This window comes from Marivivens aquimaris (assembly GCF_015220045.1).
GTDB lineage: Bacteria > Pseudomonadota > Alphaproteobacteria > Rhodobacterales > Rhodobacteraceae > Marivivens > Marivivens aquimaris.
Genome location: NZ_JADBGB010000001.1, coordinates 1 through 113,949 on the forward strand (window position 1 = coordinate 1; position 113,949 = coordinate 113,949).

Sequence of the window (113,949 nt, forward strand, 5' to 3'; positions counted from 1 at the left end):
TCGCCGCCGTCTACATCTGGGGCATGGCAGGCTAATCATTGCCGGCGGGTCTTGACCCTCCGCTCTGAAAGGACAATGAACCGCGCGGAGCCAACTCCGCGCGGTTTTGCATGAGGAGACCGGATATGAGCCGTCGTTTACTGTTTCTGCTGACCCTTGGGATCGGCGGTGTGGTGATCCTGATTTCGCTCGGCATGTGGCAGATGCAACGGCTCGAATGGAAGCTCGGCATCATCGAAGAGATGGAATCGCGTCTGGTCGCCGATCCTGTAGTTCTGCCAGAAAACCCCGATCCGGTGACCGACGACTACAAACCGGTAGAGCTGACCGGCACACCGACGGGGCAGGAACTGCACGTCCTATCGTCCGGCACGATGGCGGGCACCGGCTACCGCGTCATCTCGCTCTGGGATGTGGACGGACGGAGCATCATGGTGGACGAGGGCATCCTGCCGCTCGAAGCCAAGGAGACCGCGCCTGCGACGAGCGAGCAGCGGATCATCGGTAACCTGATCTGGCCTGACGATGCGGCGGACAGCTCGCCCGCGCCCGATCTGGAAAAGAACATCTGGTTCGCCCGCGATGTGGCCCGCATGAGCGACACGCTGGACGCCGAACCGTTCATGGTTGCCCTTCGCGCATCGAGTGCGCCGGACCCTCGTGTCATCCCCGTGCCGGTCGATACGGTGAATATCCGCAACAACCATCTCGAATATGTCATCACATGGTTCAGTCTGGCCTTGGTCTGGGCGGTCATGTCCGTTTATTTCTTCATTCGCTCCGGCAAAGAATCCAAGAAGGTTTAACCAATGCGCTATATCTCGACCCGTGGACAGGCCCCCTCGCTGAGCTTCGAAGAAGCCATGATGACCGGCCTTGCCCGTGACGGCGGCCTCTATGTGCCTGAAACCGTCCCGACCATGACGGCGGACGAGATCGCGGCGCTGGCTGGCAAATCCTACGAAGAGATCGCGTTTGCGGTGATGAAGCCGTTCATTGCGGACACCTTCACCGACGAAGAATTTCGCGAACTGATCGCCAAGGCTTACGGCAGCTTCGGTCACATCGCCCGCGCGCCGCTGGTGCAGCTCGCTCCGAACCATTTCCTGCTGGAGCTGTTCCACGGCCCGACGCTGGCGTTCAAAGACTTCGCCATGCAGATCATCGGCCAGATGATGCAAGCCGCCCTCGCACGTTCGGGCAAGCGCATCACCATCGTCGGTGCGACTTCGGGCGACACGGGTTCGGCCGCGATCGAAGCGTTCCGCGGCCTCGATAACGTCGACGTCTTCATCATGTACCCGCACGGCCGCGTGTCGGAAGTGCAGCGCCGCCAGATGACTACTTCGGTCGAGGACAACGTCCACGCGCTCGCCGTCGAAGGCGACTTCGATGACTGCCAGAGCAAGCTTAAGGACATGTTTAACGACTTCGATTTCCGTGACGAGGTTCACCTTGCGGGCGTCAACTCGATCAACTGGGGTCGCGTGCTGGCGCAGGTCGTGTACTACTTCTCGTCGGCTGTCAGCGTCGGCGCGCCGCACCGCAAGGTGTCCTTCACCGTGCCGACCGGCAATTTCGGTGACATTTTCGCGGGCTTCATCGCAAAGCAGATGGGCCTACCGATCGACCGCCTCGTGATCGCGACCAACCAGAACGACATCCTGCATCGTTGCATGGAATCGAACGATTACGCCAAGAAAGGCGTGAAGCCGTCGATCTCTCCCTCGATGGATATCGAAGTGTCGTCGAACTTCGAACGTGCCCTGTTCTGGGCGCACGACAAGGATGGCGCGGCGGTTTCGTCGCTGATGGATGAACTGAAAACCTCGGGTTCGTTCCGCATCTCGGACAACGCGATGGCTGCGCTCCGCGAGAACTACGACAGCGGTAAGGCTGACGAGGAAACCACCTCGATCACCATCGCGTCGACCCTGACCGAGTCGGGCGAACTGCTCTGCCCGCACTCCGCCGTTGGCGTCCACGTGGGCTATGCGCACCAGCGTCATAACCCCGAAGTGCCGATGATCACCCTCGCCACCGCGCATCCGGCCAAGTTCCCCGATGCCGTTGAAAATGCGTCGGGTATTCGTCCGCCTCTTCCCCCGCGCATGGCCGACCTGTATGAACGTTCGGAACGGGTAACGCAGGTGCCGAACGACCTTGCGGCCCTACAGGCAATCATCCGGGAGCGTCGCGCGCGTTGACTATCCGCACCCACACCCTGAAGAACGGGTTCCGTATCGCAACTGAAACCATGCCGGGGCTGAAGTCGGCCTCGATCGGCGTATGGGTCATGGCGGGCGCTCGCAACGAGCGGATCGAACAGAACGGTATTGCGCACTTCCTCGAACACATGGCGTTCAAGGGCACCAAGAAGCGCACTGCCCTGCAAATCGCCGAAGCGATCGAGGACGTAGGCGGTTATATCAACGCCTACACCAGCCGCGAGATGACGGCCTATTACGCCCGCGTGCTCGAAGAGGACGTGCGGCTGGGGCTGGATATCATCGGCGATATCCTCATCAATCCGGTGTTCAACCCGCATGACGTCGACGTCGAGCGGTCGGTGATCCTTCAGGAAATCGGTCTGTCATACGACACGCCCGACGACATCGTGTTCGATTGGCTGCAAGAGGCTGCCTATCCCGATCAGCCGCTGGGCCGCACGATCCTCGGCCCGTCCGAGCGTGTGTCGGCGTTCCAGTCGGTCGATCTGTCGGGCTTCATGTCCGAGCAGTATCTGCCAGAGAACATGATCCTCGCCGCCGCCGGTGCGGTCGATCACGACGAGATTGTCGCGCAGGCCGAAGAGATCTTCGGCGATCTGAAGCCTAAAGGCTCGCGTCTGGCCTACACGCCCGCTGCATTCAGCGGCGGTGAGCGCCGCGAGTTGAAAGCTCTGGAGCAGGTCCACTTCACGCTGGGCTTCGAAGCGCCGAACTACCTTGATGACGAGATCTACACCGCGCAGATCTATTCGTCGGCGATGGGCGGGGGCATTTCCAGCCGCCTGTTTCAAGAAATCCGCGAAAACCGTGGCCTGTGCTATTCGATCTTCGCGCAGATGGGAGCCTATGCCGACACCGGCATGATGACGCTCTATGCGGGGACCTCGGGGGATCAGATCGGCAACCTTGCCGAACTGACCATCGACGAGATGAAGCGCGCCGTCGGCTCGTTGACCGAGACCGAGGTTGCGCGTGCGCGTGCGCAGATGAAGGCGAGCCTGTTGATGGGGCTGGAAAGCCCGTCGAGCCGTGCCGAACGTCTGGCTCACATGCTGCATTCCAAGAACCGCATTATTGGGCTCGATGAAGTTGTCGAGCATGTCGACAACGTCACGGTCGAAAAGGTCAACGCCTTCGCAGAGCAGATGGCGAGCGAGGCTGCGACCGCGATGGCGATCTACGGTCCGGGCCAGAAGGCTCCGACGCTCGAAGAATTACGCGCGAGGCTGGCTGCCTGATGCTCGCACGCAAGCGGAAAGTCCGGCTCGAGACAGAGCGCCTGACACTCCGCCCGCCGGAGCATGGCGATTGGCGTGCGTGGTCGGAATTGCGTCACCAGAGCCGCGCGTTTCTGACCCCGTGGGAGCCGACTTGGGCTGACGATCACCTGTCGCGCAAGGCGTTCACCAACCGTGTATACTGGTCCCAGCGGTCCATCGCCAACCAGACGGCGATGCCGCTGTTTCTGATCCGCCGTGAAGACCAACAGCTTGTAGGCGCGATCACGCTCGACAATATTCGCCGTGGACCTGCGCAATCGGGCACGACCGGCTATTGGACCGGCGAGAAGTTTGCGCGGATGGGCTATATGCGCGAGGCGATCCTCGCTGTCGTGCACTACGCCTTTGTCGATCTGGACCTGAGCCGGATCGAGGCAGGATGTCTGCCCGAAAACGCGCCGTCGCGCCGTCTGCTGGAAAGCTGCGGGTACAAGTACGAAGGCGTGGCCCAGAGTTATTTGCAGATCAACGGGCGTTGGCGAAACCACGTGCTCTACGCCAATTTGCGTGCCGACCGTCGGGGACGCACCGACGTCGGTTAAGGGGGGCGCTGCCCCCTCGGCCTTGCGGCCTCACCCCCGGGATATTTGGAGCACAAAGGCAGGAGGCCCCGATGCTGAACGATGCGACCCCTGAATTCATTGCAGGACTGGTGGAGGCGCTTGGGCAGGACCTCGTGATTGCCGATAGCGAGAAGTACCTGAAAGAGCCGCGCGGTCGGTGGACGGGTCGCGGAACCGTGCTGGCGCCGCGAAACACCGAGGCCGTTGCTGCTATCGTGAAGGCGTGTTCCGAGGCAGGCGTGGGGATTGTGCCCTACGGCGGCGGCACGGGCGTTGTTGGTGGTCAGGTGTCTGGCGAGGGCGCGGTGCCTGTGGTGCTGAGCCTTGAGCGGATGAACTCCATCCGCGAGGTTTTCCCGACCGAGAACGTGCTGGTCTGTGACGCGGGTTGTATTCTCGCGGACGTGCAGGCGGCTGCGGCGGATGTCGGGCGTCTTTTTCCGCTGTCGCTCGCGTCGGAAGGCACCGCGCGGATTGGCGGGCTGCTTGGCACCAATGCGGGCGGGTTGAACGTGCTGCGCTACGGCAATGCGCGGGCGCAGGTTCTGGGGCTTGAGGTCGTGACGGCTGCAGGTGAGGTCTGGAACGGTCTGACGCGGCTGCGCAAGGACAACACCGGTTATGATCTGCGCGATTTGTTGATCGGGGCGGAAGGGACGCTCGGGGTTATCACGGCGGCTGCGTTGAAGCTGGTGCCGCAACCTGTTTCGAACGGGACGGCGGTGATGGTCGTGCCTTCGCCGAAGGCAGCGCTGGATTTGCTGGCGCTGGCGCAGGCGCGGATTGGTGAGGGGATTTCGGGGTTTGAATTGATGAACCGTCAGGGTTTGCGGTTCATGGACGAGACCGGTGTCGACTTCGCGAAACCGTTCGAGGAACTGCCCGAGTGGTCGGTGCTGATCGACCTTGGGCTGGCCGAAGGGCAGTCTCCGCAGGATGCACTCGAAGGGCTGTTTGTGGCTGCGATGGAGCAGGGGCTGGTGTCCGATGGTGCGGTGGCCCAGAGCGAGGCGCAGCGCGCGGCCTTCTGGAGCATTCGCGAGAACATTCCCGAGGGCAATCGCCGCATCGGGTCGATTTCGTCGCATGATATCTCTATCCCGTTGTCGCTGATCCCTGACTATATCGCCGAAGCACCGGGCGTTCTGGCCAAGGTCGGTGATTTCCGCATCAACTGTTTCGGCCACTTGGGCGACGGCAATCTGCATTACAACGTCTTCCCTGCCGAGGGGCGAACGCGCGACGAATACGATCATCTGAAGACCGCCGTGAAAGACACGATCCACGATCTGGTCGCGAAATACGAGGGGTCGTTCAGCGCAGAGCATGGAGTGGGGCGCTTCAAGGTCGCGGACCTTGAGAAATATGCGGACCCGCAAAAGCTGGCGATGATGAAGGCGATCAAGCACGCGCTTGACCCGAAGGGCATCATGAACCCTGGCGCGGTGTTGCGGCCGCTTTAATCGGCAAAACCGGAGGCGGCGAGTTCGCTTTCGATGAGCGCGAGGACTTCGCGCGGGGTTCTGACCTCGTGGTCGGCTTTGTCCATCGGGTCCTGCGATGTGCGGTCGTAGCGGTCGTTCCAGTTCAGCCAGACCGTGCCGATGCCGAGCCGTCGCGCGCCGCGAATGTCGCGGTGGAGGTTGTTGCCGACCATCAGGATGCCGCTCGCGTCCTCGCGGCGGAGGCCAAGCTTACGCATGGCATCAATGAACATGAGCGGGTGGGGCTTGGTAACTCCGACCGTTTCGGAGATCGCGCGAGCGTCGAAATAATCGTAAAAACCGAGCGCGCCGTGGACATTCCGGAAGCTCTCCACCCGACCATCGGCAACGAGCGCCGTTGGAACGCGGCCCCGAAGAGCTTCCATGAGGTCGAGTGCGCCGTCGATCGGCTCGGCGCTGAGAACGAGGCCGTCGTGGTGAGGGTCGAACACTTCTGTCATCTCGTTGATGAGGGTGTCGCCACTGTCGAGGAAGACGGCTTTGAGACCTCGCCTGCGACTGCGGAGGTCTTCGCACTGGTCGCGGATGATGCGTGGGATTTCCAGCGCGAGTTCGTCCCAGCTCACAAAGCGGGCCTCATTGAGGGGAGCGACGCGGGTGAATTCGAACGTTGGCGTAGGGCGGAGCGAGCGAAGGTCTTCGCGAACGAGGAATTGATCATACGGCGTCACGAAGCTGAGCTGCGCGGCGAACATGCCGTTCATCAAGATGCCAGTAGCGTCTTCTTCCGAAGCGCTGGTACACCTAAGGGCCTTGATGGCGTCAGGCGTTGAGGCAAACATGCGCTTGCCCGGTACGCCGTAGATCACTGGCCGACCGTCGGTCCATTCGGCATCAGGAAGGTCGATCACCCCGCCGTGGGCGCTTGCCGAAACGGAAAGGCCATTGCCGTCCGCATCGACTGCGATCCAGATGTGTTCAAGATCGTAGTTGTGTGGGGTGTCCCCCGCCCACCAGATCGCGAACTCCAGCACGCAGCTTGTGCCGTTCGGCCCAGTGGGAATGTGGGGGCAACTGGGCGACGGCTCCCCGACCGAGAGCCGTGTCACGCCAACGGTATCGGGGGCAAACGGCTCGCCACTGTCCAACATCAGAACAGGCGCCAGCTTGCGGGCGAGGTGAGCCGTTGCGGTGTCCAGTTCTTCGGGACGGTGCAGGGTGGTCATCAAGTCTCCTCAAGATTTGGCAGCCACTCTGTGGTTCGGATCAGGCGCCTTCGAATTCGCAGATCGTATGGACGTCGATATTCATGCTAGCCAGCGCCTTGCGCCCGCCAAGCTCTGGCAGGTCCACGACGAATGCGCAGGCGACGACTTCCGCGCCGAGACGTTCGACCAGCTTGATCCCCGCCGCAGCGGTGCCGCCCGTGGCCAGAAGGTCGTCTACGATCAGAACGCGCTCACCGGCTTTGAGGGCGTCGTCGTGCATCTCGACCGTCGCTTCGCCGTATTCCAGCGTGTAGTCTTGCGAGATCACTTTGCCTGGGAGTTTGCCCTTTTTGCGCACGGGCACGAAGCCCACGGCTAGTTGGTGCGCCACCGCGCCGCCGAGGATGAAGCCACGCGCCTCAAGGCCGATCACCTTGTCGATCTGCACGTCCATATAGGGATAGACGAGTTGGTCCACGGCCATGCGAAACCCGCGCGGATCGCTGAACAGCGTGGTCACGTCGCGGAACATGATGCCTTCGTGGGGGAAGTCGGGAATGGTGCGGATGTAATCTTTGACGTTTTTCATGGCCAGATCCTTTGGTCCTTACAGAGGCGAGGTATCAGCCCAGAACCCGCCCCGCAATCATTCCAGCAGGTCAGCTAACTTCACACCGAGAACTTCAGCAATCTTTGCCGCCGTATCTAGGCGCGGAGAATTCGACCGGCCGTTGATAATATCGTAGATGGCGGTTCGGCTCAGCCCACAAGACGCGGCAAGAGTGCCTGCATTGTGTGTCGGGTGGTCCTTCAGGATTGCTTGGATGTTAGCAACGAAAACACTGTTCACGCCTTTCTCCCCAAGCACCCGCCCCGCAATCACCCGCAGTTTCTCGATCATCTCTGGGTCGCGCTTATCGGGCGCAGTCATGATCGCGTATTCGAGCGCGGTGTCGCAGCCGCAGGGGCAGGGCGTGCGGTCGGCGGGGAGCTGCGCGGGGAAGGCGGCGACGGTGTCGACGGCCTTGGTCGAGTTGCCCTTGAGCGTGGCGATAACGTCGGACACATCGACCGCGCCGTGGTCGGGGTGCCAGCTGTCGTAGTCGGTGACCATGGCAATGGAGGCGTAGCAGAGCTCTGCCTCGCGGGCGAGCTTCGCCTCGGGCATATTGGTCATGCCGATCACGTCGCAGCCCCATGCGCGGTACATGTGGCTTTCGGCGGCAGAGCTGAACTGCGGCCCTTCCATCGCGAGGTAGGTGCCGCCCTTGTGGACGGTCACGCCCGCGCTGTCGGCAGCGGCAACGGCAGCGTCCATCAGGCGCGCGCAGGTCGGATGGGCGACCGAAACGTGGGCGACAAGGCCGGGGCCGAAAAAGGTTTTCTCGCGCGCGAAGGTGCGGTCGATGAACTGGTCGACGATCACGAAATCACCGGGGGCCATTTCTTCGCGGAACGATCCGCAGGCGGAGACGCTGAACACATCCGTCACGCCCATCATTTTGAGCGCGGCGATGTTGGCACGGTAGTTCACCGTGCTCGGCGTCTGGACGTGACCGCGCCCGTGGCGGGGCAGGAACACCATCGGGGTGCCGTTGTAGGTGCCGGTCAGCAGATCGTCGGAGGGCATTCCCCACGGCGTTTCGACCGTGACCCAATCGCGATCCTCAAGGCCCGCGATGTCATAAACGCCCGATCCACCGATGATCCCGATCTTTGTCTGCATGATGCACCCTATGGTTGTGTCCTGCGCCCACGTTGCCCAAGGCGTGGATACGGCGCAAGGCAAAGATTACTTTTTGTCGTCGGGGCGGGTCAGCGAGAAGACCTCTTTGACCACGGCGTAATCACGGTAGCCCAGACGGGACAGCGGCTGGAAGCTGGTCACGTCGAAAACGCCGTCGATGACGCAGTCGTCGCGCATGTGGATGCCGATGACCTCGCCAAAGACCGCGTGGCTGCTTTTACCTTCAAGCTGCACGATCTGCGTCATGCGGCATTCAAGCGAGGCTGGGGCTTTGGCGACGCGGCCGCAGGGGATGGTTTCGCACTCCATATGATCGATGCCTGCCGCTTCGAATTCGTTGATGTGAGCGGGGTGGCTGGCAGAGGTCGCGTTCATCAGATCGCGCGAGGCAAAGTCCACGATATTGACGCAGAACACGCCGGTTTCGCGGATGTTGGACAGGGTGTCCTTTCCGAAATCGCGGTCGGCCTTGGAGCCGTTGGCGGCAAACATCACCTGCGGCGGCTCGTAAGCAACGGCATTGAAGAACGAATACGGCGCGAGGTTATCGAGCCCGTTATTCCCGCGGGTCGAAATCCATCCGATCGGACGCGGGGATACAATTGCGCTGAACGGATTGTGCGGCAGGCCGTGGCCCTCGGTCGGTTTATAGAACATCGGTCGCCCTCTTGTCGTTTGCGGCAGAGGTAGCGTCATGTTACGGCGCAATCCAGAGAGAAGGGGAGAATCCTGTCCTAATGATCGAATTGGCAGAGGAAACGGCTCACGATTGGTGGGAAGTCGAGGCACTTTACGACCTCTGTTTTGCTCCCGGCCGGACGGCGCTGTCGTCCTACCGTCTCCGTGACGGCGTCGATCCCGTGGCCAAGCTCTGCTTCACGGCGCGTGACAATGACGGCACTCTGGCAGGCGTGATCCGCAACTGGCCTGTGCATGTCGGCGACCGTCTGGCGATCCTCCTCGGCCCTATTGCCGTCCACCCGACCCGTCAGGGTGAAGGCGTCGGCGGTATTCTGATGCGCAAGGTTCTGAACCGCGCTCATGATCTGGGCTGGAGCCGCGTGATGCTCGTCGGCGATTATCCCTACTACAAGCGGTTCGGTTTTTTTCCGCTAAAAGGCGTGCTGATGCCGCCCCCGACCAACCCCGACCGCGTGCTGGGCTACGACCTCGCGCCTGGTGCGTGGGTGGGTGTTCATGGCGATGTGACGCAAGCGCCGGATTGCAATCCGGGCGGGCGGCCCCATCTTATCGATCATGGACCAGAACACGCCGACGCTGAAAGTCGTCAACCCTGACCAACCGCTGACCGATCAGGCCCGCGCAGAGATCGCGGCCCTCGCCGTGCGTCAACGCAAGGCGGGCGGAGTGCTGATGAAAGCCATCAACTTCGTCGGCAATCAGGTCGAGGACGGTATGAAGCTGCTCCCCGAAGGTTTTCGCAAGCAGGTTGATAATATCGCCAAGGCCGCGCTGGAGCAGAGCTTCAACGTTGCCAAGGCGTCGCGTGGTGGGCCGCTGGGCAAAGTCTCCTCCAGCCGCAGTCACAAGCTGGCCGCTGCCGTTTCCGGCGCTGTCGGCGGATTTGGCGGATTGCCCACCGCGCTGGCCGAGATCCCCGTGACAACCACGGTCATCTTCCGCTCTGTCCTGTCTATCGCCGCTGAATACGGTGAAGATCCTGAAAGCGAAGTCACCCGTATGGAGTGCCTGCGTGTGTTCGGTGCGGGCAACGTCGGAGCGGACGACAACGGATTGGACACCGCGTTCTTCGGTGCGCGTCTCAGCATCTCCGGCCCTGCGGTGCACGGCCTGATCAACAAGGTCGCGCCGAAGTTCGGTGCGGTCATCACGCAGAAGCTCGCCTCGCAAGCTGTGCCCGTGATCGGTGCCGCAGCAGGTGCGGGCACCAACCTCGCGTTCGTCAGCTATTACACCGAACTCGCGCATGTGCACTTTGCCCTGCGCCAGCTTGCGCGGCTTTATGACGACCAGCAGGTGATCGAGGAGTTCCACAAGCACCTCGGGCGCAAGGTGCCGACAGCCTAACGCTTGTGATTGGCGATGATGTGGGCCGCCTCCACGCGGTTGCGGACACCCAGTTTGCGATAGGCACTTTTGAGGTACTCGGCGACCGTGTAGTGGGAAATTCCGCAGATGCGCGCGCATTCCTTCTGGGTCACGCCGCTTGTGACGATCGACAGCACCTCAGCCTCGCGAGGAGAGAGGGACGCGAATTTCTTTTCATTCAAATCGAATGCAATTTTAACGGGACCGCCGCCGGACAGTTCCTCGAACCTTCGGTGCACCAGCATGAGGAAGAACCGCAGTTCTTCTGATCTGTGATGGAAGCGCGTGGCGAACTCTGCGCGGGGCAGATCGGCACCGATATTGAACCCACCGAAACGGCCCGCCCCGAAGAGCCGCATGGGAATGCCAAGGCCCGACCGAAAGCCGAGCTTGCCCGCTTTCACGATGAACATACGGTCATCGAGGCTCAGGTGAGGGTAGTCGTCCACATGGTCAGAGCCGGTCGGTGTGGCCGCGTAAGTATTACAACAGTAAAGCAAAAACGGATCGCAATCTGCGGCGCGGCTTTCATAAAGCGCGGGGCAGGTCGTGCGGAGTTCTACGTCTTTCCGGTCCGGGTCCGAAGTTATGTAATTAACGAACGTGAGCCCTTCGGTGGCTAACGTCTGAACAAGCGCCGACCAAATTTCCGAACTATCGGACATCTGCTCGATTTCGACGGCGCGTCTTAAAACCTGCAACTAAATTTTCCCCCTCCTCTCAGGGGATATCAATGACGATACCCCTACACTACACTTTAAGGTGTAAAGGAGTGGTCTTTTTTTATATCACGATCTTCTTTTGTCGAGCGAGCGAGGCGTATTTGCCGAGGGGTAGTGAGTGGCCCTAGCTTGACCACTCCTTTACGCATTGGTCAACCGCCGTAAGCCAACCAGTTCGTGATCGACTCGCGGACCGACTGGTCTCCGCGCTCGCGCGATTCATAAATCACGTCTTTTGCGTCATTGAGGTTCACGCGGCGGAGCAAGTGCTTCACCGGACCGATGGACGCGGGGCGCATCGACAGGCTGCGCAGACCGATGGCGGCAAGGCAGATCGCCTCGATCGGGCGGCCGGCATCCTCACCACAGAACGACACGGGCTTTCCGGCCTTTTCACAGCGCTGCACGATCATTTCGATCAGCGACAGGAAGCTGCAATTGAGCGTGTCATAGCGGCGTCGCACACGTTCGTTTTCGCGGTCGGCAGCGAAGAAGAACTGCTTGAGGTCGTTGCCACCGATGGACAGGAAATCCACCTGTTCAAAGAACGCATCGGGTGCGAAGGCGAGGCTGGGTGTTTCCAGCATCGCGCCGACTTCGATCTTTTCCGGCACGGGATGGCCGAGGATAATTTCGCGTTCGACCATTTTGTCCAGTTCGGCGCGGGCTTCCTGGAATTCGGTCATCTGGGCGACGAAGGGGAACATCACAGACAGCGGACGCCCGTTGGATGCACGCAAGAGCGCCTGAAGCTGCATCTGGAGAACACCAGGCTTATCGAGGCCCACGCGGATCGCGCGCCAACCCATCGCGGGGTTCGGCTCGTCGTTCGGCTTCATGTAGGGCAGCACCTTGTCCGAACCGATGTCGAGCGTGCGGAACACCACGCGCTTACCTTGGGCCGCATCCATGACGCGGGCGTAGAGCGCGGAAAGCTCGGCGCGTTTGGGCATCTGGTTGCGGATCAGGAACTGAAGCTCGGTGCGGAAGAGGCCAACGCCCTCGGCACCCGAACTGGGCAATGACGGCAAGTCGGCCATCAGACCCGCGTTCATGCTCAGATTGATTGTATTGCCACACAGCGCCGTGGCAGGCAGGTCGCGGATCGACGCGTAACGCTCCTGCGCGCGGGCCTGCATCGCAATCTTGTCTTGGAACGCCTTCTGGACGTTCTCATCGGGGCGAAGGTGGACGACACCCTGATCCCCATCGACAAGGATCACGTCGCCGTTCAGCGCTTCGGTCGTGATGTTGCGAGCATTGATGACTAGCGGGATCGCCCAAGCGCGGGCCACTACAGCAGCGTGCGAACCGACGCTGCCTTCTTCGAGGACAATGCCCTTCAGCGATTTACCGTATTCCAGCAACTCGCCCGGACCGATATTGCGGGCAATGAGAACGGGGTTCTCGGGCATCTCTGCGCCGGTTTCCTTGCCCTGACCGGTAAGGATGCGCAGCAGGCGGTTCGACAGGTCGTCGAGGTCGTGCAGACGTTCACGCAGATAGGCATCGCCCGACTGGTTCAGACGGGAGCGGGCCAGCGACTGTTCTTTCTCAACCGCAGCTTCGGCGGAGAGGCCGCTTTTGACGTCCTCTTCCATCCGGCGACGCCAGCTCTTGGAGTTGGCGAACATGCGGTAGGCTTCGAGCACCTGCACCTGTTCGGCGTTCACGGTGGTCGTGGTGTTGAGCATTTCGTCGACCGAAATGCGTAGCTGATCGACACCAGCCTGAAGGCGCTCAAGTTCGCGGTCGATGTCTTCGGCAATCGGGTTGGTGACGACGACGCGCGGCTCGTGAAGGTAGACGTTGCCTTCGACCGCGCCTTCCTGACCCAGAACGCCGCGGAACATGATCGGCTGCTGATGGCGGGCGGAAAGAGCGTCGCTATCACCGATAAACGCGCCAAGCTCTGTCATCTCGGCCAGAACCATCGCGACGACTTCGAGCGCGTAGACTTCATCGGACGAAAACTGGCGGGCATCTTTCGACTGCACGACCAGAACGCCGAGCACCGAACCAAGACGCTGGATCGGCACACCGCAGAACGACGAATAGCGTTCTTCGCCCGTTTCCGGCATGTAGCGGAAACCCTTCTCGGCAGGGGCGTCGGCTGTATTGATGACTTGGCGGGAGCGCGCAACGCGGCCGACGAGACCCTCGCCGAGGCGCAGGCGGGTATTGTGCACGGCTTCTTCTTGCAGACCTTCGGTCGCGCAAAGCTCAAGCGTGTCTGAATCGCGGAAAAGGTAGATGGAGCACACTTCGGTCTGCATCGAGGTCGCGATGAGGTGCACGATCTTGTCGAGCCGTGTCTGGCCCGCGCTATCCTCTGCCATAGTATCGCGTAGACGAACCAGCATTTTGCGGCTGTCAGTCTCGAACCGTTCGGCCATTTTCATTCCCGCTCCCTCGTTAGGGTCTGTATAGGCGAACGGCGGCGGTTTTGGGAGTGTTCATTCAAAAATAACTGCCGTGCAACTGATCGTATTTATTCTGCGATGCAGAAAATTGTTTCAATATTTCAATGCTTAATACGATCTAGTCACGGAAACTCGACTTACAAGTGTGCGGAGCGCGAGCAGATTTGCACAATAAAAAGGCCGCCCGAAAAGGCGGCCTCTGAAAGTCTTGGTTTTTTGCCAGATCAGGCTTTGTCGAGCTCGAACGCGTCGTGCAGCGCTTGAACAGCCAGTTCCATGTATTTGCGGTCGATCAGAACCGAGATTTTGATCTCCGAAGTTGCGATGACCTTGATGTTGATGCCTTCCTTGGACAGCACGTCGAACATCTTGGCAGCAACACCTGCGTGGCTGCGCATGCCGATGCCAACGACCGAAACCTTGGCGACTTCGGTATCTGCTTCGAGGCGATCGAACTCGATCAGGCCCTTTTCCTTGGCGTCGTTCAGAGCCTTTTCGGCGCGGGCGCGCTGCTCGATCGGGCAGGAGAAGGTCATATCGGTCACGCCGCCGGCGTGGCCCTGATAATTCTGCTCCGAGATGTTCTGGACGATCATGTCCACGTTCACACCTGCGTCCGCCAGCGGACCGAAGATCGACGCAGCGATGCCCGGCTTGTCCTGAATGGTGACGAGGGTCATTTTCGCTTCTTCGCGGGAATAGGCGACACCGGAAACGACGTTGGATTCCATGATTTGCTCCTCTGCGCAGACCAGCGTGCCTGCATCATCTGACGGTTCTTCGAACGAGCTCAGCACGCGCAGCTTAACGTTATAGCGCATGGCCAGTTCGACCGAACGGGTTTGCAGAACCTTCGCACCGAGCGAGGCCAGTTCCAGCATTTCTTCGAAAGCGATCTTGTCGAGCTTGCGGGCCTTCGACGTGATGCGCGGGTCGGTCGTGTAAACGCCGTCCACATCGGTGTAGATGTCGCAACGCTCTGCGCCGAAGGCAGCAGCGAATGCAACGGCGGTGGTGTCCGAGCCGCCGCGACCCAGCGTGGTGATGCGGCCTTCGGGCGACAGGCCCTGGAAACCGGCAACCACGGCGACACGCATACCTTCGCCGAATTTCTTGTTGATGTTGTCGGTCGGGATATCTTCGATCCGCGCCGAACCGTGCGCGCCGTTGGTCAGCAGCGGAACCTGCCAACCCTGCCAGCTACGCGCGGGGATGTCCATTTCCTGAAGACGGAGCGCCATCAGACCGGCGGTCACGTTTTCGCCCGACGAGACGACAGCGTCGTATTCGCGAGCGTCGTACAGCGGCGAGGTCTCATTTACCCAGCCGACGAGTTCGTTTGTTTTGCCCGACATGGCCGAGACGATGACGATGACGTCATAGCCTTTGGCGACCTCGAGCGAGACACGTTTTGCAGCGCGGGCAATGCGGTCGAGATTGGCGACCGAAGTCCCGCCGAATTTCATGACAAGCGTCGGCATGGCTGTCCCTTCAAAAGATCGCGGCCCGAATAAAGGCAATTGGCGCGAAGGGCAATTGGCCAAAGCAGTGCTGTAACAGTTTTACAGCATATATTGTGGCTAGTTTGTCTGTTTTCGGGGTGCGAATGGCAGCGGCATGACCGGAACGCCGTCTTCGATCAGTTTGATCGCGTCCTGCGGCTTTGCCTCGCCGTAGATCGGACGCTCGGGCGTGTCGCCGTCGTGCATCTTGCGGGCCTCGTCGGCGAACTTCATTCCAACGTATTCCGAATTGGCCTCGACATGCTTGCGCAGCTTGGTCAGCGCCTCTTCCTGCGGGGTGGCAGGTGCGGTGAGCGTAGGCTTTTCCTTGGCGGTTTCGGTGCGCACGGAGGGGGCCATCAGTGATTTGGAGACCTTGGTCGACCCGCAAGCGGTGCAGGCCACCATGCCGGCCGACTGGAGTTTGTCGAACGCATCGGCGGACTGGAACCAGCTTTCAAAGCTGTGGTCGTGGTCACATTTGAGCGTGTAGCGGATCATCTGGCGGGTTTCACCTTTTCGGCCAAGTGCCTTAGATTACTCTATCTATGTGCGGCGTCAAAGGGCGCAATCCAAGAGGCTATGCGCAATGACTTTGCCGTTCCCGCAGATGCTGGGATCAGAGATTTACCGTGGCTCGTCCTATGGTGCGTGGCACCCGTTGCGGGTGCCGCGCGTGTCGACCGTGATGGACCTGACGCGCGCGATGGGCTGGCTGCCGCGCGAGCGTTTTATCACCAGCCCCCGCGCCAAACCCGCCGCGCTGACCGTATTCCACACGCCCGACTATATTGCTGCCCTGCAAGCGGCAGAGGCCGCGCAGGAGGTGTCGGGCGAAGTGCGCGAGACCTACAACATCGGTACGCCGTCGAACCCCGTTTTCACCGAAATGTACCGCAGACCCGCAACGGGGGCAGGGGCGTCGCTGCTCGCGGGGGAGCTTTTGCGGAATGGCGGCGTGCTGCATTCACCTGGCGGCGGGACGCACCATGCCTTCGCCGATCGCGCCAACGGGTTCTGTTTTCTGAACGATCCGGTGCTGGCGATCATGTCGCTGCGCAGAAACGGCGCGACCCGAGTGGCGTATGTGGACATCGACGCGCACCATTGCGACGGGGTGGAGGCCGCGTTCCGCAACGAGCCGGACGTGCTGCTGATCTCCACCCACGAAGAAAACCGCTGGCCGCGCACGGGTGCGCTGGATGATGTCGGGGTGGGGCAGGTGTTCAATCTACCGCTGCCGCGCGGCGCGCATGACGACGACATGGCCTTTGCGCTGAACGAGATGATCCTGCCGGTCGTACAGGCGTTCAAGCCGGACGCGATTGTGGTGCAATGCGGATCTGATGCGATCACCGAAGACCCGCAATCACGGCTGGCGATGTCGAATAATGCACATATCAGCGTGGTCGATGCCCTACGCCACCTCACGCCGCGTTACCTCGTGCTTGGCGGTGGCGGCTATAATCCGTGGTCGGTGGGCCGATGTTGGAGCGCGGTCTGGGCGACGCTGAACGGCTTTGAAATCCCCGATGTGTTGCCAGATGAGGCGCAGGAGGTTCTGCGAGGCCTCGTGTGGCATGGCCTTCATCGGATCAAGCAGCCCGAACCACAGTGGATCACGACCATGCGCGATAGCTGGCGGGGCGGAGAAATCAGTGACGAAACGAGAACCCGCGCCGCCGTTCTGGCAGGGCGCGGGATCTAATTAGAACGTGCCGTAGCCGCGCGAATCCGAGTCCGGATCGTGGCCCGAGGGGTGCTCCTGATCGGGCGCGACATCTTCGGGAACGGTATTGGCGGGCGCGGGCAGGGCAGGCGCATCGAAGCTGTCGAAGTCCGAATCCTCGACATAGGGTTCGTCGACAACGACCGGTTTGGCGGGAATTTCCTCGAAGTCGCCGACGATGGTGACGGCGGCAGCAACGGGCTCGGCGGAGACGCGGAACTTCGCGATTTCCTGACGGAGCAGTTCGTTCGTGCTCCTGAGCTGGCTCGCTGTGGTCGCGAAAGTGTCGGCCTGCTGGCTCGACAGGCGCGCGGTGCGGCTGATGTCGAGGATCGCCTCGTTGACCTGATCGACGCCGCGGGCCTGCTCTGCGCTGGCTTTGCTGATGTCTTTGATCAGGCCGCCGACCTTCGTGATGTTCTGGCTGATGACCTCGAACGACTCGCTGGTGTCGGCAGAGATTTCGACGCCATTGCGCACGTGCTGACGGCTCTTCTCGATCAGTTCGCCTGTTTCGCGGGCGGCTTTGGCCGAACGTCCGGCGAGGTTGCGGACCTCTTGGGCGACCACGGCAAAGCCGCGACCGTGCTGGCCTGCGCGGGCGGCTTCGACTGCGGCGTTGAGCGCCAGAAGGTTGGTCTGGAACGCGATTTCGTCGATGACCTTGATGATTTTCTCGATGTCGAGCGAGGAGGCGTTGATCGCGTCCATTGCGTCGACCATCGTCGACACCTTGCGCTTGCCGTCGTCGACGACCTTGGCCGCGCCCATCATCAATTCGTTCGCGGTCTTGGCCGAGTCGGCGTTGACCGACACCTGCGAGGCGGTCTGGTTGACCGAGCTGGACAGTTCTTCAACGGCGGATGACTGCACTTCGGAGTTCGAGGCCAGCGCCTGCGCAGCTTCGAGCATGGTGCCCGACGCGGAGCTAAGTTCTTCGGTGCTGCCGCGGACGGCGGTCAGCGTCTCATCGAAGAAACCGAGCAAACGGTCGACGGCGCCAGCGCTGCGTCCGATCTCGTCATCGGTGTTGATGGTCGTGCGGCGGGTGAGGTCGCGGGTGTTCGAGATCTCGTCCAGATCATGCGAGATCGTCTGGAGCGGCCTCACGATGGACCGCGCGATCAGCCAGCCGACAACGCCAGTGGCGGCAGCGATAATCAGGGTCGTCGCAAGAATGATCCAGCCGAGTGTCTGCGCGCCGGCCATGACTTCGGAATATTCGTTACTCACAGCAAGGCCATAAGCGATGCCGCCGATTTCGACAGGCGTCCAGGCGGACAGCAGCTTTACGCCCTGACGGTTGGTGAAGAGCGCCGTGCCCGTATCTCCTGCTGCTGCGCCGAGGACATGTTCGTCCTGCGGGTGCATCCGGACCGTCGCGCCTTCATCGGTGATGATGTCACCCGACAGGAACACGGTGCGGCCTTCGTCGTTCACTAGCAGGGTCTGGCTGTCCACCTCAAGTCCGGTTGCGCCGTCCATGATGGTTTGCAGATAGTTGTCGCCAACCGCAATGACGACGGCGCCCATCAGCCGGTCGTTCCGGTCATAAAGCGGGGAGGCCGCGAAGGCCTGAAGGACAGACATGGCTTTGGGGTAGGGCTCGAATTCGCTGAAATACATCGGGACGGTTTTCGGACCGCCGTCGTACTCCGGCTGGGGCGCGGTGAGCGCTTTGCGGACCGCTTGTGCGAGGCCGGTGTTCGTCAGATCGTCGTCGTTGATGTTGCCGCCGAAGTCGTCGCGCTTTGCGTATGAATAGGCGACGTTACCCATGGCATCGACCAGCAGGATATCGGCGAGGTCCATGGTTTGCGCGATGGTCGAAATCCACGGATGCCATTGGCCGTGGGTGCGTCCGTACATATCCGTTTCGGCGTGAAGCATCAGCTTATGACGCTCCAATTCGGGGAAGGGGTTATTCGTGATATAGGCTTCGCGCATGTCCTGACGGACGAGACCAAGCAGGCCCTCGGGGTCATCTGTGCTGTTGAGCGAGAACGTAAAGGTCCCCACGGCAGACTGGAGGCTGGAATCGGTCGCCAGAATCGTCAACGCGGAGAAATAGGATTTCATCTCTCGGCTGATCGTTTCGCTCATCATCTCGACCGTGCCAGCGAGGCGGTCCTGCGCGTCGCGGGCCATCTGCGCCTGCATGCGCGAAAAGGACAGGCCGCCGACCAGCAATGCGGATGCAAAGGTCAGGGCAATGATGAGCAATGGGAGCTTACGCGCGAGCGGTAATTTCATAGAACCTGACCGTGTGCCGAAGTTGATCTGCCAATGGGCGAGCTAACGTCGTACGGGCGCGTTCTTTTAGGAAGAATCGCGGTTTCTGACCGCAATGTCCCCGCGAAATCGCTGATAGGGTAGGAAACTATACGCCTTAACCTGCGTCGCGAATGCGAGAAAACGCAGTGGTGGCGCGCTGGGCGTATGTCATTGATTTAGGGGAGGAATGGTGCTGCTGGACAGGATTGAACTGTCGACCTCTCCCTTACCAAGGGAGTGCTCTACCACTGAGCTACAGCAGCGCCGTTTTCCGCGTCCGACAGTGTGTCGTCGGCGTGTGGCGGGGAATTAGCCTCAAAAGATTCCATGCGCAACCCCCATCTGGACGGTTTTTTGATCTCGGGATAACTCTTTTGCCATGACGGTGAAAAATACTAAGTCGGGCAAAGGCCCCGAGACACTCACAAGAGAAGAGCGGCTCAAGGCTGCGCTGAAGTCGAACATGGCGAAGCGCAAGGCGCAGGCACGTGCACGCGCCGCTCATGAAGAAGAATCGAAAGAGGACGAATAGGGCACAATGGATTCCATTTTGGTAAAGGGCGGTAAGCCGCTAAGCGGACAAATCGCTATCGCGGGGGCCAAGAATGCCGCGCTCGCTCTGATGCCGGCCACTCTGCTGAGTGAAGAGCCGCTGACGCTGACGAACACGCCGCGTTTGTCCGACATCAAGACAATGACCCAGCTTCTTCAATCGCTTGGCGCTGAAGTGTCGTCGCTGCAGGACGGCAAGGTTGTTGCCATGTCCTCGCACGATCTTACGTCGACCCGCGCGGAATATGACATTGTTCGCAAGATGCGCGCCTCAAATCTCGTGCTTGGTCCGCTGCTGGCGCGTTACGGACACGCCACGGTTTCGCTGCCGGGCGGCTGTGCAATCGGTGCGCGTCCGATGGACATCCACATCTCGGCTCTCGAAGCGCTGGGCGCAGAGATCGAACTGAAAGAAGGCTACCTCCACGCCAAAACCAACGGCGGTCTGAAGGGCGGTATCGTGAAGCTGCGATTCGCTTCTGTCGGCGCGACCGAGAACGTTCTGATGGCTGCAACGCTCGCCAAGGGCACCACGGTCATCGAAAACGCGGCCCGCGAGCCCGAAATCGTCGACCTTGCCCGCTGTCTGAAAAAAATGGGCGCCCAGATCGAAGGCGAGGGCACCAGCCGCATCGAAATTCAGGGCGTCGACCGTCTGGGCGGCGCGACCCATCCCGTTGTCACCGACCGTATTGAGCTCGGCACCTATATGCTGGCCCCCGTCATCGCGGGCGGCGAGGTCGAATGCCTTGGCGGTAAACTGGAGCTGGTGGAATCCTTCGTTGAGAAACTGGAAGAAGCTGGAATCACCGTCGAAGAAACCGAAGCGGGCCTCAAGGTGCGCTGCGAAGCGGGCCGTGCGAAGGCCGTCAACGTGACGACCGAGCCGTTCCCCGGTTTCCCGACCGACCTTCAGGCGCAGATGATGGCGATGCTCTGCTTGGCTGACGGTACTTCGGTGCTGGAAGAAAAGATCTTTGAAAACCGCTTCATGCACGCGCCGGAACTGGGCCGCATGGGGGCGAACATCGAAGTCCACGGCGGCACCGCGACCGTTCACGGCGTCGAAAAAATGAAGGGCGCTCAGGTCATGGCGACCGACCTGCGTGCGTCTGTTTCGCTGATCCTCGCCGGTCTGGCTGCCGAAGGTGAAACCCAAGTGAATCGCGTCTACCACCTCGACCGTGGTTACGAGAACGTCGAAGAAAAGCTCGGCGGGGTTGGCGCACAGATCGAACGGATCAAGGAACAATGACCGAAGACGCCCGTTTCGAAGACGGCGGCGAGGCTCCTCTCCGCCTGATGGCAGTCGATGCCGAAGACCTTCAGGTCGTATCGGCGCTGACGCAGGACGCGGTTTTCCCCGCTAATGAAATCGGTTGGTATCCAGCGGAGCGGCGCTTTGCCATTCTGATCAACCGTTTCCGCTGGGAAGACCTCGATGCCGCGCAGAAACGCGGGCGTCAGGTCGAGCGGGTGCAGTCGGTCCTCATGTTCCAGTGCGTGATGAACGTGCAAAGTCAGGACGTCCCGCAACGTGATGCGGACACGGTTCTGTCGATCCTATCGATCGACTGGAAAGCGGGCGAGGACGGCGCAGGATCGATTCTGCTGAACCTCGCTGGCGACGGTGTCATCAAGCTCGATGTTGAAGCGATCGAGATCATGCTCAAGGACGTCACGCGCCCCTATATCGCGCCGTCCCATCAGGCACCGAGCCATCCCGAATAACGCGGCGCTACGTTTTGTAGCGCCTTGACGCCTCCCTTCACATTGAAGGGGGGCGTTTGCGCATGTATCACCTGCGGCGAAGGAGACAGCCGATGCCCCAATTTCTCGATACGACTGATGCAGGTTTCGAAGACGCCTTTGTGGCGCTGTTGGGAATGAAGCGTGAGGACAGCCCCGATGTGGACGCTGTCGTTGCCGACATCATTGCGGACGTGCGCAAGCGCGGCGATGCGGCGGTGCTGGAGCTGACCGCGAAGTTCGATCGCATGGAGCTGACCGCAGACAAGCTGCGGTTCTCCGAAGCCGAGATCGAAGAGATCATCCAGCAGGTATCGGACGAAGAACGCGCCGCGCTTGAACTCGCCGCCGAACGCATCCGCGCCTACCACGAACGCCAGATGCCCGAAGATGCACGCTGGGAAGATGCCGCAGGTGCCTCGCTCGGGTGGCGCTGGTCGGCTGTGTCTGCTGCGGGTCTTTATGTGCCCGGTGGCCTCGCGTCCTATCCGTCGTCGGTTCTGATGAACGCCATTCCTGCCAAGGTTGCGGGCGTCGAGCGTCTGGCCATCGTCGTGCCGACCCCCGACGGCGTGGCGAACCCGCTGGTTCTGCTGGCTGCGAAGATCGCTGGCGTTGACGAAGTGTACCGCATTGGCGGTGCGCAGGCCGTTGCTGCACTGGCCTATGGCACCGAAACCATCGCGCCTGTCGATAAGATCACCGGTCCGGGCAACGCATTCGTGGCTGCCGCCAAGCGCCGCGTGTTTGGCAAGGTCGGCATCGACATGATCGCAGGCCCGTCGGAAATCCTCGTGATCGCCGACAAACACAACAACCCCGACTGGATTGCGCTCGATTTGATGTCGCAGGCCGAACACGACGAATCCGCGCAGTCGATCCTGATCACCGATGACGCCGACTTTGGCCGCGCTGTTGCCGATGCCGTGGACAAACGCCTTGAAACGCTGGAGCGCCGCGCGATTGCGGGCGCGAGCTGGCGCGATTTCGGGGCGGTGATCACTGTCAAAGACATGGATGAGGCCGCTGCGCTGTCCGACCGCATCGCGCCCGAGCACCTCGAGCTTTGTGTCGAGGATGCCGACGCGCTATCCGAAAAAGTCACCCACGCCGGTGCGATCTTCATCGGCGGTTGGACGCCCGAGGCTATCGGCGACTACGTTGGCGGCCCGAACCACGTTCTGCCGACCGCCCGCTCGGCGCGTTTCTCGTCTGGTCTGTCCGTTATGGACTTCCTCAAGCGCACGACGCTGGCCCGCATGACCCCCGACGCCCTTCGCGCGATCGGTCCGGCGGCGGAGCGTCTGGCGAAGTCCGAGAGCCTCGAAGCTCACGGATTGAGCGTTCGCGCCCGCCTCGACAAACTGAACGGCTAACTACAGCTCGCGGGACAGGATATGTCCCGCGATGCCCGTTGCCGCATTGCATGAACGCATGTGGGCCGCTACCAATTGGTCGACCAAACGGAAGACCCGCCCATGAGCCGTATCAGCCACATCGAACTCGACGATTCGAACCTGCCGCCTCCCACTCCCGAAGTGGAGCAGGAACGGAAGGTTGCGATGTTCGACCTTCTGGAAGACAACAGCTTTGATCTGCCTGCCAAGGACGGCAAGGTGGATGGGCCGTACAAGCTCGCGCTGTCGATCCGCGAACGCCGCCTTGTGTTCGATATCCGTAACGAGGCAGGCGATCCGGCGTCGGAAATCCACCTCGCGCTAGGGCCGTTCCGTCAGGTCGTCAAAGACTATTTCCAGATTTGCGCCAGCTACTTCGATGCTGTGAAGACCGCATCCCCGAGCCAGATCGAAACCATCGACATGGCCCGCCGCGGTATCCACAACGAGGGCGCCAACATCCTGCAAGAGCGGCTGGATGGTAAATGTGAGGTCGACCACGACACCGCCCGCCGCCTGTTTACCCTGATCTGCGTTCTGCACTTCGGGGGCTGACCTTGTCGGAGAGCGAGAAGGAATACGACCCGCTACCGCAGTCCATCCTCTTCTGCTGTGACCATAACGCTGTGCGTTCACCGATGGCAGAAGGGTTGATGAAAAAGTACTACGGGACAGGCTGTTACGTGCAGTCAGTGGGCGTCAAAAACGATCTGGAGATCGACGGCTTCGCGATTTGCGTCTGTCAGGAAAAGGACGTGGAGCTTTCGCGTCACCGCTCCCGTTCGTTCGACGAACTCAAGGAGTGGGGGGATGATCTGTCGTCTTTCGATCTGATCGTTGCGCTTTCTCCGGCGAGTCAGCGTCAGGCGCTCGAACTCACCCGATTTTATCACCTCGAGGTCGAATATTGGCCGATTTTGGACCCAACAGGTCTCGGAGAGACACGTGAGGCCAAACTCGACAGTTATAGACAGACACGAGACCAGATTATTTCACGCCTCCACGCGCGTTGGGGGCCGCCAAAGGAGTAAGCCGCAATGGCCGCGACCGAAGTTCTTCAACGCTATTTCGATGCCTTCAATGCAGGTGACAAAGCAGGGATGCTGGCCGAACTGGCCGACGACGTGGAGCATCACGTCAACGAAGGGAACGTCCGCAAGGGCAAGGAGCTTTTCTCCGACTTCTGCGACCACATGGACCGCTGCTACCGCGAGTGCCTGACCGACATGGTGTTCATGGTGAACGAGGACGGTACACGTGCCTCCGCTGAGTTCATCGTGAACGGCGAATACCTCACCACTGACGAGGGCCTGCCCGAAGCGAAAGGCCAGACCTACAAGCTGCCCGCTGGTTCGTTCATGACGCTCAAGGGCGACAAGATCACCCGCGTGACCACCTACTACAACCTGTCGGATTGGATCCGTCAGGTCTCCGCATGAGTCTGACGTTCGAAGTTCTGAGCGGCGACGCGATCACGGACGCGCTGGATGATCTAGCACGTCTGCGTATCGCGGTCTTTGCGGAGTGGCCGTACCTCTATGACGGCGACATGGACTACGAACGCAAATACGTGGCGACCTACCGCGATGCGGAGGAGGCGATTCTCGTTGCCGCCAAGGACGGTGACAGGATCGTCGGTGTCGCCACCGGCACCCCGATGGAGGATCACGCGGATGACTTCGCCGCACCTTTTGCCGTAACGGGCATTCCGCTGGCCGAGATCTTCTACTGCGCCGAATCCGTTCTGCTGCCCGAATATCGCGGGCAGGGGGCGGGACACGCGTTTTTCGATGCGCGAGAGGCGAAGGCCCGTGCGCTGGGCCGCAAATACGCGGCTTTCTGCGGTGTGATGCGTCCCGCCGATCATCCCGACCGCCCCAAAGGCTACCGCCCGCTCGATGCGTTCTGGACGAAACGGGGGTACAAGAAACTCGACGGTGTCGTGGCGCGTTTCCGTTGGAAGGATCACCGCGACACCGAGCAGACCGAAAAGCCGCTCCAGTTCTGGATGAGAGAATTATGAAAATTGCCGCCGCCGCCTACCGCCCCGAATGGCACCCCACCAAACGGGATTTGAACGCCAAGCTGGACAAATGGGTGTCCGAGGCTGCGGGCAATGGCGCGCAGCTTCTGATTTTTCCCGAATACGGCGGCTGCGAAGCGGCTCTGGTCGGCACGCCCGCCGATGTGTCCCCTGCTGAATGGGCAAAAAAGATGTGTGATGCGGCCCAGAACTGGCTCGATCTGCATATCGCTCTGGCCAAGAAATACAGCGTCCATATCCTCGCCGGATCGCTCTGCGTCCATGTCGGCACGCGGATTGTGAACCGCGCTTATATGGTGTCCCCAACTGGCCATGTGGCCTGGCAGGACAAGCTGATCCTGACGCCATATGAGCGCAACGAGATGGGCATCAATCCGGGGGCGGAGGTCAAACTGCTCGACACTGCGCTGGGCCGGATCGGTGTTCTGATCTGCTACGACAGTGAATTCCCGCTGCAAGCCCGCGCGATGTGCGAAGGCGGCGCGGATATGATCCTCGTGCCATCCGCCACCGATCTGCCTGCTGGTCAGACCCGCGTGCGCCAGTCGTGCCGTGCCCGCGCCATTGAAAATCAGTGCCTGATCGTGCAGGCGCCTGTCCTTGGCCCTGTGCGTGACTGCGATGTGCTGGACACCGGAACGGGCCGCGTCGGGTTCTTCTGCCCTCCTGATCACGGGCTTCCCGAAGACGGGATTGTGGCCGAAGGCAAGACCGACTCTGCCGCGTGGGTCTATGCCGAGGTTGACCCTCGAGCCATCGCCGCACCCCGCGAAACAGGGCAGGTTGGCAACTTCAGCCACTGGAAAGAGCAGGATTCCCGACTACATAAGGTGCAAACGCATCAGTTGGCGTGAAATACCCTTGAAAATTCACTTTTTCGGGCGCATTTAGACGCCGCCTGCCACATGGGTAGGGACATTACTTTTGGAGAACACATGGCCAAGGAAGAACTGCTCGAATTCCCCGGTGTCGTGAAGGAACTCCTGCCGAACGCGACATTCCTGGTCGAGCTTGAAAACGGCCATACGATCATCGCGCACACCGCAGGTAAACTTCGCAAGAACCGCATCCGCGTCCTCGCGGGCGACAAGGTTCAGGTCGAAATGACCCCGTACGACCTTACCAAGGGTCGCATCAACTATCGTTTTCGGTGAGCACTCTTTCACCGACATCCGGTCTGAAGCTGATCTTGGGCTCTGGTTCGCCGCGGCGACTGGAGCTTTTGGCGCAGATCGGTGTTGCCCCTTCGGATGTTCGTCCGCCTGACGTGGACGAAGACCCCCGCAAGGGCGAACTTCCCCGCGAATACGTGAACCGCATCGCTTCGGACAAGGCAGCCGCGATTGCCTGTGCCGAAGACGAGGTGGTTCTGTGTGCCGATACGACCGTAGCGATGGGCCGCCGCATCATGGGCAAACCCGCGAACGAGGCCGAAGCGGCCGAGTTCCTCTATGCGCTATCGGGGCGTCGTCACCGCGTGATCACCGCTGTTGCGGTCAAGCGCGGGACGCAGGTCTGGCAGAAGGACGTCGTCACCACCGTGTCGATGAAGCGTCTGTCGAACCCCGAAGTGAACAGCTATCTCGCATCCGGTGATTGGAAGGGCAAAGCTGGCGGTTACGCCATCCAAGGCCCTGCCGGTGCATTCATCCCGTGGATCAACGGGTCATTTACCGGCGTTGTTGGCCTGCCTCTTGCAGAGACCGCAGGACTGCTGACCGCCGCCGGATATCCCCTTTACGGAGCGTGAGCCATGAAAGGCCGTACGATTCTGCTCGACCACATCAATGGTCGTGAAGCCGCTGCCCTTATGGTCGATGGCAAACTCGACGATCTGCTGATCGACGACGAGGACCAGCCGCGCGTTGGCGCGATCTTCCGTGCGATCTGCGACCGTCCGCTCAAGGGGCAGGGCGGTATGATGCTGCGTCTCCCCGAAGGCGAGACCGCGTTCCTGCGTCAGACCAAGGGCCTGCGCCCCGGTCAGGCGATGCTGGTGCAGGTCACGGGCTACGCTGAAGGCACCAAGGCCGTTCCGGTCACGGACCGCGTTCTGTTTAAGAGCCGCTATGCCATCGTGACCCCCGGCGCGCCGGGCATCAACGTGAGCCGCGCCATTCAGGACGAAGAAGAGCGTGCACGCATTTCGGCCATCGGCCATGCGGAGATGGAGGACGACTTCGGTCTGATCCTGCGTTCTTGCTGTGAGGGTGCGTCGGACGACGACATTGCCGAAGACATTCAGGCCATGGCCGATCTGGCCCGCGCCGTTCTGGGCGACGCCGAAGGCACCGAGCCCGAAGCGCTGACCGAAGGCGACGGCCCGCACACGATTGCGTGGCGCGAGTGGACCATCCCTGCCGAGGTCGTCACCGACGAAAACTGCTTCGAACATCAGGGCGTGCTCGACCAGATCGAAGAGCTGAAGAGCCCGCTGGTCCAGCTGGGCGACGGTTACACCATGTATGTGGAGTCCACCCGAGCGCTGGTGGCTGTCGATGTAAACACTGGCGGCGACACCTCCCCCGCAGCTGCGCTCAAGGCGAACCTTGCTGCGTCGCGTCTGTTGCCGCGCGCGCTACAACTGCGCGGCTTTGGTGGTCAGGTCGTCGTGGACTTCGCGCCGATGTCCAAAGCCAACCGCCGACAGCTTGAACAATCGCTCCGCGCCTCGTTCAAGAACGCAGGGATCGAAACCAGCCTTGTCGGTTGGTCGACCATGGGCCTGTTCGAGATGCAGCGGAAGCGTGAGCGTCTGCCCACTCTGCCCCTGATCGGAGATATCTGATGGCTTGCCCGATTTGCCAAAAGGAAACGGATCCCAAGTATCGCCCCTTCTGTTCGAAGCGGTGCGCTGACGTGGATCTGTCCCGCTGGTTGTCGGGCAGCTACGTCATTCCGGCCCCGCTGGTCCCCGAAGACGAGGACGAGCGACCGGATGACAGCACGTTCAACCGGCCAAACTGACGATACGAATCGGTATTTGCCAGCGTCGAGCGGGTGGAAGGCGATTCTGTAGGATTGACCCGTTTGGGACAGCGCTTTTGCGGCGTTTCGCCTGTCTTCCAACTGGCTGAAGATATAGAGACGGCACGGCGTCAGAAAATGTTAGGGCAATTATCCCTTAGTTTTCCGTCCCATATGCGCCCGCCCATTTCGTATGCACCTCGCAGCCGGCGAATATTGTGGCGAAATTTGGGCAGCGCCTCTTAGCTATCCGCAATTTCCCATAAAACACCCCTCCAGAAATACACCTTAGGGTAGTCAACTATGCGTAAGGATGTATCGATATAGTCGAACATTTGTTCAACTATTACCCTGTTGGCTAAATGAGTGGATACTGCAGGCTATAGCCTTCATCCGCTGGGGTTGCGGATTAGTCCTCTGCGATAATGCGCAGATTTCCGAATAGATCAGACTGGTTCCTGTAGTATCCGGCGTTCTGCGTCAAGCGGGTTTCGACCCTGGCCAGAGCGCCCTTTTACAGGGTGGCCTTAATGTCTGCGCAACGTCTTGTCTTGAATGGCGGTGAGTATGCCTCGGGAAATATCTCGTCGGACATGTTCGGCTACAACGCGCTTTTCACCAAAGACGATGTGATCGAAGGCGGCTCTTACGACACTTTCCTCGATCAGATGGACGCAGGCTCGCTTCGTTTTCCGGGCGGAACTGTTACCGAAGAGCTCTTCGCACCAGGCAACCCGATCTCGGACCGTTTCTGGGACGTCAACGCGTCGGCCACAGCTGATGCGGACGAGTTCGTCACGGCCAAAGAATTCGTCGCCTACGCCACTGCGCGCGGCGCTGCGGTCGACTGGGTTCTGCCGACCAACAACTTCTACTCCGACCGCGTCGATGCCGATGGTAACCGCATCCCGTCGGAAGAGGCCGTTCAGGATCTGCTTGACAAGGTCGAAGCGCTGGTGCGCGGTGACTACGGCGATATCGACCTCGACACCGTCACCATCGGCAACGAATTCTGGTACAAAGGCGAGCGCGAGACCCCCGTGGAGTATGGCCAGATGGCCAACGTCATGGCCAAAGGTCTTCAGGACATCTTTGACCGCTACCGCGCGACGCTTGACGATCCGGACGCTTGGGAAGAGCCCAAGATCGCCATCCAGACCGGTCTGGCAGGCGATATCGACGGCGTGCAGGACATCATCGACCAACTCGACGACGATGCGCGCGAAGCGATCGACACCGTCGAGACCCATGTCTACCGCTCGAACATCGACGACATCCACAACGGCCAGATGGTATTCGACCGTCTTGATGACTTCCAAGAGGCCGAGGGCTTTGGCGAGCTGAACTATTACGTCTCCGAATGGAACGTGAAGAACGACCTGAACTCCGATCACGGCATGGCACATGCTTCCGACCTCGTTGCGCTGATGGATGTCATGGTCCGCGCAGGCGTCGATGAGGCGTCGGTCTGGGGCACTGTCTACAAGGGCCTCTATTCCCGCCTGTCGCGCGAATTCCCCGATCAGGACGCCCCCGGCGGCTATTCCAGCGAACTGACCCCCGCCGGTGAAGTTATGCGTATGATGTCGGAGAGCCTCGTCGGCACCCGCGCCATCGACATAGACCTGCCGACCAAGTTCGAGACCGACCTCGACGGTGAGAATGCGCAGGACCAACTAATCGCGTATGCCTTCGGCAACGACGACAAGACCGTCATCTACCTCGCCTCGCGTTCCGCTGATGGCGTGGACCTTGACCTGAACGTTGATGACCTCGTCGGCGACTACGGCCACATGTGGGTGCAGCAGCTGTCGACCATCGACGATCCGTCGACCCTGACGGATGAATCCGACCCGCTGAGCTACCTTGCCAAGCCTTACCTCGAAACCGCCAACGGTTCGGACGTCACAGACGCTGACGGCACCATCCACCTGTCGCTCGACGGCTATGATCTGGTGAAGCTGGAGTTCACCGCGAAAGGCGAGGGCGTCCACCTCTGGGGCACCGACACGGTGGTTGACGAGGATGCCGACTACACCGATCGCCTCAACGGCTCGATCTGGAACGACACCATCGAAGGTCATGCGGGCGACGACAGCCTGTTCGGTCTGCGCGGCAACGACACGCTCGACGGCGGTGACGGTGACGATCTGCTCATGGGCGGCGACGGCAACGACACCATCATCACCGGCGAAGGCAACGACCGCGTATTTACCGGCACCGGCCATGACACCGTTTTCGCGCAGTCGGGTGACAACCAGATTACCATCAACGACGGTGGCAGCGCCTCGATCTTTGCCGAAACCGAAGGCGATACCGTCATCCGCGGCTTCGACATCGAAGGCGGCGACAAGCTGAGCTTCATGGGTGCCTACGAAGAGCAGGCCGACCTCGAAAAAGTCACCTTCACCGACGGCGAAGACCTCGTGTTCGTCCACGAGAACGGCAGCACCACGCTCAAAGCCGCCGCTGCCCAGAAGGACGCGATCTTCGAGACCATGCAAGATTTCCACCACGTCGAAGCCATGCAGGCCGAGATCGACGCGGTTCTCAACGGCGCGCCGGTCGATCCTGCCGACCTGCTCGTCAACGGCTCCGCTTCGGACGTCACCGATTACCTCGCCAGCCTGTCAGACGAAGAACTTTCGGACATGCTGGATGGCCTCGACCTCAACGCGATCCTGCAGGACATTCCGGCCGAAAACCTGCCTGCGTTCCTGAATGCGCTGAACTCCGACCAGCTTGATGCGTTCTTCGAGGAAACCGACGCTCTGTCCCTGCTTGACCAGCTTAACGAGGTCGGCACCGACGCCCGCGACATGCTCAAGGCGTTCGATCTTGATGTGCGCGAGGACTACCTCGACCACCTTAGCGATGCCTTCCCGCTCCCCGATGCTCTGGTCCCGAATTCGGACACCGCAAACCTTCTGAACAAGTACTACGGCACCGACGTTGTCGACACCGGCGACCAGACCGATATCCCGACCGTGGACGTCGACGAAGACGATAACCCGCAGGCCGATCCCGACGACGCCGACGACGGCAGCCAGGGCTACAACGGCAGCGAATGCTTCGTGGCGACCGCAGCTTACGGCGACAAATTCCACCCCGACGTGGCCTATCTGCGCAAGGTCCGCGACCACATCCTCGTGCACTACATGCTTGGCCGCGTGTTCATCTGGTTCTACTGGCGCGTCGGTCCGAAGCTGGCCCAATGGCTCGCTCCGTACCCCCGTGGCCGCGCCTTCGCACGCGGCGCTCTGGCGCTCGTGATCGGCGGTCTGCGCAACGCTTCGGTCGTCGCTCGCATGGACCACGGCTTCCGCAGCTCGGTCTATCTGTCGGGCCGCAACCCGCGCTGAAAGCAGCCGAAATTAGAAAATACAGGAAAGAGACATTTTCTTGAAAATGCCTCTGGACACCCCCCGAAGTCACGTCTAGAAGGCCCTCACCCAGCGACGATGTCGTTCCCGTGCCCGGGTAGCTCAGGGGTAGAGCAGTGGATTGAAAATCCTCGTGTCGGTGGTTCGATTCCGCCCCCGGGCACCACTTAAATCCCTGAAATTTAAGTATAATTTTTCGCAGCATTCAAGCGCGTGCTTCGTGTGCGATAAAAAATGCTACACTGGTGCTACAAACGTAGCACGGTAGCAGGGGCGTTCTAAGCGCGTTGCGGCGAACCTCTTACAGCCGGCAGTCCTCCATTTTGATCCACCTCCATCCACATGCTCAGGCACGCGCTTTCGCGTGCTCACTCGTGGATTCCGTCTGGCATTGGCAAATTATATGTTGCGAAGGTGTTGGTTACGTGTAACTGTAACCGCAGAGGGGGAAGTGATTCCCTTCGAGCCGAGTCGACAACACAGGAGATAATTATGTCGGTCAGCAATACTGGTGAGGGCGCACGCTACATGTCCGTGCAGCAGGTCGCAGTGCGTTTTGGGGTGTCTAAGGATTCCATTTGGCGCTGGGTGCGGCAGGGGGCTTTCCCGCAGGGGCGCAAGCTAGGTGGTCGCACCAGACGGTGGTCGGTTGGTGAAATCGAAGCCTACGAAACGACCATCGTCTAGGTGGCCTGCGTGGGTCGATGACTATTCGGCCAATGTCACCTAGCACTCCCTAGCGAAGTCGCCTGCGCATCGCGCAGCGGCTAGCCAAATTATTACATTCCGCAAGCCTTATATATCACGCAATCCATGCTCGGTTTGCGAATGAAGCGGTGTGTTTTGTCCGCACCTACATCAAAGGAACCGTGGCCTTATGTCCGCTAACCACACACTCAACCCTCCTAAGGGCACCAAGCCTGTATACGCAGTAGGTTATGCAAGGGTCTCTACTACACTTCAGACCCAGAATGGTGACCCATTAGGTATACAAAAGGAAAAGCTCAGAACGTTCTGCGACAAGCATCAGCTAACTATGGACTACCTCTATGATGAGGTTGTCTCCACTACAGGTGCTTACAGTGCGGATCAGCGTTCTGCATTGGTGAAGGCATTTGATCATGCTGAGCGTTTAGGTGGGATTGTAGTCGTCACAGACCTTCAGAGGCTCTTCAGAAATCCGGCCGCGGCGAAGGAATTCCTCAAGGGGCGGCGTGTGAAGGTCTTCTCAGTCAAGGATGGTGGTCGTGTGACGCTCAAGCAAATCTATGAAGGTGCGCAGAAAGGGCAAGACACGGCTGAAAAATCGCGGGCCGGCACCAAGGAGGCGCTAGCAAGCGCCGCTGTGCTGCGTAGCGCCAACCTCTCGGAGTATGGTCGGGCGGGAAGCGTCGTCTCCACAAACGTGCGGCAAGCCAAGCGGCGGGTGAAGGTCGACGAAATCTACAGGCACTTCTTGTCGTTCCCTGATCTTTGGGACGCGACATACCCAGAGGTCGCGGCGGCGCTCAACAAAGCAGGCATCACTACCTTCACCGGTGGTGTGTGGGCCGAGGATAACGTGCGGAAGCGCTTGATGACTGATCTTATCGCTAAGCGAGAACGCATGGAGCATCTGGAGAGCCTCAAGAAATTAGCCAGTGAGCAGGCTGACAAGTATCTCAGGGGCGGCATGAGGTCTGCTGATCCGCCGCCGAACGAACCGGTCGAGGAGGAAGCCATGAAGCAGAACCCCATCTACGGCATGTTCTGACCCTTAGCTGTCTAGCTATTCAGCCAAGGAGGGGCGCTACCTACGGCGCCCCTCTCAATCGTTCCTGAGAGCCTCTCAGTGACTCCTACAGCGGGGAACGGCTGAGCAATTAGCCACCCCTCGGTCCCGCATCAAGGAGCTCTCTCAGCGCCCTTATGCGCTCCGGTGTGGGTGCAGGGTCGGAGGCGCAGCTGATCACCCTGATGAACTCGATCCACTGCTTCTCGCGCGGCGTGAGCGTCTCCCAATCACCTGATGGCGCAGTGGGGGCAACGAATAGTCCTCCTCCGGTCATCGCTGGAACACCTTCCGCAGGTCGGTCCGTGTCTTTGCGGTCAGGCGTGGGTCACTATCGCCCGAGACTTCCCTTATCTCGGCAAGGATAGCCCGCTCGTTCTTGCTGATCGGCTCCCCCAATATGTCGACGATAGCCGCCGCTGCGGTCACCCCGACGGCTTGCTGCAACGCCACTCGCATCAGGTAGGCAGGGTCGCATTCGAGCGCCTCAGCGAGGGCTGGCACGCGGTCCAGCGGTATCTTGTTTTTCCCCTGCTTCAGGTGCGTCATCATGTTGGGGTTAGCGAAGCCAGCCTGCGTCGCGATCTCCAACTGAGACTTGCGGTGAGCGAGCTCATTGATCCGCTGCGCTAGGTAGATCGCTGCGGGGTCATTTGCGTATGGTTTGTTCATCTTGAACCTCTTGTTATGTGGTTCAAGACTACCTCATATCTCAGAGCGCGTCGGGTGGGGCGTGCGGTGTTTTGCTCCGTAAATGCAATGACTTACCGTCCTTTCGGTGGTTCTCATCTGAGGGCGTCAGAGGGGCTCCTAGAGGTGCCTTAGAGCGTGCTTGTCCAACATGATGATGTCCTGCCTACCCCTGCTATGAATGCGCCTCCCTGCTGTCCTCAGGAGCCTCTGCACGCTCGATCATGCCGTAGTCGCGGATGACGCTGGCAATACGCAAACGGTAGTCATCGAACACCCCGCCGCGTCCCTTCGCCTGTGCGCCGCGGTGTGCGCTGAGGTTCCGCCAGCGGATGACCGCATCTTCATTCTCGAAGAACGACAGTGACAGGATCTTGCGGGGATCGGAGAGGCTCTGGAAGCGCTCGATGGAGATGAAGCCGACTATCTCGTCCAGCATCGGACGGATCGACGCGGCGATGTCGAGGTATTCACCCTTCCGACCCTCTGCCGGTTCGACCTCGAAGATGACCGCGATCATGACGTGGCTCCATGCGGCGCTGAGGCGAGCTTGAGCCACGTCCGGTCCTCGCGCAGCAGGAACTTCTCCTTCTGGGCGAATGCGTAGTTCTCGCGGCCGAGAGGGTCCGCAGAGAGGCGCGCACGGTAGGCTTCGTAGTCGGAGAGGCTCGCGACGTTGTAGATGCCGTAGGCAAGCGTCGAGGAGCCCTCGTGCGGCGCGTAGTAGCCTATCAGGTCGGCGCCGCAGCGCGGGATCGCCTCGCCCCAGTTGCGCGCATACTGCTCGAAGTGAGCCTTCTTCGTGGGGTCGATGTGGTAACGGATGATGCAGGTCAGCACGCCGGTCTCCTTCTGATGTGTTTTGTCCGGTGTAGCTGTTTACGCGCCGCAGATGCTTCGACTATGGTCGAACTATGAAAGAAGGTCCCGACATCGCCCACATCGCCGCTCTGATCGGTGATCCCGCGCGCGCCAACATGCTGAACGCTCTCATGAGCGGCAAAGCCCTCACGGTCAGCGAACTGGCCGAGGAAGCGGGCGTCACGCTCCAGACAGCGAGCTCGCACCTCTCTAAGCTCAGCGACGGCGGCTTGCTACGGCCGCGCAAGCAGGGGCGGCACAAGTATTTCGCTCTCGCCGGTGACGAGGTCGCGCACGTGTTGGAGGCGCTCATGGGGCTGGCCGCCGGGTCGGGCTACCTGCGCAAGCGCACCGGACCGAAGGACGCCGAGCTGCGGCAGGCGCGCGTCTGCTACAACCACCTCGCAGGAGACATGGGGACGCAGCTGTTCGACAGCCTGATGGCGCAAGGCCATCTGGCGATGGTTGGTGAGGAGCTTGAGTTGACCGATGAGGGCGCTGCCTTCGCGAGGGACTTCGAGATAGACATCGACGGTCTCCGCGCGGCGCGTGCACCTGTGTGCCGTGAGTGCCTCGACTGGAGCGAGCGCAGGTCGCATCTCGCAGGCAGCCTCGGCCGCGCGTTTCTCGGCCGCTTCGAGGAACTCGGATGGGCCAAGCGCGACCACAAAACCCGCGTTGTGACATTCTCGCGTGTTGGGGCGGAGGAATTCAACAAGCTCTGGCCGGTCGCGTAGGTTTTTGGTCCACTTGGTGGACCGCCGCCATGTCTAATGCGGCCATTCAAGCGTTATTGCATCCAGCACCAACTCCAAAAAAATGGGCGGAGAACGGCCTTGATGCGGTGTCTCGTGGTCAGCAAAGAATGCTTCTTTAATGGTCGTTTGGTTGGTCTGCGGCGGCTAGCCAGCCGGATGGGCGGACAGCGGAACGGTAGCCATTGACATGAGTTTATGACCGTCGATGATTGGCCGGCAAAAGATGGACGCTAATGTTGACCTACTGCCCCGAGAATTTTGCCTCGCTCTATACCTCCGAGCCGAGCCAACGCATCTGGAGCTTCCTCACGCGGGACGACAAAGTCTGGCGCCTCGAAACCGCGTCGCAACTGAGCAAGCCTGCCGTTCAGGGCATCGAAGAGCAGCTCTTCGCCGAATTCCGCGAGGAGATTCTGACCGATCGTGTCAGGCAGTTAGTCGGCCAAATGGTGCGGCAGTTCCAGGTGCAGCAAGATTGGGCGCTCTACCAAACCGACGTGAAAGTTCAGTCCGTGCCATTCAGCAAGGCGGCGCGCTACTGCAGGCCCGATTGGTTTGCCTACCACGCCTTCCGCCACAAAAGTGATCCGCGTGACGTTGCCATCACTGATAGGGAGGTCGAACCCGACGCCGCCCGCCGATGCGCGCGGGACCTCTATGCGACCTCAAGCAGCCTCGCCAGCAGGTCCATTCCCACGGCTATCGCCGCGTGCAGGTCCCGCGGATGTTGCGGCGGGCGTAGGGTGAGACGAAGATGAGCGACCTTTTTGACGTCGGCGGCGCCAATCTTGATCTTGCCTTTGAGAACCTTAAGATCGCGGAATCCCCCATTGAGCAGCAGCTTCACGCCATGCTGCAAGAGATGTGGGCGCGCTACGAGCCCTATGCCGATCCGGACTTTCGGCAGGGCTTCGCGCGAGACGTCGATGGGCGCTTCTGGGAAATGTATCTGGGCTGCACGCTACTCGAGGCGGGGCGGACGTTGTTGCCCGTCGTCGACCGTCAGCGCGAAGGCGGCCAGCCAGACCTGTGCGTCCTCGAAGGAGATCGCCGCATCTGGATCGAGGCCATCACGCCCGACGAAGGCGCTCCGGGTCCTGACCAGATCGTGCGCCCCCTGCCGATCAACGAGGGCGGCGGCCTTGCCGCCGCACCCATTCGCCAAGCGCAGCTTCGGACCTCCAGCGCGTTCTGGACCAAGGCGCAGAAGATTGCCCGCTACATCGAACAGGGTGTGATCGCGCGGGAAGACGCCCGCATCATCGCGATCAGCGCCAGCCGCTTCGGCGTCTATGTCGACGAACAGCCCTTGCCGCTCATCATGACGACGCTGTTCCCGATCGGCGACGCCTTCATCACCATCGATCGCGACACCGGCGATGTCCTCGAAGAGGGGTTTCACGCCGCGCCTTTGATCCACCGCGAGCGCAATCCAATTCCGCGCACGGCCTTCCTCGACGAGCGCTTCGCCGACATCTCGGGCGTGATCTGGTCACGGGTCGGCCTCGGGAACCTCTCGCGCCAAGTCCGGCCAATCACCTATGTCCATAATCCTCTGGCGCAGGTTCCATTGCCCACGAACTGGGGCGTCTGGGACCGCGAATTCGTAACGACGCGGCAGGGTGAGGGATGGGAAGCCCGCGATATCCTCGCCGCAGCGACCGCGGCGGAGGCGTGACGATGGAGTTGGTTGCGTGGGTTTGCCGCCATCAGGATCTGCTCTGTAGGGCCGGCCGCTATGTGCCGAAAGCAGACCCTTGCCTCGCATTGCTTGGACTTAAGCCAATTCGCTATTCGCACCAGCTAGCACGGTAGCCAGGTTCCCAAACAACCGCATGGCCTTCTTCGAGCAAAATGCTCCCAGCAGTCCGTCCATCACTCAAGATGAGGCTGCCAAGAATGCGGCCATACCTGTCACGCTGCCCGGTATCCTCGATGCCTACAGCCTGCGACACGAGTTCGGTCATACGGGCGGTGGCAGCGCGTCCCAGTTCGAGCTCTTGTTGGCAGGCTGGTCGATAGGTCTCGGGCGTGTCAAACCCCAGCTCATTCGGAATACCATCTCCCAGAAGGCGGACGCTCTGACCGTCGCATTTGACGGTATCGCCATCGACTACCGTGATGAGGGCGCAAACAAGTAACATAATAAAATCACCATTTGTTCGGTTTTGGGATGCGGAGCTGGGCGCTCGCTAACCCGTGCTAATGCATATGCGCCAACGAGCCTAGGCGTCCACCGAAGTCCTAGGAGAAACGGGCCTAGTCGATGGGGATGCGTCCATCGCCCGAACCGGTGGGGCAGGCAACCCTCCACCTGGAATGCACCACGAACGATGGACGGTTAGCTACCTCGACGATGCTGGTCGAACCAAGTCGCGGCTCGCTCAGCCAGCATCGCTTCTAGGGGCGATTTTAGGCGCGTAGGGACGCCTCACCCTGTCGCATGGCGCTCAGCCAGAAACGGCCTCACGCACTCCAGTGACGAGCTGTGCGGCTCTGGCGGGCAACATCTATCGCCTCTACGGGAGGAGAAGGTGCTCCGTGCCGCGTGGCCATGAGAGAACGTCGTTACAGCTACCTACGCCCAAGGCGGGTTTGCATAGGGGCAGTTTGAACCAAGCCAGTCGTCAGTGCCGCTTTCTCCGGAGGCCGACGGACCACTTCATACCTTTCCGCGCCACCAAATTGGCTGACATGAAGCATCAGGCGAAACCAATTGCAAAATGATATGAGGCAGGCCTCGGCCTGCCTCAATGGTGTGGTATTAACCTTATCGCGGGAAAGACCACGCCGCTACTTCTGCTAGAAGTAGAGCTATTAATTGCTATATTGCTAAAGGAAGTCAAGGGAACTGAGCTTTGAAAAGATACAGATTTGCATTTGATCTCGGAACGACGTCTGTTGGTTGGGCGGTATTTGAGCTGGACGAGAGGACCGGTAAGCCTATTGCACTCGCGCGCGTCAATGAGCGAGGCAAATTGATTAAGTTTAGCCCTCTGGGAGTGCGGATCTTTGAGGACGGCCGAAACCCTCAAAGTAAGGCGTCGAACGCGGCGGGGCGTATGGCACCTCGCTCAGCACGGAAAGGGCAGGATCGTCGGCTGAAACGTCGCGCACTCCTGCTATCAGAACTAGAAGCGGCGTCGCTTCTTCCGCCGGAAGGTGCTGAACGAGATGAGATTTTTGCGCTAAACCCTTATGAACTTCGTGCGCGTGCGGCGGAGCGAAAGGTGACGTTATACGAGCTCGGGCGCGCCCTCTGGCACATCTCCAAGCATCGAGGTTTCAAAAGCAATCGCAAGGCTGAAAATAGCGAGGACGATACTGGCTTGATCAAGTCCGCTAGTGTGGCGTTGAATGCGCGGCTGAAGGAAGAGGGGTATCTTACCTATGGGGCGTATCTTTGGGCTCGCCTTCAGGCTAAGCAGGGGGTGCGGGTTCGTGCCTCCGGTGAGAATGCTGATAAGCATTATGAGTATTACCCAACGCGAGAGATGCTTAAGGCGGAGTTCGATACGATTTGGTCGGAACAAGCCAAGTATCACGATTTGAGCGACGCGCTGCGTGATCGTTTGCGCGACTACACCATTTTCTATCAGCGACCATTGAAGCCTGTTCAGCCCGGACGTTGCACGTTTTTCCCCGACAGGGATAGGCTTCCCAGATGGCATCCAACGGCGCAGGCGTTTCTAATTTTGCAGGATTTGGCCAATTTGCGGGTGATCCGCGATGAAGGTGAGCAGTCGTTGGATTTAGAAACGCGAAAGGTGCTGTTCAACACTTTGAATGGTGGCGAAAAGCTAACCTGGAACCGCGTGCGGGGTGCGCTTGGACTGCCGTCATCGGCAAGGCTCAATCTTGAAGAGGGCGGGTTAAAGCATCTTCATTTTAATCAGGTCGCCGCTAATTTGCTCGGCACAAAGCGAAAGCCGGGCCCGCTGGCCGAAATGTGGCCGCGATTTAACGCTGAGCAGCGCGAAAAAATCTTGAGCAAGCTTGCGGATAGTGAAAGCCCGGAAGAACTCGTTGCATGGCTAGCGGCAGAGCATGGCTTAGAGCGATCCGTGGCGGAAGCAGTCGAGAAAATCCACCTACCTGATAAACATCTGCGGTTCTGCAAGGAGGTCACCGAAGCACTTGTGGCCGAGATGCACAGCGACGTCATTGACTACTCCGAGGCTGTATTGCGCGCGCCGCTTTTGTCCGCAGCGGATATGACGCATAGCGATTTCCGCCCTGCGAATGGCCTCAATACGCTTCCCCGTTATAACGAATTGGAGCACCTCCGGCGTATGCTCGGGAACGGCACGGGCGACCTCGCTGATCCACACGACAAGCGATACGGAAAGATCACGAATCCCACTGTTCATATAGCTCTTGGCCAGTTTCGGCGCGTAATGAATATGTTGATCAATGAGTTTGGCAAGCCAGCCGAGGTCGTCTTGGAAGCAGCGCGCGATCTGAACAAGTCGCCTAAAGAAAAGGACGAAATTGATAAGCTGATCAAGGCAAATACCAAACGGAACGATCGGTATCGGGCCGAGCTGGAGGAAGCGAAACTGCTCAAGCCAGGACAGCGGGTTGGGGATCTGTTCTTGAAAATGCGGCTTTGGGAGGAGCTTGGGCGCAACGAAGCAGATCGGAGAAGTCCGTTTTCTGGTAGGCTGATAAGCCGAGTGGATTTGCTCAGCGATGCGGTCGAAATAGAACATATCCTACCGTTTGCCGAAACTTTTGACGACAGTCCTGCCAACAAAACCCTTGCATTCCGCAAGGAAAATCAACGCAAGGGGAAGCTCTCGCCAGGTGAGGCCGCTGAACGAGGTATATTCGATCAGCAGCAAATGACCGAACTGACGAAGCACTTCCCGCGGAACAAGGCGTGGCGGTTTCAACCTGATGCAATGGCGGTTTTTGAAGAGCAGAAAAGCTTTAGCGACCGACAGCTTCATGCTACTGGCTATTTGGCTCGCGTGGTGCGCGCTTATGCTGAGACATTGTTCGACAAGACCGATACCGACGGTAGCGCTCGAAATCATGTATGGATGTTGCCAGGACGTATGACAGCAATGCTGCGTCATCGTTGGGGTCTCAATTTAGGCGATCATAACCGAAAGAACCGTTACGATCACCGGCATCACGCTATTGATGCCGCCGTGATAGGCGTGATCGACCCGCCGATGATCAAGCGACTTCAGGACGCCGCTAGGTCTGTTGGAGCCGAAACATTATCGCGTGTCTTACCAGTGCCGCCGATGCCATTTGATGGCTACCGGGATCAAGTTATATCCGCCATTGACCGTGTTAATGTTAGCCATAGGGCTAAACATGGTTCGGCTGATCCAACTGACCCATCACGAACAAGTGGTCGGCTGCACGAAGATACGGCTTTTGGGATCATTCGGCGGGCACCAGAAAATCAGGCAGATCTGACGATTGGCAACGTGGTCGTCCGCAAACCTGTTGCGTCATTAAGCGAAAAGGAAATTGGTCAAATTCGCGACGTGCAGTTGCGCCATTCGGTCTTGGCAGCCACCGAGCCAGCGCGCGAGGCGGGGTTAACCAAGCGAGACGCCGATAAGTTGCGCGCCGAAAAGCTCGAACAGTGGATCGACGAACATGGTCATCGCCGGGTCCGGATTATCAAGCGCGAAAGTTCTGTTCGTCCAGTCTGTGATCAAAACGGGCGGCCCTACAAGTTCTTTGCACCCGGTGAGGTCGCCTCTATAGACCTGATCTCGTTCGAAGGGCGATGGGTCGGCCACGGACAGAGCGTATGGGATGCGAATTCAGGGCAGCAGCAACCCTGGGAAGAGCTTTACCCTGATGGCCAATTCGTGATGCGTTTGCGCAAGGGTGATACGCTTCAACTCTTTGACTGGGATGATGACCAAAAAAAGATCGCTGAAGGGAGCAATGTGGTGAAGCGAATTGTTCGGCTAGCGCCGGGCAATAATCGTATCTACCTCTGCGGCTTGAACGATGCGGGTAGACTACAGCAGCGGCACGACGACGATGACGATGATTTCGGGTGGGATCTGGCGGGCTTTGATAAACTGCGCCTGCGGCGCGCACGGCGTGTTCGCATAGATGAATTGGGGCGGGTGCACACGATCCCTCACGGGACAGTTTGACGCCGGCAAGCTGACCTACGGGCCTCACAAAGGAGGGCCACATGGTTGGACGTATTTCGGAACTGAGCCGCGATGGCCTCGCGGTGCATAAGTCGCGTGGCTTTTTGTCGGTGCGAGAAGGTGGTGTGGAAATCGGTAAGGCGGAGCTGGATGATCTCGATGCGGTTCTGGTGACCGCGCAGGGACTGATGTGGTCAAATATCGCTCTGGCTCATTTAGCGGCACATAACGTGCCAGTCATGATCCTGAACGCGAATTTTGCACCCAATGCCGTAGTCATGCCACTTTGCGGCAATGGCGAGCATGGTTATCGGATGCGAAATCAAGCGGCGGCTTCGCTACCGTTGCGCAAGCAAATCTGGGCACGTCTTGTCAGGCAAAAAATTGCGGCTCAAGCGGCGCTTCTCAAAGACGTGGGGTGTGGCTCAGAACGAGTTAAACGATTGAGTCATGCCGTTCGGTCGGGTGAACCTGACAATCGTGAAGGTCGGGCTGCGCAGCTTTATTGGACGCGGCTGCTTGGGAGAACTTTCCGCCGTGATCGCGATGAAGCAGCAGAAACCGGATCAGCTCACGTTATTTTAGCAAGTTTGCTATTGATTTTCGCCGCTGGAGTGGGGGGAAACACCTTCTGCAACAATGGGCCGCAGAAGGCACGTTCTAGCAGAGGAAGCGGCGTAGCCAATCCCGGACTCTCAGTAACTCCGTAATGGGTATACTGAGGTTCTAGCAGAAGAAGCAGCGTAGCCAAACTCGGACGTTCCGTTCGCCGTGCTGCATTCGATCGCAGTTCTAGCAGAAGAAGCGGCGTAGCCAAACCCGGACGGCATCCATTCGCCGTCCCGTGTTTTCGCGTTCTAGCAGAAGAAGCGGCGTAGCCAAACCCGGACTCTGCTCTGGAGGTGTCCGCATGAACCGCCGTTCTAGCAGAAGAAGCGGCGTAGCCAAACCCGGACGGTCGATAACGATCGCATAGAGCCGTTCTAGCAGAAGAAGCGGCGTAGCCAAGCCCGGACAACGGCGACATCCACCAGCGCAACGCCGACGTTCTAGCAGAAGAAGCGGTGTAGCCAAGCCCGGACTACTTCGTTTTCCATTCGTCGCGTTCGGCTGTTCTAGCAGAAGAAGCGGCGTAGCCAAACCCGGACGCAGTCGCCATTCCGGCGGATGCCGAAGCGGTTCTAGCAGAAGAAGCGGCGTAGCCAAACCCGGACTTATCTCCCGTCGCCGGTCCCTAACCGTTCTTTCTAGCAGAAGAAGCGGCGTAGCCAAACCCGGACGGTAAAGCCGGTCGTGTCGGTGCGGGGGGCGTTCTAGCAGAAGAAGCGGCGTAGCCAAGCCCGGACCAATTCGAACCAGCACTACAGCGAGAGCCTGTTCTAGCAGAAGAAGCGGCGTAGCCAAGCCCGGACTGCCAACTTCCGCCTGACGCCATCGCGGCCAGTTCTAGCAGAAGAAGCGGCGTAGCCAAGCCCGGACACACAGCCGTGCAACCTATGTCGACGTTGAGTTCTAGCAGAAGAAGCGGCGTAGCCAAGCCCGGACAGCGATAGGCCGTCAGCTTTGCGCGGCTCTTGTTCTAGCAGAAGAAGCGGCGTAGCCAAGCCCGGACAGCAACGGCAAGGGGCAGGGACGCGCCTACGTTCTAGCAGAGGAAGCGGCGTAGCCAAGCCCGGACTACTCCATCAGGCACTCGTTTGAAGACCGGAGTTCTAGCAGAAGAAGCGGCGTTGCCAAGCCCGGACATGTCACGTTAGATGTGTGTATCTATGCGTGTTCTAGCAGAAGAAGCGGCGTAGCCAAGCCCGGACGTCTGGTGGCGGGCGGACCTTGGACCGATTATTCTAGCAGAAGAAGCGGCGTAGCCAAGCCCGGAACCAAGCGCCGATGAAGGGGCAGGACAAGACGTTCTAGCAGAAGAAGCGGCGTAGCCCAACCCGGGCCGTCGTCGGTCTTCTTCGGAGCCTTCTCCAGTTCTAGCGGAAGAAGCGGCGTAGCCAAACCCGGACATTCAGGAGGCCATCGGTTCGATCCCGATAGTTCTAGCAGAAGAAGCGGCGCAACCAAATCCGGACTGGACAGGCTTAAACGGTGGGAGATAGCAAACTCGTGGCAACCTTGTGGACTAAACGTCCCTCAAAGTCCTAGGAGAAACAAGCTTGGTTGATGGGAATGCGTCCATCGCCCGAACCGGTGGGGCAGGCAACCCTCCACCTGGAATGCACGACACGTGATATGCGGACGGCTACCTCGGCAATGCTAGTCGAACTCACTCGTGGCTCGCTCAGCCAGCATCGCTTCTAGGGGCGATTTTAGCCCCGTAGGGACGCCCCGTGGGTCTGCACGAGTGTTCCAGCCAGAAACGGCCTCACGCACGCCAGTGACGAGGTGTGCGGCTCTGGTCGGCTTTGGTTTAACTAGGGCAATAGAGGGGCTTCGGAACCGTCAGCTTACTAGCTGATTTCCAGCAATAACAGAATTTCGAAGCTGCGAGCCAAACTCGAAGGATGGCAAAGTCAGGTCTATCTGACCTGCCCCCAAGAAACTGGGCCATTCAAAAGGAGAGTTTGTTCTCGTAACGTTCGAAGCAACGAGGAGAACAAAGAATGCGTAAATCACGTTTCACGGAAGAACAGATTGTCCGGATTTTGCAGGAATATACGGCCGGGGCGAAGGTCGCGGAGCTGTGTCGCAAGCATGGCATGTCGGATGCGACGCTCTACAAGTGGAAGAGCCGGTATGGGGGCATGCAGGTTTCCGAACTGCGCCGCCTGAAAGATCTGGAAGCCGAGAACGCTGAACTCAAGCGGCTTCTGGCGGATGCCATGCTCGACAATTCGGGTCTGAAAGGGCTGCTGGCAAAAAACTCCTGACGCCTGCACACCGCCGGGATGCCGTGAAGACGCTGATGGCGGATCATCAGTTCACGGAGCGGCGGGCGTGCAGGCTGGTCGGGATTTCGCGGTCGAGCCTGGCCTATCGGGCACGGCCAGACCGCCATGTGCGACTTCGAGAACGCCTGATCACTCTTTCAGGCAAACACAGGAGGTATGGTTATCGCATGCTGCATGCCAAGCTTGTCCGCGAGGACTTCAAGGTGAACGTGAAGGTCGTCGAGCGCCTCTATCGGGAGGAGCGCCTATGGCTGCGCCGGACGAAGCGCAAGAAGATCCCGCGCGAGGCGCGTGAGGGCAGTTGGTGCCCGATCGCTGCCAACCAGCGTTGGTCGCTCGACTTCACCAGCGATGCGTTGGCCAATGGCCGGAAGTTCCGCACCGCCAATCTCAAGGACGATTGCACCCGCGAATGCCCGGTGATCGAGGTGGACTTTTCTCTGCCTGGTGAGCGGGTTGTGGAAATGCTGGAGCGGGTTGCCCGGGAGCGAGGATACCCCGATATCCTGGTCGTTGATAACGGCCCGGAACTTCGTGGTCGGGCCATGGACAGATGGGCCGATGATCACGGCGTGCAGCTGTATTTCATCGACCCGGGGAAACCTACGCAGAATGCTTACATCGAGAGCTTCAACGGGCGGTTCCGCGAGGAATGCCTGAACCAGCACTGGTTCACGAGCATCGGTGAAGCCCGAGAGATTATCGAAGAATGGAGGGCCGATTACAATACGGAACGCCCGCACAGCAGCTTGAAGTATCAGACGCCGGAGGAGTTCGCCGCAGCGCGGCCCTTCGACAAAACGCAATGGGCACCGACGCTTGAGCTACCTGATGGCTCCGCGCCTGCGCCCATTGCTCACGCAGCCGAATGATGGCACACAAAAGGGGAACAGGCTCTTCTCACAAGTGGCCCTGAGAAAAGGGGCAGGTCAATTGAACTTTGGTTGACCATTTTTGTTGGTCTGGTCCAAGAAGCTATTGGGAACGTCATAGCGGTTCGCGATTTCGTCGAACACCTGTTTGGGGCGGGCCTGACCTCCGAGATCGCGCATTACCTCAAGAACTGGCGCGAAATAGGTGACGAATTGTGGAACGCCATCAATTTTCTGTCGGAAAAGACTCATATCTGCCCCCAAGCACCCACGGATGTTGTATCAATAAAACTGATGGTGGAAATCTTTGCAATCATGACGGGTTATTGGTGCATTGTCGTCACTTAGGGGCTGTGGCTTGCAAAGCCATTTTCGTGCCGATCAATGTAGCAAGATTACCGCGAAAGCTGAGGCTCGGAAATGGCCCGACGCAGGTCTCAGGTCTACCCAGCAAATCGTTAGCTATCTGCCTATTGAGCTACGGGTCACCTCAGCTTTGCTCTTAAAGGGTGAGGTGGCCATCTAGATTCACCGAAGTCCTAGGAAAAACGGGTTTAGTCGATGGGGATGCTCCCATCGCCCGAAGCACTGGGGCAGGCAACCCTCCACCTTCTCTCCCGAAATAGCCTAGCCCGCTCGGGACGGCCGGAGCGGGAGGATGTGGCCATTTGGTGTCTCAGTCGTGACCACCCATGATTTTCGAGATAAACCCGCCGACACCGGCGTTTGCAATTGGTGCCGCCTGGAACAACCAGCCTTGGCTGAGTGCTGCGCCGCGTGCGAACAGGTTTCGATGTCATGCGCAGTATTCGATCAAGCTAGTCAGCTTCGCTGTTTCAGCGCTACAAAAAAGCGTGGCTTTCGAAGACCTATAAACCGGTTTCTCATGGCTGACGGCGTGCCAAGGCTAAAGCGGAGATAACACCCCAGGTCAGTATCATGGCAGCCCCTGGCGATGAGGCAGTTTGCAAGACAAAGAACACGGGCATTCCGACTGTTGCGATGCCGGGAAAAACAAGCGTCCCAGCAAGTGCCGTTGCAAGTAACAAAGCTAATGCAATCCAGCCTAGATCGCGTAAGACGCCTCGTGCGCCAGATCCAGCACCAAGCAGTGGAAAAAAACACCATGATGAAACGGCTGCGCCAATCATGGTAGCGAACAAAATATGAAATGAGGCGAAGGTCAGTAGCAGGGTTACGTCCAGTTTCCCGGTTAGCCAATCTTCCAAAACGCTTATACCAAGATAAGCCGAAGCAAAGATGGCCGCATATATTGCAGCTTCGATATTTGATCGCTTGTTTGGGGAAGACGTGGTTCGCATTGCTTAACAGTGGGGTAGAGCGGTGCAAATTCAACGGGTGATTAACGATGCGCGATCAATATGCAGTCAGGCTGTGTGGTGAGAGCAAATCGCTGCTAGGGTCGATTTTAGCCCCGTAGGGACGCCTCGCGCGTCCGCATGAGTGCTCGCCAGAAGCGGCCTCACGCTCTTCAGTGGCGAACTGTGTGGCTCCCTGATCCAAAGTATGCACGACCGACTTTGCTGGACCACCCATGGAGCCCCGCGTAGCCTTGCGGGCCTGTCTCCGGCATCGCGCAAGTCATGAGAAACCATCTTGTGTGATCACGGTTGCGTGATCTAGATTTTCTCACCCATAAATTGCATCACGAGTTTTCTGCCATGACTTTGCAGACAGTTATCGAAACAGTTGAGGTCGATCTGAGTGGCCGGTTATTCGGCTCGACGACGAACCGAGACCAATTCCTCGAACAATTTGCCAACGGAGATTATTTGCTCGGTGAATTGGTCGAAGGCGATCCCTATGACGCGCTGCTCCATGCGACCACGACCGGTGAGGTGGATAGTGACGCATTCATCGCGACGCTTGACCCCTTCGACACCTATCAGATCAAGATGACGGTCGAGGATTGGAGGAGCGTCAGTGGAGATCTAACGATTAGCTACACATCGTTGGAATATCCTGCGTCCAATTACTTCATTTGGGAAGGTGAGACACCTTTCAGCATTTACCAACAGACGATCAACTCTGACGAATTCACGATGTTTAGCTTGGACTATGTGCCAAGCGACATGGTTTTCTGGGTCAACGTTCAGGCAGGTGGTTGGACAGAAACACTGACCCCCACCCCCTATTCGATAGAGCTGGTGAAGGTCGAGGACGTCCAACCGTGGGAGATCGTCCTAGAGAGCGACGGTATCAACGGACACCTATCAGTCATCTCCGACGACCAATCCTACGTAGAAGGTGACACCATCCAATTTCAGTTTGAACTTACCCTTGATGCTGCAGGTCCGATAAAGGCGACGGTTGCGGACGGCCTCGATATACGAACATTTAGCTATACTGCGGACGGGAAGCTCGTCATCACCGCTGACGTATTGGCTGGCGGAACATCTCCGAACACCGAGTTGGTCAAGGTCGATATTGAAGGCACAGCCGAGTCTGGGTCTGTCGATCTGGCAGGGTTCAATTGGGGCTGGGGCGGATCGGATGTTCGTGTCAATGACCTTAGCCAGCCTGTATTGATTGCTAACGAGCGCATCGACCTAGGTGGAGCTGGCGGCGGCGACACTGCGGATGGAATGGTGCGCGGATCATCGAGTGGCGAAGTGCTTATCGGCACCGATAGCTCGGAGCGTCTCAATGCCTTGACTGGCGATGATTTCGTCCTCGGCGGTGGCGGTGACGACAAGATCAGAGGTCAGGCCGGGCACGACTGGCTGTCAGGCGGGGAGGGTCTTGACGTTATTGCCGGAGGAGGCGGCAACGATACGCTCAATGGAGGTGCCGGCAGAGATTTCCTGAAAGGCAACAAGGGCGACGATTGGCTTTATGGCGACGATTGGCTGAGCCCCGACGCAAGTGGGGATAAACTCAAAGGTGGGTCCGGAGCTGATCAGCTCTACGGATACGGCGGAAACGACCAACTTTACGGAAACGGTGGAGCTGATGAGCTCCACGGAGGCGACGGCAAAGACTTGCTGTCCGGTGGAGGTGGGAACGATTATCTGGCGGCCAGCCTCGGTAACGATATCCTCAAAGGTGGAGGAGGCGACGATACTCTTCGAGGAGAAGCTGGTAAGGACAAGCTTTTCGGTGATGCTGGTGATGATACCCTCTCTGGGGGCGCCGGTCGTGACAAGCTGATCGGTGGTAAAGGGGCCGATACTTTTGAGCTGTATAGCGGGGCAGATGACAACACCATCTTGGACTTCATCAGCGGCGAGGATCGCATCGTGTTGGCGGATACGCTATGGGAAGGGGACCTGACTGTCGAAGAGCTGATCGACCAGTATGCGACCGTCCAAAACAAATCGGTGGTCTTCGACTTCGGAGATGTCACGCTGGAGGTGAAGGGAGTGAAAAACCCCGACCTGCTCATTGACGACATCGCGATAAAAGAAATCTACTTCGACGATATGATCTGAGTTTGACCTCGGCCACTTAGCTATCCGGCTGTTGAGCTGGATAGCTAAGTGAAGGCAACTTGGTGGCGGATCGGTCATTTGCGCCGCTCATCGCTCATGCCGTAAGTTGGCATGTTGTGATTTGGAGTAGCGTGATGAGGTGTCCGTAGAGTGCCTCGCCTCCGTCAACGAAGTGTGACTCTTTCACGCTCTGCAAGCATCGCTTCCAGGGTCGATTTTAGCCCCGTAGGGACGCCTCGCGCGTATGCATGAGTGCTCCAGTCAGAAACGGCCTCACGCACTCCAGTGACGAGTTGTGCGGCTCTGGCGGGCTTGATACCTGCGACCTTTGCTACGCGGTCGAAATGCGCTTTGGTCGGGTTCCGTCCTTCACCGGCCACGAGGAGCGTGTGTTCGCCGCCGGGGCCGTTGCTGAAGCTCACGTCGTAGGCTGGTGCAAGCCGCCAATTGCCATCGGCATTCATGAGGAAGGCATGGTTCTTGAGGTGATCATCCCTGTTGTTGGTAAGCACGTTGAAGACCATGCGGCGGAACATCTCTTCGGTCTGCCTGTGATCACGGGTGAGGACCTTCACGACTTTTATGAGGTCGGTGTAGTCGAGGACGGCAGACCGGAAGTCGACATCCAGCAGGGCGGCCACTGTCTGCATATGAAGGCGGTCGCCGCCGCTGCGGTCGAACCGCTCGGTCACGAAGTAGGGCTCGCCTGACGAGGACTGAAGCACCGTCACCGGCATCATGTCGATGCCTGCCGCGCGTGCCATGTCGGCGTAGGCTGCCTCTGCCTCAATCGAGCCGACTTCATCGTTGGCAGCACGTCGCTTCACCAGAACATGCGTCCAGCCGTTCTCAAGGGGCAGGCGGTGGTCTCGTAGTCTCTTCCCGTCATTCGAGAGCTGAGCCACAAATTTCGGCCGCGCTCCATGCGAGCCACCCGCCATCGTCCGCATCTTCTCCAGATCCTCAGCAGCTGTGTCGCTGCCAAGCTCGGGGGCGAGGTTCTCGAACCAGTCGAGGTCGATCTCGTTCTCGACGTCTGCAACCTCCTCCGGCCGATAGACAAAAGCACCCATCCCGTGCTGGCCGACCATCGACAGGCGATCGAGGTCAGTGATGGAGCTGCGAGACTTGCCGCGCGCCGCAAGCTCACGGTCCACCAGCAAGCGTCCCCAGCCGTCAGGGAGGCTGTCACCGAACAGACCGGGCAAGTCACCGAAGGCGCGGTTTCTGGACCGGAGGAGCGATGCGTGATCCTTCACGAGAAGCGGGCTCAGGGGCAGGGGAGAGGCGGCGAACGTGGCGTCCCACTCAGCCGCAGCTTCGCGCCGCGCTGTGTCCCATCCCAACTGGGCGACCTTGACGTCTACGCCCTGCGCCGAGAACCGTAGATCCGCTGCGAGACGACTGATCATGGTTTGCGTCCTGACGCGCGCTGACGTGCGACCCGCTGCTTTGACAGCTCATCCAAGCGTCGTGCGTCCGGCAGGGGGAAGAGGTGTGTGAACTCGTCCAAAGCGCCCAGCGCCTCCGCAAGAGCCACTAGAGATGCCAAAGAAACCTCACCGGTGGACTCGAAACGTTTCAGGCTGCCAAGGGCTACACCCGAGCGTTCAGAGAGGTCCTTCTGCGTCCAGTTGTGGGCAAGCCGCAGCGATCGCATGTTGATGCGAATGATGTCCTGAACGTCTTGTGCCGTCGAGAGAATGGGTAGCATATGTTTTGGCTCATATATGATCCCTTACACCCATATCATGCATTCAGGGGATAATATACGATTCATTCTGGCGGCGCGGTATGTTGACACGAGGTTTACACTCAGGCCCGATGTGTCAACATTTTCGCCAAAAGTGTAAACATAGAGCGGCAATGTGTAACATTTTCTGACTAAAACTGTAAACTAATGGCCCTCTTAAGTTGACACTCAGAGGTCAGTGTTAACATTGTTGCCCTTATTTTGCTGGGCGTAGTGACGCTATGTTGACGAACTGTTACGCGAAAGAGCGGCTTTCAGGAGTTGCCGAGCGACGAGAGGGTCGAGTTGGCTGATCGAATTTTCCGATAGGCAATCGAACGCATGTAGCCCGCTTGGTGGCATCCTTGGTGGGTATTTCGACTGTTATAGGCTCTATACGCTTCAGTGGAGCCTCGTCAGGACATGCACGCCATAGCCGATGCATGGGTCGCTGAGCACTCACGACGGCCTCGTTACGCCAGGCTAGAAGCTATGGCAGGTATGTAAAACGGCCTTCACGCAGCAAGAATCAATCAACTAGGCGTAGGGTGCAGGGACGACCTTGATGTGTGATATAGTCCGGAATTCGCGGCGACCTTGCACCTTGATGCGTCACAAGCAATGCGACGGATCCGGCTAACAGATCTAACTGACAGTGGTGACTCAATGCCCACTCCGGTTCCTGTGAATATTCGAACGGTGACGGTCAGCGCCCGCTAAGAAAACAGTCAAGGTGAGTGCGGCTGATCTGACATTAGTTAATTGGCTCACAAAAAAGAGTATCCTATTGACGTAGTGTCGGTGTTTGCGTAACTGTAACCTCATTCAAAGATGAGGTTTGCCATGGCGCTGTCAAATGCCGAGAAAGTCCGTCAATACCGCGAGCGGCAGAAGCAGAAGAAGTCAGAAGAGTTAAGCAAGCCGGAAGTTCAAGCGGAGATCTTCCAGCGGCCGTTCTTTGAGGTCATGCATGAAATCGGTTATGGCAACAGTGACTTCGGCATCGCGCTGGAACTCGCAGGTTTTTACTGCCCATTGTTCGACGACGATGAAGGGCCCGAGAAATACACTGTCGATGAGGGTGCAAAAGACGGGTTCTTTCCTGAGGGGGGAAGGTCTCTCGGGCGTGCTGAAGTGATGATCGCGAGCTTCCTCAAGGCGGCCGAGTTTCTGGCTGCGGTGGTCAACGAACACAAGCTGGAAGAGATCGACAAGCGCATCGCCGAGGTGCAAGCATCGGACCTGTCGGACCCCGATGTCGCGAAGGATGCCTTCGAGCGGGTGGCAATGCTGACCCGCATGAAAGAGACGCTTGGCAAGGACACGCGAGTTGTTCTCAAGCAATGGCGGACCGATCAGTAAGCCTTTGGCTACTCTGCGGCTATCTGGCCGTTCTCAATGAGCTGAAGCGCTGCGGCAAGGGTGTCGAGTGCTTCAGCTTGAGGATTGCGCTGATCTCGCATGATCTTGGTCAGCTGAATGTAGTGGCTCACCGAGCCACCCAGGTTCTGACTTCGAAAAGGGTCTTTGTGGCCTAGGATTTGTTCGACAGTCGAGGGCGGAACCTCGAACTCATACATCAACGTCGAAGCTGTCCGGCGGAGGTCGTGACGATGCCAGCCCGAGGTTCCAGTCGCTTCGCAAAGGTTGGCCTGAAAACGGGTCCAGTTGCCTAGCGGTCCGTTGCCCGTCGTATTCGGGAAAACGTAGCCGTCAGGCTCGTTTGTCTTCCAGCCTGGTAGTGATCGCAGTATGGCGATCGCCGCGTCGGAGAGGGGCAGGTCCTGCGAGCGCGGACCGCCCTTGGTCGATTTGATCAACGGTTTTCTCCAGACACCATTTCTCCGATCGAAATCCCGCCACTTCATCGTAGCCATCTCTTCGAGGCGGGCAGCGGTGTAGAGTAGGAACCGGCAGGCGATTGGCCTGTAGTCGGTGGCTGGTTCGGCTTTGAGCCGTCCGATCTGGGGCGACGGATATGTGAGGAGCGGTAGAATGGCCTCTAGCTCGTCCATCGAGAGGATCCTCTCGCGCTTTCCTCGAATACTGTCGTCGCTAACAGCAGGGTCATGAAGCACTGCTAAGTCGGCTACTTCAAGGTGGCCTCGTCGTGACGCGCCGACCTTGGAGAATGATCCGCGTCCAGCCGCCCAGTCCAGCACCGGCTTGAGGTAGAGGCGCGCTTTGGAGGCTTGTCCGTTGGCAGTGGTTTTGCCGTTGAGCGGCTTCTTCGGAACGTAGCTGTTCGTCGCCAGTGCAAATTCGTCGACAGTGATGGACGTCGGCTCGCGGTCTAGTAGGTCAGCATAGACATTTTCGATGACGTTTTGCGCCGTCGAACGGCCTGTCTTCTTACTGCGAGGTTGCCAGATGCCCTTGGTAGCGCCCGCCGACCGACCATATTCCATCATGAGGCTTCGCAGGGTGACGTCACTCCCAGAGCCCACCATAGGCTGGCGCAGAGCGCGCTTCTCTGCGATGGGGTCTCGACCCGCTCTGATAGCGCCTCTGGCTTCGTTGGCGGCTTCTCGCGCCTGTCTGAGGCTCATCTCCGGGTAGCGACCAAGCGTGACGCTCTTGACCGCGTTTGAGGGCGTGCGACCGACCCACAGGAAGGATTTGGTGCCGGCTGGGCTAATGCGGATGCGAAGACCGGAGCAGGTCTCGTCAGAAATCTCGCGTGACTTCGCTTCAGGCTTGAGCTTCTGGATCCGAGCGTCTGTCAGTTTTTCCTTAGCCATACCGGATGCTACTTCCTATGCTACATATATGCTACAAAATCGATGCTATTTCCTGCAATCTAGTGCAAGCGCATAATTCTTGCTGCAAGTGGCTGGTTCTTGCAGGACGTTGATAATATTATATTTTATCGATAAATTCTGTGTGTTTTCAGTGGACTGAAAATCATAGAGCAGTGGATTGAAAATCCTCGTGTCGGTGGTTCGATTCCGCCCCCGGGCACCATTCCCAAGAAGTGATGTTCTCACCCTGCGTTGCAGGCGATCTCTTTGCCGTTCGCTCGATGCATACGAAAAAGCCCATCCCGCGGGTCGGAATGGGCTGATGTTGTAGGGGCCTGTTCGCTCAGCCCAGCGGTTTATCGTCCGGCCCGAAGCGGTGTAGGTTCTCGGCTTGCGGGCGGAGGCTGACGACTTGGCCTAGCATTCCTGTGCCGAGCTTGCCGCTACGGCGGACCACGACCGGCTCATCTGCGCCGATATCGACGAACAGGAAGTGGTCGGAGCCGAGGTCTTCGGCGTGGACGACGGTGCCGGTCCATGTGGCCTTTGCCTGATCCACCACGTCGATATGCTCAGCGCGGATACCCAGCGTGGTGCAGTTATAGGCTTCTGCGAAGGTGCCGGTCAGGAAGTTCATCTTGGGCGAGCCGATAAAGCCCGCGACGAAGACCGAGTTAGGCTTTTCGTAGAGCTCGGCAGGGGTGCCGACTTGCTCGACCACGCCGTCGCGCAGCACGCAGATGCGGTCGGCGAGGGTCATCGCTTCGACCTGATCGTGGGTCACGTAGATCATCGTGACGTCGTTCATGTCGTGGTGCAGTTTCGCGATCTCTAGGCGGGTGGCCACCCGCAGCGCGGCGTCGAGGTTGGACAGCGGCTCATCGAACAGGAACACGCGCGGGTCGCGAACGATCGCGCGGCCGATGGCGACACGCTGGCGCTGGCCGCCTGACAGTTGGCGGGGCAGGCGGTCCAGCAGATGGTCGATCTGGAGCATCTCGGCCGCTTTGCGCACGCGGGCCTCGATCTCGGACTTGTCGCGTTTGCCCAGCTTCATGCCGAAGGCCATGTTGTCGTAGACCTTCATGTGCGGGTAGAGCGCGTAGCTCTGGAACACCATCGCGATGCCGCGCTCGGAGGGGATGACGTTGTTCACGCGCTCGTCGTCGAACAGCAGGTCGCCCGAGGTGATCTCTTCCAGTCCCGAAATCAGGCGGAGCAGGGTGGACTTGCCGCAGCCGGACGGGCCGACAAAGACCATGAACTCGCCTTTGCGGATTTCCAGATCGATGCCTTTGATGACTTCGAAACCGCCGAAGGACTTGCGAACTGCTTTGAGAGTGATGTTTGCCATGGGTCTATCAGCCTTTGACGCCACCAGCGGTGAGGCCGGCTACGATCTTGCGTTGGAATACGAGGACGAGGACGATCAGCGGGATCGTGACGAGAACGCTCGCCGCCATGATGGGGCCCCACGGGATCTCCTGCTGGCTTGCGCCCGAGAGGAGCGCGATAGCTACGGGAACGGTGCGCTGGTCCGCCGAAATGGTGAAGGTCAGCGCGAAGAGGAACTCATTCCACGCCCCGATGAAGGCCAGCAGGCCGGTGGTCACGAGCGCGGGCCAAAGGAGCGGCATGAATACGCGGGTGATGATGACCCACGGCGTCGCGCCGTCGACGATGGCGGCCTCTTCGATTTCCACCGGCAGATCGCGCATGAATGTCGTCAGCACCCAGACGGTGAAGGGCAGGGTGAAAATCGTGTAGCTGAGCACCAGTGCCCACGGCTTGTTATAAAGGCCGAGCAGGTTGATCAGTTCATAGAGGCCCGACAGTACCGCGATCTGCGGGAACATCGACACGCCAAGGATCGTCATCAGCAGAAGCCCGCGCCCTCGGAAATTGACGCGCGCCAGTGCATAGGATGCCGTCACAGCAAGCAGAAGGGCTGCGCCCACGGTGATCGACGCGATAAAGACCGAGTTCGCGACCGAGCGAATGAACCCGCGGCGGGTGAAGATGGCTTTGTAGTTATCCCAAGAGAAGCTCTCGGGCAGCAGGTTCGGGCGGAAGATCGCAGTGCCTGTCTCGAAGCTGGTCATGATCGCGTAGTAGAACGGAAACACGGCGATCACGACGATCAGCAAGACGCAGGCGTAGAATGCGATGGTGCGGGGCATGGAGCGGTTCATTGACGTGCCTCCCCGCCGAGGTTCAGCTTGCCCAGCTTGATGTAGAGCAGCACGAATGTGGTGATGATGAGGAACAGCAGCGTCGACATGGCAGAGCCTTCGCCGTAGTCGCCAAACTGCTGGATTTCGCGGTAGCTGAGCACCGACATCGTCATCGTGGACCCCGACTGCGGCGTCAGCAGGTAGATCAGGTCGAAGATCCGCAGCGCGTCGAGCGCACGGAAGATCACCGCTACGAGGATCGCGGGCTTCAGCAGCGGCAGCGTCACGCGGAAGAACACCTTGAACGGGTTGATGCCGTCGATCTTGGCTGCTTCGTACATATCGCGCGGGATCATTTGCAGACCAGCGAGGATGAGCAGCGCCATGAACGGCGTGGTCTTCCAGACGTCCACGATCAGCACCGCAATCATCGCCGTATCAGGCTGCGCGGTCCATGCGATCGGGGAGTCGATCAGGTGCAGCATCAGCAGGATGTGGTTGATGATCCCGAACTGGTCGTTGAGCATCCAGCCCCACATGCGGGCGGACACGACAGTGGGGATGGCCCACGGGATCAGGATGGCAGCGCGGACAAGGCCGCGGCCTTTGAATTCCATATTTAAGACAAGAGCGACCAGTAGGCCGAAGAATGTCTCGAGGCTCACCGAGATGAGCGAGAAGCGCACCGTATTCCAGACGGCAGCCCACCAATCCTTATCGGCCAGCACCCCGCGCCAACGGACATCGCCGTTCGAGCGGACACGGCGTTCGAGGTAGTTCTCGAAGCCGACCCATTCCGACTGACCATTGAAGATCGTATCGGCAGAGGCATCGGTGAAGGAAAAGCTGATGGAGCGGAACAGCGGCCACGCGGCGACGACGAGCAACATGATGATCATCGGGGCCAGAAACATATAGGCCGAACGCACGCGCTTTTGCTGAAGGTTAAGGCCCTTGCCGTTGGTCGGCGAGCCCGCATTCGCGCTGGAATGGGTCATTCTATCCTCATTGTCCCAGAGGGGGATTTCGGGGGCACAGTCGGAACTGCGCCCCCGTCTCTACTTCTGTGGGATGGGAAAAACAGAAGTCTGAGGATTACTTGTCGAGCAGGTCTTCGAGATCCATCTCGAGGTCTGCGAGCGCGTCCTGTGCGCTGGCTTCACCCGAAAGAACGCTGTGGACCGAGGTGAAGAACAGGGTCGACACTTCGTTGTAGTCCTGACGGGTCGGCGCCGACGGACGCGGCACGGCCTGAAGGAACACGTCTTTCCAGCGCGGGATGATAGGCTGCTGCTCTGCGATGTCAGCGTCGTCATAGAGGCTGATGATCGTCGGCAGGTTCGACTCGTTCAGTGCGCGGGTCTTCTGTGCTTCGGCACCGGCGAGGTAAACGGCGAGGCTGATCGCGGCGTCCTGGCTGTCCGAATACTTCGACACGGCAACGTTCCAGCCGCCCAGGGTCGCGGCGGATTCGCCATGACCCTGACCCGACGGGAGCGGGGCAACGTCGAACATGCCAGCAACGGCGGAGTCCGAACCGTTACCCAGCGCGTAGGCATACGGCCAGTTGCGCATAAACACGGCGTTGCCGGTCTGCCAGACGCCGCGAGCTTCTTCTTCCTGATAGGACAGAACGCCCTCGGGCGAGATCGAACCCGGCCAGCTTGCAGCCAGTTCTAGCGCAGCGGCTGCGTTTTCGTTGTTCACCGAGATGGTGCCGTCGGCTTCGACAATTTGGCCGCCGCCCGAGGATTTGATCCACTCGAGTGCGTCACAGGTCAGACCCTCGTAGGAGTTACCCTGCCAGACAAAGCCCCAGACGTCAGCGTTGCCTTCGGCGCGCTCTGCATCCTGGATCATCTGAGCGGTCTCGGTCAGCTCTTCCCATGTCGACGGAACCGAAGCGCCGTGCTTTTCGAGAAGGTCCTTGCGGTAGTAGAGCGCCGGTGCGTCGGTGAAGATCGGCAGTGCGACGAGCTTGCCGTCAACGGTCTGCGATTCAATGATCGACGGGAAGTGCTCGTCGACGAGGCTGCCAGCAGCTTCGGTCAGGTCGACGAAGTGGTCAGCCAGCTGCGGCGCCCAGATCACGTCGGTCTGGTACATGTCGATGTCGCCGTTACCTGCGGCCAGCCACAGGCGGTACTGACCGAACTGGTCGGTGGTCGATGACGGCATCGGCACGATGGTCACGGTGTGGCCGGTTTCGGCTTCCCATGGCGCGACGAGTGCAGCGAAGTTTTCGATGGCAGCACCGGTGGCGCCCGAAACATAGGTGATCTCGTCAGCGAGCACCGACGATGCGCCGGCAACGGCGACGATGGCAGCGGCAGTGCCGCGCAGCGCCACGGTCTTGAGTGAACGTGTCATTATTTCCTCCCAGAGATTGACAGCGGGACCTCCATTTCCCGCAAAACGCGCCATCTGACCGAAATCAGCCGAAACGTTTCGGATAAGTTATCGACGAGAAAACCGAGCTGTCAACAATTCTAATGAGGGCTTACTAGAACATTATAATTTCAAAGGGATAGAGTCAGGCTGGCCGGACCGAACCACGCTTTATGAACGTGTGGGGCGCGATTTTTTGCACATCTTGGAGTGGTGCGCCGTCAAGGAATCGACTCAGGTGATCCGCCAGCGGCCCCCAGCTTTCCGCAATCGGAGAGGTCGTGCCGGACACCGCCACAGGCAGCTTGTGCGGCATGACATCGGGGAGCAGGTCGTCGTGGGCAACCAGCGAAATGTCATTCGGAACACTCAGGCCCACAGCGTCCAGTGCGGTGAAAATACCTTTTGCAATCCGCATGTTACCCGCAACGATCGCCGTCGGCTTCGGTCCTTCTGACTGGAACATGCGCACAGTTTCCAGCAGGCCGGTATTTTCGGACATCGGCCCCCGAAGGTCGAACGGCTTACGATAGGGCAGCCCCGCTTCTTCAAGCGCACGACGATAACCGACCTCGCGCCGATGCACGTATGACGATCCTTCGATGCCGTTGATGAATGCGATGTCGCGGTGCCCGTGATCAATCAGGTGCTTCGTCAGATCATACCCGACCGCAACATTGTCGATGTCGAAAAACGGGAAGTCTGGTTGGTCCATCGTCTGCCCATGCAGCACAAACGGCACGTTGTTTTCGCGCAAGTAGGCGATGCGCGGGTCGTCCATCACGGGCTCGGTGATGACAAACCCGTCGATCGAGCGCGTTCCGACAAGGCGGGCATAAACGTCCAGCGGGTCATCCTCGCGGTCCGCCATGTGAAGAACGAACTGCCGCCCGTGCTGCGAAAAGCCCGCCGAAAGGCCCGCGAGGAAATGCATGAAAAACACTGATTCTTCGGGGCCAGGCATACGCGGCTGCACGAAACCGACGATGCCCGAGCGGCCCGTGACCAGCCTGCGCGCCATCATATTCGGCTGATAGTTCAATTCTTTAGCGGCTTCTTGAACGCGCTTGCGGGTCTCCTCGCTTACGTCTTCATGGTTGTTGAGCGCGCGGCTGACCTGGGTGACGGATAGCCCCAAATGACGGCTGATATCTCTGAGCGTTGTCATGGGGTTGGTCCGTTCTCCATCGGTCTTCCAGAAAAACAACTTGCCAGCCCGAAACATTTTCGACAACTCTCGAAGCCGTTCCGAAACGTTTCGGAAGCCTAGGGAGGTCAAAATGGAACAGAAAACCGAATGGTGGCGCGGCGCGACCATCTACCAGATCTATCCGCGTTCGTTCATGGACAGCAACGGTGACGGGATCGGTGACATTCCGGGCATTACCTCCCGCCTCGAAACCATCGCCGACCTCGGCGTCGATGCGATCTGGCTCAGCCCAATTTTCACCTCGCCGATGGCCGATATGGGTTACGACGTGGCGGACTATCGGGACATCGACCCGACCTTTGGCACGCTCGCGGATTTCGACGCGATGGTAGCCAAAGCGCATTCGCTCGGCCTCAAAGTGCTGATCGATCAGGTTATCTCGCACTCGTCCAACCAGCACCCGTTCTTCATCGAATCCAAGTCGAGCCGCGATAATCCCAAGGCCGACTGGTACGTTTGGGCCGACCCGCGTCCCGACGGCTCCGCGCCGAACAATTGGCAGGCCATCTTTGGCGGCATCGCGTGGGAATGGGAGCCGCGCCGCAAGCAGTACTATTTCCATAACTTCCTGAAAGAACAGCCGGATCTGAACTTCCACAATCCCGAGGTGCAGGACTACGTCCTGGACGTTCTGCGGTTCTGGCTCGACCGCGGCGTCGATGGTTTCCGCCTCGATACGGTGAATTTCTACTTCCACGACCGGATGCTGCGCGACGATGCCGCCGACTTCCGTCCCGAGGCGCGGGACGCGTGGAAACCCTACGACATGCAGTATCACCTGTTCTCGAAAAACCAGCCCGAGAACCTAGTGTTCCTGCAAAAGATGCGCGCCGTTCTGGATGAATACGACGACCGCACGCTGGTGGGCGAGGTCGGCGAGTCCCACCATGCGACGCAGATGATGGGCGAATACACGAGCGAAAATCGCCTCCACATGGCGTATTCGTTCGAGATGTTGAAGTTCGACTTCACTGCCGAACACTTCCGCAAGCAGATCGAGGAGTTCTTCGCGACCGCGCCCGATGGCTGGCCGTGCTGGGCGTTTTCGAACCACGATGTCGTGCGTCAGGTCACGCGCTGGATGCCTCACGCGAAGGATCAGGACAGCATTGCCAAACTGGCGGGCGCGCTGCTTTTGTCGCTGCAAGGCTCGATCTGCCTCTATCAGGGCGAGGAAGCTGGGCAGACCGAAACAGAGCTGTCCTATGACGAACTGACCGACCCGCAGGGCATCATGTTCTGGCCCGAGGACAAAGGCCGCGACGGGTGCCGCACGCCGATGGTTTGGGATGGTAATGCGCCCAATGGCGGGTTCACAAGTGGCACGCCTTGGCTGCCCGTGAAGGAGCCGCAACTGGCCCGCAGCATGGAAAGCCAGCGCACCGATAACAGCGTTCGAGCGCTCTATCAGCAGATGTTGAAATTGCGCAGTGGTGAGCAGGCGATGCTGACCGGCGATACACAATTTTCGGAACTGCCCGAGCCGCTGCTCGCGTTCACCCGTGGCGGTGAGATTTACTGCGCATTCAACCTGTCAGACACGCCTCAACAGTTCGCTGCGCCCGAGTGTACCGCGCTCGTTTCCCAAGATGTCCAGCAAGCGGGGAGCACGTTAAAACTTGGCCCGAACGGGTTCTTCATTGGACGGATCTAAAGGAAAAGGCCGGCGGTGAGCGCCGGCCTTTTTTGCTTAGCCCTTGGCGCCTTGGCCGCGGGAATAGACGTCCTCGTAACGGATGATGTCATCCTCGCCGAGGTACGATCCTGTCTGTACCTCAATGAGTACCATCGGCACTTTGCCGGGGTTTTTCATACGGTGGACAGCGCCCAGCGGGATGAAGACCGACTGGTTTTCAGTCACCAGCTGCACTTTATCGTCGATAGTCACTTCAGCGGTGCCCTCAACAACGATCCAGTGCTCTGCGCGGTGGTGGTGGGATTGTAGGGACAGCGCAGCGCCGGGGTGGACGTGAATTCGCTTCACTTGGAAGCGGTTCGCGATCACGAGGCTCTCGAACCAACCCCACGGACGGTGGTCCTTGGGGAAGTGGGTCGCCTGCGCCGCGCCTTTGGCTTTTAGCGCGTCGACGGCTTTCTTCACATCCTGCGCACGGTCCATATCCGCGATTAGTACCGCGTCATTCATCGCGACGGCCATGACGTTTTTGAGGCCGATGCCGACAACCTCCATGCGGTCGCTGTCGGATCGCAAAAGCGAGTTCTCGCAGTCGATCGAGGTCGCCTCGCCCGAAAGCAGAACGCCGTTTTCATCCTTGTCGTTCTCGCGCCAGACGGCGTCCCAACCGCCAAGGTCCGACCAGCCGCCATCGAACGGAACGACCGACAGATTGTCCGCTTTTTCCATGACCGCGTAGTCGATCGAGATGTCTTCCGCGCCCGCCCATGCGTCAGGTCCGAGGCGGCAGAAGCCGAGGTCGACAACGCCCGTATCCAGCGCGTTCTGGACCGGAGCGATCAGGTTTGCGGCGTATTTCTCGAACGCGGCGATGATGTCCTTGGCTTTGAACAGGAAGATGCCCGCGTTCCACATGAAAGAACCGGCGGCGACCATTTCCTCGGCGCGGGCGGCGTCCGGCTTTTCGACAAACCGCTTGAGCGCAACGGGGCGGCCAGCGGGCTGACCCGACAGTTCAAGGTAGCCATAGCCCGTTTCGGCGCGTGTCGGTTTGATGCCAAACGTGACGAGCTGACCGGCCTCAACCGCCTGAAGGCCGACACGCACAGCCGCCTGAAACGCAGCCGCGTCAGGCACAACGTGATCGGACGGGGCGACAAGCATGATCGCGTCGGGGTCTTTCGCATGCAGATGAAGCGCAGCGGCCAGAACGGCGGGGGCAGTGTTGCGGCCCTCCGGCTCGATCAGGATCGCACCGGGATCGATGCCGATCTCGGTCAGTTGTTCGGTCACAATGAACCGGAAGTCGGAATTGGTGATGACGACAGGTTTATCAAAGTCTTCGCCCGCCATGCGTTGCGCGGAGCCCTGAAACAGCGTGGTTTCGCCGACCAGTGGGACGAACTGTTTCGGGTAGGATTTGCGGGACAGCGGCCAGAGGCGCGTGCCCGAGCCACCGCAGAGAATGACGGGTGTAATCATTGTTTTGACCAAACTAAGCTAATTTCCACAAAGGGATAGACGGTGCATGTGACTGTTTCAAGGCAGGTGAACCCGAGGTTGTTGGCCAAAGCGTTTCCCAATCAGGGATAGCAGCGCTGCGTTAACACTCTGTTACTTACGGGATCGCAAAAGCGTAGCGCTTGGGCCGCACCTTTTGAATAACAGTCTTCTGGCACCGTCCGTATATTGCCTGAAATACATGTTAGCGCCAAAACCCCGCTATTCTTTTGGGTGGTTCGCGTTCTTTTGCGACCAATTAGGACAGGTGACAAATGAACATGCAAACGACCGTGGTGCCTGAACAGCTTCGGCAGAAAATCCTCGACCATCTGACCTATGCGCAGGGCAAGGATATCTCGCACGCCAGCATTTACGACTGGCGGATGGCCGTGAGCCTGTCGCTGCGCGATATGATCGTTGATCCGTGGTTCAACGCGACCCGTCAGATCTACGAAAAGCATGGCAAGCGCGTTTATTACCTGTCGATGGAATTCCTGATCGGACGTCTGATCGAGGATGCGGTGACGAACCTCGGCGTGGGCGACGCGCTGAGCGCCATCCTCGCCGACTACGACATCAAACTGAACGATGTCATCGAAAACGAACCCGATGCGGCGCTGGGTAACGGCGGTCTCGGGCGTCTGGCGGCGTGTTTCCTCGAGTCCATGTCGACCCTCGGCTGCCCTGCTTACGGCTATGGCATCCGTTATGACTTCGGCTTGTTTGCACAGCGTTTCGAAGGTGGCCGTCAGGTCGAGATGCCCGAAGACTGGCTGATGCATCCGAACCCGTGGGAATTCGTGCGTCCCGAAAGCCAGTACACCATTCCGTTCAAGGGCCATGTTTCGATCGAGAACGGCAAGTCGGTCTGGCACGCGAGCGAGGCCGTTCTGGCCCGCGCCTACGATATGCCGATCATCGGTTGGAATGCCGAGTGGGCGAACACGCTGCGTCTTTGGGGTGCGCTGCCGACGAAGCTGCTGGACCTCGACCGTTTCAATTCGGGTGACTACACCGCCGCTGCCGCGCCAGAGGCACTGGCCCGTACGCTCAGCCGCGTTCTCTATCCCGAGGACACGACCGAGAACGGCAAGGAACTGCGTCTGAAGCAGGAATTCTTCCTCACCTCGGCCGCGCTGCAAGACATCATCCGCCGCTTCCTCAGCGAGTTCAGCGATCTGGCGCTGCTGCCTGAAAAGGTCGCGATCCAGATGAACGACACGCACCCCGCGCTGGCTGGGCCGGAGTTGATCCGTCTGCTCGTCGACGAACACGATATGGAGTGGGAGACCGCGAAGGACATCGCGACCCGCTGCCTGAGCTACACCAACCACACCCTGCTGCCCGAAGCGCTGGAGCGTTGGTCGACATGGCTCATGGGCCGCGTGCTGCCGCGTCACATGGAGATCATCCAGCGCATCGACGCCGAACATAAAGCAGAGTCGCAGCGCCCCGACACCGTCGGCATCGTCATGAACGACGAGGTCCGCATGGGCGAGCTGGCTTTCATCATGGCGCACCGCGTTAACGGCGTGTCGGCGCTGCATACCGATCTGATGCGCGAAACGGTCTTTGCCGACCTCAACAAGCTGCACCCGAACCGCATCGTCAATGAGACCAACGGCGTTACCCCGCGCCGCTGGCTGAAGTACACCAATCCGAGCCTGTCGACCGTCATCACCGATGTCGTCGGCAGCGGTTGGGAAGCCGACCTCGACAAACTCGCCGATCTTGCGCCGCTCGCGGGCAACACCGGCCTGCAAAAGCGCGTCATGGCGTCGAAGCAGGAAAACAAGGAACGTCTGGCCGAGTGGGTCAAAGGCCACATGGGGATCGAGATCGATCCGACCGCCATGTTCGACGTGCAGGTGAAGCGCATCCACGAATACAAGCGCCAGCACCTCAACCTGTTCGAGACGATCTACCGCTGGAACGAAATCCGCAAGAACCCGACCGCAGGCTGGACGCCGCGTGTGAAGTTCTTTGGCGGTAAGGCCGCGCCCGGCTATTTCATGGCCAAGCAGATCATCCGTCTCATCAACGACGTGGCCGAAGTCATCAACAACGATCCGGTGACCAAGGACTTCCTCAAGGTCGTCTATCCGCCGAACTACAACGTCTCGATGGCGGAAAAGCTGATCCCCGCCGCTGATCTGTCCGAACAGATTTCGACCGCAGGTAAAGAAGCCTCCGGCACCGGCAACATGAAGTTCACCATGAATGGCGCGCTGACCATCGGCACGCTCGACGGGGCAAACGTGGAAATCCGCGAGCATGTCGGGGCAGAGAACTTCTTCCTCTTTGGCATGACCGCGCAGGAAGCTGGCGAATGCGCCCGCACGCCCGATCACGCCCGCAACGCCATCGGCAAGAGCCAAGCGCTGCGTGACGTGCTCCAGATCATCGCGGAAGGCACGTTCAACCGCGCCGAGCCGAGCCGCTACTACGACATCGTCGATAACATCTGGAACCACGACCCGTTCCTCGTTGCTTCCGATTTCGAAGACTACCTCGCAGCGCAGGCCGACGTGGATGCCGCCTACCGCGACCGGTCGCGCTGGGCAGAAATGGCGATCCTCAACATCGCGTCGTCGGGCTTCTTCTCGTCCGACCGGACCATCCGCGGCTACATGGCCGACGTCTGGGACGCAAAATCGCTACTGTGATGGTGTAGGGCCGGTTCTCGAAAGGGACCGGCCTATACCTCTGTGGGGTCGACCCCATGCGTGCGCACCTGAATTGGTGTAACAATGTTTTCGTGTCTGCCGTTACACCAACCGAGCAAGTTAACTGGTTGGTCTGGCGCATTAATATGCTGAAAAACACGAAACTCTCGATCAAGCTGCCCGGCGTGATCATTTTCCTCACGACGATCAGCTGCCTTCTGGTGGGTCTTCTGTCGTATGGCGTTGTTCAGAGAAACGTGCGCGATCAGGCTTACGAGGGGCTGAAGTCCGCCGCTGCCGAGCGCGCCGAGGACATCCAGTCCCACACCGATACCATTCTCAGCCAGCTTGAACTGATGTCGCATGACCGCGGCATGGCGACCTTTGCCGAGGACCTCACCGAAGCCTACAACAACTCGGACGTCAGCGAGGACGGTCCGGGTGATATGCTGCGCGCCTTCTACATCACTCAGAACCCGCACGAAAAAGACGAGCGTCACCAGATGCTCATCAACAGCTACGATCCGACCCGTTATTCCGTGCGCCACGCCCACTGGCAGGAGTCGATCACCCGCCTCGTCAACTATTACAAGTTCGCCGACATGTACTTCGTCGATAACGATGGCGAGGTCGTCTATTCGTGGAACAAGGACGAGGAATTCGGCCGCAACGTCTATGACGACAGCGAGATCAGCACGACAAAGTTCGCGCTTGTTGCCGCGACCGCCATTCGCAACGGCAAGAAAAACCGCGCGCGCGGCATCGAGACGAGCATCATCCTGCCCTACGAGTATGGTGATGAGCAGGTCTGGTTTGCCGGTGTGCCGATCTACGACCGTAGCGACGAGTCGCTCGGTGCGCTCGTGGTGCAGATCCCGCTGTCGTCCTTTACTGCGGTGATGACCCGCGAGATGTCGATGACCTACGACACGGACACGATTCTGATCGCACCGACCCGCGACGGTATGCTGGGTTTCAGTGAAAGCGAGACGACCGACATCGATTTCCTTGTCGATACGATCGCGGACTCCGAAGTGTCGGTCAAAGCACTCGCCGCGATCAATGCGGGCGTCGAGCCACGCACGACCGAAAACGGGCTCGATATGATCTCTGCCTTCGCGTCGGTCCAGCTGCCCGCTGGCACTTACGGTATCGTGGTCGAAGCGCTCGAAAACGAAGTCATGGCCGATGCGAACCACCTTTTGCGCATCATTGCCCTCGTCACGATTGCCGTCGGCGCGATCGCCGGTCTGTCGGGCCTCGTCTTTGCCCGCGCTGTCGTGCGCCCCATGGTTCGGCTGAAGGATACGCTGACCCGCGTGTCAGAGGATAAGAACCTGTCGCTCGTCATCCGCGCCCGCCGCAAGGACGAGGTCGGTGAAAGCACCCGCGCCGTCAAAGACATCCTGGATATGTTCGACAGCACCCTGATCGCTGTGCGCGAGGAAACCCTGAACGTTGCGCGCGCCGCCGACGATATTTCAATCTCTGCGCAGAGCATTGCGGAAAACGCAGCGGTCCAGTCGTCGGCTGTCGAGGAACTCAGCTCCTCCGCCGAAGAGACCGCATCGCAAGCGCGCGCTGGCGTCGAAAACGCCAAGCGGGCAGGGGATCTGGTGCAGACCACCTCCAACGTTGCGCATGAAGGTAAGGCCAAAGTTGCTGAAATGGTCGGCGCGATGGACGACATCAGCAAGAGCTCGCAAGAGATCGCCAAGACCATCAAGGTCATCGACGAGATCGCGTTCCAGACCAACCTTCTCGCGCTCAACGCCGCTGTCGAGGCGGCCCGCGCAGGCGTTCACGGTCGCGGCTTCTCTGTCGTGGCCCAAGAGGTTCGCAACCTCGCGGCCCGTTCCGCCAAGGCCGCTCGCGAGACAGGCGAACTCATCGACAAATCGGTGCGTCAGGTGAAGGTCGGCGTCGAAGTGTCGGGCGAAACCTCCAAAGCGTTCGAGGATATCGTCGGCAACGTCTCCCACGTCACCGATCTGGTCGGCAGCATCGTCGCCACATCCGAAGAACAGCAGCGCAGCGTCGAACACATGAACAAGGCGATTATCTCGGTTGCCAAGATTGCCCGCGAAAGCACCAATCAGGCCGAGATGATGTCCGAAACGGCAGAAAAACTCACCACGATGAACAGCAACGTGGTGGCCGAACTGTCCCGCTTCCAGCTCAGCGAAAGCAGCACCATGGTTGCCGAGGTCGAAGAGCAGGACGTCTCTGAAACCGCGCTGGAAACCTATCAGGAAGATTCCGACTTCGAGGATTTTGACAACTTCGGCAGCCGTTGGGCCGACGAACAGATCGTCGAAGCCGCGATCGAGGAGAACACTGCCCCCAACGAGTTGGCCGAGGACATGGAAAACAAGGAGCCCGCCAACAGCGCGCAGCCTGTCCGTTCAGTGGACCGTGACGAGCGGAGCTTCGGCTTCTTCTAAGTCACCGGTTTTCTCTCAATCTGCCATCGGCTACATCATCAGAAACCTGAGCGGGGGCTTATGATGAAACTGGTTCTGATCCACACAGGCGGCACAATCGGCATGGCGGAAACGCCCGACGGCCTCGCGCCCAAGCCCGGTCTGGTCGAGGACGCGATCAAAGCGCGTCTTCCCGAAGGTGTTGAACTGGTCGAACACGTCTTCGATCCGCTGGTCGATAGTGCCGATGTCGGCCCTGATGACTGGAACCACATCCTCGATGTAATCGACGCGGAGCCCGATGCGCCTGTCATCCTCACCCACGGCACCGACACGATGGCCTTTACTGGCGCGGCGCTGTCGCAGGCGCTGTTCGGTCTGGGCCGCCGCGTTGTGATGTGCGGCTCCATGTTGCCGCTCGGTATGGACGGCGACGCCGAAGGCAACCTCGACCTCGCGCTTCAGGCTGTCATGGAGCCGGAGGAGGGCGTTTTCCTCGCCTTCGCCGACCAGATCATGCCCGCCGCCGGCCTCGTGAAACACAACAGCCATCAGGTCGACGCGTTTCGTTCGGTCCCGCAATCGCTCACCAAACCCGCTGTGCGCCGTTTTGCCCCGCGTAACCTGGCCATCCTGACCCTGTCGCCTGCGCTGCCGGTGGCGGCTCTGACCGCGGCGCTCTCTGCGCTGGACGGTGCGGTGCTGCGCGTCTTCGGCTCAGGGACCATGATGAACGACCCCGACCTGATCGCTGCGCTGCGTGCCGCGACCGACTCGGGCACACCCATCAGGTGTGTTTCGCAGTGCGAGTCGGGTGGTCTTGAGCCAGGCACCTACGCGGCAGGGGCCGGACTATGGTCTGCTGGCGTCGAAAATGGCGGGAATCAGACCGCCGAGGCGGCTCTGGTTTCGCTTTGGTTGCGGAATTAAACCTGTATGCAAATTACGATTTAATCCGAACGTGACGCTGACAGTATTTCAAAGTGACTTTGGAATATTCGTTCGCATATGAGGAACGCCGATAGCGCCTCTCGCGGAAAATTCGATACTAGATGTAGATCCGCGCCTACGGCCACAAAGTGCGTCAAATTCGAATAGAATTTTCCACTAAAATATACGTTCGAGTATAAACGCTGTAGCCGAAAGTATCCAAATTGGCGCGAAATGATCCTTTAAAACAAGACTTTCGTGAAAAATGACATTCTAACAGGATGCTGAAAATACCCCCGTTGTATCTCCGTCGGAGCAAGGGAAGGGGGGTGGCTATGGGGTGTCCTGTTAAGGGCGTATTCAATTGGCAGATGTAGTGAGTTCTGCCATGACCAGTGTAAATCAAAATCTCGCCGTAAACGCCCTGAATGGTTCCCAAGCGACCAAGTATGTCAGCCAGTCGGGCGATGCCTCCATCGACACCTTCTTCGAAGGCACGCCGAAAGTCTGGGCACCGAACAACGGTAACGGCCCGACACAGATCAGCTTCAGCTTCTATAACGGCAACAGCGCCACGCTGAACGAGGGCGCATACGGTAGCGGCTTTGCGGGCCAGATCGCCAACGAGCCGACCGTACAATTCACCGACGCGCAGAAAGCCGCGATCCGCGCCGCTCTGACCGAGTGGGAAAAGGTCGCCAACGTCGAATTCGTCGAAGTTCAGGAAGTGAACGGCGACGCTGGCACGATGCGCTTCTTCGGCACCAACGAAAGCTACAACGGTTACGCAGCCTATGGCTTCTACCCGTCCTCCACTTCGGCCGGTGGCGACATCTGGTTGATGGAAGACTACATGACCGCCGACAGCTGGGAGCAGGGCGAAACCTGGCAGTTCCGTACCCTCATGCACGAAATCGGCCACTCCATGGGTCTCGGTCACGCAGGCGAGGGCGGCTCTGCCGACTTCCCGACGTACCGCACCTACTCGATCATGGCCAAGAGCGACTATGCATCGAGCTGGGCCGTTGTCGACGGCGAATTCCGTTACACCGTTTCGAACACCCCGATGGTCTACGACATTCAGGCAATGCAGTACCTATACGGTGCGAACGAAAGCTACAACGCAGGCGATACGACCTACAAATTCGAGCAAGACGACGCCCAAGTCACCGCCATCTGGGATGCTGGCGGCGAGGACACTTTCGACTTCACCGACTTTACGGCCGACAACATCATCGACATGCGTGCAGGCAAATACTCGACCATCGCATTCGATGGCGTCCGTGAAGGCACCGTCAACATCGGCAACGCATTCGGTGTGACGATCGAAAACCTCGACTCCGGCGCAGGCAACGACAAGATCACCGGCAACGACGCCGCAAATGAGATCAATGCAGGTGCGGGCCGCGACGTGGTAAACGGCCTCGACGGCAACGACGTCATCTATGGCGGCGCAGGCAACGACAAACTGCGCGGTCAGGACGGCAACGACGTGCTGAACGGCGGCGAAGGCAAGGACAAGCTCTACGGCGGTGCCGGTTCCGACCAGCTGTTTGGCGACGCGACCGACCTGCTGGTGGGCAACGGCGGCGCTGACCGCTTCATCTTTACCGGCGCCGAGGGCCGCATCAAGATCAAGGACTTCGACGCCGGCCAAGGCGACGTCATCATCGCTGCCGCTTCGAACGGCGAAAGCGCAGGGGACATCCAGTCGCAAGCCTACGAGAGCGGCAAGAACACGATCCTCGAGTTTGACGACTTCACCATCGTGCTGAAAAACACGCAGCTGGACGACCTCGAAGACCACTCCGGCTGGCTCTTCTAAGACAAAAACGCAGCGATCTTGCCGATTGCTGCGTTTTTTCATTGCCCGACTAGCTTCGGTGTTAATCTTCTGGTGTAGTATGACTGTAAGTCGTACCACTTCAGGGGATGTTTCATGTCGGACGAGCAAAAGCTGCTTCAGCGCAAGGTCATGCTGATGTGTTTTCTCGGCACCCACATTCCGCTTACCGTGCTGTGTATCTACGCGATGACCAGCGGCGTGGCTGGCGTGGGTATGATGCTGCTGGCAACATTGCTCGCCACCGTAGTCGGCGCGGGTGTTGCGCTGCTTGCAGTCAGAAACGGTTTCCGTGCGATGGCGACCGCTAACTGAAAATCCAGTTCAGCACGATGACCTTCACGGTCAGAACCGCCAGCAGGCCCAGCCCGTACCACTGCCATTTCCCGATCTTGAACCGGCGTTCCTTCGCGGGATGGCCAAGCTCTTCCTGCACCGCGCTCAGCACTTTCAGCTTTTGCGCAGGGGACAGCGTCGGCCCATAAGCCTGTTCGAGGATTTCGAACCAATAGAGCGTATCCTCACCGAAATCCGCACGCGCCTTCGCGCCCTCGTCGGCTTCGGCCAGCCCGAGCAGGAACTCCATCGCATCAAGACTGCGCTGTGCATCCGGCGAGATGTCATCGTTATCGGGCATTGTGATCCAATAAATCGGGTGCTCGTAAGGAATTACGTGTCCGCTGTAAAAGAGTTGCGCGTTTCGCATCTGCAGCAGAACACGGCTAGTATTATGCTCAACCTGTGCTAGTTTTCTCACGAGCAGAAACCGTCCGCAGGAGCGGGCGATCGGGCCGATGAGGGACTTCGCCCGTATGTTTTCTGCGGCAGTAATCGGGGGCGATGTGGCTGCTTCGGACGATGACAGTAATATTCTACTGGTCGACATCGCGCGCGGATCGCGAGATGCGTTCGACCGGTTTTACGAACTTCACGCGGGGCTTGCCTTCGGTGTCGTGCTGCGCGTTGTCCGCGATCGTTCGCTGGCCGAGGATATTTTGCAGGACGTGTTCGTAAAGGTCTGGCGGTCTGCTGGTCAGTTCGACCGCAACCGCTCTGCCGCGACGACGTGGCTGGTCACCATCGCCCGCAATGCCGCCATCGACAACGTCCGCCGCTCGCAGCGCCGCGTGGTGACGACCCAGATCAACGAATGGAACGGCGGGAACGACAAATCGTCCGAAGACGAAATGATGCTCACCGACGACAAGCGTGTGCTGGCGATCTGTCTCGACGAACTTGAAGGCAAGCAGCGCTGGGCTGTCGGGAAGGCGTACCTCGAAGGGTTCACCTATCAGGAACTGGCCGTCGCGATGGACGCTCCGCTGAACACCGTGCGATCGTGGCTCCGCCGGTCGTTGCACCGTCTGCGCCTGTGCCTTGAGGAGCGCCAACCATGAGCGAAGACCTCGAAGCGCTGGCAGGCGAATACGTGCTAGGCGTGCTGCCTCCCGACGAGGAGCACGCGTTCGAAGTCCGTATGCGCACCGATGCCGAGGCCCGCGCGTGGGTGGATTACTGGCGCACCAGCTTTGCCGAGTGGTCGCAGGCCATGCCGCCCGCGCCCGTGCCGCACGTCAAAGACCGCATAGACGAGGCAATCTTTGGCAAGCCGACCTTCAAACGGTGGGAGAGGGTGCTGCTCCACCCGTTCTTTGTCCCCGGTATCGTGCTGGTCATTCTCGCCGCGACGCTATTGAAAGTGCTTCTGATCCCGCACTAGGCGTCTTCCATTTCGGCGAGGTGCGCGAGCAGGAGCTCCATGTCCATCGGTTTTGACAGAACCAGCGAAGCGCCGGCCTCGTGGAAACGTTCCATGTCATTGCCGACCGCCGCAGCCGTAAGGCCGATCATCGGGAAGGTATGGCCGCGCTCGATCAGCGTCTTGATGAGCACATCGCCTTCCATTTCGGGCATGAAGAGGTCCGTGACCAGCAGATCCGGCGTGGCGTTTGACAGGGAGTACATCGCCTCCACACCCGTGCGGGCCAAGGTGACGGATCGGAAGATTTTCTCCAGCCGCGCTTTGGTGACATCGGCCACTAGCGCGTTATCCTCGACCAGCAGGACGTCCATCCGCGAGAGGCGGGCAGGGTCGGCGGTCTTGCGGACCGCTGCGACCTCGTCGGCATCGTTCGACACGTCTTCGGGCACGCTGATCATATAGCAAGCACCGCGCGGCTGCTGGATGTATTCGATCGTCCCGCCCAAGAGCTCCACCGCTGTCTTCGCGATATAGAGGCCAAGCCCGCTGCCGTCCGCCTGATTGCGCGGGTCGTTTCCGCCGCGCTCGAACGGTTCGAACAGGCGCTCGACCTGCTCGGGCGCGATGCCGATGCCGTCGTCCTTGACGGTCCAGACGCTCCACGGATTGTCGTCCTCGTCGCGAACGCAATCGAAGCCGATGTCGATCTTGCGCCCGCGCGAGTGAATGATCGCGTTGCGCACGAGGTTGCCGATCAGCTGTTTGAGGCGCGCACTGTCCCCGACACGGCTCATGTGGGCGTTCCTGCCCAGCGTCACGCCGATGGTCATTTTGTACTTCGACGCCTGGTCCTGATAGGTGTTGCGCACCGTGTCGGCGAGCTCGGACGGCTTGTAGGGCTTTTTGACGACGGCGAGGTTCTGTTCGGGGTTAACGGCCTGACGCATGTCCGACAGCACGCCGAGCAGTTGGTGCGACGCCTCTTTCAGCTTCGGTTGCAGCTTCGCCACGGTGTCTTCGCCAAGATCTTCGATCAGCATCGACATGACCGAGGCAGGGGTGCGGATTTCGTGCGAGATGATCGAGAACATGCGCCGCTGCCGCTCGTCCTTTTCTTCCAGCACGGCGAGTGCTTTCTCCAGATCTTCGCGCTGGGCAGCCTGAACGGTGACATCCATGACGAGGCCGTAGGCCAGCTTCGCACCGCTCTCGGACCGCTCGGCCCAAACGAGGATACGCAAGATACGGATTTCTTCGCGGCGGCCACGGACGTGCAGCACCAGCTCTGCCGTCTGTCCGGGTTCTACGATGCCCAAGGTCGCCAGTTTCGCCTGCGCGTCGGGTTCGAACCGCTCAAACAGCTCGAAAATCGGAATGAATGGATGTTCGAGCGAGAACATGCGCTGACCCGTCCGGTCGAGCTGGATGATCGCTTGGTTCTGGTTGACTACGAAGATGCCCACACCCGCAAAATCGCGCGCGGCATCCAAACGGCGGATACTGGCTTTGCTGGTCTGTTCGCGGTGTTCGACAAACCCGCGATAGCTCAGGAAATATCCGACGAAGGCCAGCAGGATGATGGCGTAGTAGTCCATCAGGTTGTCGCGGGCGTCGGACGGGATGATGTCCTTGAGGAAGTTCCCCGTCATGCCGGAATAGAGCGCGAAACCGGTCGCCTGCGCGAGCGGTGCGATACGGGGAGGAAGAACAAAGCAAAGCGCGATGGCAACGAGGATCGCATCCATGGGTTGGAAGCCGCCGTACCCTTCGAGGTGCAGGATCGCGAGGCAGAAATAGATCGCAAGTGTCGGCGCGACATACTGCGCATCCTTCAGTTCGGCCTTTTGCAGAACGGCGAGGAAGAACACCAGCAGCACCGTACAGCCGCGCAGGGTGCGTTTGACGGCGAGCGACAGGAAGTTGTCGTCAAACCCCATAAGCGCCTGAAGGTCGGGCGACAGGTTGGCCATGTAGGTGTAGAACGTCGCGATCATCGCGAGGTTCATGGCAAGGAAGCCCGCCTGCGTGACCAGAACCATCGTCATATCCGCGGCATAGGCCGACAGGCGCGTCTTGGCCCGCTGGAGCGTCCGCATTGCGACAAGTCCCGTGATGACCGCGCTGACGATGTTGATGATCAGGAAGAACACCAAGACCCACGGTGCGGTCACGACCAACTCCCGCCAGTGCTCCATCCCGCTCATGGGAAGGAAGATCGGCATCAGGAATACGAAGATGAACACCACCACGGGCACCCAGAACAGGCGCGCGGGGTAGATAATCATGCCGATGATGATGGTGTAATGCGCGATGTGCGGGCTGAACTGGATCGCGAACAGGTTCGAGCCGTGCATCGCTGCGCCGACGGACATCAGCAGCGTCCACATCACCACGACGGGCACGAGGAAGATCAGGAACCTGAACGGAGCCTTGGCAACGCTCCGCCGCAGTTTGTACAGGCGCGAGACGGCGAAGCCGTCCTTGAGAGGTTCGGTGGACGAGAAAAACTCTGGCTTCACACTGGGATCAGAGAGTCGAGTCATAGTACCTGCACGGTCCGGCCTGCCACGTCACCGGTCCTCCAACACATCCATATCGACACGCGGCAGCGTTGCCTGTCAAATCACAGTACGACCAACGGACGAGTGCATGAAGCCACGCACCGCCAATGATTGCCGATCGTATCCTATTGTATCGGAATACGTTGCGAATTCTTCATTGGTTGCAAATTTTTGCAATCCGGCGAAGGCCGTCCGCGTCAGAACATGATGTCGTCGAGGTCGTCACCGCCGCCGCCCGCGCTGGCCTTGGGGGCGTCGCCGAAATCGTCAAACAGGCCGTCGTCTTCTTCCACATGGGCAGGGCGCTCGGCACCCAGAACGTTGTCGTGGAGGACACGTTCCGCTTCCATCGTGTAGTGCGACCGCAGTTTCGCAAGCACCGCGCCGTCGGCCGATCCTTCGGCAGGAACCTCGGGGTTCGGCGGCAGCATGGCGCGGTAGATATGGACGGGCTGCTCTACCGCATCTAGATCGTTTAGTGCGGTGCGGAAGGTCGAGAGGTTCGCGATGGTTTCCTCGATCCGTTCCGGCAGTTTCTTGGCCGTGACCGAGAAAGCATCCGAGGTCGTCAGCACCACTTCGCCAATCTGGTTCATATGCGTGCGCAGGTCGGTCGCGTCGGTGAGGAACGTGCCGAGGCTCGATTCCAAACCTTTGATGTGGTCCTCGGTGACAGCGTGGATGCGGACGCGGGATTTCTCCAGAATGCTCTGAAGACGGTGGATGATCGCGTCGCTTTCGTCGGTCAGATCACGCAGCCACTGTGCCAGTTCGCGCAAGGCGCGGCCGTCTTCGCCCAGCTTGGCGCAGATGATGACCGCGTTGATACCGGCGAGGCGAACTTCGTGGGCGATTTTGCGCAGGGTGGACTCGTGCTTGAGGATCACGTCGAGGCGTTTGTTGATCTTCTGCGCCTGTCCCGCCATCACCGCAAAGTGCTTGCGGCTGGCGTCGAGGCTCGTGTTCAGATCATTCTCGTCATGGTCGATTTCCCAGACCGAGCGTTGGCCGAAAGCCGAAACGGCAGCAGCCTGAAGCGCCTGATGCGCACTGTCGCCCACACCTTCGAGCGATCCGATCGCCACGTCGACTTCGGCAATCGCGTCTTCGCGGGCGCCCTCGGTCAGGGCAATCGACACGTCGATAAGCGTCGCGCTGAAGTCGGGCTTGGCCCCAGTGCAATAGCTCAGGGTCTGTTCGACACGTTCGAAACGCTGGCGTGTGGAGTCGCCGATCTGCATCGCGATGATGATGCGCGACACTTCGGACGAAATCTGGCCCATCTGCGTGGACAGCTCCAGCGAGGCGCTCATCAGGGCGTCCTGACTGTTCCGCATTCGCTGCGAGATCGTGGCATATCCGGTGATCGCAGGGATCACGTTGCGGCGCAGATCAAGCAGCATGTCCTTCTGTTCGTATTCCATCTTGGACACGTCGAAGATGGCCGAGGACATGGCGTCGTTGATCTCGCCAAGGATCTCTTCGGCCTCGCTCGACATGGTGCCGAGCCGCTCGATGAACGCCGTCACCTGCGGGCGGGGCGGGACAAGGCCATTGCCCTGAATGCGCGCGTTGATGGAGATGTTCGCCATGGTGCGCACGACACGGTCAAGCTCGCGCACTTCGGTTAGGATTGCACGGATCGCGTCGCGCAGACCGTCGGATGCCACGCCAAAGCCGTCAATGTCGCTGCGCAGGTTGCTCAGCTCGGTGTTGACGGTGTCAATCGACTGACCAAGCGCCTCGCTGTCGCCGAGCGTCTTTTCCAGCGTGCGGAATTCTTCGGACAGGTTCTGCAATTCGTCCAGAGACGCTTCGAGCCCCGTACCCGCGGCATCGAAAATGCGTTCGGTCTCACCGCGCAAACTCGCAATGCCGATCCGGAAATTTTCGGCCGGTGTATTCGTGTTGGATTGGCGCAGAACCTGGTTCATGACGATTATCCTCCGCGGTGCATCCGCGCAAAGGCCATGATGGCCGTCGCGATGCGGTTGAGCGGCATGACTTGCTGGGCGTGGCCACGCTCCACTGCCGCGCGGGGCATGCCATAGACGACGCAGGAGGCTTCATCCTGCGCAATGGTCCGGCCGCCGATCTGTTTGATCTCGCCAAGGCACGTTGCGCCGTCGTCGCCCATGCCCGTCATGATGACGCCGAGCGTATTGGCACCGGCTTCTGCCGCGCCGGAACGGAACAGCACGTCTGCGGACGGCTTGTGGCGACTGACGGGCGCGCCTTCGATGACCTTGCAACGATAGTTCTGACCGATGCGCTGGAGCGCGAGGTGACGATCGCCCGCCGCAATGATCGCGTGCCCCTGCTGGACTGGCATCCCGTCTGCAGCTTCGAACACGCGGATCTGGGAAAGACTGTCAAGGCGGCGCGCAAAGGCGCTGGTGAAGCCCTTCGGCATATGCTGGACGATCACGATGCCGGGCGCATCAGGGGGCAGGGCGCAGAGGACTTCGCGCAGGGCCTCGGTCCCGCCCGTGGACGCGCCGATGCAGACGATCGGCTCGGTGCGCGGGTGGGCTTTCTTGAAATTCGGCGGCGGCAGGATTTCGTCCGCAGTCAGCCTGGGCGACGGCGGAACTGGCGCAGCAGGGCCGGTGCGGCGGCGCACCGCACGACCGCGACCACGCGACTGCGCTGCCCCGTAAACCGCGTTGCAGATCGTTTCGGCCGCTTCGGCGCGTTCCTGATCGCTCCGCGGGGCGGGCTTGAGGATGACGTCGATAGCACCTGCCTCCAGCGCCTCGACCGTACGGGCAGAGCCCTGATCGGTTAGCGAAGAGCAGATGATGATCGGCAGCGGGCGCTGGTCCATGATTTTGCGTAGGAAGGTCAGGCCATCCATTCCCGGCATTTCAAGGTCGAGCAGAATAACGTCCGGCAACGCATCTTTCATCGTGCGCGCAGCCGTGTAGGCATCCTGCGCTGCAGCCAGCACCTCGATCCCGGGATCGGTCTCCAAGAGGCGCTTGAGCATGACACGAGACGACGAGGAGTCGTCGACGATGAGAACTTTGATTTTATCGTTACCGAGAGACATTACAGAGCCTTCTTGAAGATAGTCGGTTGGACGTGTTCCAGTCCTTCGGACCGCACGATCATGCTTTCCGCATGACCGGTGATCAGATAGCCGCCAGGCGCGAGGTGGTCTTGCATACGGCGTACCACAGCCGATTTGTCGTCCGCGTCGAAGTAGATCAGCACGTTGCGCAAGAAGATCACGTTGATATCCCGATCCAGCGGATAGGTCGGGTCCATCAGGTTCATGTGGCGGAACTTCACGCGGCGGCGCAATTCGGGCACAACGCGCACCTTCGTCGCGACTTCGGGCGCGGTGCCGCGCATGAAGTATTTGGACGACAGATGGCGCGGGATCAGCTTAATCTGTTCGGCTTCGTAGACCGCCTGATTGGCGCGCTGAACCATGCGGCGCGAGATGTCCGTGCCGAGGATCGCCCACTCGAACTTGCGCCGGATCGCGGCTTCGTTGAGCACCATCGCAGCGGTGAACGCTTCTGCCCCTTCGGAGCTTGCCGCACTCCAGACCTTGAACTTGCGGCGATCATTCGCCGTCCGGTCGAGGAATTCCTTCAGCGCGACCTCCGTGAGGAAATCGAAATGCTCGGCCTCGCGGAAAAAGCTGGTGGTGTTCGTGGTCAGAAGGTCCAGCACGACCTTGATCTCGTCCTGACCGAGCTTGCCCTGCATGAGTTCCTGAAGGTAGGTCTCTGTATCGGGCAAACGCGCCAGCACCACACGGCGGCGCAGGCGTTGCTCGATCATGGCGACCTTGCCCTCGGGCAGGGAAATTCCGCTGAGCGATTTGAGCAGCTCGCGGAATCTCTGGCTGGTCAGTGACTGGATAGCTTCGGCCATATATGGTTCACGCCGCAGATGAGCTGTCGGAAGCAGACACGTCTGAGTCCATTTTCAGCAGGGTACGCCCGGCTTGGGCAAAAAGGTTATCGAGGTCGAGCACGCTGACGACTTCGCCATTGCGGCGACCGATGCCTTCGATCGAAGCGCCGTGCCATTGCAGCAGGTCGGCTTCGGACATCGGACGCAGTTCTCCGTCGTCGACTTGGCAAACCTCGATCACCTTGTCGGTGCGCAGACCTATGACGAGCTTGCGCCCGCCGTGGTCGATCAGCGTCACGAGGATGCGGGTCTGCGGCGTGTCTTCCAGAGCGGGAAGCTTCAGAAGCGTGCGCAGATCCACCACCGGAATGTTATCGCCGCGAAGGTCGATAACGCCCATCAGGTAGGCCGGTGCGCTGGGCATCGGCGAAATCGGACGGATGTCGAGAATTTCCTGCACCCGTTCGACCGGGACTCCGTAGAGTCCACGGTCGACGGTGAAGGTCACTACTCCGGATGCGATAGACATTCGGTGTCCTCCAGTCAGGCGTTAGCCGCGTGCGAAGGCTTGGTCGAGATTGTCGTCGCCACCTTCCAGATCGAAGTCGAAACCGGCGCTATCGTCGTGACGCGGCATCGGGGAGTGACCCTTGTTTGCCGGTGCCGCGTTGCGCGGCTGGCTGCGACGGATCGCACCCGCGTTCGATGCGCCGTCGACCTTGAAGAAGCTCACGGTCTCCGACAGTTCGGCCGACAGGTCGGCCAGTTCGGTCGCGCTGGACGACAGCTGTTCCGACGCAGAGGTGTTTTCCTGCGTGACGCGGTCGAGCTGGTTGATCGACATGCTGATCTGCGAGGAGCCGGTGGCCAGTTCGCGCGATGCAACGGTGATCTCGGTGACGAGCTGCGAGGTGCGCTCGATATCGGGAACCAGTGCCTGCAGCATGTCGCCTGCGCTGGCTGCGGTCGTGACGGTCGAAGCCGACAGCGACGAGATTTCCGCAGCAGCGGTCTGGCTGCGTTCTGCAAGCTTGCGTACTTCGGCAGCAACAACCGCGAAGCCGCGACCATGTTCACCTGCACGGGCTGCTTCCACAGCGGCGTTCAGAGCGAGAAGGTCGGTCTGACGCGCGATTTCCTGAACGATCATGATACGCTCTGCGATGGTCTGCATCGCGTTGACGGCGTCCGATACGGCCTTGCCCGAAGCGCGGGCGTCTTCTGCCGACTTGGTCGCCATCTTTTCGGTGGTCTGCGCGTTTTCCGACGATTGCTTGATGTTCGCAGCCATCTCTTCGACAGCAGCCGAAGCTTCTTCGGTCGACGAAGCCTGCTCGGTCGCACCCTGCGAAAGCTGCTCCGAGGTCGCGGCCATCTGGTTCGCACCGTTCGACACGTTGCGCACCGAAACCGAAACTTCGTTCACGATGTTACGCAGGTTGGTGACCATCTCGTTCATCGCGTTCTGAAGCTGGGCAATCTCGTCCGAGCCCTTCACTTCAAGCATGTTGCGCAGGTCGCCGTTGGCGATCTTGTTGGCAGCCTTGGCGCTGAGCGCGAGGCGGCGCGAGATGCTCAGAACGATGAAGGTCGACGAAATGACGCCGACGGCAATCGCAGCAGCCGCAAGAAGGATCAGGTTCATACGGTTGGTGACGAATGCAGCGTGGTTCGCAGCAACGTCGGCTTCGACCTTGCCGTGGATGACTTCGTGCAGTTCCTCGAGTTTCTCTTCGATGTGGAAGTTCGTTGCACCGAGATCATCGTGATAGAGCGTGTTTGCCATATCGCCCTGACCCGAAAGTTCGAAGCTGATCACGCGGCGGGCAGTCGCTGCCGCTTCTTCGCGCAGGGACTGGATTTCAGCCACGATCGGCAGGGCTGCCGGAATGTGGCTGCCTCCCAGTTCTTCGATAATGCGATCTGCGTTCTCTCCATGAGCACGCATTTCTTCCTGAAGGTTCGGGATGTGGTTTGCAGGTGCACCCGGAAGACCGATCAGGATTCTCGAGACCGTGTAGGCTTCGAGAAGCTGCTCTTTGCGTAGATCTTCGACCAGCAGCAGTTCAGGCACCTCGACGTCGACGACGCCCGAGAAGCTCTCGTTCGTTTTGGTCAGGTTGTTGATCGCCATCCACGAGGAGAAGGCGAATAGGGCGAACACAAAGGCAAATGTCGCCGCGAGTTTGGCTTTGATTGTAAGGCGCATGGCGTGTCCTCTTTAGGCAGCAGCAGCGGCGCGCTGCGCCATTGCGGTACAAATGGTGGAAAGATCAGGCATCAGGACGAAAGTCTCGTCGTCACCCTTGAAGAGACCGGTAACAAAGTCGGCGGGCCACATGCTGTTGGACGGCAGCGGCTCGATCGACGATTTGGGGATCATCGCAACCTCGTGGACGATGTCGGACATGATCGCGACGGTCGCCGGCTCTCCTGCAAGCAGCAGTTCGAGCACAAGGAAACGACGGGCATCTTCGGGACGGTCGGCGGGGCCTTTGTCCGTGATACCCAGCGGCAGGCGCAGATCGGCCAACGGCAGAACCTGCCCGCGCACATTCAGAACCCAAGGGGCGAATTTTCCCGCACCCGGAACACGGGTCATAGGCAGCGGGTCCATAATCTCGCGCAGGTCGGTCGCCGGAATGGCGAGCTTCTGCGGCCCGATGGAAAACGTAATCACCGTGATGGTGGCGTTCTTGTTGGTTTCAGCGCTCATGCAGCAGCCTCCTTCGAGCTGTCGGCCAGCGGACCGGCCTGTGCGAGCAATTGCGGCACGTCGATAATCAGCGACACCGTGCCATCACCGAGGATGGTGGCGCCCGAGATCGACCGTGCACTGTGCTGGAGTTTGGAAACCTGTTTGATCACCGTCTGGTTGGTGCCGATGATGTGGTCGACGACGATACCGATGCGGCTCTCGCCCGCTTCGACAACGACGACGTTCTGTTCCTTGGGCGCTTCGCCCGTACATTCGAAGATGCTGCGCAGGCGGATGAACGGGACAAAGTGACCACGGATATCGAGGTAATCGCCCGTCCGGCTCGCCAGCGTCTTTTCGGCCGGCAGTTCGAAGATTTCCTTCACCGCCGCCATCGGCAGTGTGTAGCGCTCATCGTCCACTTCGATCAGCAGACCGTCGATGATCGCCAGCGTCAGCGGCAGGCGCAGGGTCACCGTGGTGCCTTCGCCCAGTTTCGATGCGACTTCGATATTGCCGCGCAGGCCTTCGATGGTCCGGCGCACAACATCCATACCGACACCGCGCCCCGAAAGCTCGGTCACCGTTTCGGCGGTCGAGAAACCGGGCTCGAAGATCAGCATGAAGATCTGGCTATCGGTCAGCACCATGTCCGAATTGATGAGTCCGCGCTCGATAGCTTTGTGGCGGATCACGTCGGGGTTCATGCCGCGGCCGTCGTCCTTGACGCGGATCAGCACTTCGCCGCCCGCGTGGACAGCCGACAGCTCGACCTTTCCGATCATCGGCTTGCCGGTCGTTTCGCGCTGTTCCTGCGTTTCCATGCCGTGATCGATGGCGTTGCGAAGGATGTGCACCAGCGGATCGGCCAGCTTTTCAATGACGGTCTTGTCGAGCTCGGTTTCCTCGCCGTGAACCTCGAAATCGACGGGTTTGTTCAGATCGTCCGACAGACCCATAATCAGGCGACGGCAACGGGCCACGAGCGTGCGCATCGGCACCATCCGCATGGTCATTGTCGCATCGCGCAGACGCGCGGCAAGGCGAGCGACTTCTTCGGCTGTGGCGATGATCGCGGCATCACGGCTCTGGCGGGCCAGTTCGGTCAGGCGGGCCTCGACGGTGACAAGCTCACCGACCGAGTCCATGAGCGTATCGAGGCGCGCCGCAGGGACGCGGACGGAAGCCGCAGGCTCGGAAGACGCATCGGCCTTGGGTGCTTTGGCAGCAGGCTTCGGTGCAGCGGGCGCAAGGGCAGGCTTCGGCGCTTCGGCAACCGGCGCATCCTCTGCCTCGTCTTCCTCTACCTCATCGGGTGCGAAGAAACCGACGCCCTCTTCGTTCTCATGCTCGGCAGCAAGTTCGCCCAGATCGAGGTCGAAACCGCCCTCGGCAGGCGCGTCCGCTTCAAGGCTCCAATCCGCTTCGGCGAACATGAAGACTTCGTCGATGTCCTCGCGGCTGATGCCATCGGGGAAATACATCGACCAGCCGACATAGCAGACGTCGACATCAAGGTCCGACAGACCCGGAACGCGAGAGATATCGGCCTTCAAATCCGTACCGCCCAGATCGCGCAATTCGCCCAGAACGACCGACGGAATAGCGCCAAGGCCCAGCGCATCGTCCGTCAGGGTAAAGCGCAGGATCGCACCGGCGGTGACGGGCTCCGGCTCGGGCAGGGGATCTCCGAAATCAACATCCAGAGGTTCTTCGACGGCAGGCGCAGGCGGGGCATCGCCCGCATCGGCGGTCATCGCAGTCAGCGCGGCAAGGATCTCCTCCCGCACACCGTCCGGATCGTCCGTGCCTTCGACAAGGCCGGGGATTTCATCACGGGCAGCGAGGCCGAGCTTGATCAGTTCGTTCGTCACTTTGACCTGACCCGAGCGGACCTTGTCGAAAGCGGTTTCAAAGTCGTGGATAAAAGCCGCGAGGTCGACAAATCCAAACATCGCGCCGCTACCTTTGATGGTATGCAGATCGCGGAACACCTGATTGACCAGCCCCTCGTCATCGGGGCTGACCTGCAAGTCGATGAGACCCCGTTCGAGGCTCTCGAGCAGTTCTCTCAGCTCTTCGTGGAAAATTTCGACCATTTCATCGGACATCAGCCAAGCACCTTCTTCATCACGGCAAGCAGCTTGTCCTGAGTGAACGGTTTGACCATCCAGCCCAGCGCACCCGCAGCGCGGGCCTGTTGCTTGAGGTTGTCTGCGGAATCCGTGGACAGCACGACGATCGGCACACCTTTGCCGTTCGGATGCGCGCGCAGGGCGCGGATCATGCTGATGCCGTCCATGTTGGGCATGTTCTGGTCAGTGATGATCGCATCGACGCGGCTGGTGGTCGCCTTGGCAAAGCCGTCCTGACCGTCCACCGCTTCGAGCACATTGTAGCCCGCCTCGCGCAGCGTCAGAGACACCATGCGCCGGATCGAGGGGCTGTCATCTACCGTCAGAATGGTTTTACTCATAATATCCTCAGTGCTCGTTATTTTCTGCTACAGGCTCTGCGAGTGCGAGTTGGGAGCCCAGCGCGTGCAAGGACACTGCCTGCGCAACGGCGCTGTCTGCTCCTGCAAGAACCGTGAAAGTCCGCGCGCGTGCCGCCGCATCGAGCGAAGCACTGACCATGACCTGAAGCGGTCCGAAGTCGATTTTGGTCACTTCGGTTGCGTCGATCAGACAATCACCTTCGTCCACGGCCTCGATCAGAACTTCGAGGAGGTCGGTAGAATCCGCGTGGTTGAGGTCCCCTGTCAGGGCGATTTCGACGTTTGGCATGCCTTGCTCCGATCTACCGTTATCGCGACAGCCTGCAGAACTGTCTGGTATGCCACGTCTAACGGTTGATCGAAGCAAACCTTTATGACGCCATCGGCTTGGGCGGTGTATCCTTTTGGACGGGCCGCCCGATCAATGGGTCAGTATTGGGCTTCTCTGTGCAAATACCTTGCCATTTAACGAAAAGTTTCTTGATCGGAGCGAGTGGTTAATTCCCGTTAAAGTTGACAGTTGTCAATTAATTCAACTTTGAATAACCTTATTTTAAGACCGCCGCGCATAGCCTGATCCCCGTCCAACGGAGGGTCCAGCTATGTTCGACATGTCCACGTCCGCTCACGTCCTGCCGCAGGTCGCGGTGATGATGACCTTGCATCGCGGCGACCGCCTCGATCAGTTTGAAACCGCGCTCGGATCGGTGGAGGCGCAAGCGGGTGTTGCCGCCGTCCACGTCTACCTATGCTGCGACGGCCCGCTGCCTGTCGCGCATGAAGACTGGCTCGCCGCCAACCGCGACCGTTTCCACTGCGTGATCCGTAATCCCCGCTGCCTCGGCCTCGCGGAGTCGCTCAACCGCCTGATCGACATGCTCGGGGAAGAGCCCTTCGTCTTCCGTATGGATGGAGACGACGTCTCACACGCTGGCCGTTTCGCCGCTCAGATCGCGTACATGAACGATCACCCCACGCTCGGCCTCGTCGGCTGTCAGGTGGTGGATATCGACGACGACGGTACACCTCTGGCCCGCCGCAAATACCCCGTCGCGCAAGAGGACGTGGTGCGTTCCCTCACGCGGGTCATTCCCGTGCTGCACCCGACTTTCTGTATGCGCCGCAGTATCTTGCGCGACCGTAAAGCCCGTTACCCTGCCGCCTATCTGACCGAGGATCTGGCGTTTCTGGTGCGCCTGTCAGAGCTTGGCGTGCAGATCGGGAACTGCCCTCAGACGCTGTTCAGTTGGCGGACAGGGAAGGGCTTCTACCGTCGCCGCACCTCGGTCCGCCGCGGTCTGACCGAGGCAAAATGGTACGCCCGCGCAGTCTACAAGCAACACGGGCTGATTTCTGCGGGCTACGTTTACCCGATGTTAAGGCTTGGTCTGCGCATGATGCCCGCATCTCTCATGCGGTTGGTGTATCAAAGTAGCCTGCGCAGCCGCATCTCCCGCACCCAAGGCCCGACGGAGGCGTAATGCACATCCATATGCCCGCGCGCATGATGCGTTTGCCCAACATCTCGGGCGACCTCGCGCTGGCGCTTTTGCTGACGCTCCCGTTCTGCGCCATGGCCAAACCGGGGTGGTTGGGAAACTTCGACGCGAACCTGTCGCTGTTCGTGCTGGTGCCTTTGCTGCCCGTCCTGTGGTTTACCCGCACATGGCGGGTCGTGCTGGTGCGCGGGCGAGGCGGCGTGATGCTCCGCGCAGTGGTTGGGCTGTTGTTGATCTGCGCGGTGTTTACCGTAATCGGAGGCGTGCGGTTGCACTTTGAGGGCGTCACCGCCTACGGCCTCGACCCGCTGCCAAAGTCACTGAAGACCGCCATCGTGCCTCTGCTGCTCGCAGTCTTCGTGACAGCCGCTGCAGCCGTCCCCAGCCTTGCGCGCCCCGCCGATCTGCAATCCGCCATGGTCGCGGGCTTTGCCCTCGTCGCTGCGTACACGGCTATTCAGTGGGTATCTTTGGTCGCCCCAAACGCCATATATTCAATGCTTTGGCCCGCCATCGAAGGCGCGCGGGACAACGGCGGCGTCTCTGCTATCACCCGCTTTGGCCGCGTTACCGGCCCGACGATGGAGCCGGCCGAGCTCGCCAAACTCGCCATCCTGTTCTTCCTCCCGTGGTTCGCATTTCCGGCGGAGGGGCGGGCGAACATCTGGCTACTGCTGGGCGCTCTGACACTCGCCGCGCTGAGCATGTCGATCATCGGCCTCTTGCTCGTTGGCATGTCCGCCGTGCTGCTGATCCGCCACTTCCGATGGCTCGCGATAGTCGTCATCGCTGCTGCGGTCAGCGCTTCGCTGCTTCCGGGGCTGACGGAGCGCCTCGCGAACATCTCGCATGACCCCTCGGCCATCATCCGCAGTCACTACAACGCCGCCGCGCTGGGCCTCATCGCAGAGCGCCCGATCTTCGGCCTCGGCTGGTCGAACGAATTGTTCTTCTACCCCGAACGCGTCTCCGGCATCTCCCACCTTTGGGAAGTGTCCGAGGACCTCCGCACCGGCAACGCGCTCACCGCGAAAAGCCTGATGCTGCGCCTCGCGATGTACGCGGGGCTTCCCGTGCTCATCGGAACTATCTCCACCATCACTTGGGCTCTGATCGGGGGTCGCAGCCGAGCACTTTCCCGCGCTCGTTTCGCCTTAGCAATCTTCGCCATCGCCGGAGCCATCGACGGCGGCATGATCACCTCGCTCTACCTCTGGGCGGGGCCGTCGCTTTGTATCGGTGCGCTCATCGCAGAGAGGCGAGCGCTATGATCCGGCAGAGTTTTCTCGCGCTCGGACTTCGGCTCATGGCTGCCGGCATTGCCTACGCCACGGTCATGCTCTTTGGGCGCTGGATGACGCCACAGGACTACGGCGACTTTGTCATTGTGCTCTCGGGCCTCGGGTTCGGCGCGGTCATCGTCGGGCAGGGTTATCCGCTCATTCTGCTGCGCTACGTGCACGAGCCGAACGGAGGCGCCGCGCTCTCTGCCGCCAATTGCCGCGTGCTGATGATGGCCGTCGCGGCTGCGCTATTGGCGGCTGTCATCGCTCCGCGTCCCGCGCTGGCCTACGGCGCGCTGCTGCTCCCCGCCTTTGCCCTCTGCGATATCAGCGGCGCGGCTCTGCGCGCTCAAGGCAAGATCACCGCCGCGCTTGCGCCCCGCGATATCAGCTGGCGTCTGGCCCTGATCGGTCTCGCGCCTGCGGTAGGGTTTGGAGCGTCCGATCTGCTGATTGCCGCCAACTTCATCCTTTGGCCGATTGCCTTGGCGATGTGGGCTGCTGCGAGGTTGCCCCGAACTGGCCACGCGCCACCGATGCAACGGCCCGCGCGGCGCGTCTGGACCACGATGCTGGCGAATGCGGGCCTCGCAAACCTCGATACGCTCTGTATCGCTGGGGTTTTCGGCCCCGAAATCGCAGGCCTTTACTTCGCCGCCGCCCGCACGGCGAGCCTCCCGTCCTTTGCCCTTAACGCCGCGAACATGGTCCTCGGCCCGCGCATTGCAAGGGCGCCTGTAGTCACGGACCTGAGAAAATCCGCGCTGTTCGGCGCGCTCCCCGCCTTCGCGGCATTTTTGGTGTTTTGGGTGGCGGGCGAGCGCATCCTCGCGCTATTCGGCGAGCGGTTCACCAATATGTTGCCGGTCCTGCTGATCCTGTCTCTGGGCCAGGTCGTGAACGGAGCCGCCGGACCCGCTGGCCTCATCCTGAATTTGCGAGGGCACGAGGCGTGCCACAGCCGCATCTCGCTATCGGCGTTCGTCGCAGCAATGATCGCTGTCCCGCTTGCGGCGCTGTTCGGCAGCCCGGTCACCGTGGCGATCACGTCGACCGCGATCCTCATCGCCTACGAACTCGCACTCTTGCGGGCCGCGACCCGTAAAACGGGGCTCTCGATTTCAGTCTTTTCCCAGGGGGCTCGCGGATGAAGGCACGTCTACTTCTCGCTCTTGGCATAAATCCACACCGGCGCGGGGTGGGGTCATTTTGGATCAAGATGGCCCAATATGTGGTCGGTTCGCTCGAACTTCTGCTGCTCTTTACGCCTTATGTGCGCACACTCGGACACTTGCCCAAAGTCGATCTGATGGTGGTCGGCGCACAAAAAGCGGGAACAACGTGGCTCGACGCCCAATTGCGAATATCGAGGGTTTGTCGCCTGCCTGACATCAAGGAACTCCATCATTTCGACAGGGGGCGATGCTGGACGCTGCGACGATATCTGAGGCAGTTAGGCAGAGCGACCGTTATCGAGATCGCGCCGGACTACGGGCCGCTGTCGGTGTGGCGTATCCACGCGATGCGGCGGCTGTTTCCGGACATGAAGGTCGCCATGATCCTCCGCCATCCGGCCGAAAGGGATTGGTCTGGCCTGCGTATGGAGATGGGTTTTGACAGTGGGCAGCCGCTTGGGGACGTTCCGGTGGCCGCGATGCTAGGCTATCTGAAATCCCGTCGCGGGCGTCGGTACAGCGACTACAGCACCCATATTGCAAGGTGGAGTGCCGTGTTCGGCCGCGAAAACCTGCTATTGGTGCCGTTCGATGATATTGCGCGGGATCCGGCGGGGGTGGTGGGGCGCGTTTTGAGCCATGCGGGTCTGGACGCCGAAGCGCCGGTGATTTCGCCTGAGCCAGTATTTACCGGAGAGGCGCGAGACCCGCCACCCGCTGTCGCGGCTTTTTTGAACCGTCGGGCGCGGGCGCAAATTGCCAAGCTTCCGACACGGTGGGCGGAGCGGTGGGATCGGCAATTACAGGCTTTGCCGTCGGGTAAGTCCCTGTATATCTGCGGGTTTTGTCCGAACGACAGGTCGACGTCTTCGGGTCAGAAACTGGCGCATCGAAAGATCACTGAAATGGCGAAGCAATTCGCGCAGGTCGACGTTATTTATTTTCGGAACAAACTGGATCGTCTGGACCCTCAGCCAGCCAATTGGCCCACGAATGTGCGCATCCTGACGGACTTTGAAGTGGGTCCAAAGCAGCGCATTGTGGGCGCACTACGCTGGCCTCACCTGCCGAAATTCGCCTCTGCGCGTCGCTGGGCGGCCGGGCGTCTGATTGGTAGGCTTGTGGAATCCGCAGACTATCGCGCGTTTTATGCTGACTTTTCGCAAGGCGCGGGCGCGATACCAGAGGCCGCGCTGCCTCTGTTCGAATTTCGGCAACATGATGTGGTGTCGAAGCTTTACGATCGCATGGCGGATCAGCGCCCGATGTTGCGGCTTGAGGCGTTCCTCACGCGCCGTTGGGAGCAGCGGGTTTGGTCGCGCGTTGCCCAGGTGACGACCTTGTCCGAAGAGGATGCGGCGGAAATAGCTGCCTTTTGCGTGGAGGCCCGCGCCGAACCTGTGTCCGGGACGGTCGCAATCGCGAAGCCGGCCCCCGTTTCAGGGCGCATCATTTTCTGGGGCAACATGGCCCGTGCGGAGAACGAGGACGCGGCGGTTCGGTTGGTGAACGACATCCTGCCGCGCGTGAAGATGGTAGTCCCCGATGCGCATGTCTGGATCGTTGGCGCCCATCCGACGGAGAGGGTGCAAGAGCTGGCGAGCGGTGCTGTGACGGTCACAGGCTTCATCGACGACCCCGCGCCGGTTTTGGCGACGGCTGCGGTGGCTGCAGTGCCGCTCAAGCTCGGCTCGGGCGTGAAAATCAAGGTATTGGAGACGTTGGAGGGCGGCATTCCGACGGTGGTGTCTCCGGTGGGCGGGGAGGGGATCCCCGACCACCCGCTTTTGACCCGCGTGCTCGATGACGGCGCAATGGCGGACGCAATTATCGACATTCTGGCCGCTCAGAGTGTGCCGGCCGCAAAGAACGACATGCGGGAAATGGCAAACGGTGGAACCCAGTTGGCGTCGACCGAAATGGTAGAGAAGAAGTGCTCCGTCCCGCCAGCGTCCGTTGCGGCGATGTCGAATGTGCCCGTCGGTGCGGCCCAGTGGACGGCGTCGGCCTCGCGCAGCGCGGGCGCGCCTGAGGTTCCGATATAGCTGGTGCCAGCCGCGCCCTGTTCGAACTGCGCGGCTAGCAGGATGACGTCCTCGCCTGCTACCGCGCTGCCCGGACCGAAGCCGATATTCAGATCGCCCGTGTAGTTCGGCGTGAACTGGATAGTGAGGCGAAGAGCGCCTCCGATGGGAACGATCGCCACGTCTCCGATAGTGCCCGCGTCGATGGCCTCGACGACGATGCCTTGGTCGATGAGGATGCGCGTTTCCGTGCCGCCCGCGTTGTCGCGCAGGATGCAGCGGGCCTTGCCGGAGGTGCCAAGGATGAGCCACGCGGACAGGCAATAGACCTGACCGTCGGTAACTGGCGGACGGTTGGTGTGGAGAAGCCGGTGCCAAGTGGCTCCGTTCGAGCTGATCCGGCACCCGTCGAAACGGCCAAGCGCGGCGAGCGAAAGCATCTCTGCACTGCCGCCCGACGCCGTCCAGCCGCCTGCGATATCTGCAGCGCTGAAGTGTAGGAGGTTGGTGGACGCGCCCTCGATCAGCGCGGCGGGAACGCCTCCGGTATCCGAAGTGCGCAGCGTGTTCGCGGGGGCGTCGATAAACGCGCCGCCAGCGATGCTGATCCCCGCGCTATCGCGCTGAACGCCGAAGCCGGCGGGGTAAACCTGCCGCGCGATGTCCCATGTGGCGATGGGGGCGGCGACCGCGCGGGTCGCTTGGAATTTCACGCTCGTTTTCATCACCAGCCCACCATGATGCCGGAGGCCGTGGTGCCAGTGGCGTGGATGCGGGTCGCCTCGATCAGGTGCCAGCCTCCGTTCAGCGCGGGGGTCGTCAGCGTCTGCCCGCCCGCGGTGGTCAGCGTGACCGCGCCGCCGTCCGCGAGGTAAATCCACTGCGATACGACCGGCAGATCGGTGTCATCGGACGGCGTGACATTGGCGAGGTTCGCGGGGCCGCCAGCGCGGCTGCGGGTCTGCGAGGCGTAGGGATCGTGAGCGGTCATGGGGTGTCTCCTGTGCTTTGATCCGGACATTAACGCGGAGCGTTTAACGGGCGCCGAAGGGTGCGTACGGTGCTCTTTTCGCGAATGCAGCATTGCTTTGACTGGGCGGGGCGGGGTACTCCTATGCGCATTGCAAAGCCCTTTTCATTGGTAAATTTGGAGTTTTCCGTGGCACCGAAATTCGGAACGAGTGGTCTGCGTGGTCTTGTGACCGAACTGACCGACGATCTTGTCGGCGACTACACCCGTGCGTTTATTGACGCTTGCCAGCATGGCTCGCGCATTTACGTGGGTCAGGATCTGCGTCCGTCCTCCGAAAGCATCGGCGAGGCTGTCATCCGCGCGATCCGCGAACAGGGCGTCGAAGCGGTCGATTGCGGCGTGGTGCCGACCCCCGCGCTGGCTCTCGCTGCGAAAGGTGCGGGCGCGGTGATGATTACCGGCAGCCACATTCCCGCGGACCGCAACGGCCTGAAATTCTACGTGCCGACGGGCGAAGTGTCCAAGGCGGACGAGCAGGCGATCGTCGCGGCATACGATGCCAAGGTCGCGCCCGCTGGCAAGGACGCGCCGGTCGTCGAATACGGCGCGATCGCGCCCTACGTGGACCGCTATGCCCGCGCGTTCGGTGACACGGCGCTCGCCGGTTTGCGCATCGGCGTTTACCAACATTCCTCGGTCGCGCGCGATGTGATGATGGCGGTGATCGAACGTTTGGGTGGTGAGGGCGTTGCGCTCGCGCGGTCTGACGCGTTCATTCCCGTCGATACCGAAGCGGTCGATCAGGGCACCCGCGATATGCTGCGCGGTTGGTGTGCGGAGCATAACCTGTCGGCTGTGATTTCCACCGACGGTGACGCGGACCGCCCGATGGTGACGGATGGCGAAGGCAATGTGATCCCCGGCGATATCCTCGGCGTTCTGACCGCGCGGATGCTCGGTGCAGAGGTCGTCTGCACGCCGGTGTCGTCGAATTCGGTTGTCGGAATGCTGCCGGAGTTCGGCACCGTTCACATGACCCGCATCGGCTCGCCCTTCGTGATCGCCGCGATGGAAGAGGCGCTGGCCGAAGAGGGCGCGAAGGTTGTCGGGTTCGAGGCCAACGGCGGGTTCCTCCTCGGGTTCGAGGCGGACGCGCCAGCCGGAAAGCTGGAGCCGTTGATGACCCGCGATTCCATTCTACCGATCGTTGCGCCTCTGGCTGCAGCGAAGGCTGCGGGTCGCACCGTGGCTGAGTTGGTGGCGGAACTGCCGCCGCGCTTTACCGCTGCGGACCGCGTGACGGAAACGCCGACCGATAAATCGAAGGCTCTGCTGGCGGAATTGTCGGAAGACGCTGCGAAGCGTGCGGACTTCTTTAGCGCGCTGGGCGGGGTTTCGAATGTCGATCAGACCGACGGTCTGCGTGTGACATTCGAAAGCGGTGATGTCGTTCACCTGCGCCCGTCGGGCAATGCGCCCGAGTTCCGCGTTTATGCGGAAGCGAGCACGCCGGAACGTGCTCGCGAATTGGTCGACATGTATATGGAAACGGTCGGTAGCGCGCTGCGATAACGCAGCGCGCTCAAGCGCTTAGCTGTAGTAACCGGTGTAGCGGTAGGACTTTTCCTGCCCTTCGTGGCAGTTCAGGACCGACACCATCGCAGTGCCCTGACGAACCGAGTCCGTCAGCTGTTCGTAGCAGGTGCGCAGGTCCGACTGGTTGGTCACGCCGTAGCGCACACAGACCACAACGGCGTCCGCCATCGGAGCGATGTAGCGGGCGTCGACCACGGGAACGAGCGGCGCGGTGTCGATGATGATGACGTCAAGCGCCTTGCGGGCGTTCTTGATCAGCTCTTCAAAAGCAGCCGATTGGAGCGGCGCGTCGGTCGGTACGTTGCTGCGGCGCTTACCCATCATGATACCCAGCGGGGTCTTCGGGTCAGCGTCGTAGAATTCGCCTGTCGAATGTTCGGACGAATTGCCATCGATCAGGTATTCCAGCAGGCCGTGCTGGGGTTCCGCGCCGATCAGCTTGTGCTGGCTCGGCTTGCGAAGGTCGCCGTCGATCAGCAGCGTGCGCTTGCCTGCAATGGCGTAGGTGCGGGCGAGCGACAGGGCGTCGGTCGACTTACCTTCGGCGGGGATCGAGGACGTCACCATGATGACTTTGCCCTCACCCGGTTTGTCGGGCACTTGAAGGTCGATCGTGGCGCGCAGGCGGCGGAAGGATTCCGCGATCATCGACATCGGTTCGTCGACCAGACGGTCGGCCACCGACAGCTCGTTGGTGCCTTGCTGGACCTTGGGGATCACAGCAGCCACGCGGAGCGGGATGATGTTCGCAAGCTGGCTGGCCGAAACAACACCGCCAAAGAAGTATTCGTTGGCGAAGGCAATCGCGATACCGATACCGAGGCCGGCAACCAGCGCGAGCGCCAGTTCAAGTTTCTTGTTCGGGAACGACGCGTTGCGCGGCGGCAGGGCTTCGGAAACGATGCGGCTGTCCGCGATCTGCACCAGAGCCTGCGTTTCGATATCGCGCATACGCGACAGCAGGGTGTCGTACTGACGCTGGGCGATCTGGGCTTCCTGCTGGAGGCTATAGATCTCTGCCAGTGTTTCGGGGCTCAGGTTCGAGGCGAGCACTTCGTCACGGATGGCGCCGCGAATGGTCGTGCCTTCGTCCTGATAGCTGCGGATCGAGTTGTCGAGGTCGGAGACAGCAGCCTGCGCTTGGCTCTGCAGCTGGTCTTCGATCTGGGCGAGGCCGGAAGCAAGGTCGATCGCTTCGGCGGTGCCTGCTTCGGTGCCAGCAAGACGACGCTGGAGAGCTTCACGCTGCTGGTTCAAGCGGGCAAGGGCAGCATCGCCAACCTGCTGGGCCAGTTCATCGTAGTTCTGGTTGGCCAGCGCCTGACGGGCAGCGGTCTGGCTGGCGCGCGCCATGTCCAGCTGCTGGTTCATCGCAGTCAGGTCGCCGCGTAGCTGCGAAATACGGTCGGAGCCGATTTCGCTTTCGAGGCGCGACAGGTTCTGGTCGATGTAGGCTTCCAGCGCGCCGTCGGTGCTGGCCAGCGTTGCGCGGGCCTGAGCGAGCTGGTTCTGGATCACGTCACGGGCGGACAGCGAGGAGTCGACCTTCGAAGTGACCTGCTGCGCGATGTAATTCTGCGCATGGGCGTTCGCGATGTCTGCGGCACGCTGCGGGCTTTCCGAAGTGGCCGAAACCGCGATCAGGTAAGTCAGGCCGCGGCGACGCACGGACAGGCTATCGTTGAACTTGCCGAGTGTGCTTTGCATTAGGTCTTCACCGGTCGGCAGTTCGTTCACGTCCATCCCGAGTGCTGCGCGCAGCTTGTCGGTGATGCCAAAAGACGGGCCGTATTCGTCGGTGAGGTAAAGCTCCTGCGTCTGGATCGTCGTCAGCGCGAGGCTGTCGGATTTCAGGATCTCCACTTCGCTTTCGAGGCGCGCGTTGTCGGCCTGAGAGCTAGTGGTACCCGTTTCAAGGTCGAGGACGTTTTTCCCTTGCGGATCAACCATAAGGAGGGTCGTCGCAGTGTATTGGGAGGTCGCCTGCGTCAGGTGGAAGAATGCGATCGCAAGGGCAATAATCACCGTCAGAACAATGAGTCGTGCCTGGCGTCTGATGATTGAAAGAATTTCCTTGAGGTCGATAAAATCGGAATCTTGGTCAGTCATGCCAGTCCTAGTCAAATAAATCAGTTCAATTACTGGTACACAAAGAATTCGGGTCGCTTATGGCGGCTGCGTTCAAGGCACACAAGACGGTTCAGGTTTGAAAGAGAACTATCGTGTCGTCGTCACGCAAGATACGCGCAGCGGTCAATTTGCCAGTTTTGTAGGCACCTGTATCAATATTGATGCGATTGGGATGCTGCTCTACTTCGTTGACGATTACATGACCATGGATGAGAAAATTCTCGCCCTGGTACGCATCGGTGTCGCTGGCATCACCCCACATGAGGGTCGAAGGGGTCTGCTGTTCGAGCGGCAGACCAAGCTCGTAAGTCGCATGGGCAAAGCGGTAGCGGCCGACTTCGAGCGCGACCGGAAGATTCTTGAGGAATGTCTGGTGCTCCTGCGGAACGGCAGCTTCGGTCATGTGCGACAGCTTGGACGGCGAGGCGCTGAAGTTGCCTTCGGCGTCCGGTTTCAGGCCGTAGGACAGCATCGTTTCGGTGCCGCCCCAGACCAGCCAGTTCATGTTGTCGGACGGATCTTTGATGAACTTTATCATCATGTCTTCGTGGTTGCCGCGAATGGCGATCCGCGTGAAACCCTTGGGGGCAGGGGACATGAAGTGCTCGATCACGCCGCTGCTGCCGGTCGAGCGGTCGATGAGGTCGCCAAGGCTGACGATCAGTTTCGGGCCTGCGATATTGGCGCCGTCCGCAATGATCTGCTGTTCGAGCTTTTGCAGCAGATCGAGACGTCCATGGATGTCACCGATCGCGTAGATCGCGGCAGGCATGGACGGAAGGCGGAGGAGTTTCGTGTCGGGTTTAGGCTCGGCAGGTTCGGACTTTCGGAAAAGCTTGAACATCAAGCGGACTTTCTACGGAAATTGGCAACACCAAGTGCCAGAATGATTACAAATACAAAATTAACGCCCGGAAACTCGAAGCTGAAATCAACGAGAGAGTGCAGCGCTGCCTGCACGATAACACCGCAAGCGACGGCTGGCCCGATAAATCCGTGCTCGCGGCGTTTCCACGCAGCAAATGATGAAACAAACGCCATTGCGACGATCGCAGGAGGAATGCTGCCCAAGATGACGCCAGCTTCGCTCCAGAGCGCGAGGTAGGTGTTGTGGGCTCTTTCCCAAATTAAAGTCGTGCTGACTTCGTCTCTATGGAAAATTTCGAATGCGATCTGGTAATTGTCAAAACCGTAACCAAGCAGGGGATGTGCTGCGATCATCGTCAGGGTCTGGCGGTAAAGTTCGATGCGGCTATCTGAGTCTCCCGCAGTGAAGATCGCCCGCTCGATCACCCCTTGGCCGAAGCTGAACAGGAACACGGTGCCAAACACAGCTCCGACACCGACCAGCCAGAGGGCGGTTTTCCGCATTTTCACTCCGGCCTTCTTGTTCATGAGAAGCAGCGTGACAACGCCGCCGACAACGGTGGCGGCCATGCCTGCGCGGGATTGGGTCGCAAGAAGTGTGCCGCCCATGAGCGCAAGCATGCAAAGGCGCATCGCGGCCTCGATATGACGGGGGGTGATGCCTTTGCTCCCGCCAGGACGACGCATTTGCGGTTCATTGAACTTTTTTATGGTCACCGCGATGCCGGTGATGATCCCCATTCCGATGAACGTGGCAAAGGTATTGCGGTTTACAAAGGTGCCGGTCGCGTAACCGAGGTAGTAGGTCTTCTCACCCCAGAGGAAGCTGTCACCGAGGAACGAGAACGTAATCAGCGCAAATACCGCGTGGACCAGAATGCCGTAGAAAATCCACGACATCATGCGTTCGACGCGGTTGATGTTCTCGGCCACCCCGAGCGCCACGATGAAAACAAGCGCATAACTGCACCAGCGGATGATGCCTTGCAGAGAGGGGCCGCCGGCAAGGGTCAGCTTGGCAGTCTCGATGATTGTGCCGTCTTGCAGCCCAATCTCGCGCCCGATGGGCAGGAACTGCAGCAGCAGGCCGATAACGAACAGGGCGCCAGCAATCGTGATGAGGGGATGTTGGGTGATCGGCGGCTTTCTCTTCGGGTCGATCTGATAGATGACCAGCATTTGCAGGGTGCAGAGCACTGCGGCAGCAATCGCCAGCATCATTTGCGGCACAGGACGCGCGCCGCCCAGCGGGATCGGCGCGATCAGTGCGAGCAGGACGACCAGCACGGAAAAGATGTTGTTGGCCTGACTGGTGGAGGCGGCGCTCGGCTTGCCTTCGTCACGGGCCACCATCACTTCTTCGAACACAATCTCGGCGGAGTCGGCTTGCGCAGTTGTCTGGGTCGTCTCGCGCTTTTCTTTGAGCTTGTCTTCGAAGTTATTGAAGTCGATCACGTGTTAAGTTCCTTGCAGTCTTGCTCGTACACCGCTGAGGAAGCGGCGCTGCATGGACCCGTCGGCGGTCTGTACCGTCGCAACGAGCTGGTCCTGAAGTGCGGGGAAGCGGAAGTAGAGGTCGATGAGACCTTGGTAGAACTGGTAGCTTCCGAGCGCGGTTTTGACGTCGTCTTCGATGAAATCCGGAATGCCATCAGCACCGTTCTTCGCCGCGACGATATAGGCCGCTTCCACGCGGCGCAGCGCGTACCATGCATCGTTCGGGTTGGTGCTATGCGAAATACTTAACGGTGATTCGTATAGATCGAACTCGCCTTTTGTGGCTGCCACTGCGCCCTGTACCAGATATGGTAATGACATGGTTGGTGCGTCAGCGATGACCTCTTCCGCGCGTGCTGCACAGGTGTCGGCAATCGCATTACGTGCATCCGCAGCATAAAAGTCCGCCGTTTGGGACAAAAGTCCGCTCGCACAGCTTCGAAGCTGACCGTTTCGCGTGAGGTTCGCACCGGCATCATCAAGGGCATACTGTCCCTCGTACTGCATTTGGTACATCGTCCGGAATTCGAGATTCTGCTGCCTTAGCGACTTGAATTCACTGGGTATTAGAACGGCGGAGCCTGCTATGATCAACAGAGAAGCGGCCCCTATGGCAAGCCTGATCACGAATCCTCCGTCATGGTGTTAAGTAATTTGGTCGTCGTTTTCTTAATACTATCGTTCATTAGATGCCACGATAGGCGACAATTTGTTCAATATACTCGCAGAACGTTGTTTTAGGGTAACCGAAATGGTAACGAATGGTGGATATCAATGCCAACGGGTATTCTGCACTTGCAAAAGGGTAGTGCCTGTGGCCCTAGTTGAAGAAATTAGCCCCACACGAGGTAGTACGATGAAAAATGTTTTTAAAGTTCTCGCAGTCTCGGCGGCCCTCGCTGGCGGCACTGCAACCACCACTTTCGCCCAGGGCGTAACCATCACCACCCAAGCTGAGCTCGAGGCACAGTGCACCGTCGCTCCGGAAACTTGCGCAGCTCTCGTTGCACAGTTCGGTGCTGCTCTGGCTGCTGCCAACGCTCCGGTGAACCAGATCGCACAGCTCGTCGCTTACGCGAAGCAGTTCGTGGCCCAGAACCCGGTATACCGCGAAGTTATGGCCGGTTCGGTTGTAGCGGTTGCTTCTTCGGTTGCTAACGGCGCTGCAACCAATCCCGGTTACACCGCGTTCGCTTCGCAGGTTGTGGCTGACGCTCAAGACATCGATCCGGGCGTCGACTCCGGCACCGTTGTTGGTCAGAACCCGGGCTCGCCGGCTTAATAGCTGCGACACAGAATTGATGAAAAGGCGGGCCTTCGGGTCCGCCTTTTTTCGTTCCAGAGCCTTAACACGCAGGCCATGAGCGGAGTTTAGCCCGCTAGTTGCGATGTTAATGGGCTTGCGACTTATGCGAGAAAAATTCCGCTTGTGAGACTCATGAAACGGTGCACTAGCTCGGCCATCGGGCGCTTTTGCCCTTTCGAGGTAGTTAAAGATGAAGAGTGTTATCAAGTCGGCCGCTCTGGTTCTGGCAGTTGCGGGTATGTCCACGGCGCCAGTTTTCGTGCCGCAAGCGCAGGCCCAACAGGCCATCATCCAAGTCACATCGCTGGAAGAACTGATCGCGCAGTGTAATGCCGATCCGGCTATCTGTGCGACGCTGATCGCGAGCTATGGTGCGGCGCTGGTCGCAGCGGGTGCTTCGGTTGAGCAGCTCACTGCCCTGTCGAACTTTGCAGTCGACTTTTCGAACGGCGCGGGTGCTGCGTATCGTTCGGCGATTGCTGGTGCGATCATTGCGGTTGCGACCCAAGCCGCCAACAATCCGGCCTATATCGGACTGGCATCGCAGATGGTTGCCGCAGCAACGACGATTGACCCGAACGCTGACGTTGGCACCGTTGGTCAGGCTCCTGCTTCGCCGACCTAAGTCCATCAAGACAGACAGAAAACAAACGGCGGGTCAGTGCCCGCCGTTTTGCGTTAGGCGCACTCGCGCACTCCCATGCGGATCATGTCGCGTCCGCTGAGGTTGATAAGATTGGTCGAAGCATAGCGACCTGTACGCAGGAACCAGTCGCGAAGCTGCGGCGGATAGTAATACGCCATTGTCTGCGACCACGCTTCCCACTCCTGACGGGTGATGCGGCGGTCGGTGCGGGCGGGGCCATGGAACGCGAAGGTCGCGTTGCGGCCGACGCATGTGTTGGGCAGGCCCAGATACATGGTGCAGGCAGATGCGCAGTAACCGTTGCGGATTTCGATGGGTTGGCCGGTAACCTGAAGCCGTCCGATTTCGGCCATGCGTTGGCTGAGGACGCCGCCGCGGTCGTTGGTGATGCGGAGCACACCTTGGGCCGAGCTGGCGGTCGGCAGTGCGACCAGCGAAACAAGAAGAGCGATTGCGGCAAGCAGATTGCCAAGTTTTGAAACAAGCGATCCCGCTCCCGTGCAAGCCATTGCACGAGCTGCGAGACCACCGAAGTGATCTTTACGCATGAGTTACCCCGTATACTTTCCCACTTGCCGCCCCACGCGGCTCATAGGTGTTACGCTACCCATGACGACTTTCGGAATAGCTAATGTAGGCTCCTAAGCCTTTGCTTTCTCAGCGTTATCTGTTTCGAATTTTTATCAACCTTAGGGCTAATGCTGCCGGAAAACCGGCTAGCGAGTGGCCCGGAGAGGTCAGGTGAACCCTACCGCCCGATACATTTAGATATCGTGATGGTTACGTGTGGGGCTCGTAATACACTCAATTATTAGACTTTAGAGATACTAAAATAGCCCGTTGCTCGCCCATTGCGGAAGTGACTCGTGCCTGCAAACCAAAGCCTGTAAGCAGGCGGAATGAAAGATACCTTCGAAATTTTCGTTTCCGTGGCCCCCGGGCTTGAAGATGTGCTCTGCGCCGAGGTGGCCGAGGCGGGATTTCCGTCGCCGCAATCCGTGCAGGGCGGGGTGAGTTTTGAAGGAAACTGGGTCGATGTGTACCGCGCGAATCTCGAATTGCGGGGCGCGGCGCGTGTTTTGGCGCGCATCGGAGAGTTCCGAGTCATGCATCTTGCGCAGCTCGACAAGCGGGCGCGAAAGTTCCCGTGGGGCGATGTTCTGCGGAGCGATGTGCCGCTGAAGGTCGACGTGACCTGCCGCAAATCGAAGATCTACCACGACAAGGCCGCGCGCCAGCGGATCGAAACAGCGCTGAAGGAAGACTTCGGGGCAACGATTGCTGAAGATGCGCCCGTGGTGCTGAAGGTGCGGATCGAAGACGACCTTTGTTCGATAAGTGTCGATACCTCGGGCGAGAGCCTGCACAAACGCGGCCATAAGGAAGCCGTCGGCAAAGCGCCGATGCGGGAAAACCTCGCCGCGCTGTTCTTGCGGGAATGTGGTTACACGGGCAGTGAGCCGGTGGTCGATCCGATGTGCGGCTCTGGCACGTTTGTCATCGAGGCGGCGGAGATCGCGATGGGCCTGCAACCTGGTCGCTCGCGCGAGTTCGCGTTCCAACATTTCGTTAACTACGACGATGCCGCGTTCCAGAAGCTAAAAAAGGCGGGCGGATCGACCGAGCTACGCTTCTTTGGCTCGGATCGCGACGCCGGTGCGGTGCGAATGAGCACGCAGAATGCGGAGCGGGCAGGGGTGTCGGGTGTTGCTGCGTTCAAAAACCACGCGGTCAGCGATCTACAGCGTCCCGAAGGTGCCGAAGGTCTGGTCATCGTGAACCCGCCCTATGGCGCACGGATCGGACAGCGCAAACTACTTTACGCGGTTTACGGTGCTTTGGGGAAAACGCTGATAGAGAGGTTTAGCGGCTGGCGGGTCGGCATTATTACGAGTGATGCAGCTCTCGCACACGCGACCGGCCTGCCGTTCATGTCCGAGCCCATCTCCGTGTCCCACGGCGGGCTGCGGGTGCAACTGTTCAGAACCGAAGCTCTGTAATGGCGGGCGGCCTTATTAATAGCGGCCGCCGCGACCTCTGTTCATGCCATCGAGAAACGCAGTGAACATAGCTGCGCGCGGGTCGACTGCGGGGAGGCGCGGTCGGTAGCGTCGCGAAATGGCCATGCAGACTGCCGAGCCGAGTGCGAGAACCGCGCCGATAATTGCCGACGCGGCTATCTCGCCCAGCTCGATGGCGAGCCAAGCCCAGAAGGCCCAGCCCAGCATCAGGACCGAAGCGGTCCCGAGGACGGCAGCGACAAAGCCAAAGCTCAGTCGCGTGCCGATACCTGCGAGTCTGGGAAACATCAGCATATTAGCGGCGACGGGTCAGAAGGCCGATCGCAAAGCCGATAGCAGCAGAGACGGCTACGGCACCGGCCGGATTTTCGCGGATCATTTCTTCGGCTTCCATGGCCTTGAGCGAGGTGTATTCCTTCGCGCGGTCAGCCTGGCGCTCGCCTGCTTTGCGGTATTCGTCAAAACGGTCCTGAGCGGCGCTCGATGCAGCCGAGGTCTTGTTCGATGCGATGTCCGAAACGGTCTGAGCAAGGCTCTTGAGATCAGCGCGCAGAGCGTCGAGGTCTTTCGAGATGTCTGCCTTGTGCTCGTTCAGGTCTGCCTTGTCGCGGCCGTTCAGTTTCGCGTCGTTGGTCGGGTTCGCTGCGGTAGCCATAATAAATTTCTCCTTGATAGGAAGTACATTTGCTAAACCAACGCCCCTTCACCGAGTCCGTTCCTGTCTTTTTCAAAAAAATGAGAATCCGTCTTTTTTCGAAAATCGCGGAACCAACTGCTTCGACCACGGGTTGTAGTTGCAAATGCCGGTCACGGTGCCGGCCACACAAATTGAAGGAGTTACTACTATGCTTGGTTGGGCTGTTACCTTCCTCGTTATCGCCATCATCGCCGCTCTGTTCGGCTTCGGTGGCATCGCCGGCGCTTCGGCTGGTATCGCACAGATCCTGTTCTTCGTATTCCTGGTTCTGTTTGTTGTCGCCATGGTGGCACGCGCTGTTCGCGGCAAGCCGCCGGTCTAAGATTTAAAGAAAGAGGGCAGTTTTTGACTGCCCTCTCTTTTCTTTGTGTTTGCAAGTTCTAGTTGATCCGGTGTTGTGCGGATCTGAGGTTTTCCAATCATTTCCAAGTAACGATGCGCCGGCATTTCGCCGGTCGGTTTTTGTAGAATTACTTTTGAACATAGCCGCTTGAGATATTTCAGCTCGTTGGTCGCGGTGTCCCTTGGGTGATCTCTTCCTGTTCCCGGATCACCCTTTTTAGCCCCGCTCGGCCGTCCCTCCGAGCGGGGCATTTATTTTGGCGGGGCGTATCCTGACATGCAGACACAAAAAAACGCGCCCGAAGGCGCGTTGAAGTGTCGAGGACTTTACGCTCGCTTTAAGCTTTGAGCGTTTCCGTCGAAGCAAAGAACATCGCTTGGCTGACAGCCGAGCGGACCTGCTCTTCGGTGTAAGGCTTGGTGATGACGAATGCCGGTTCGGGGCGTTCGCCGGTCAGCAGGCGTTCGGGGAAGGCAGTGATGAAGATCACCGGAACATCGCCCGCGGCCTTGAGGATCTCGTTGACAGCATCGATACCCGACGAGCCGTCGGCGAGTTGGATGTCCGACAGGATAAGGTCAGGGCGTTCCTGATTGAACAGGTCAACCGCAGCCTTGTGGGTCGGTGCGACACCAGTGATGCGGTGGCCCATGTCGGCAACGATGGACTGGAGATCAAGCGCAATGATCGCCTCGTCTTCGATGACCAGAACCGAACCAGCCACGCTATCTGCCATTTCGGAGATTGCGCGTTCATAAAGCTCGCTCACTTCGTCTTCGTCGATGCTCATGATCACAGCGACTTCGTCATGGCTGAAGCCTTCGATCGTTTTCAGCAGCAGAACTTCGCGGCTGTTGGTCGTAAGGCTGTTCAGGTGACGTTGGGCACGCTGTGCAATGTTGTCGTCGAGTTCAGGCGAGGGCGAGCCAGTGCTGACCCAGATCGCATGGAAGGACTTGAACAGGGCAACCTTGGGCGAATGGCCTTCCTGGAAAACGGTACGATCTACCAGCAATGCCTCAAGCGTTGCGGCCGCATAGCGGTCACCTGTTGTCTGGCTACCAGTAAGAGCGCGCGCATAACGACGAAGGAAAGGAAGCAATCCTGCCACGGTGACGGATAGAAACGTCTCGTTGGCGTTAGTCGACATTTTTTTGAAAGTCCTCTCATTATTTCTGGAACCAAACGCAGGGAAGCGCGTTTGGTTCCCGCGTACCAGTGAAAAAGTTGGGCCCCAACTAACATTCGGGAAAGTGAATGGACGAGAAGAAAGAAAAGGACGCTCTTGAGGAGCAGATCCGCGAAAATTTGCAGCGGGCGTTCATGGAAAAGGCTCAGGAGAACGTTCCTGACCGGTTCATGAGCTTGCTTGCGCAGCTCAAAGAGCAGGACGAGGCCAATCATGGGGAAGAATAACGAACCGAAGGATCCGCAAGATCCGCGGGAAGAAATCGTCACCCATCTTGGTCCGATGCGTGCTTTTGCCCTCTCCCTGACCCGTAACGGTGCAGAGGCCGACGACCTTGTTCAGGAGTCGCTGGTCAAAGCATGGAAAAACCTCGACAGCTTTACGCCCGGCACCAACATGCAGGCTTGGCTGTTTACCATTCTTCGCAACAGCTTCTACTCGTCGCGCCGCAAGGTCGCCCGCGAGGTGTCCGATCCCGACGGCATCGCTGCTGGCGCGCTGGCTGAAAAGCCCGCACACGATGGTCGCCTTGCGATGAACGACTTCATGGCTGCATTTCAGAACCTTCCAGTAGAGCAACGCGAGGCGCTTTCTCTTGTAGGCGCATCAGGTTTTTCTTATGAAGAAGCAGCGGACATGTGCGGCGTAGCCGTCGGCACAATCAAAAGCCGCGTGAATCGGGGTCGCGCCCGTCTCGTTGAACTGCTGCAATCTGAAGGCGTCGATTTCGGTGATATGACCGATCGCGTTACCGAAGCAGTCGTTAACGCGGCAGGACGCAGCGGAGGGGTCGCTGCTTGAAACTAACAAAGCTTCTGCGCCCGCGCGGACTTGCACTTCGAATGGCCGGCTTGCTTACGCTGGCCATTTTGCCTGTGGGGATCATGTCCCTTCTGCAGTCACAACAGATCGCCGAGCAAGCCGCACGCCGTCAGGAAAGCTCCCTTCTCGCCCTTACCTCCGAAGCCGCCGCATCTGAATCGCAAGCCATCGCGAACGCGCGTGGCCTTGTTTCCGGCCTGTCCGCTCTGGTTGCAGAAGCGGTCGAAGCCCCGCAAGCGCCGCCCGACGGCTGCTCGGAACTGTTCGAACGCATCATCCGTGAAGAGGGAATGTTCTCTTTCGCGGGCTTTATTGATGTGAACGGCACTATACAGTGCGGCTCTGCTGGCGTCGGTACCGATGTATCCGATGGCCCGTCTTTCACAGCCATGAGCGCGCGGCCTGTTCCGCAAGTTGTTTCAAACTCGCTTGGTCCCATTTCCGGTGAATCGATCATGATTTCCACCGGCCCCGTCGTGCGCGATGGGGAGTATATGGGCTATGTCGCGGTTTCGATTCCGCACAACAACTTGCGCAACCTGCCGTTCGTTGGCGAAACGCCCCAGCCGCTGGATCTGCTGGTCTTTAACTATGATGGTGAGCTGATCTCATCGGAGTCCGACCGCGAAACCGTGATGGACGAGCTGCCGGTCGATCGTGATCCGGCGCAGATGGCGTCCCGCGTTCAATATGCCCTGACGGGCTACGACCGTACCGGCGACCGCCGGACCTTTGCCGTTGTGCCAATCGTTCCTGGTGAAGTCTTCGCGATGGGCATATGGCCCGCTGAACGGTTTACGTGGGATCTCGTATCGCCGTACGTCTTCCCGTTCCTGATGCTGCTTGCGGGCTGGATCGGCGCTGTCTTTGCCGTGTGGAAGCTTGTGATTCGCCATATCCGCAATCTTCGCCGGAACATGGAGTTCTTTTCCGATCACCGCGAAATTCGTCCGCTGGCGTCTGATGGTCGACTGTCGATCGAATTTGAAGAAATCGATCAGGCTTGGACCGAACTGGCGCATCGCCTGCTGATGGACGAAGCCGAGCTCGAAGGCATGGTGCGCGAGAAGAACGTGCTTCTGAAAGAAGTGCACCACCGCGTGAAGAATAACCTCCAGCTCATCGCGTCCATCGTGAACATGAAGCTGCGCCGCTCAACCACCGTCGAGGCGCATAATGCGCTAAAAGATGTGCAGGGCAGGGTGATGTCTATCGCGGCTGTGCACCGCGCGCTTTACTCGAATCCGTCAAGCGGTCAGGTCCGTGCAGACGAGCTGCTGAAGAACGTGATCGACGCGACGCTTCAGGCCGTGATGCCGTCCGACTGGAACATCGATATCGAGTCCCACTACGAGCCGGTTGGCCTCTATCCCGATCAGGCTGTGCCGCTTCTGCTGCTCGCTGCCGAGGCCGTAACCAACTCGCTCAAATACATGGGCCGTCTGCCTGATGGCTCCGCGCGTCTGTCGATTGATCTGCGTAACCTGCCGGATGGTCTGGCGCGCCTCACGGTGTCGAATACCTGCGGCGTGCAGTTGATGCCAGCCGATCAGGTCACGGGATCGGGTCTGGGTAAATCGCTGATGCAAGGCTTCGCGCTACAGATCGGCGGTGGCTGCCTCATCAAGGAAAGCGATGTGGGTCATACGTTCTCGGTCGATTTCTCGCCCGCGCCGTTCGATGCCGAGCAACAAGTGCCGGACATCAAAGACAATCACGATTAATCGGACTTCTTGCAGCCGAGCAGATTGAATTCGCGTATCCGTGAAAGCGTATGCGCGATGCCTTCCGACACACTGCGATGGAATACGGCGCAGCCGCGTAGGCGCTCTCTGGTCCCGCTGTCATCCCCGTCCAGCGCCTCGATAATGTGTTCCACTTCGGACGCGGTGCGATCCATTTCCTCGCTCAGAGAGCCGAGCATGGACTGCAAAGCCGAGTGGGAAATCTCGAAATAATCCTGACGATCGCCCTCGCGCTCGACCCGCTGGATCATGCCGTGCTCGATCAGATGACGGGTATTGGAGCTGATGCTGCCGCGGCTCACGCCAAGCTCTGTCGCCAATTCGCTAAAGGAGTAGGGCTGGCCATCGAACAAAAGCAGGCCGGTAATGCGCCCGGAAATGGGGGTATGCCCCTTTCGCTCGGCAGATTTGGCCATGAGCTCTATAAAAGAAGCTCGCAGTTGTGCTTTATCTTTAGACATCGGACCCCCACGTGTGCAGTGCAACATAGTTTGTGGCGAATGTTCAATCAAGACTGAACAAAGAGATTGACACTCACGTCAACCGTCACTAGCTGCGTTCAGTGAGGACTGAACAGTCACGACGGACAGAACCGGAGAAAATTTATGCGACAGACGAATGGATGCCGTGAGGCCGCCAAGGGGATCACGCTCGTGCTCGCCCTTGCTGCACTTCCCATGGCCGCGTTTGCCCAAGAAGACGAGGCGCATACCGCCGAGCCCAACCGTATTCCGGCAGTATCGATTGCCACTGCCGAGACCTCCCATTTCAAAGAAACGGTTGCTGTGACCGGCACGCTCGTCGCCCGCGAAGAGGTGCAGGTGTATCCGCAGGTCACCGGTTTTATCGTCAACGAACTCGTCGCTGAAACCGGCGACAGCGTTCAGGCGGGGCAGGTGCTTGCCGTGATCGACGACCGGACGCTGGGGTCGAAAGTGACCCAAGCGAACGCCGAACTGGCCCGCGCCAACGCAAGCCTGCGTCAGGCCACAAGCCAGGTCGCTTCGGCAGAGGCGAACCTGCATCAAGCCGAACAGGCGCTCCAACGGACACAATCGCTGCGTGACAGCGGCTCGGCCACGCAAGCCTCGCTCGATAACGCGATCGCAGCGGAGCAAAGCGCCCGCGCGTCCTATGACGCCGCCAACGACGGTGTCGCAGTGGCAGAGGCTGCGATGGCGCAGGCGCAGGCGGCACTGGATGTGGCGGAGCGTGATTATGAAAACGCCCACGTCACCGCGCCGGTCGCCGGTATCGTGTCCGAACGCAACGCGGAGCTGGGCATGATCGCTTCGGTCGCGGGCAACCCGATGTTCCGTCTGATCCGTGACGGCCAGATCGAACTGCTCGCCGATGTGGTCGAAAACGAACTGGTGAAGCTCGAAGTCGGCCAGACCGTCCAACTGAACGTTGCCGGTTTGCCATCGGGCAGCGGCACCGTCCGCCTCGTGCCGCCGGTCGTCGATAGCCGCACCCGTCTGGGTGAAGTGCGTATTTCCATCGAAAGCCAAGAGGGCCTGCGCCCCGGTATGTTCGCCAGCGGCACCATCATGGTGACCGAGCGTGACGGCCTTGGCGTGCCATCCACGGCGGTTCTGTCTGCCGAGAATGGCTCCAAGGTGCTGACCGTTGTCGATGGCAGCGTCCATGAGGTCGAGGTCACGCCTGGCCTTATCTTTGACGGGCAGCGCGAAATCCTCGACGGGATCGACGCAGGTACCGAAGTCCTCGCCCGCGCGGGTGCGTTCTTTGGCGAAGGCGACGAAGTGCAGCCGCTCAAGGACGCGGCTGAGGTGGAGCATTCCGAATGAACTTCTCCACCCTCTCCATCCGGCATCCGGTTCCGCCGATAGCCCTGTTCGTGATCCTCGTGATCATGGGGCTTGTCAGCTTTTTCCGCTTGCCCGTCACGCAAATGCCGAACGTCGACCTTCCGGTCATCAACATCAGCATCGGCGCGCCGGGGTCGGCGCCGTCCGAAATCTCGTCTCAGGTGATCCAGCCTGTTGAGACCGAAGCGAGTGATATCGCGGGCGTCAGCCACATCGCGGCAACGGCTCGTGAGGGCCTTGCGACGATGACCATCATCTTCGACATGGGTACCAACACCGACCGCGCGCTGAACGACGTCAAAGACGCCGTGACCGCTGCGCGTGGCGATATGCCCGAAACGATCAGCGAACCGATCATCCAGCGTCTGGACTTCACTGGTGAGCCGATCCTGACCTACGCCGTGCTCGATCCGACCAAGACGACCGAAGAGCTTTCGACCTTTGTGGACGACGTTGTCGCCCGCGAGGTTATCAGCGCATCGGGCGTCGGTAGCGTCGAGCGTATGGGCGGCGCGGATAGCGAGGTGAACGTCAATCTCGATCCCGACCGTCTGCTGGCGTTCGATCTGTCGGCCAGCAACGTCAGCCAGCAGCTTCTCCAGACCAACCGCGACCAAGGCGGCGGTTCGGGAGATCTGTCGGGTGTCGAATACGCGATCCGTACGTTGGGTTCGGCCCAGTCCATCGAACAACTGGCCCGCACCCCGATCCGCACGCCCGCTGGCGGCACCATTCCGCTAAGCGCGCTTGGCACCGTGGAAAGTGGGGCAGGCGAGGTTGCGACCTTTGCGCTTTATAACAACCAGCCTGTTGTCGCGTTCGGTGTCTACCGTGCCAGCGGCGCGTCCGACCTCGAAGCGGGGGAGAACGCCAAGCACAAGCTGGAGGAGCTCAAGGAGCAGTATCCCAACGTCGAATTCGCGCTGGTGAACGACACGACCGTCTACACCGAGGCGAACTTTGAATCGGCGATGGATACACTCTACGAAGGTGCGATCCTCGCGATCATCGTGGTGTTCCTGTTCCTGCGGGACTGGCGCGCGACCGTCGTCGCATTCGTGGCGCTGCCGCTTTCGGCCATTCCGACGTTCATCGTCATGGACATGCTGGGCTTCTCGCTCAACACGATCAGTCTTCTGGGTATCACGCTCGTCGTCGGTATCCTCGTGGACGACGCGATTGTGGAGATCGAGAATATCGTCAGGCACATTCAGCTCGGGGCCAAACCCTATGATGCTGCGGTCGAAGCTGCGGACGAGATCGGTCTGACGGTTATCGCGATCAGCTTTACCATCGTGGCCGTGTTCGCGCCGGTGAGCTTCATGGGCGGTATTGCGGGCGAGTTCTTTAAGCAGTTCGGTCTGACCGTGGCTGTGGCGGTGCTGTTCTCGCTGCTCGTCGCGCGTCTGATCACGCCGCTCTTTGCCGCATACTTCATGAAGTCGGGCAAGGTGCACGCAGAGCCCAAGGACGGCTTCATCATGCGTCGCTACATGGGCGTGCTGGCTTGGACCCTGCGCAACCGCGTCATCACGCTGTTCATTGGTCTCGCGATCTTTGCAGGCTCGATCTATTCGGCCACCCTGCTGCCGACGGAGTTCATTCCGGCGTCCGATACCGGCCGCTCGATTGTCTCCATCGAACTGCCGCCTGGCTCGACGATCGAAGAGGCCCGCGAGGTCGGTGATATCGCCACCGAGCGCCTGATGCAGATCCCCGAAATGGAGGGCATCTTCGTTGACGGTTCCTCGGCCACGAAAATCTCGCTCCGCGTCGATTATGGCGACAAGGAAGAGCGCGAGCGTGACTTCGTTGCGATCAATGCGGACATCGAGGCGCTGCTCGCCGATATTCCGGACATCCGTTACTACGTGATGGACGAGGACGGCGCGCGCGAGATCGTCATCAACGTGCAGGGCGACACGCAGGAGGCCGCGCAGGAAGCTGCCGTGCTGCTCCTGGCAGAACTGAAAACGCTGCCCGAATTGCGTAACCCTGCCAGCTCGGCCTCGCTGCTGCGTCCTGAAATCCAAATCATTCCCAACCCCGATCTGGCGGCGCAGCTTGGCGTGAATGCCGCGACCCTGTCTTCGGCCATTCGTGTGGCGACCATGGGCGATATCGACGCCAACCTCGCGCAGTTCGACGCGGGCGAGGAATCGATTCCGATCCGTGTGCGTCTGAACGAGGAGACCCGCAACGACGTGTCGCGTCTGATGGCGTTCCGTCTACCGAACTCCTCGGGCGAGCTGGTGCCGCTGGGCGCTGTGGCGGAGGTTCGTCTGTCTTCCGGCAGCAGTGTCATCGAACGCTACGACCAGCGTTACAGTATCGCGATCGAAGCGGACACTGCCGAGGGCGTGGCGCTGGGTGATGCGACTGCCGCCATTCAGGCCGCCGCCGACAGCATCGAGATGCCCGAAGGCGCCAACATCGAGGAATCGGGTGACGCCGAGACGATGAACGACATCTTCTCAAGCTTCGCGCTGGCGATGGGTGCGGGCATCATGCTGGTCTACATCGTGCTGGTTCTGCTGTTCAGCAGCTTCGTCACGCCGCTGACAATCATGATGTCGCTGCCGCTGGCCATCGGTGGTGCGATCTTCGGTCTGTACATCTACGGCTCGGGCATCGGTCTGTCGGTCGTCATCGGCTTCCTCATGCTGATGGGCATCGTGACCAAGAACGCGATCATGCTGGTCGAATTCGCGCTGGAGGCCATCCACAACGGCGCCGACCGCTCGGCTGCGATCATCGATGCGGCGCACAAGCGTGCCCGTCCGATCATCATGACCACGATCGCGATGACTGCGGGCATGATTCCTTCGGCCATGGCGCACTCCACCGGCGGCGAATTCCGCGCGCCGATGGCGATTGCGGTGATCGGTGGCCTGCTGCTGTCGACCGCGCTATCGCTGCTGTTCGTGCCGTCGCTGTTCAGTGTGATGGAAGGTCTGAAGCACCGCCTGCGCAGGCTGCTGCTCTGGGGCCTTGGCGGTGATCCGTCGAAGGATAGCAAGACCGCGCAAGCCCACTAAACAACAAAACGCCCGCTTTTCAGCGGGCGTTTCGACATTTGGGGACATGTCATCCGATGCGTCTCCGCGCCGGACAGGCATTGAATATCAGGGGGCGGGGAGGCGTCGCAAGTTGAGGGCTCGGCTGGAAATAGCCGTCCGCAAAATGCTGCTGATCAAAAACAAAAAACACGCCGAAAGGCGTGTCATCGTCACCGTCGAGGGTGATTGGTGGAGCCAAGGGGGATCGAACCCCTGACCTCTTGCATGCCATGCAAGCGCTCTCCCAGCTGAGCTATGGCCCCGTTATCGTTCGCTTTTCCGTCACCGGCGTTACGTCGATGGCGGCTATCTAAAGGTCGGCTCGGGCGGGTGCAAGAGCAAAAACGCCCGAGCCGGAAATTTCTTAGTCGTCGTCGTCTTTGGCAGCAACGTCGCCAAGTTCTTCGAACGAGACGTTATCGTCGTCGCTGTCATCATCGTCGAGCAGGTCGTCGTCGATATCGACATCTTCGTCGTCGTCGAGGATCAGATCTTCTTCTTCCTCGTTCGACTTCAGTTTCTTGGTCTGCGCGTCTTCGGCGTCGGCGACCATGGTACGGGTCTTCGACGATTCAATGTTTACGACTTCGCCAGTATAGGGGCTGACGATCGGGTCACGATTCAGGTCGTAAAAACGCTTGCCGGTGGTCGGGCAAACGCGCTTGGTTCCCCATTCTTCCTTGGGCATGGCTATCCCTTCAATATTCACGCTCTTGCGGTGGATCGATGCCACCTGCCATAAGCCGGAACAGGTGTCAAAGCCTTTGGCACCTTAATTGTCAAGAAGGTGCATATGGGACCGCATAGTTTGCCTGGCAACCCTCCGATCGCGATCACCTTGCGTCGTTCGACGCGGGCGCGGCGGATCAGCCTGCGAATTTCGCGGGTCGACGGGCGTGTGACCCTTACCATACCGAAAAAAGTCTCAGAAGCCGAGGGTATGGCCTTTGCCCGCGAGCGTGAGGAGTGGCTGCGCGGTCACCTTTCCGAGATGTCGGGCGTCAATGTCGTCGGGATCGGCTCCAAGGTGCCCGTGCGCGGCATCCTGCGAGAGGTCACAGCGGGGCAGGGGCGCAGCATCGCGATGAACGATTCGCAGTTGATAGTGCCTGGTGATCCCGCGCGGGCTGGTGTGCGGGTGCAGGCGATGCTCAAGACGATGGCCCGCGATGCGCTAGCGGAGGCGTCGGACCGCTATGCCGCCAAGGTCGGGAAGCAATACAACAAGATCACCCTGCGCGATACGCGCTCCCGATGGGGGTCGTGTACGTCGCGGAAGGACCTGATGTATTCGTGGCGGCTGATTATGGCTCCGGCCGAAGTTCTGGAGTATGTGGCCGCCCACGAGGTCGCGCATCTGGTGGAAATGAACCACTCCGACGCGTTCTGGAATGTGGTCGAGGGCATCTATCCCGACTACCGCAAGGTGCGTCATTGGTTGCGGGTGAACGGGCAGGATCTTCACAGCTATCGCTTCACCGATTGACCTGCACGGCGTTTGTGATCACAAGAAACGCATGATCCCGCCCTCACGTCCCGTCGACTCCGCTGCCTCTGCCCATGAACGGGTGTACCGTGCGCTCCGCACGCAGGTCATGCACGGAGAGATCGCGCCAGGTGCGGCGCTGACGTTGCGGGGGATCGGCAAGCAGTTCGACGTCTCCATGACCCCTGCGCGCGAAGCCGTGCGCCGCCTCGTGGCCGAAGGCGCGCTGTTCCTGTCGTCTTCGGGCCGTGTGTCCACGCCAGAACTGACCAACGAGCGGATCGAGGAACTGGCGAGCATCCGTGCGCTGCTGGAGCCGGAACTTGCGAGCCGCGCGCTGCCGCGTGCGCACTTTGCCCTGATCGAACGTCTGGAGACAATTAATTCGGGCGTCAGTCAGATGGTCGCGCGGCACAGCGCGTCGGGATACATCCGCATGAACCTCGAATTCCACAGGACGCTTTATCTGCGCGCTCAGGCACCCGCCATGCTCGCGATGCTGGAGACGGTGTGGTTGCAGCTCGGGCCGACCATGAGCGCCCTCTATGGGCGTCTGAACCGCACAGAGCCGCCGTATCACCACAAGCTGATCCTCGCCGCACTCAAGGCTGGCGACGAGCCGAGCCTGCGCCTCGCCATTCGGACGGACGTGACGCAGGGCCTGCGGATGCTGAAGAACTGATCCTCAGGCGAGGACCAACTCTCCGTTTCCATCGAGAGTGCCGGACAGTCGGCGCAGGATTTCCTTCACCGTCTGCGGACGCAGGTCGAGCTGGTCGGTCACATCAACCAGCGTATCGTAGGCTTCTTGCGTGATCGGACCGTAGGCTGCGGCCATGCGGATGGCAGCCTCCATAACCTCTGTGCGTTGCTGGAACGACAGGGTCGTGCCGAGGGCGTCGATCATATCGCGCGCACCGACGGTGCGTTGCAGGCCGTCCAGAACACGTCCGTGTAGCGGGCGTTCACCGAACATCTCGTCCAGCGCGTCACCGATGAAGTCGGCGTCCGCAGGATCGACGTTGCCGCGCGCGGTCGCGACGTAGCACATGGCCGTCAGCGCCTCTGTCGTGGTGCGGGACAGTTGATAATTGACCGAGTTTTCACGGCGCGGGCGGGACTGCGCGGGCGTCAGGCGAAACATCAGCAGGCATAGGATGATAGCAGCGACAAGGACGCCAATCGTTGGCGCATCGCTAAACGGCATTGCAGCCGCAGGACCGTGGGATTCCACGGGCAACCAGAGAACTCGTAACATGACACACGCTCTAACTGAGCAAAAACAAACTGACTAAATCGTATCATAAATCGGGGGCCTGTCTCAAAGAATATACCTTTTCACCAAAACTATTGGGCAGTGATGCGACAGAAACACGTCTGGAGCTCGTTAAATTTCGGAAAGCTAAACGAGGTTTTATTCAAAATGTCCGATTTTCTCCCCACTTCCCGCCGCGGTTTGCTGCGCGCTCTGGCCGCTGCTCCGGTTGCTGCCGTGTTCCCGATGGCCAGCCGTGCGCAGGACGCCGCCGCTGCCTCCGCCGGCCTGATTTCGTCTTCCGTCTGTCTGGTGATGCCCGAAACCACCGAGGGTCCGTACTATATCGACCCCGAGCTGGTGCGTGCCGATATCACCGAAGAGAAGACCGGCGTGCCGCTCAAGATGCAGATCCAGGTGGTCGATGCGAACTGTACGCCGATCCCCGAGGCGCGTGTCGATATCTGGCACTGCGATGCGCAGGGCAACTACTCGGGCTACGCGAACCAAGGCTCGGACGGCACGGTGAATACCGAAGGCGAGACCTTCCTGCGCGGCACGCTGATGGCGGACGAGAGCGGCATCGTCAGCTTCGACACCATCTACCCAGGTTGGTATCGCGGCCGCACGACACACATCCACTACAAGGTCTTCCTCGACGAGACGACAGTTCTGACGAGCCAAATTTTCTTCCCCGATGCGCTGAGCCAGTACCTGTTCGAGAACGTCACCGAGTACGAACGTTCGGGCACCCGCGATACGGTGAACAAGACCGACTCCATCGCGCAGGATGCGGGCGACGGGGCCTATTGTTTCATCAAGGAGCAGTCGGACGGCTATGTCGCGGCGCTGGTTGTCGGTGTGAACCCTGATGCGGTCAGCAGCGAAGGTGGCATGGGCGCTCCGGGTGGTCAGCCGCCCGCAGGTGGTCCGCAGGGTGGCGGTGAGCCGCCCGCGCAGGGTGGTCCGCTGGGCGGTGACTGGACGCCCGAGGGGTTGGTTCCGGGTACGGACAACTAAGGGTGGGAGGGGCTCTGCCCCTCTTGGCCTTTGGCCAATTCACCCCGGGATATTTGGGGCACAAAGGCAAAGAAAAAGGGCGGCAGATGGGGCCGCCCTTTGTGTTTGGGTTACGGGGTCGATCAGCTGTGGATCGCGCCGTCGCCGCAGGCGAGCGCTGCTTCGCGGACCGCTTCGGAGAAGGTCGGGTGC

104 protein-coding genes, 3 tRNA genes, 3 pseudogenes and 1 CRISPR repeat array (1 of these 111 only partly in view) are annotated in these 113,949 nt (G+C 59.8%); of the genes and pseudogenes, 59 read left to right on the forward strand and 51 right to left on the reverse strand.

The genetic code is table 11. The features are described from left to right. Positions 1–125: 125 nt before the first annotated feature. From IF204_RS00005 to IF204_RS00025, 5 genes are all read left to right on the forward strand, one after another. The gene (locus tag IF204_RS00005; RefSeq protein ID WP_194093665.1) at positions 126–806 is read left to right on the forward strand and encodes an SURF1 family protein; all 681 of its coding nucleotides are present in this window, start codon (positions 126–128) and stop codon (positions 804–806) included. Positions 807–809: 3 nt separating this feature from the next. Next, positions 810–2,207, forward strand: a complete 1,398-nt coding sequence (thrC, locus tag IF204_RS00010) for a threonine synthase (protein ID WP_194093666.1) — start codon at positions 810–812, stop codon at positions 2,205–2,207. Then, a complete protein-coding gene (locus IF204_RS00015) occupies positions 2,204–3,469 on the forward strand; it encodes a M16 family metallopeptidase (protein ID WP_167637397.1) in 1,266 nt (421 codons plus the stop codon). The genes thrC and IF204_RS00015 overlap by 4 nt, the downstream gene beginning before the upstream one ends. After that, positions 3,469–4,053 carry a GNAT family N-acetyltransferase gene (locus IF204_RS00020; protein WP_194093667.1) on the forward strand — a complete coding sequence of 195 codons (585 nt, stop codon included), beginning with the start codon at positions 3,469–3,471 and terminating at the stop codon, positions 4,051–4,053. The genes IF204_RS00015 and IF204_RS00020 overlap by 1 nt, the downstream gene beginning before the upstream one ends. Positions 4,054–4,124: 71 nt before the next feature. Further along, a complete protein-coding gene (locus IF204_RS00025; RefSeq protein WP_194093669.1) occupies positions 4,125–5,537 on the forward strand; it encodes an FAD-binding oxidoreductase in 1,413 nt (470 codons plus the stop codon). On the opposite strand, the gene IF204_RS00030 is transcribed toward IF204_RS00025, so the two are convergent. From IF204_RS00030 to IF204_RS00045, 5 genes and pseudogenes are all read right to left on the reverse strand, one after another. Then, positions 5,534–6,745, reverse strand: coding sequence for an HAD family hydrolase (locus IF204_RS00030; RefSeq protein WP_194093671.1), 1,212 nt, complete (start codon positions 6,743–6,745; stop codon positions 5,534–5,536). The two genes, IF204_RS00025 and IF204_RS00030, sit on opposite strands and share 4 nt — an antisense overlap. A 40-nt stretch (positions 6,746–6,785) precedes the next feature. Continuing rightward, positions 6,786–7,316 carry an adenine phosphoribosyltransferase gene (locus IF204_RS00035; protein ID WP_167637403.1) on the reverse strand — a complete coding sequence of 177 codons (531 nt, stop codon included), beginning with the start codon at positions 7,314–7,316 and terminating at the stop codon, positions 6,786–6,788. Between the two features lie 57 nt (positions 7,317–7,373). Further along, the gene (locus tag IF204_RS20000; protein WP_322743299.1) at positions 7,374–7,610 is read right to left on the reverse strand and encodes a helix-turn-helix transcriptional regulator; all 237 of its coding nucleotides are present in this window, start codon (positions 7,608–7,610) and stop codon (positions 7,374–7,376) included. Next, positions 7,587–8,453 (reverse strand): annotated as a pseudogene (locus tag IF204_RS00040) (S-methyl-5'-thioadenosine phosphorylase); the annotation flags it as partial. The pseudogene IF204_RS00040 and the gene IF204_RS20000, both read right to left, overlap by 24 nt. 66 nt (positions 8,454–8,519) lie before the next feature. Beyond that, entirely contained in the window at positions 8,520–9,131 is a 612-nt protein-coding gene (locus tag IF204_RS00045; RefSeq protein ID WP_194093675.1) for a flavin reductase family protein, read from the reverse strand. Between the two features lie 80 nt (positions 9,132–9,211). Here IF204_RS00045 and IF204_RS00050 point away from each other — a divergent pair, with 80 nt between their 5' ends. Both IF204_RS00050 and IF204_RS00055 read left to right on the forward strand, forming a co-directional pair. Then, positions 9,212–9,772 (forward strand): GNAT family N-acetyltransferase, encoded by a 561-nt coding sequence (locus IF204_RS00050; RefSeq protein ID WP_194093677.1) that lies wholly within the window; start codon positions 9,212–9,214, stop codon positions 9,770–9,772. Beyond that, complete coding sequence (locus IF204_RS00055; RefSeq protein ID WP_194093679.1) at positions 9,732–10,523, forward strand: EcsC family protein; 792 nt, start codon at positions 9,732–9,734, stop codon at positions 10,521–10,523. The genes IF204_RS00050 and IF204_RS00055 overlap by 41 nt, the downstream gene beginning before the upstream one ends. Here the strand turns inward: IF204_RS00055 and IF204_RS00060 are convergent. The 4 genes from IF204_RS00060 to IF204_RS00075 all read right to left on the reverse strand — a co-directional run bounded on the left by IF204_RS00060 (position 10,520) and on the right by IF204_RS00075 (position 15,692). Beyond that, complete coding sequence (locus tag IF204_RS00060) at positions 10,520–11,209, reverse strand: helix-turn-helix transcriptional regulator (RefSeq protein ID WP_228069243.1); 690 nt, start codon at positions 11,207–11,209, stop codon at positions 10,520–10,522. The two genes, IF204_RS00055 and IF204_RS00060, sit on opposite strands and share 4 nt — an antisense overlap. 209 nt (positions 11,210–11,418) lie before the next feature. After that, positions 11,419–13,662: a phosphoenolpyruvate--protein phosphotransferase gene (ptsP, locus tag IF204_RS00065; protein WP_194098093.1), complete on the reverse strand. Its 2,244-nt coding sequence runs from the start codon at positions 13,660–13,662 to the stop codon at positions 11,419–11,421. A gap of 251 nt (positions 13,663–13,913) precedes the next feature. Continuing rightward, entirely contained in the window at positions 13,914–15,170 is a 1,257-nt protein-coding gene (locus IF204_RS00070) for an aspartate kinase (RefSeq protein WP_167637408.1), read from the reverse strand. Between the two features lie 99 nt (positions 15,171–15,269). Further along, positions 15,270–15,692 carry a DUF1178 family protein gene (locus IF204_RS00075; RefSeq protein WP_194093682.1) on the reverse strand — a complete coding sequence of 141 codons (423 nt, stop codon included), beginning with the start codon at positions 15,690–15,692 and terminating at the stop codon, positions 15,270–15,272. Positions 15,693–15,780: 88 nt separating this feature from the next. On the opposite strand from IF204_RS00075, the gene IF204_RS00080 reads away from it, so the two are divergent. Beyond that, entirely contained in the window at positions 15,781–16,899 is a 1,119-nt protein-coding gene (locus tag IF204_RS00080; RefSeq protein ID WP_194093684.1) for an acetoin utilization protein AcuC, read from the forward strand. Here the strand turns inward: IF204_RS00080 and IF204_RS00085 are convergent, their stop codons facing one another. Beyond that, entirely contained in the window at positions 16,900–19,173 is a 2,274-nt protein-coding gene (locus IF204_RS00085; RefSeq protein WP_194093686.1) for a methyl-accepting chemotaxis protein, read from the reverse strand. It lies immediately after the preceding gene. Positions 19,174–19,382: 209 nt separating this feature from the next. After that, positions 19,383–19,457 (reverse strand) — tRNA-Thr (locus tag IF204_RS00090). 116 nt (positions 19,458–19,573) lie between these two features. Here IF204_RS00090 and IF204_RS00095 point away from each other — a divergent pair. The 17 genes from IF204_RS00095 to IF204_RS00175 all read left to right on the forward strand — a co-directional run bounded on the left by IF204_RS00095 (position 19,574) and on the right by IF204_RS00175 (position 33,039). Continuing rightward, positions 19,574–19,726 carry a hypothetical protein gene (locus tag IF204_RS00095; RefSeq protein WP_167637412.1) on the forward strand — a complete coding sequence of 51 codons (153 nt, stop codon included), beginning with the start codon at positions 19,574–19,576 and terminating at the stop codon, positions 19,724–19,726. Between the two features lie 6 nt (positions 19,727–19,732). Further along, the gene (gene murA, locus IF204_RS00100) at positions 19,733–21,001 is read left to right on the forward strand and encodes a UDP-N-acetylglucosamine 1-carboxyvinyltransferase (RefSeq protein ID WP_194093688.1); all 1,269 of its coding nucleotides are present in this window, start codon (positions 19,733–19,735) and stop codon (positions 20,999–21,001) included. Continuing rightward, positions 20,998–21,477, forward strand: coding sequence for a DUF2948 family protein (locus tag IF204_RS00105; protein ID WP_194093690.1), 480 nt, complete (start codon positions 20,998–21,000; stop codon positions 21,475–21,477). Before murA ends, IF204_RS00105 begins: the two co-directional genes overlap by 4 nt. A 92-nt stretch (positions 21,478–21,569) precedes the next feature. Then, on the forward strand, positions 21,570–22,871 hold the full coding sequence (hisD, locus tag IF204_RS00110) for a histidinol dehydrogenase (protein ID WP_194093692.1): 1,302 nt from the start codon (positions 21,570–21,572) through the stop codon (positions 22,869–22,871). Between the two features lie 102 nt (positions 22,872–22,973). Continuing rightward, positions 22,974–23,447, forward strand: a complete 474-nt coding sequence (locus IF204_RS00115; RefSeq protein WP_194093694.1) for a UPF0262 family protein — start codon at positions 22,974–22,976, stop codon at positions 23,445–23,447. 83 nt (positions 23,448–23,530) lie between these two features. Then, positions 23,531–23,923 carry an arsenate-mycothiol transferase ArsC gene (locus IF204_RS00120; protein WP_194098094.1) on the forward strand — a complete coding sequence of 131 codons (393 nt, stop codon included), beginning with the start codon at positions 23,531–23,533 and terminating at the stop codon, positions 23,921–23,923. A 6-nt stretch (positions 23,924–23,929) separates the two neighbouring features. Then, positions 23,930–24,331, forward strand: a complete 402-nt coding sequence (locus IF204_RS00125) for a ketosteroid isomerase-related protein (RefSeq protein ID WP_194093695.1) — start codon at positions 23,930–23,932, stop codon at positions 24,329–24,331. Then, positions 24,328–24,915: a GNAT family N-acetyltransferase gene (locus tag IF204_RS00130; RefSeq protein ID WP_194093697.1), complete on the forward strand. Its 588-nt coding sequence runs from the start codon at positions 24,328–24,330 to the stop codon at positions 24,913–24,915. Before IF204_RS00125 ends, IF204_RS00130 begins: the two co-directional genes overlap by 4 nt. Continuing rightward, entirely contained in the window at positions 24,912–25,790 is an 879-nt protein-coding gene (locus tag IF204_RS00135) for a carbon-nitrogen hydrolase family protein (protein ID WP_194093699.1), read from the forward strand. Before IF204_RS00130 ends, IF204_RS00135 begins: the two co-directional genes overlap by 4 nt. Before the next feature lie 81 nt (positions 25,791–25,871). Then, entirely contained in the window at positions 25,872–26,090 is a 219-nt protein-coding gene (gene infA, locus IF204_RS00140; RefSeq protein ID WP_067550718.1) for a translation initiation factor IF-1, read from the forward strand. Continuing rightward, positions 26,087–26,686 (forward strand): Maf family protein, encoded by a 600-nt coding sequence (locus IF204_RS00145; RefSeq protein ID WP_194093701.1) that lies wholly within the window; start codon positions 26,087–26,089, stop codon positions 26,684–26,686. Before infA ends, IF204_RS00145 begins: the two co-directional genes overlap by 4 nt. Before the next feature lie 3 nt (positions 26,687–26,689). Continuing rightward, positions 26,690–27,724 carry a ribonuclease E/G gene (locus IF204_RS00150; protein WP_194093703.1) on the forward strand — a complete coding sequence of 345 codons (1,035 nt, stop codon included), beginning with the start codon at positions 26,690–26,692 and terminating at the stop codon, positions 27,722–27,724. Then, positions 27,724–27,903 carry a DNA gyrase inhibitor YacG gene (locus IF204_RS00155; RefSeq protein WP_194093705.1) on the forward strand — a complete coding sequence of 60 codons (180 nt, stop codon included), beginning with the start codon at positions 27,724–27,726 and terminating at the stop codon, positions 27,901–27,903. Before IF204_RS00150 ends, IF204_RS00155 begins: the two co-directional genes overlap by 1 nt. Before the next feature lie 530 nt (positions 27,904–28,433). Beyond that, entirely contained in the window at positions 28,434–31,265 is a 2,832-nt protein-coding gene (locus IF204_RS00160; protein WP_228068985.1) for a CFI-box-CTERM domain-containing protein, read from the forward strand. Between the two features lie 112 nt (positions 31,266–31,377). Next, a tRNA-Phe gene (locus IF204_RS00165) sits at positions 31,378–31,452 on the forward strand. 326 nt (positions 31,453–31,778) lie between these two features. Then, a complete protein-coding gene (locus tag IF204_RS00170) occupies positions 31,779–31,973 on the forward strand; it encodes a helix-turn-helix transcriptional regulator (protein WP_228068987.1) in 195 nt (64 codons plus the stop codon). Between the two features lie 190 nt (positions 31,974–32,163). Continuing rightward, complete coding sequence (locus tag IF204_RS00175; protein WP_194093707.1) at positions 32,164–33,039, forward strand: recombinase family protein; 876 nt, start codon at positions 32,164–32,166, stop codon at positions 33,037–33,039. A gap of 291 nt (positions 33,040–33,330) precedes the next feature. Here IF204_RS00175 and IF204_RS00180 read toward each other — a convergent pair whose 3' ends face one another. From IF204_RS00180 to IF204_RS00190, 3 genes are all read right to left on the reverse strand, one after another. Beyond that, positions 33,331–33,729, reverse strand: coding sequence for a helix-turn-helix domain-containing protein (locus tag IF204_RS00180; RefSeq protein WP_194093709.1), 399 nt, complete (start codon positions 33,727–33,729; stop codon positions 33,331–33,333). A gap of 193 nt (positions 33,730–33,922) precedes the next feature. Beyond that, positions 33,923–34,267 (reverse strand): antibiotic biosynthesis monooxygenase family protein, encoded by a 345-nt coding sequence (locus IF204_RS00185; protein ID WP_194098097.1) that lies wholly within the window; start codon positions 34,265–34,267, stop codon positions 33,923–33,925. Then, positions 34,264–34,587, reverse strand: a complete 324-nt coding sequence (locus IF204_RS00190) for an NIPSNAP family protein (protein WP_194093711.1) — start codon at positions 34,585–34,587, stop codon at positions 34,264–34,266. The genes IF204_RS00185 and IF204_RS00190 overlap by 4 nt, the downstream gene beginning before the upstream one ends. 74 nt (positions 34,588–34,661) lie before the next feature. Here IF204_RS00190 and IF204_RS00195 point away from each other — a divergent pair, with 74 nt between their 5' ends. From IF204_RS00195 to IF204_RS00205, 3 genes are all read left to right on the forward strand, one after another. After that, positions 34,662–35,345 (forward strand): ArsR/SmtB family transcription factor, encoded by a 684-nt coding sequence (locus tag IF204_RS00195; RefSeq protein ID WP_194093713.1) that lies wholly within the window; start codon positions 34,662–34,664, stop codon positions 35,343–35,345. Positions 35,346–35,599: 254 nt separating this feature from the next. Then, positions 35,600–36,124, forward strand: a complete 525-nt coding sequence (locus tag IF204_RS00200) for a hypothetical protein (protein WP_228068989.1) — start codon at positions 35,600–35,602, stop codon at positions 36,122–36,124. Further along, positions 36,121–37,044 carry a hypothetical protein gene (locus IF204_RS00205; RefSeq protein ID WP_194093715.1) on the forward strand — a complete coding sequence of 308 codons (924 nt, stop codon included), beginning with the start codon at positions 36,121–36,123 and terminating at the stop codon, positions 37,042–37,044. Before IF204_RS00200 ends, IF204_RS00205 begins: the two co-directional genes overlap by 4 nt. Before the next feature lie 112 nt (positions 37,045–37,156). Here IF204_RS00205 and IF204_RS20290 read toward each other — a convergent pair whose 3' ends face one another. Next, a complete protein-coding gene (locus tag IF204_RS20290) occupies positions 37,157–37,510 on the reverse strand; it encodes a thermonuclease family protein (protein ID WP_194093716.1) in 354 nt (117 codons plus the stop codon). 714 nt (positions 37,511–38,224) lie between these two features. Between IF204_RS20290 and cas9 the strand changes: the two genes are divergently transcribed. The 4 genes and pseudogenes from cas9 (at position 38,225) to IF204_RS00230 (ending at position 45,614) form a co-directional block, all read left to right on the forward strand. After that, positions 38,225–41,500 (forward strand): type II CRISPR RNA-guided endonuclease Cas9, encoded by a 3,276-nt coding sequence (gene cas9, locus IF204_RS00215; RefSeq protein WP_407658866.1) that lies wholly within the window; start codon positions 38,225–38,227, stop codon positions 41,498–41,500. A 41-nt stretch (positions 41,501–41,541) separates the two neighbouring features. Further along, positions 41,542–41,949, forward strand: a pseudogene (locus IF204_RS20295) (CRISPR-associated endonuclease Cas1); the annotation flags it as partial. Positions 41,950–42,157: 208 nt separating this feature from the next. Next, a CRISPR array of direct repeats spans positions 42,158–43,575; the repeat unit is 36 nt; unit sequence GTTCTAGCAGAAGAAGCGGCGTAGCCAAGCCCGGAC. A 531-nt stretch (positions 43,576–44,106) separates the two neighbouring features. Further along, positions 44,107–45,266, forward strand: a protein-coding gene (locus IF204_RS00225) for an IS3 family transposase (RefSeq protein WP_194093722.1) whose coding sequence is annotated in 2 segments (ribosomal slippage) — positions 44,107–44,359 and positions 44,359–45,266 — 1,161 coding nt in all. Because the reading frame shifts where the segments join, the coding sequence is not laid out codon by codon here. Positions 45,267–45,338: 72 nt separating this feature from the next. Then, on the forward strand, positions 45,339–45,614 hold the full coding sequence (locus IF204_RS00230) for a hypothetical protein (RefSeq protein ID WP_194093724.1): 276 nt from the start codon (positions 45,339–45,341) through the stop codon (positions 45,612–45,614). A gap of 536 nt (positions 45,615–46,150) precedes the next feature. Here IF204_RS00230 and IF204_RS00235 read toward each other — a convergent pair. Continuing rightward, on the reverse strand, positions 46,151–46,588 hold the full coding sequence (locus IF204_RS00235) for a hypothetical protein (RefSeq protein WP_194093726.1): 438 nt from the start codon (positions 46,586–46,588) through the stop codon (positions 46,151–46,153). Between the two features lie 360 nt (positions 46,589–46,948). Here IF204_RS00235 and IF204_RS00240 point away from each other — a divergent pair, with 360 nt between their 5' ends. After that, positions 46,949–48,718 (forward strand): calcium-binding protein, encoded by a 1,770-nt coding sequence (locus IF204_RS00240; protein WP_194093728.1) that lies wholly within the window; start codon positions 46,949–46,951, stop codon positions 48,716–48,718. 164 nt (positions 48,719–48,882) lie between these two features. Here the strand turns inward: IF204_RS00240 and IF204_RS00245 are convergent, their stop codons facing one another. Together IF204_RS00245 and IF204_RS00250 are read right to left on the reverse strand one after the other, a co-directional pair. Next, positions 48,883–50,130, reverse strand: coding sequence for a type II toxin-antitoxin system HipA family toxin (locus IF204_RS00245; RefSeq protein ID WP_194093729.1), 1,248 nt, complete (start codon positions 50,128–50,130; stop codon positions 48,883–48,885). Next, positions 50,127–50,432 carry a helix-turn-helix domain-containing protein gene (locus tag IF204_RS00250; RefSeq protein WP_194093731.1) on the reverse strand — a complete coding sequence of 102 codons (306 nt, stop codon included), beginning with the start codon at positions 50,430–50,432 and terminating at the stop codon, positions 50,127–50,129. Before IF204_RS00250 ends, IF204_RS00245 begins: the two co-directional genes overlap by 4 nt. 861 nt (positions 50,433–51,293) lie before the next feature. Here IF204_RS00250 and IF204_RS00255 point away from each other — a divergent pair. After that, the gene (locus tag IF204_RS00255; RefSeq protein ID WP_194093732.1) at positions 51,294–51,812 is read left to right on the forward strand and encodes a hypothetical protein; all 519 of its coding nucleotides are present in this window, start codon (positions 51,294–51,296) and stop codon (positions 51,810–51,812) included. An 8-nt stretch (positions 51,813–51,820) separates the two neighbouring features. On the opposite strand, the gene IF204_RS00260 is transcribed toward IF204_RS00255, so the two are convergent. The 6 genes from IF204_RS00260 to IF204_RS00285 all read right to left on the reverse strand — a co-directional run bounded on the left by IF204_RS00260 (position 51,821) and on the right by IF204_RS00285 (position 58,921). Continuing rightward, positions 51,821–53,191, reverse strand: a complete 1,371-nt coding sequence (locus tag IF204_RS00260; RefSeq protein WP_194093734.1) for a tyrosine-type recombinase/integrase — start codon at positions 53,189–53,191, stop codon at positions 51,821–51,823. Between the two features lie 343 nt (positions 53,192–53,534). After that, a complete protein-coding gene (locus tag IF204_RS00265) occupies positions 53,535–54,545 on the reverse strand; it encodes an ABC transporter ATP-binding protein (RefSeq protein ID WP_194093736.1) in 1,011 nt (336 codons plus the stop codon). A 7-nt stretch (positions 54,546–54,552) separates the two neighbouring features. Then, positions 54,553–55,383 carry a carbohydrate ABC transporter permease gene (locus tag IF204_RS00270; RefSeq protein WP_194093738.1) on the reverse strand — a complete coding sequence of 277 codons (831 nt, stop codon included), beginning with the start codon at positions 55,381–55,383 and terminating at the stop codon, positions 54,553–54,555. Next, the gene (locus tag IF204_RS00275) at positions 55,380–56,363 is read right to left on the reverse strand and encodes a carbohydrate ABC transporter permease (protein WP_194093740.1); all 984 of its coding nucleotides are present in this window, start codon (positions 56,361–56,363) and stop codon (positions 55,380–55,382) included. The genes IF204_RS00270 and IF204_RS00275 overlap by 4 nt, the downstream gene beginning before the upstream one ends. A gap of 97 nt (positions 56,364–56,460) precedes the next feature. Next, positions 56,461–57,735 carry an ABC transporter substrate-binding protein gene (locus IF204_RS00280; RefSeq protein WP_194093742.1) on the reverse strand — a complete coding sequence of 425 codons (1,275 nt, stop codon included), beginning with the start codon at positions 57,733–57,735 and terminating at the stop codon, positions 56,461–56,463. A 163-nt stretch (positions 57,736–57,898) separates the two neighbouring features. Beyond that, positions 57,899–58,921: a LacI family DNA-binding transcriptional regulator gene (locus IF204_RS00285; RefSeq protein WP_194093744.1), complete on the reverse strand. Its 1,023-nt coding sequence runs from the start codon at positions 58,919–58,921 to the stop codon at positions 57,899–57,901. Between the two features lie 112 nt (positions 58,922–59,033). On the opposite strand from IF204_RS00285, the gene IF204_RS00290 reads away from it, so the two are divergent. After that, entirely contained in the window at positions 59,034–60,617 is a 1,584-nt protein-coding gene (locus tag IF204_RS00290) for an alpha-amylase family glycosyl hydrolase (RefSeq protein WP_194093746.1), read from the forward strand. A gap of 36 nt (positions 60,618–60,653) precedes the next feature. Here IF204_RS00290 and IF204_RS00295 read toward each other — a convergent pair whose 3' ends face one another. Further along, entirely contained in the window at positions 60,654–62,081 is a 1,428-nt protein-coding gene (locus IF204_RS00295; protein ID WP_194093748.1) for a mannose-1-phosphate guanylyltransferase/mannose-6-phosphate isomerase, read from the reverse strand. A gap of 293 nt (positions 62,082–62,374) precedes the next feature. Between IF204_RS00295 and IF204_RS00300 the strand changes: the two genes are divergently transcribed. From IF204_RS00300 to IF204_RS00320, 5 genes are all read left to right on the forward strand, one after another. Beyond that, the gene (locus IF204_RS00300) at positions 62,375–64,768 is read left to right on the forward strand and encodes a glycogen/starch/alpha-glucan phosphorylase (protein WP_194093750.1); all 2,394 of its coding nucleotides are present in this window, start codon (positions 62,375–62,377) and stop codon (positions 64,766–64,768) included. Positions 64,769–64,914: 146 nt separating this feature from the next. Beyond that, on the forward strand, positions 64,915–67,212 hold the full coding sequence (locus IF204_RS00305; protein ID WP_194093751.1) for a methyl-accepting chemotaxis protein: 2,298 nt from the start codon (positions 64,915–64,917) through the stop codon (positions 67,210–67,212). 63 nt (positions 67,213–67,275) lie between these two features. Then, positions 67,276–68,121: an asparaginase domain-containing protein gene (locus IF204_RS00310; RefSeq protein WP_194093753.1), complete on the forward strand. Its 846-nt coding sequence runs from the start codon at positions 67,276–67,278 to the stop codon at positions 68,119–68,121. Between the two features lie 388 nt (positions 68,122–68,509). Then, a complete protein-coding gene (locus IF204_RS20235) occupies positions 68,510–69,946 on the forward strand; it encodes a M10 family metallopeptidase C-terminal domain-containing protein (RefSeq protein WP_322743242.1) in 1,437 nt (478 codons plus the stop codon). A 114-nt stretch (positions 69,947–70,060) separates the two neighbouring features. Beyond that, positions 70,061–70,279, forward strand: a complete 219-nt coding sequence (locus IF204_RS00320; RefSeq protein WP_167637439.1) for a hypothetical protein — start codon at positions 70,061–70,063, stop codon at positions 70,277–70,279. On the opposite strand, the gene IF204_RS00325 is transcribed toward IF204_RS00320, so the two are convergent. Then, positions 70,272–70,601 carry a hypothetical protein gene (locus IF204_RS00325; RefSeq protein ID WP_194093755.1) on the reverse strand — a complete coding sequence of 110 codons (330 nt, stop codon included), beginning with the start codon at positions 70,599–70,601 and terminating at the stop codon, positions 70,272–70,274. The genes IF204_RS00320 and IF204_RS00325 overlap by 8 nt on opposite strands. A 157-nt stretch (positions 70,602–70,758) precedes the next feature. Here IF204_RS00325 and IF204_RS00330 point away from each other — a divergent pair, with 157 nt between their 5' ends. Further along, positions 70,759–71,361, forward strand: coding sequence for a sigma-70 family RNA polymerase sigma factor (locus IF204_RS00330; RefSeq protein ID WP_194093757.1), 603 nt, complete (start codon positions 70,759–70,761; stop codon positions 71,359–71,361). After that, positions 71,358–71,684: a hypothetical protein gene (locus IF204_RS00335; RefSeq protein WP_194093759.1), complete on the forward strand. Its 327-nt coding sequence runs from the start codon at positions 71,358–71,360 to the stop codon at positions 71,682–71,684. The genes IF204_RS00330 and IF204_RS00335 overlap by 4 nt, the downstream gene beginning before the upstream one ends. Here IF204_RS00335 and IF204_RS00340 read toward each other — a convergent pair. From IF204_RS00340 to IF204_RS00385, 10 genes are all read right to left on the reverse strand, one after another. Further along, entirely contained in the window at positions 71,681–74,209 is a 2,529-nt protein-coding gene (locus IF204_RS00340; RefSeq protein WP_194093761.1) for an ATP-binding response regulator, read from the reverse strand. The genes IF204_RS00335 and IF204_RS00340 overlap by 4 nt on opposite strands. Before the next feature lie 215 nt (positions 74,210–74,424). Beyond that, the gene (locus IF204_RS00345; RefSeq protein WP_194093763.1) at positions 74,425–76,161 is read right to left on the reverse strand and encodes an AAA family ATPase; all 1,737 of its coding nucleotides are present in this window, start codon (positions 76,159–76,161) and stop codon (positions 74,425–74,427) included. Between the two features lie 5 nt (positions 76,162–76,166). After that, positions 76,167–77,279: a protein-glutamate methylesterase/protein-glutamine glutaminase gene (locus IF204_RS00350; RefSeq protein WP_194093765.1), complete on the reverse strand. Its 1,113-nt coding sequence runs from the start codon at positions 77,277–77,279 to the stop codon at positions 76,167–76,169. Beyond that, positions 77,279–78,115, reverse strand: coding sequence for a CheR family methyltransferase (locus IF204_RS00355; protein ID WP_194093767.1), 837 nt, complete (start codon positions 78,113–78,115; stop codon positions 77,279–77,281). Before IF204_RS00355 ends, IF204_RS00350 begins: the two co-directional genes overlap by 1 nt. A 7-nt stretch (positions 78,116–78,122) precedes the next feature. Then, positions 78,123–78,626 carry a chemotaxis protein CheW gene (locus tag IF204_RS00360; RefSeq protein ID WP_194093768.1) on the reverse strand — a complete coding sequence of 168 codons (504 nt, stop codon included), beginning with the start codon at positions 78,624–78,626 and terminating at the stop codon, positions 78,123–78,125. Positions 78,627–78,647: 21 nt separating this feature from the next. Next, positions 78,648–80,306 carry a methyl-accepting chemotaxis protein gene (locus IF204_RS00365; protein WP_194093770.1) on the reverse strand — a complete coding sequence of 553 codons (1,659 nt, stop codon included), beginning with the start codon at positions 80,304–80,306 and terminating at the stop codon, positions 78,648–78,650. 12 nt (positions 80,307–80,318) lie between these two features. After that, positions 80,319–80,813 (reverse strand): chemotaxis protein CheW, encoded by a 495-nt coding sequence (locus tag IF204_RS00370; RefSeq protein ID WP_194093772.1) that lies wholly within the window; start codon positions 80,811–80,813, stop codon positions 80,319–80,321. Beyond that, a complete protein-coding gene (locus IF204_RS00375) occupies positions 80,810–82,906 on the reverse strand; it encodes a chemotaxis protein CheA (protein WP_228068991.1) in 2,097 nt (698 codons plus the stop codon). The genes IF204_RS00370 and IF204_RS00375 overlap by 4 nt, the downstream gene beginning before the upstream one ends. Beyond that, on the reverse strand, positions 82,906–83,271 hold the full coding sequence (locus tag IF204_RS00380; RefSeq protein WP_167637450.1) for a response regulator: 366 nt from the start codon (positions 83,269–83,271) through the stop codon (positions 82,906–82,908). The genes IF204_RS00375 and IF204_RS00380 overlap by 1 nt, the downstream gene beginning before the upstream one ends. A 7-nt stretch (positions 83,272–83,278) precedes the next feature. Beyond that, entirely contained in the window at positions 83,279–83,581 is a 303-nt protein-coding gene (locus IF204_RS00385) for an STAS domain-containing protein (RefSeq protein ID WP_194093774.1), read from the reverse strand. A 313-nt stretch (positions 83,582–83,894) separates the two neighbouring features. Here IF204_RS00385 and IF204_RS00390 point away from each other — a divergent pair, with 313 nt between their 5' ends. The 4 genes from IF204_RS00390 to IF204_RS00405 are packed head-to-tail and all read left to right on the forward strand — an operon-like array spanning position 83,895 to position 89,294. Then, positions 83,895–84,773, forward strand: a complete 879-nt coding sequence (locus IF204_RS00390) for a glycosyltransferase (protein WP_194093776.1) — start codon at positions 83,895–83,897, stop codon at positions 84,771–84,773. Further along, positions 84,773–86,062: a hypothetical protein gene (locus tag IF204_RS00395; RefSeq protein ID WP_194093777.1), complete on the forward strand. Its 1,290-nt coding sequence runs from the start codon at positions 84,773–84,775 to the stop codon at positions 86,060–86,062. Before IF204_RS00390 ends, IF204_RS00395 begins: the two co-directional genes overlap by 1 nt. Then, positions 86,059–87,225, forward strand: a complete 1,167-nt coding sequence (locus IF204_RS00400) for a lipopolysaccharide biosynthesis protein (protein ID WP_194093779.1) — start codon at positions 86,059–86,061, stop codon at positions 87,223–87,225. The genes IF204_RS00395 and IF204_RS00400 overlap by 4 nt, the downstream gene beginning before the upstream one ends. Beyond that, positions 87,222–89,294, forward strand: coding sequence for a glycosyltransferase (locus IF204_RS00405; RefSeq protein WP_194093781.1), 2,073 nt, complete (start codon positions 87,222–87,224; stop codon positions 89,292–89,294). Before IF204_RS00400 ends, IF204_RS00405 begins: the two co-directional genes overlap by 4 nt. 20 nt (positions 89,295–89,314) lie before the next feature. Here the strand turns inward: IF204_RS00405 and IF204_RS20375 are convergent. Both IF204_RS20375 and IF204_RS00410 read right to left on the reverse strand, forming a co-directional pair. Then, a pseudogene (locus IF204_RS20375) lies at positions 89,315–89,998 on the reverse strand (phage head spike fiber domain-containing protein); the annotation flags it as partial. Then, entirely contained in the window at positions 89,998–90,264 is a 267-nt protein-coding gene (locus tag IF204_RS00410; protein ID WP_194093783.1) for a spike base protein, RCAP_Rcc01079 family, read from the reverse strand. The gene IF204_RS00410 and the pseudogene IF204_RS20375, both read right to left, overlap by 1 nt. A gap of 168 nt (positions 90,265–90,432) precedes the next feature. Between IF204_RS00410 and IF204_RS00415 the strand changes: the two genes are divergently transcribed. Continuing rightward, a complete protein-coding gene (locus IF204_RS00415) occupies positions 90,433–91,818 on the forward strand; it encodes a phosphomannomutase (protein WP_194093785.1) in 1,386 nt (461 codons plus the stop codon). A gap of 18 nt (positions 91,819–91,836) precedes the next feature. On the opposite strand, the gene IF204_RS00420 is transcribed toward IF204_RS00415, so the two are convergent. From IF204_RS00420 to IF204_RS00435, 4 genes are all read right to left on the reverse strand, one after another. Next, positions 91,837–93,951, reverse strand: a complete 2,115-nt coding sequence (locus IF204_RS00420) for a GumC family protein (protein ID WP_194093787.1) — start codon at positions 93,949–93,951, stop codon at positions 91,837–91,839. 91 nt (positions 93,952–94,042) lie between these two features. Beyond that, positions 94,043–94,816 carry a metallophosphoesterase gene (locus IF204_RS00425; RefSeq protein ID WP_194093790.1) on the reverse strand — a complete coding sequence of 258 codons (774 nt, stop codon included), beginning with the start codon at positions 94,814–94,816 and terminating at the stop codon, positions 94,043–94,045. Further along, positions 94,816–96,294: an O-antigen ligase family protein gene (locus IF204_RS20240; protein WP_194093793.1), complete on the reverse strand. Its 1,479-nt coding sequence runs from the start codon at positions 96,292–96,294 to the stop codon at positions 94,816–94,818. The genes IF204_RS00425 and IF204_RS20240 overlap by 1 nt, the downstream gene beginning before the upstream one ends. A 3-nt stretch (positions 96,295–96,297) precedes the next feature. After that, on the reverse strand, positions 96,298–96,963 hold the full coding sequence (locus tag IF204_RS00435) for a hypothetical protein (RefSeq protein WP_194093796.1): 666 nt from the start codon (positions 96,961–96,963) through the stop codon (positions 96,298–96,300). A gap of 229 nt (positions 96,964–97,192) precedes the next feature. Here IF204_RS00435 and IF204_RS00440 point away from each other — a divergent pair, with 229 nt between their 5' ends. Both IF204_RS00440 and IF204_RS00445 read left to right on the forward strand, forming a co-directional pair. Then, positions 97,193–97,618, forward strand: coding sequence for a hypothetical protein (locus IF204_RS00440; protein WP_194093798.1), 426 nt, complete (start codon positions 97,193–97,195; stop codon positions 97,616–97,618). A 214-nt stretch (positions 97,619–97,832) separates the two neighbouring features. Beyond that, positions 97,833–98,267: a hypothetical protein gene (locus IF204_RS00445; protein ID WP_194093800.1), complete on the forward strand. Its 435-nt coding sequence runs from the start codon at positions 97,833–97,835 to the stop codon at positions 98,265–98,267. A 53-nt stretch (positions 98,268–98,320) separates the two neighbouring features. On the opposite strand, the gene IF204_RS00450 is transcribed toward IF204_RS00445, so the two are convergent. After that, positions 98,321–98,836 carry a hypothetical protein gene (locus tag IF204_RS00450; RefSeq protein ID WP_194093802.1) on the reverse strand — a complete coding sequence of 172 codons (516 nt, stop codon included), beginning with the start codon at positions 98,834–98,836 and terminating at the stop codon, positions 98,321–98,323. Positions 98,837–99,187: 351 nt separating this feature from the next. Between IF204_RS00450 and IF204_RS00455 the strand changes: the two genes are divergently transcribed. Next, positions 99,188–100,288 carry a THUMP domain-containing class I SAM-dependent RNA methyltransferase gene (locus tag IF204_RS00455; RefSeq protein ID WP_194093804.1) on the forward strand — a complete coding sequence of 367 codons (1,101 nt, stop codon included), beginning with the start codon at positions 99,188–99,190 and terminating at the stop codon, positions 100,286–100,288. A 15-nt stretch (positions 100,289–100,303) separates the two neighbouring features. Here the strand turns inward: IF204_RS00455 and IF204_RS00460 are convergent, their stop codons facing one another. Together IF204_RS00460 and IF204_RS00465 are read right to left on the reverse strand one after the other, a co-directional pair. Then, on the reverse strand, positions 100,304–100,597 hold the full coding sequence (locus IF204_RS00460) for a hypothetical protein (protein ID WP_194093806.1): 294 nt from the start codon (positions 100,595–100,597) through the stop codon (positions 100,304–100,306). 7 nt (positions 100,598–100,604) lie between these two features. Next, positions 100,605–100,964 carry a DUF883 family protein gene (locus tag IF204_RS00465; protein ID WP_194093808.1) on the reverse strand — a complete coding sequence of 120 codons (360 nt, stop codon included), beginning with the start codon at positions 100,962–100,964 and terminating at the stop codon, positions 100,605–100,607. Between the two features lie 190 nt (positions 100,965–101,154). Here IF204_RS00465 and IF204_RS00470 point away from each other — a divergent pair, with 190 nt between their 5' ends. After that, positions 101,155–101,328, forward strand: coding sequence for a DUF1328 domain-containing protein (locus IF204_RS00470; RefSeq protein ID WP_167637468.1), 174 nt, complete (start codon positions 101,155–101,157; stop codon positions 101,326–101,328). 358 nt (positions 101,329–101,686) lie between these two features. Here the strand turns inward: IF204_RS00470 and IF204_RS00475 are convergent, their stop codons facing one another. After that, entirely contained in the window at positions 101,687–102,499 is an 813-nt protein-coding gene (locus IF204_RS00475; protein ID WP_167637469.1) for a response regulator, read from the reverse strand. 107 nt (positions 102,500–102,606) lie between these two features. Between IF204_RS00475 and IF204_RS00480 the strand changes: the two genes are divergently transcribed. The 3 genes from IF204_RS00480 to IF204_RS00490 are packed head-to-tail and all read left to right on the forward strand — an operon-like array spanning position 102,607 to position 105,084. Then, positions 102,607–102,765, forward strand: coding sequence for a NepR family anti-sigma factor (locus tag IF204_RS00480; RefSeq protein WP_194093810.1), 159 nt, complete (start codon positions 102,607–102,609; stop codon positions 102,763–102,765). Next, complete coding sequence (locus IF204_RS00485) at positions 102,752–103,339, forward strand: RNA polymerase sigma factor (RefSeq protein ID WP_194093812.1); 588 nt, start codon at positions 102,752–102,754, stop codon at positions 103,337–103,339. Before IF204_RS00480 ends, IF204_RS00485 begins: the two co-directional genes overlap by 14 nt. Positions 103,340–103,380: 41 nt before the next feature. Continuing rightward, on the forward strand, positions 103,381–105,084 hold the full coding sequence (locus IF204_RS00490) for a sensor histidine kinase (RefSeq protein WP_194093813.1): 1,704 nt from the start codon (positions 103,381–103,383) through the stop codon (positions 105,082–105,084). Here the strand turns inward: IF204_RS00490 and IF204_RS00495 are convergent. Further along, the gene (locus IF204_RS00495; protein ID WP_194093815.1) at positions 105,081–105,566 is read right to left on the reverse strand and encodes a GbsR/MarR family transcriptional regulator; all 486 of its coding nucleotides are present in this window, start codon (positions 105,564–105,566) and stop codon (positions 105,081–105,083) included. The genes IF204_RS00490 and IF204_RS00495 overlap by 4 nt on opposite strands. A gap of 144 nt (positions 105,567–105,710) precedes the next feature. Between IF204_RS00495 and IF204_RS00500 the strand changes: the two genes are divergently transcribed. Then, a complete protein-coding gene (locus IF204_RS00500; RefSeq protein WP_194093817.1) occupies positions 105,711–106,916 on the forward strand; it encodes an efflux RND transporter periplasmic adaptor subunit in 1,206 nt (401 codons plus the stop codon). After that, positions 106,913–109,975 (forward strand): efflux RND transporter permease subunit, encoded by a 3,063-nt coding sequence (locus IF204_RS00505; protein ID WP_194093819.1) that lies wholly within the window; start codon positions 106,913–106,915, stop codon positions 109,973–109,975. The genes IF204_RS00500 and IF204_RS00505 overlap by 4 nt, the downstream gene beginning before the upstream one ends. 208 nt (positions 109,976–110,183) lie before the next feature. On the opposite strand, the gene IF204_RS00510 is transcribed toward IF204_RS00505, so the two are convergent. Continuing rightward, positions 110,184–110,259 (reverse strand) — tRNA-Ala (locus IF204_RS00510). Between the two features lie 101 nt (positions 110,260–110,360). Beyond that, positions 110,361–110,684 (reverse strand): TIGR02300 family protein, encoded by a 324-nt coding sequence (locus tag IF204_RS00515; protein WP_194093821.1) that lies wholly within the window; start codon positions 110,682–110,684, stop codon positions 110,361–110,363. A gap of 105 nt (positions 110,685–110,789) precedes the next feature. Here IF204_RS00515 and IF204_RS00520 point away from each other — a divergent pair, with 105 nt between their 5' ends. Continuing rightward, the gene (locus tag IF204_RS00520; protein WP_194093823.1) at positions 110,790–111,482 is read left to right on the forward strand and encodes a M48 family metallopeptidase; all 693 of its coding nucleotides are present in this window, start codon (positions 110,790–110,792) and stop codon (positions 111,480–111,482) included. A gap of 31 nt (positions 111,483–111,513) precedes the next feature. Continuing rightward, the gene (locus IF204_RS00525) at positions 111,514–112,164 is read left to right on the forward strand and encodes a GntR family transcriptional regulator (RefSeq protein ID WP_194093824.1); all 651 of its coding nucleotides are present in this window, start codon (positions 111,514–111,516) and stop codon (positions 112,162–112,164) included. A 3-nt stretch (positions 112,165–112,167) separates the two neighbouring features. On the opposite strand, the gene IF204_RS00530 is transcribed toward IF204_RS00525, so the two are convergent. After that, the gene (locus tag IF204_RS00530; protein WP_194093826.1) at positions 112,168–112,740 is read right to left on the reverse strand and encodes a TerB family tellurite resistance protein; all 573 of its coding nucleotides are present in this window, start codon (positions 112,738–112,740) and stop codon (positions 112,168–112,170) included. A gap of 165 nt (positions 112,741–112,905) precedes the next feature. Here IF204_RS00530 and IF204_RS00535 point away from each other — a divergent pair, with 165 nt between their 5' ends. Further along, a complete protein-coding gene (locus IF204_RS00535) occupies positions 112,906–113,757 on the forward strand; it encodes an intradiol ring-cleavage dioxygenase (RefSeq protein WP_194093828.1) in 852 nt (283 codons plus the stop codon). Positions 113,758–113,879: 122 nt separating this feature from the next. Here IF204_RS00535 and lpdA read toward each other — a convergent pair whose 3' ends face one another. Further along, positions 113,880–113,949, reverse strand: partial view of a dihydrolipoyl dehydrogenase gene (gene lpdA / locus IF204_RS00540; RefSeq protein WP_194093830.1) — the end only. The gene runs 1,319 nt beyond the window's last position; the window shows 70 of its 1,389 coding nt (coding positions 1,320–1,389); the start codon falls outside the window, past its right edge; it ends in the stop codon at positions 113,880–113,882.

Excerpts from the sequence above, each read along its gene's own strand:
- IF204_RS00425 (WP_194093790.1), bottom strand. The coding sequence starts at position 94,816 with ATGTTCAAGCTTTTCCGAAAGTCCGAACCTGCCGAGCCTAAACCCGAC.
- IF204_RS00150 (WP_194093703.1), top strand. The coding sequence starts at position 26,690 with ATGAAAGGCCGTACGATTCTGCTCGACCACATCAATGGTCGTGAAGCC.
- IF204_RS00365 (WP_194093770.1), bottom strand. The coding sequence starts at position 80,306 with ATGCGCCTTACAATCAAAGCCAAACTCGCGGCGACATTTGCCTTTGTG.
- IF204_RS00070 (WP_167637408.1), bottom strand. The coding sequence starts at position 15,170 with ATGCCGACGCTTGTCATGAAATTCGGCGGGACTTCGGTCGCCAATCTC.
- IF204_RS00320 (WP_167637439.1), top strand. The coding sequence starts at position 70,061 with ATGTCGGACGAGCAAAAGCTGCTTCAGCGCAAGGTCATGCTGATGTGT.
- IF204_RS00370 (WP_194093772.1), bottom strand. The coding sequence starts at position 80,813 with ATGAGCGCTGAAACCAACAAGAACGCCACCATCACGGTGATTACGTTT.
- IF204_RS00305 (WP_194093751.1), top strand. The coding sequence starts at position 64,915 with ATGCTGAAAAACACGAAACTCTCGATCAAGCTGCCCGGCGTGATCATT.
- IF204_RS00290 (WP_194093746.1), top strand. The coding sequence starts at position 59,034 with ATGGAACAGAAAACCGAATGGTGGCGCGGCGCGACCATCTACCAGATC.
- IF204_RS00235 (WP_194093726.1), bottom strand. The coding sequence starts at position 46,588 with ATGCGAACCACGTCTTCCCCAAACAAGCGATCAAATATCGAAGCTGCA.
- IF204_RS00120 (WP_194098094.1), top strand. The coding sequence starts at position 23,531 with ATGGCAGAAGGGTTGATGAAAAAGTACTACGGGACAGGCTGTTACGTG.
- IF204_RS00195 (WP_194093713.1), top strand. The coding sequence starts at position 34,662 with ATGAAAGAAGGTCCCGACATCGCCCACATCGCCGCTCTGATCGGTGAT.
- IF204_RS00450 (WP_194093802.1), bottom strand. The coding sequence starts at position 98,836 with ATGCGTAAAGATCACTTCGGTGGTCTCGCAGCTCGTGCAATGGCTTGC.
- IF204_RS00440 (WP_194093798.1), top strand. The coding sequence starts at position 97,193 with ATGAAAAATGTTTTTAAAGTTCTCGCAGTCTCGGCGGCCCTCGCTGGC.
- IF204_RS00170 (WP_228068987.1), top strand. The coding sequence starts at position 31,779 with ATGTCGGTCAGCAATACTGGTGAGGGCGCACGCTACATGTCCGTGCAG.
- IF204_RS00055 (WP_194093679.1), top strand. The coding sequence starts at position 9,732 with ATGGACCAGAACACGCCGACGCTGAAAGTCGTCAACCCTGACCAACCG.
- IF204_RS00520 (WP_194093823.1), top strand. The coding sequence starts at position 110,790 with ATGGGACCGCATAGTTTGCCTGGCAACCCTCCGATCGCGATCACCTTG.
- IF204_RS00395 (WP_194093777.1), top strand. The coding sequence starts at position 84,773 with ATGCACATCCATATGCCCGCGCGCATGATGCGTTTGCCCAACATCTCG.
- IF204_RS00125 (WP_194093695.1), top strand. The coding sequence starts at position 23,930 with ATGGCCGCGACCGAAGTTCTTCAACGCTATTTCGATGCCTTCAATGCA.
- IF204_RS00375 (WP_228068991.1), bottom strand. The coding sequence starts at position 82,906 with ATGTCCGATGAAATGGTCGAAATTTTCCACGAAGAGCTGAGAGAACTG.
- IF204_RS00505 (WP_194093819.1), top strand. The coding sequence starts at position 106,913 with ATGAACTTCTCCACCCTCTCCATCCGGCATCCGGTTCCGCCGATAGCC.
- IF204_RS00390 (WP_194093776.1), top strand. The coding sequence starts at position 83,895 with ATGTTCGACATGTCCACGTCCGCTCACGTCCTGCCGCAGGTCGCGGTG.
- IF204_RS00460 (WP_194093806.1), bottom strand. The coding sequence starts at position 100,597 with ATGTTTCCCAGACTCGCAGGTATCGGCACGCGACTGAGCTTTGGCTTT.
- IF204_RS00495 (WP_194093815.1), bottom strand. The coding sequence starts at position 105,566 with ATGTCTAAAGATAAAGCACAACTGCGAGCTTCTTTTATAGAGCTCATG.
- IF204_RS00245 (WP_194093729.1), bottom strand. The coding sequence starts at position 50,130 with ATGATCAGTCGTCTCGCAGCGGATCTACGGTTCTCGGCGCAGGGCGTA.
- IF204_RS00475 (WP_167637469.1), bottom strand. The coding sequence starts at position 102,499 with ATGTCGACTAACGCCAACGAGACGTTTCTATCCGTCACCGTGGCAGGA.
- IF204_RS00350 (WP_194093765.1), bottom strand. The coding sequence starts at position 77,279 with ATGTCTCTCGGTAACGATAAAATCAAAGTTCTCATCGTCGACGACTCC.
- IF204_RS00515 (WP_194093821.1), bottom strand. The coding sequence starts at position 110,684 with ATGCCCAAGGAAGAATGGGGAACCAAGCGCGTTTGCCCGACCACCGGC.
- IF204_RS00410 (WP_194093783.1), bottom strand. The coding sequence starts at position 90,264 with ATGACCGCTCACGATCCCTACGCCTCGCAGACCCGCAGCCGCGCTGGC.
- IF204_RS00360 (WP_194093768.1), bottom strand. The coding sequence starts at position 78,626 with ATGTCTATCGCATCCGGAGTAGTGACCTTCACCGTCGACCGTGGACTC.
- hisD (WP_194093692.1), top strand. The coding sequence starts at position 21,570 with ATGCCCCAATTTCTCGATACGACTGATGCAGGTTTCGAAGACGCCTTT.
- IF204_RS00400 (WP_194093779.1), top strand. The coding sequence starts at position 86,059 with ATGATCCGGCAGAGTTTTCTCGCGCTCGGACTTCGGCTCATGGCTGCC.
- IF204_RS00085 (WP_194093686.1), bottom strand. The coding sequence starts at position 19,173 with ATGAAATTACCGCTCGCGCGTAAGCTCCCATTGCTCATCATTGCCCTG.
- IF204_RS00445 (WP_194093800.1), top strand. The coding sequence starts at position 97,833 with ATGAAGAGTGTTATCAAGTCGGCCGCTCTGGTTCTGGCAGTTGCGGGT.
- IF204_RS00330 (WP_194093757.1), top strand. The coding sequence starts at position 70,759 with ATGAGGGACTTCGCCCGTATGTTTTCTGCGGCAGTAATCGGGGGCGAT.
- IF204_RS00130 (WP_194093697.1), top strand. The coding sequence starts at position 24,328 with ATGAGTCTGACGTTCGAAGTTCTGAGCGGCGACGCGATCACGGACGCG.
- IF204_RS00025 (WP_194093669.1), top strand. The coding sequence starts at position 4,125 with ATGCTGAACGATGCGACCCCTGAATTCATTGCAGGACTGGTGGAGGCG.
- IF204_RS00490 (WP_194093813.1), top strand. The coding sequence starts at position 103,381 with ATGGCCGGCTTGCTTACGCTGGCCATTTTGCCTGTGGGGATCATGTCC.
- IF204_RS00020 (WP_194093667.1), top strand. The coding sequence starts at position 3,469 with ATGCTCGCACGCAAGCGGAAAGTCCGGCTCGAGACAGAGCGCCTGACA.
- IF204_RS00050 (WP_194093677.1), top strand. The coding sequence starts at position 9,212 with ATGATCGAATTGGCAGAGGAAACGGCTCACGATTGGTGGGAAGTCGAG.
- thrC (WP_194093666.1), top strand. The coding sequence starts at position 810 with ATGCGCTATATCTCGACCCGTGGACAGGCCCCCTCGCTGAGCTTCGAA.
- murA (WP_194093688.1), top strand. The coding sequence starts at position 19,733 with ATGGATTCCATTTTGGTAAAGGGCGGTAAGCCGCTAAGCGGACAAATC.
- IF204_RS00530 (WP_194093826.1), bottom strand. The coding sequence starts at position 112,740 with ATGTTACGAGTTCTCTGGTTGCCCGTGGAATCCCACGGTCCTGCGGCT.
- IF204_RS00160 (WP_228068985.1), top strand. The coding sequence starts at position 28,434 with ATGTCTGCGCAACGTCTTGTCTTGAATGGCGGTGAGTATGCCTCGGGA.
- IF204_RS00285 (WP_194093744.1), bottom strand. The coding sequence starts at position 58,921 with ATGACAACGCTCAGAGATATCAGCCGTCATTTGGGGCTATCCGTCACC.
- IF204_RS00135 (WP_194093699.1), top strand. The coding sequence starts at position 24,912 with ATGAAAATTGCCGCCGCCGCCTACCGCCCCGAATGGCACCCCACCAAA.
- IF204_RS00075 (WP_194093682.1), bottom strand. The coding sequence starts at position 15,692 with ATGATCCGCTACACGCTCAAATGTGACCACGACCACAGCTTTGAAAGC.
- IF204_RS00480 (WP_194093810.1), top strand. The coding sequence starts at position 102,607 with ATGGACGAGAAGAAAGAAAAGGACGCTCTTGAGGAGCAGATCCGCGAA.
- ptsP (WP_194098093.1), bottom strand. The coding sequence starts at position 13,662 with ATGGCCGAACGGTTCGAGACTGACAGCCGCAAAATGCTGGTTCGTCTA.
- IF204_RS00175 (WP_194093707.1), top strand. The coding sequence starts at position 32,164 with ATGTCCGCTAACCACACACTCAACCCTCCTAAGGGCACCAAGCCTGTA.
- IF204_RS00485 (WP_194093812.1), top strand. The coding sequence starts at position 102,752 with ATGGGGAAGAATAACGAACCGAAGGATCCGCAAGATCCGCGGGAAGAA.
- IF204_RS00095 (WP_167637412.1), top strand. The coding sequence starts at position 19,574 with ATGACGGTGAAAAATACTAAGTCGGGCAAAGGCCCCGAGACACTCACA.
- IF204_RS20290 (WP_194093716.1), bottom strand. The coding sequence starts at position 37,510 with ATGTTACTTGTTTGCGCCCTCATCACGGTAGTCGATGGCGATACCGTC.
- IF204_RS00260 (WP_194093734.1), bottom strand. The coding sequence starts at position 53,191 with ATGGCTAAGGAAAAACTGACAGACGCTCGGATCCAGAAGCTCAAGCCT.
- IF204_RS00525 (WP_194093824.1), top strand. The coding sequence starts at position 111,514 with ATGATCCCGCCCTCACGTCCCGTCGACTCCGCTGCCTCTGCCCATGAA.
- IF204_RS00470 (WP_167637468.1), top strand. The coding sequence starts at position 101,155 with ATGCTTGGTTGGGCTGTTACCTTCCTCGTTATCGCCATCATCGCCGCT.
- IF204_RS00340 (WP_194093761.1), bottom strand. The coding sequence starts at position 74,209 with ATGACTCGACTCTCTGATCCCAGTGTGAAGCCAGAGTTTTTCTCGTCC.
- IF204_RS00240 (WP_194093728.1), top strand. The coding sequence starts at position 46,949 with ATGACTTTGCAGACAGTTATCGAAACAGTTGAGGTCGATCTGAGTGGC.
- IF204_RS00355 (WP_194093767.1), bottom strand. The coding sequence starts at position 78,115 with ATGGCCGAAGCTATCCAGTCACTGACCAGCCAGAGATTCCGCGAGCTG.
- IF204_RS00265 (WP_194093736.1), bottom strand. The coding sequence starts at position 54,545 with ATGGCAAACATCACTCTCAAAGCAGTTCGCAAGTCCTTCGGCGGTTTC.
- IF204_RS00035 (WP_167637403.1), bottom strand. The coding sequence starts at position 7,316 with ATGAAAAACGTCAAAGATTACATCCGCACCATTCCCGACTTCCCCCAC.
- IF204_RS00205 (WP_194093715.1), top strand. The coding sequence starts at position 36,121 with ATGAGCGACCTTTTTGACGTCGGCGGCGCCAATCTTGATCTTGCCTTT.
- IF204_RS00325 (WP_194093755.1), bottom strand. The coding sequence starts at position 70,601 with ATGCCCGATAACGATGACATCTCGCCGGATGCACAGCGCAGTCTTGAT.
- IF204_RS00500 (WP_194093817.1), top strand. The coding sequence starts at position 105,711 with ATGCGACAGACGAATGGATGCCGTGAGGCCGCCAAGGGGATCACGCTC.
- IF204_RS00275 (WP_194093740.1), bottom strand. The coding sequence starts at position 56,363 with ATGACCCATTCCAGCGCGAATGCGGGCTCGCCGACCAACGGCAAGGGC.
- IF204_RS00180 (WP_194093709.1), bottom strand. The coding sequence starts at position 33,729 with ATGAACAAACCATACGCAAATGACCCCGCAGCGATCTACCTAGCGCAG.
- IF204_RS00300 (WP_194093750.1), top strand. The coding sequence starts at position 62,375 with ATGAACATGCAAACGACCGTGGTGCCTGAACAGCTTCGGCAGAAAATC.
- IF204_RS00155 (WP_194093705.1), top strand. The coding sequence starts at position 27,724 with ATGGCTTGCCCGATTTGCCAAAAGGAAACGGATCCCAAGTATCGCCCC.
- IF204_RS00535 (WP_194093828.1), top strand. The coding sequence starts at position 112,906 with ATGTCCGATTTTCTCCCCACTTCCCGCCGCGGTTTGCTGCGCGCTCTG.
- infA (WP_067550718.1), top strand. The coding sequence starts at position 25,872 with ATGGCCAAGGAAGAACTGCTCGAATTCCCCGGTGTCGTGAAGGAACTC.
- IF204_RS00295 (WP_194093748.1), bottom strand. The coding sequence starts at position 62,081 with ATGATTACACCCGTCATTCTCTGCGGTGGCTCGGGCACGCGCCTCTGG.
- IF204_RS00280 (WP_194093742.1), bottom strand. The coding sequence starts at position 57,735 with ATGACACGTTCACTCAAGACCGTGGCGCTGCGCGGCACTGCCGCTGCC.
- IF204_RS20235 (WP_322743242.1), top strand. The coding sequence starts at position 68,510 with ATGACCAGTGTAAATCAAAATCTCGCCGTAAACGCCCTGAATGGTTCC.
- IF204_RS00250 (WP_194093731.1), bottom strand. The coding sequence starts at position 50,432 with ATGCTACCCATTCTCTCGACGGCACAAGACGTTCAGGACATCATTCGC.
- IF204_RS00420 (WP_194093787.1), bottom strand. The coding sequence starts at position 93,951 with ATGACTGACCAAGATTCCGATTTTATCGACCTCAAGGAAATTCTTTCA.
- IF204_RS00310 (WP_194093753.1), top strand. The coding sequence starts at position 67,276 with ATGAAACTGGTTCTGATCCACACAGGCGGCACAATCGGCATGGCGGAA.
- IF204_RS00185 (WP_194098097.1), bottom strand. The coding sequence starts at position 34,267 with ATGATCGCGGTCATCTTCGAGGTCGAACCGGCAGAGGGTCGGAAGGGT.
- IF204_RS00080 (WP_194093684.1), top strand. The coding sequence starts at position 15,781 with ATGACTTTGCCGTTCCCGCAGATGCTGGGATCAGAGATTTACCGTGGC.
- IF204_RS00385 (WP_194093774.1), bottom strand. The coding sequence starts at position 83,581 with ATGCCAAACGTCGAAATCGCCCTGACAGGGGACCTCAACCACGCGGAT.
- IF204_RS00335 (WP_194093759.1), top strand. The coding sequence starts at position 71,358 with ATGAGCGAAGACCTCGAAGCGCTGGCAGGCGAATACGTGCTAGGCGTG.
- IF204_RS00455 (WP_194093804.1), top strand. The coding sequence starts at position 99,188 with ATGAAAGATACCTTCGAAATTTTCGTTTCCGTGGCCCCCGGGCTTGAA.
- IF204_RS00465 (WP_194093808.1), bottom strand. The coding sequence starts at position 100,964 with ATGGCTACCGCAGCGAACCCGACCAACGACGCGAAACTGAACGGCCGC.
- IF204_RS00005 (WP_194093665.1), top strand. The coding sequence starts at position 126 with ATGAGCCGTCGTTTACTGTTTCTGCTGACCCTTGGGATCGGCGGTGTG.
- IF204_RS00405 (WP_194093781.1), top strand. The coding sequence starts at position 87,222 with ATGAAGGCACGTCTACTTCTCGCTCTTGGCATAAATCCACACCGGCGC.
- IF204_RS00255 (WP_194093732.1), top strand. The coding sequence starts at position 51,294 with ATGGCGCTGTCAAATGCCGAGAAAGTCCGTCAATACCGCGAGCGGCAG.
- IF204_RS00115 (WP_194093694.1), top strand. The coding sequence starts at position 22,974 with ATGAGCCGTATCAGCCACATCGAACTCGACGATTCGAACCTGCCGCCT.
- IF204_RS00345 (WP_194093763.1), bottom strand. The coding sequence starts at position 76,161 with ATGAACCAGGTTCTGCGCCAATCCAACACGAATACACCGGCCGAAAAT.
- IF204_RS00105 (WP_194093690.1), top strand. The coding sequence starts at position 20,998 with ATGACCGAAGACGCCCGTTTCGAAGACGGCGGCGAGGCTCCTCTCCGC.
- IF204_RS00270 (WP_194093738.1), bottom strand. The coding sequence starts at position 55,383 with ATGAACCGCTCCATGCCCCGCACCATCGCATTCTACGCCTGCGTCTTG.
- IF204_RS00060 (WP_228069243.1), bottom strand. The coding sequence starts at position 11,209 with ATGTCCGATAGTTCGGAAATTTGGTCGGCGCTTGTTCAGACGTTAGCC.
- IF204_RS00030 (WP_194093671.1), bottom strand. The coding sequence starts at position 6,745 with ATGACCACCCTGCACCGTCCCGAAGAACTGGACACCGCAACGGCTCAC.
- IF204_RS00200 (WP_228068989.1), top strand. The coding sequence starts at position 35,600 with ATGTTGACCTACTGCCCCGAGAATTTTGCCTCGCTCTATACCTCCGAG.
- IF204_RS00380 (WP_167637450.1), bottom strand. The coding sequence starts at position 83,271 with ATGAGTAAAACCATTCTGACGGTAGATGACAGCCCCTCGATCCGGCGC.
- IF204_RS00045 (WP_194093675.1), bottom strand. The coding sequence starts at position 9,131 with ATGTTCTATAAACCGACCGAGGGCCACGGCCTGCCGCACAATCCGTTC.